Annotated in this window: 90 protein-coding genes, 2 tRNA genes and 8 pseudogenes (2 of these 100 only partly in view); 45 read left to right on the top strand and 55 right to left on the bottom strand. The window is 70.6% G+C overall.

Features of this window, described 5'->3' with window-relative positions; all coding sequences use genetic code 11:
* The 3 genes from F1D61_RS03915 to F1D61_RS03905 form a co-directional block, all read right to left on the bottom strand.
* On the bottom strand, positions 1-93 hold the start of the coding sequence (locus F1D61_RS03915; protein WP_203156597.1) for a dihydrodipicolinate synthase family protein. The gene continues 804 nt to the left of window position 1, outside the view; the window shows 93 of its 897 coding nt (coding positions 1-93); it begins with the start codon at positions 91-93; its stop codon lies beyond the left edge, outside the window.
* 3 nt (positions 94-96) lie between these two features.
* The gene (gene nudC, locus F1D61_RS03910; RefSeq protein ID WP_203156596.1) at positions 97-1,023 is read right to left on the bottom strand and encodes an NAD(+) diphosphatase; all 927 of its coding nucleotides are present in this window, start codon (positions 1,021-1,023) and stop codon (positions 97-99) included.
* Positions 1,024-1,468: 445 nt separating this feature from the next.
* The gene (locus F1D61_RS03905) at positions 1,469-2,794 is read right to left on the bottom strand and encodes an MFS transporter (protein WP_203156595.1); all 1,326 of its coding nucleotides are present in this window, start codon (positions 2,792-2,794) and stop codon (positions 1,469-1,471) included.
* Positions 2,795-2,997: 203 nt separating this feature from the next.
* On the opposite strand from F1D61_RS03905, the gene F1D61_RS03900 reads away from it, so the two are divergent.
* On the top strand, positions 2,998-3,630 hold the full coding sequence (locus F1D61_RS03900; protein WP_203156594.1) for a DsbA family oxidoreductase: 633 nt from the start codon (positions 2,998-3,000) through the stop codon (positions 3,628-3,630).
* Between the two features lie 323 nt (positions 3,631-3,953).
* On the opposite strand, the gene F1D61_RS33845 is transcribed toward F1D61_RS03900, so the two are convergent.
* From F1D61_RS33845 to F1D61_RS03890, 3 genes and pseudogenes are all read right to left on the bottom strand, one after another.
* Positions 3,954-4,754, bottom strand: coding sequence for a sensor histidine kinase (locus tag F1D61_RS33845; protein ID WP_246775698.1), 801 nt, complete (start codon positions 4,752-4,754; stop codon positions 3,954-3,956).
* Positions 4,755-4,905: 151 nt separating this feature from the next.
* Positions 4,906-5,319, bottom strand: coding sequence for a hypothetical protein (locus F1D61_RS33840; protein ID WP_246775697.1), 414 nt, complete (start codon positions 5,317-5,319; stop codon positions 4,906-4,908).
* A gap of 6 nt (positions 5,320-5,325) precedes the next feature.
* Positions 5,326-6,002: pseudogene (locus F1D61_RS03890) on the bottom strand (response regulator transcription factor).
* A gap of 150 nt (positions 6,003-6,152) precedes the next feature.
* Between F1D61_RS03890 and F1D61_RS03885 the strand changes: the two are divergent.
* A complete protein-coding gene (locus tag F1D61_RS03885) occupies positions 6,153-7,514 on the top strand; it encodes an efflux RND transporter periplasmic adaptor subunit (RefSeq protein WP_432443202.1) in 1,362 nt (453 codons plus the stop codon).
* Positions 7,515-7,521: 7 nt separating this feature from the next.
* Entirely contained in the window at positions 7,522-10,659 is a 3,138-nt protein-coding gene (locus F1D61_RS03880) for an efflux RND transporter permease subunit (RefSeq protein ID WP_203156593.1), read from the top strand.
* 198 nt (positions 10,660-10,857) lie between these two features.
* Here F1D61_RS03880 and hmpA read toward each other — a convergent pair whose 3' ends face one another.
* Positions 10,858-12,096 (bottom strand): NO-inducible flavohemoprotein, encoded by a 1,239-nt coding sequence (gene hmpA, locus F1D61_RS03875; protein WP_203156592.1) that lies wholly within the window; start codon positions 12,094-12,096, stop codon positions 10,858-10,860.
* Positions 12,097-12,206: 110 nt separating this feature from the next.
* Between hmpA and F1D61_RS03870 the strand changes: the two genes are divergently transcribed.
* Positions 12,207-12,665, top strand: a complete 459-nt coding sequence (locus F1D61_RS03870) for an Rrf2 family transcriptional regulator (protein ID WP_203156591.1) — start codon at positions 12,207-12,209, stop codon at positions 12,663-12,665.
* Between the two features lie 349 nt (positions 12,666-13,014).
* On the opposite strand, the gene F1D61_RS03865 is transcribed toward F1D61_RS03870, so the two are convergent.
* The gene (locus F1D61_RS03865) at positions 13,015-13,848 is read right to left on the bottom strand and encodes an NAD-dependent epimerase/dehydratase family protein (RefSeq protein ID WP_203156590.1); all 834 of its coding nucleotides are present in this window, start codon (positions 13,846-13,848) and stop codon (positions 13,015-13,017) included.
* A 160-nt stretch (positions 13,849-14,008) separates the two neighbouring features.
* Here F1D61_RS03865 and F1D61_RS03860 point away from each other — a divergent pair, with 160 nt between their 5' ends.
* Complete coding sequence (locus F1D61_RS03860; protein WP_203156589.1) at positions 14,009-14,944, top strand: SMP-30/gluconolactonase/LRE family protein; 936 nt, start codon at positions 14,009-14,011, stop codon at positions 14,942-14,944.
* 120 nt (positions 14,945-15,064) lie between these two features.
* On the opposite strand, the pseudogene speB reads toward F1D61_RS03860, so the two are convergent.
* A pseudogene (gene speB, locus F1D61_RS03855) lies at positions 15,065-16,101 on the bottom strand (agmatinase).
* A 345-nt stretch (positions 16,102-16,446) separates the two neighbouring features.
* Between speB and F1D61_RS03850 the strand changes: the two are divergent.
* The 3 genes from F1D61_RS03850 to F1D61_RS03840 are packed head-to-tail and all read left to right on the top strand — an operon-like array spanning position 16,447 to position 18,817.
* Positions 16,447-17,463, top strand: coding sequence for an MFS transporter (locus F1D61_RS03850; protein WP_203156588.1), 1,017 nt, complete (start codon positions 16,447-16,449; stop codon positions 17,461-17,463).
* Positions 17,460-17,744 carry a hypothetical protein gene (locus F1D61_RS03845; protein ID WP_203156587.1) on the top strand — a complete coding sequence of 95 codons (285 nt, stop codon included), beginning with the start codon at positions 17,460-17,462 and terminating at the stop codon, positions 17,742-17,744. Before F1D61_RS03850 ends, F1D61_RS03845 begins: the two co-directional genes overlap by 4 nt.
* 17 nt (positions 17,745-17,761) lie before the next feature.
* Positions 17,762-18,817: a helix-turn-helix domain-containing protein gene (locus F1D61_RS03840; RefSeq protein ID WP_203156586.1), complete on the top strand. Its 1,056-nt coding sequence runs from the start codon at positions 17,762-17,764 to the stop codon at positions 18,815-18,817.
* A 181-nt stretch (positions 18,818-18,998) separates the two neighbouring features.
* Here F1D61_RS03840 and F1D61_RS03835 read toward each other — a convergent pair whose 3' ends face one another.
* Positions 18,999-19,499: a MucR family transcriptional regulator gene (locus F1D61_RS03835; protein WP_203156585.1), complete on the bottom strand. Its 501-nt coding sequence runs from the start codon at positions 19,497-19,499 to the stop codon at positions 18,999-19,001.
* A gap of 391 nt (positions 19,500-19,890) precedes the next feature.
* Here F1D61_RS03835 and F1D61_RS03830 point away from each other — a divergent pair, with 391 nt between their 5' ends.
* Together F1D61_RS03830 and F1D61_RS03825 are read left to right on the top strand one after the other, a co-directional pair.
* Positions 19,891-21,261: an MBOAT family O-acyltransferase gene (locus F1D61_RS03830; RefSeq protein WP_203156584.1), complete on the top strand. Its 1,371-nt coding sequence runs from the start codon at positions 19,891-19,893 to the stop codon at positions 21,259-21,261.
* Entirely contained in the window at positions 21,248-22,225 is a 978-nt protein-coding gene (locus tag F1D61_RS03825; protein WP_203156583.1) for a hypothetical protein, read from the top strand. The genes F1D61_RS03830 and F1D61_RS03825 overlap by 14 nt, the downstream gene beginning before the upstream one ends.
* A 13-nt stretch (positions 22,226-22,238) precedes the next feature.
* Here F1D61_RS03825 and F1D61_RS03820 read toward each other — a convergent pair whose 3' ends face one another.
* Entirely contained in the window at positions 22,239-23,657 is a 1,419-nt protein-coding gene (locus F1D61_RS03820) for a M20 family metallopeptidase (protein WP_203156582.1), read from the bottom strand.
* Between the two features lie 214 nt (positions 23,658-23,871).
* On the opposite strand from F1D61_RS03820, the gene F1D61_RS03815 reads away from it, so the two are divergent.
* From F1D61_RS03815 to F1D61_RS03800, 4 genes and pseudogenes are all read left to right on the top strand, one after another.
* The gene (locus tag F1D61_RS03815; protein ID WP_203156581.1) at positions 23,872-25,665 is read left to right on the top strand and encodes a peptide ABC transporter substrate-binding protein; all 1,794 of its coding nucleotides are present in this window, start codon (positions 23,872-23,874) and stop codon (positions 25,663-25,665) included.
* 12 nt (positions 25,666-25,677) lie between these two features.
* A complete protein-coding gene (locus F1D61_RS03810) occupies positions 25,678-26,637 on the top strand; it encodes an ABC transporter permease (RefSeq protein ID WP_203156580.1) in 960 nt (319 codons plus the stop codon).
* Positions 26,603-27,529: an ABC transporter permease gene (locus tag F1D61_RS03805; RefSeq protein WP_203156579.1), complete on the top strand. Its 927-nt coding sequence runs from the start codon at positions 26,603-26,605 to the stop codon at positions 27,527-27,529. The genes F1D61_RS03810 and F1D61_RS03805 overlap by 35 nt, the downstream gene beginning before the upstream one ends.
* Positions 27,530-27,716: 187 nt before the next feature.
* Positions 27,717-29,570 (top strand): annotated as a pseudogene (locus F1D61_RS03800) (ABC transporter ATP-binding protein).
* A gap of 534 nt (positions 29,571-30,104) precedes the next feature.
* On the opposite strand, the gene F1D61_RS03795 reads toward F1D61_RS03800, so the two are convergent.
* Positions 30,105-30,674 (bottom strand): hypothetical protein, encoded by a 570-nt coding sequence (locus tag F1D61_RS03795; RefSeq protein ID WP_203156578.1) that lies wholly within the window; start codon positions 30,672-30,674, stop codon positions 30,105-30,107.
* 55 nt (positions 30,675-30,729) lie between these two features.
* Positions 30,730-31,917, bottom strand: a complete 1,188-nt coding sequence (dapE, locus tag F1D61_RS03790; RefSeq protein ID WP_203156577.1) for a succinyl-diaminopimelate desuccinylase — start codon at positions 31,915-31,917, stop codon at positions 30,730-30,732.
* A gap of 122 nt (positions 31,918-32,039) precedes the next feature.
* On the opposite strand from dapE, the gene F1D61_RS03785 reads away from it, so the two are divergent.
* Complete coding sequence (locus F1D61_RS03785; RefSeq protein WP_203156576.1) at positions 32,040-32,819, top strand: HesA/MoeB/ThiF family protein; 780 nt, start codon at positions 32,040-32,042, stop codon at positions 32,817-32,819.
* Between the two features lie 18 nt (positions 32,820-32,837).
* Here F1D61_RS03785 and F1D61_RS03780 read toward each other — a convergent pair whose 3' ends face one another.
* The 9 genes from F1D61_RS03780 to rpmI all read right to left on the bottom strand — a co-directional run bounded on the left by F1D61_RS03780 (position 32,838) and on the right by rpmI (position 43,521).
* Entirely contained in the window at positions 32,838-34,823 is a 1,986-nt protein-coding gene (locus F1D61_RS03780) for a methyl-accepting chemotaxis protein (RefSeq protein ID WP_246775696.1), read from the bottom strand.
* Between the two features lie 580 nt (positions 34,824-35,403).
* Positions 35,404-36,486 carry a GGDEF domain-containing protein gene (locus tag F1D61_RS34770; RefSeq protein ID WP_203156574.1) on the bottom strand — a complete coding sequence of 361 codons (1,083 nt, stop codon included), beginning with the start codon at positions 36,484-36,486 and terminating at the stop codon, positions 35,404-35,406.
* Between the two features lie 759 nt (positions 36,487-37,245).
* Positions 37,246-38,178, bottom strand: a complete 933-nt coding sequence (locus F1D61_RS03770; protein WP_203156573.1) for a DUF1186 domain-containing protein — start codon at positions 38,176-38,178, stop codon at positions 37,246-37,248.
* Positions 38,179-38,327: 149 nt separating this feature from the next.
* Positions 38,328-40,751, bottom strand: a complete 2,424-nt coding sequence (gene pheT / locus F1D61_RS03765; protein WP_203156572.1) for a phenylalanine--tRNA ligase subunit beta — start codon at positions 40,749-40,751, stop codon at positions 38,328-38,330.
* 19 nt (positions 40,752-40,770) lie between these two features.
* Positions 40,771-41,259, bottom strand: coding sequence for a hypothetical protein (locus F1D61_RS03760; protein ID WP_203156571.1), 489 nt, complete (start codon positions 41,257-41,259; stop codon positions 40,771-40,773).
* Positions 41,256-41,585, bottom strand: a complete 330-nt coding sequence (locus F1D61_RS03755; protein WP_203156570.1) for a hypothetical protein — start codon at positions 41,583-41,585, stop codon at positions 41,256-41,258. Before F1D61_RS03755 ends, F1D61_RS03760 begins: the two co-directional genes overlap by 4 nt.
* A gap of 37 nt (positions 41,586-41,622) precedes the next feature.
* Positions 41,623-42,705: a phenylalanine--tRNA ligase subunit alpha gene (pheS, locus tag F1D61_RS03750; protein WP_203156569.1), complete on the bottom strand. Its 1,083-nt coding sequence runs from the start codon at positions 42,703-42,705 to the stop codon at positions 41,623-41,625.
* A gap of 167 nt (positions 42,706-42,872) precedes the next feature.
* A complete protein-coding gene (gene rplT / locus F1D61_RS03745) occupies positions 42,873-43,250 on the bottom strand; it encodes a 50S ribosomal protein L20 (protein WP_203156568.1) in 378 nt (125 codons plus the stop codon).
* 67 nt (positions 43,251-43,317) lie between these two features.
* A complete protein-coding gene (gene rpmI, locus F1D61_RS03740; RefSeq protein ID WP_007561407.1) occupies positions 43,318-43,521 on the bottom strand; it encodes a 50S ribosomal protein L35 in 204 nt (67 codons plus the stop codon).
* A 349-nt stretch (positions 43,522-43,870) separates the two neighbouring features.
* Here rpmI and F1D61_RS03735 point away from each other — a divergent pair, with 349 nt between their 5' ends.
* Positions 43,871-45,001: a glycosyltransferase family 4 protein gene (locus tag F1D61_RS03735; RefSeq protein ID WP_203156567.1), complete on the top strand. Its 1,131-nt coding sequence runs from the start codon at positions 43,871-43,873 to the stop codon at positions 44,999-45,001.
* Between the two features lie 533 nt (positions 45,002-45,534).
* The gene (locus F1D61_RS03730) at positions 45,535-47,799 is read left to right on the top strand and encodes an amylo-alpha-1,6-glucosidase (protein WP_203158914.1); all 2,265 of its coding nucleotides are present in this window, start codon (positions 45,535-45,537) and stop codon (positions 47,797-47,799) included.
* A gap of 139 nt (positions 47,800-47,938) precedes the next feature.
* Here F1D61_RS03730 and infC read toward each other — a convergent pair whose 3' ends face one another.
* Positions 47,939-48,460, bottom strand: a complete 522-nt coding sequence (gene infC, locus F1D61_RS03725; RefSeq protein WP_048430889.1) for a translation initiation factor IF-3 — start codon at positions 48,458-48,460, stop codon at positions 47,939-47,941.
* A 276-nt stretch (positions 48,461-48,736) separates the two neighbouring features.
* On the bottom strand, positions 48,737-49,969 hold the full coding sequence (locus F1D61_RS03720; protein WP_203156566.1) for a glycosyltransferase family 4 protein: 1,233 nt from the start codon (positions 49,967-49,969) through the stop codon (positions 48,737-48,739).
* A 255-nt stretch (positions 49,970-50,224) separates the two neighbouring features.
* Between F1D61_RS03720 and F1D61_RS03715 the strand changes: the two genes are divergently transcribed.
* Positions 50,225-50,998 carry an alpha/beta hydrolase gene (locus F1D61_RS03715; protein WP_203156565.1) on the top strand — a complete coding sequence of 258 codons (774 nt, stop codon included), beginning with the start codon at positions 50,225-50,227 and terminating at the stop codon, positions 50,996-50,998.
* Between the two features lie 19 nt (positions 50,999-51,017).
* Here the strand turns inward: F1D61_RS03715 and F1D61_RS03710 are convergent, their stop codons facing one another.
* From F1D61_RS03710 to F1D61_RS03660, 11 genes are all read right to left on the bottom strand, one after another.
* Positions 51,018-51,269 carry a DUF1150 family protein gene (locus tag F1D61_RS03710; protein WP_203156564.1) on the bottom strand — a complete coding sequence of 84 codons (252 nt, stop codon included), beginning with the start codon at positions 51,267-51,269 and terminating at the stop codon, positions 51,018-51,020.
* 90 nt (positions 51,270-51,359) lie between these two features.
* Positions 51,360-51,794, bottom strand: a complete 435-nt coding sequence (locus F1D61_RS03705) for an Hsp20 family protein (RefSeq protein WP_048430358.1) — start codon at positions 51,792-51,794, stop codon at positions 51,360-51,362.
* A gap of 155 nt (positions 51,795-51,949) precedes the next feature.
* Positions 51,950-52,633 carry a DUF2939 domain-containing protein gene (locus F1D61_RS03700; RefSeq protein WP_203156563.1) on the bottom strand — a complete coding sequence of 228 codons (684 nt, stop codon included), beginning with the start codon at positions 52,631-52,633 and terminating at the stop codon, positions 51,950-51,952.
* A gap of 34 nt (positions 52,634-52,667) precedes the next feature.
* Positions 52,668-53,201 carry an RNA pyrophosphohydrolase gene (locus tag F1D61_RS03695; RefSeq protein WP_203156562.1) on the bottom strand — a complete coding sequence of 178 codons (534 nt, stop codon included), beginning with the start codon at positions 53,199-53,201 and terminating at the stop codon, positions 52,668-52,670.
* A gap of 136 nt (positions 53,202-53,337) precedes the next feature.
* Entirely contained in the window at positions 53,338-54,531 is a 1,194-nt protein-coding gene (locus tag F1D61_RS03690) for a divergent polysaccharide deacetylase family protein (RefSeq protein ID WP_203156561.1), read from the bottom strand.
* Positions 54,532-54,655: 124 nt separating this feature from the next.
* Positions 54,656-55,996 carry a S41 family peptidase gene (locus F1D61_RS03685; protein ID WP_203156560.1) on the bottom strand — a complete coding sequence of 447 codons (1,341 nt, stop codon included), beginning with the start codon at positions 55,994-55,996 and terminating at the stop codon, positions 54,656-54,658.
* Positions 55,996-57,306, bottom strand: coding sequence for a murein hydrolase activator EnvC family protein (locus F1D61_RS03680; RefSeq protein WP_203156559.1), 1,311 nt, complete (start codon positions 57,304-57,306; stop codon positions 55,996-55,998). Before F1D61_RS03680 ends, F1D61_RS03685 begins: the two co-directional genes overlap by 1 nt.
* Positions 57,303-57,791 carry a 23S rRNA (pseudouridine(1915)-N(3))-methyltransferase RlmH gene (rlmH, locus tag F1D61_RS03675; RefSeq protein WP_203156558.1) on the bottom strand — a complete coding sequence of 163 codons (489 nt, stop codon included), beginning with the start codon at positions 57,789-57,791 and terminating at the stop codon, positions 57,303-57,305. The genes F1D61_RS03680 and rlmH overlap by 4 nt, the downstream gene beginning before the upstream one ends.
* A 29-nt stretch (positions 57,792-57,820) precedes the next feature.
* Positions 57,821-58,132, bottom strand: a complete 312-nt coding sequence (rsfS, locus tag F1D61_RS03670) for a ribosome silencing factor (RefSeq protein WP_348649457.1) — start codon at positions 58,130-58,132, stop codon at positions 57,821-57,823.
* A 257-nt stretch (positions 58,133-58,389) separates the two neighbouring features.
* On the bottom strand, positions 58,390-58,998 hold the full coding sequence (locus F1D61_RS03665; protein ID WP_203158913.1) for a nicotinate-nucleotide adenylyltransferase: 609 nt from the start codon (positions 58,996-58,998) through the stop codon (positions 58,390-58,392).
* Between the two features lie 68 nt (positions 58,999-59,066).
* A complete protein-coding gene (locus tag F1D61_RS03660) occupies positions 59,067-60,356 on the bottom strand; it encodes a glutamate-5-semialdehyde dehydrogenase (protein WP_203158912.1) in 1,290 nt (429 codons plus the stop codon).
* Between the two features lie 353 nt (positions 60,357-60,709).
* On the opposite strand from F1D61_RS03660, the gene F1D61_RS03655 reads away from it, so the two are divergent.
* Positions 60,710-61,156 carry a translation initiation factor 2 gene (locus tag F1D61_RS03655; protein ID WP_203158911.1) on the top strand — a complete coding sequence of 149 codons (447 nt, stop codon included), beginning with the start codon at positions 60,710-60,712 and terminating at the stop codon, positions 61,154-61,156.
* Positions 61,157-61,443: 287 nt separating this feature from the next.
* Here F1D61_RS03655 and F1D61_RS35230 read toward each other — a convergent pair.
* The 5 genes and pseudogenes from F1D61_RS35230 to F1D61_RS03630 form a co-directional block, all read right to left on the bottom strand.
* Positions 61,444-61,639: pseudogene (locus F1D61_RS35230) on the bottom strand (IS3 family transposase); the annotation flags it as partial.
* On the bottom strand, positions 61,630-62,232 hold the full coding sequence (locus F1D61_RS03645) for a PAS domain-containing protein (protein WP_203156556.1): 603 nt from the start codon (positions 62,230-62,232) through the stop codon (positions 61,630-61,632). The pseudogene F1D61_RS35230 and the gene F1D61_RS03645, both read right to left, overlap by 10 nt.
* A gap of 634 nt (positions 62,233-62,866) precedes the next feature.
* The gene (locus tag F1D61_RS03640) at positions 62,867-63,949 is read right to left on the bottom strand and encodes a Hint domain-containing protein (RefSeq protein ID WP_203156555.1); all 1,083 of its coding nucleotides are present in this window, start codon (positions 63,947-63,949) and stop codon (positions 62,867-62,869) included.
* A 288-nt stretch (positions 63,950-64,237) separates the two neighbouring features.
* Positions 64,238-66,559, bottom strand: a complete 2,322-nt coding sequence (locus tag F1D61_RS03635; protein ID WP_203156554.1) for a methyl-accepting chemotaxis protein — start codon at positions 66,557-66,559, stop codon at positions 64,238-64,240.
* A 276-nt stretch (positions 66,560-66,835) separates the two neighbouring features.
* Positions 66,836-67,492 (bottom strand): urease accessory protein UreE, encoded by a 657-nt coding sequence (locus F1D61_RS03630; RefSeq protein ID WP_203156553.1) that lies wholly within the window; start codon positions 67,490-67,492, stop codon positions 66,836-66,838.
* Between the two features lie 260 nt (positions 67,493-67,752).
* On the opposite strand from F1D61_RS03630, the gene F1D61_RS03625 reads away from it, so the two are divergent.
* The 3 genes and pseudogenes from F1D61_RS03625 to F1D61_RS03615 all read left to right on the top strand — a co-directional run bounded on the left by F1D61_RS03625 (position 67,753) and on the right by F1D61_RS03615 (position 69,659).
* Positions 67,753-68,022, top strand: a complete 270-nt coding sequence (locus tag F1D61_RS03625) for a hypothetical protein (protein ID WP_203156552.1) — start codon at positions 67,753-67,755, stop codon at positions 68,020-68,022.
* A gap of 151 nt (positions 68,023-68,173) precedes the next feature.
* Positions 68,174-68,899: a TerB family tellurite resistance protein gene (locus F1D61_RS03620; RefSeq protein WP_203156551.1), complete on the top strand. Its 726-nt coding sequence runs from the start codon at positions 68,174-68,176 to the stop codon at positions 68,897-68,899.
* Positions 68,900-68,904: 5 nt separating this feature from the next.
* A pseudogene (locus tag F1D61_RS03615) lies at positions 68,905-69,659 on the top strand (N-acetylmuramoyl-L-alanine amidase).
* A 23-nt stretch (positions 69,660-69,682) separates the two neighbouring features.
* Here F1D61_RS03615 and F1D61_RS03610 read toward each other — a convergent pair.
* Together F1D61_RS03610 and F1D61_RS03605 are read right to left on the bottom strand one after the other, a co-directional pair.
* The gene (locus F1D61_RS03610) at positions 69,683-71,206 is read right to left on the bottom strand and encodes an acyl-CoA synthetase (protein WP_203156550.1); all 1,524 of its coding nucleotides are present in this window, start codon (positions 71,204-71,206) and stop codon (positions 69,683-69,685) included.
* A gap of 516 nt (positions 71,207-71,722) precedes the next feature.
* Entirely contained in the window at positions 71,723-72,781 is a 1,059-nt protein-coding gene (locus F1D61_RS03605; RefSeq protein WP_203156549.1) for a TerC family protein, read from the bottom strand.
* Positions 72,782-73,001: 220 nt separating this feature from the next.
* Between F1D61_RS03605 and F1D61_RS03600 the strand changes: the two genes are divergently transcribed.
* Positions 73,002-74,219: a TIGR03862 family flavoprotein gene (locus tag F1D61_RS03600; RefSeq protein WP_203156548.1), complete on the top strand. Its 1,218-nt coding sequence runs from the start codon at positions 73,002-73,004 to the stop codon at positions 74,217-74,219.
* Between the two features lie 276 nt (positions 74,220-74,495).
* Here F1D61_RS03600 and F1D61_RS03595 read toward each other — a convergent pair whose 3' ends face one another.
* A complete protein-coding gene (locus F1D61_RS03595; protein WP_203156547.1) occupies positions 74,496-76,172 on the bottom strand; it encodes a formate--tetrahydrofolate ligase in 1,677 nt (558 codons plus the stop codon).
* 273 nt (positions 76,173-76,445) lie between these two features.
* On the opposite strand from F1D61_RS03595, the gene F1D61_RS03590 reads away from it, so the two are divergent.
* Both F1D61_RS03590 and F1D61_RS03585 read left to right on the top strand, forming a co-directional pair.
* The gene (locus F1D61_RS03590; RefSeq protein WP_203156546.1) at positions 76,446-76,799 is read left to right on the top strand and encodes a hypothetical protein; all 354 of its coding nucleotides are present in this window, start codon (positions 76,446-76,448) and stop codon (positions 76,797-76,799) included.
* Positions 76,800-77,750: 951 nt separating this feature from the next.
* Entirely contained in the window at positions 77,751-77,942 is a 192-nt protein-coding gene (locus tag F1D61_RS03585) for a hypothetical protein (RefSeq protein ID WP_203159396.1), read from the top strand.
* A 38-nt stretch (positions 77,943-77,980) separates the two neighbouring features.
* Here F1D61_RS03585 and F1D61_RS03580 read toward each other — a convergent pair whose 3' ends face one another.
* Both F1D61_RS03580 and F1D61_RS03575 read right to left on the bottom strand, forming a co-directional pair.
* A complete protein-coding gene (locus tag F1D61_RS03580) occupies positions 77,981-78,943 on the bottom strand; it encodes a hypothetical protein (RefSeq protein ID WP_203156545.1) in 963 nt (320 codons plus the stop codon).
* Positions 78,944-79,065: 122 nt separating this feature from the next.
* Positions 79,066-80,007: a ring-cleaving dioxygenase gene (locus F1D61_RS03575; RefSeq protein WP_432443201.1), complete on the bottom strand. Its 942-nt coding sequence runs from the start codon at positions 80,005-80,007 to the stop codon at positions 79,066-79,068.
* A 130-nt stretch (positions 80,008-80,137) separates the two neighbouring features.
* Here F1D61_RS03575 and F1D61_RS03570 point away from each other — a divergent pair.
* The 16 genes and pseudogenes from F1D61_RS03570 to trpC form a co-directional block, all read left to right on the top strand.
* Positions 80,138-81,043 (top strand): annotated as a pseudogene (locus F1D61_RS03570) (LysR family transcriptional regulator); the annotation flags it as partial.
* Between the two features lie 298 nt (positions 81,044-81,341).
* Positions 81,342-81,611, top strand: a complete 270-nt coding sequence (locus F1D61_RS03565) for a DUF6489 family protein (protein WP_203156544.1) — start codon at positions 81,342-81,344, stop codon at positions 81,609-81,611.
* A gap of 220 nt (positions 81,612-81,831) precedes the next feature.
* Entirely contained in the window at positions 81,832-84,489 is a 2,658-nt protein-coding gene (gene aceE / locus F1D61_RS03560; RefSeq protein WP_203156543.1) for a pyruvate dehydrogenase (acetyl-transferring), homodimeric type, read from the top strand.
* Between the two features lie 340 nt (positions 84,490-84,829).
* A pseudogene (gene aceF / locus F1D61_RS03555) lies at positions 84,830-86,143 on the top strand (dihydrolipoyllysine-residue acetyltransferase); the annotation flags it as partial.
* A gap of 24 nt (positions 86,144-86,167) precedes the next feature.
* Positions 86,168-88,012, top strand: coding sequence for a dihydrolipoyl dehydrogenase (gene lpdA, locus F1D61_RS03550; RefSeq protein ID WP_203156541.1), 1,845 nt, complete (start codon positions 86,168-86,170; stop codon positions 88,010-88,012).
* Between the two features lie 490 nt (positions 88,013-88,502).
* Positions 88,503-90,779: an NADP-dependent malic enzyme gene (locus F1D61_RS03545; RefSeq protein WP_203156540.1), complete on the top strand. Its 2,277-nt coding sequence runs from the start codon at positions 88,503-88,505 to the stop codon at positions 90,777-90,779.
* Between the two features lie 289 nt (positions 90,780-91,068).
* On the top strand, positions 91,069-92,070 hold the full coding sequence (locus F1D61_RS35225) for a methyl-accepting chemotaxis protein (RefSeq protein WP_246775695.1): 1,002 nt from the start codon (positions 91,069-91,071) through the stop codon (positions 92,068-92,070).
* Positions 92,025-92,765 (top strand): methyl-accepting chemotaxis protein, encoded by a 741-nt coding sequence (locus F1D61_RS33825; RefSeq protein ID WP_246775694.1) that lies wholly within the window; start codon positions 92,025-92,027, stop codon positions 92,763-92,765. The genes F1D61_RS35225 and F1D61_RS33825 overlap by 46 nt, the downstream gene beginning before the upstream one ends.
* Before the next feature lie 509 nt (positions 92,766-93,274).
* Positions 93,275-95,304 (top strand): annotated as a pseudogene (gene paaZ, locus F1D61_RS03535) (phenylacetic acid degradation bifunctional protein PaaZ).
* A 112-nt stretch (positions 95,305-95,416) separates the two neighbouring features.
* Positions 95,417-95,671: a hypothetical protein gene (locus F1D61_RS03530; protein WP_203156539.1), complete on the top strand. Its 255-nt coding sequence runs from the start codon at positions 95,417-95,419 to the stop codon at positions 95,669-95,671.
* A 256-nt stretch (positions 95,672-95,927) separates the two neighbouring features.
* Positions 95,928-96,497: a sigma-70 family RNA polymerase sigma factor gene (locus F1D61_RS03525; protein WP_432443288.1), complete on the top strand. Its 570-nt coding sequence runs from the start codon at positions 95,928-95,930 to the stop codon at positions 96,495-96,497.
* A 29-nt stretch (positions 96,498-96,526) separates the two neighbouring features.
* Positions 96,527-97,306: an anti-sigma factor family protein gene (locus F1D61_RS03520; protein WP_203156537.1), complete on the top strand. Its 780-nt coding sequence runs from the start codon at positions 96,527-96,529 to the stop codon at positions 97,304-97,306.
* A gap of 37 nt (positions 97,307-97,343) precedes the next feature.
* Positions 97,344-98,054, top strand: coding sequence for a Bax inhibitor-1/YccA family protein (locus F1D61_RS03515; protein WP_203156536.1), 711 nt, complete (start codon positions 97,344-97,346; stop codon positions 98,052-98,054).
* 387 nt (positions 98,055-98,441) lie between these two features.
* Positions 98,442-99,077 carry an anthranilate synthase component II gene (locus tag F1D61_RS03510; protein WP_203156535.1) on the top strand — a complete coding sequence of 212 codons (636 nt, stop codon included), beginning with the start codon at positions 98,442-98,444 and terminating at the stop codon, positions 99,075-99,077.
* Between the two features lie 45 nt (positions 99,078-99,122).
* Positions 99,123-100,136 (top strand): anthranilate phosphoribosyltransferase, encoded by a 1,014-nt coding sequence (trpD, locus tag F1D61_RS03505; RefSeq protein WP_203156534.1) that lies wholly within the window; start codon positions 99,123-99,125, stop codon positions 100,134-100,136.
* A gap of 131 nt (positions 100,137-100,267) precedes the next feature.
* Entirely contained in the window at positions 100,268-101,059 is a 792-nt protein-coding gene (trpC, locus tag F1D61_RS03500) for an indole-3-glycerol phosphate synthase TrpC (RefSeq protein WP_246775919.1), read from the top strand.
* Positions 101,060-101,063: 4 nt separating this feature from the next.
* On the opposite strand, the gene F1D61_RS03495 is transcribed toward trpC, so the two are convergent.
* Both F1D61_RS03495 and F1D61_RS03490 read right to left on the bottom strand, forming a co-directional pair.
* Positions 101,064-101,942, bottom strand: coding sequence for an alpha/beta fold hydrolase (locus F1D61_RS03495; RefSeq protein WP_203156532.1), 879 nt, complete (start codon positions 101,940-101,942; stop codon positions 101,064-101,066).
* A gap of 661 nt (positions 101,943-102,603) precedes the next feature.
* Positions 102,604-103,560, bottom strand: a complete 957-nt coding sequence (locus tag F1D61_RS03490) for a ribokinase (RefSeq protein WP_246775693.1) — start codon at positions 103,558-103,560, stop codon at positions 102,604-102,606.
* Positions 103,561-103,661: 101 nt separating this feature from the next.
* Here F1D61_RS03490 and F1D61_RS03485 point away from each other — a divergent pair, with 101 nt between their 5' ends.
* Positions 103,662-104,441: a GntR family transcriptional regulator gene (locus F1D61_RS03485; RefSeq protein WP_203156531.1), complete on the top strand. Its 780-nt coding sequence runs from the start codon at positions 103,662-103,664 to the stop codon at positions 104,439-104,441.
* Here the strand turns inward: F1D61_RS03485 and F1D61_RS03480 are convergent.
* From F1D61_RS03480 to F1D61_RS03450, 7 genes are all read right to left on the bottom strand, one after another.
* Positions 104,417-105,139, bottom strand: coding sequence for a helix-turn-helix transcriptional regulator (locus tag F1D61_RS03480; RefSeq protein WP_246775692.1), 723 nt, complete (start codon positions 105,137-105,139; stop codon positions 104,417-104,419). The two genes, F1D61_RS03485 and F1D61_RS03480, sit on opposite strands and share 25 nt — an antisense overlap.
* A 558-nt stretch (positions 105,140-105,697) precedes the next feature.
* A complete protein-coding gene (locus F1D61_RS03475; RefSeq protein ID WP_203156530.1) occupies positions 105,698-106,825 on the bottom strand; it encodes a hypothetical protein in 1,128 nt (375 codons plus the stop codon).
* Between the two features lie 4 nt (positions 106,826-106,829).
* On the bottom strand, positions 106,830-108,485 hold the full coding sequence (locus tag F1D61_RS03470; RefSeq protein ID WP_203156529.1) for an acetolactate synthase large subunit: 1,656 nt from the start codon (positions 108,483-108,485) through the stop codon (positions 106,830-106,832).
* 179 nt (positions 108,486-108,664) lie between these two features.
* On the bottom strand, positions 108,665-109,267 hold the full coding sequence (locus tag F1D61_RS03465) for a hypothetical protein (RefSeq protein ID WP_203156528.1): 603 nt from the start codon (positions 109,265-109,267) through the stop codon (positions 108,665-108,667).
* Entirely contained in the window at positions 109,257-110,186 is a 930-nt protein-coding gene (locus tag F1D61_RS03460) for a ParA family protein (protein WP_203156527.1), read from the bottom strand. Before F1D61_RS03460 ends, F1D61_RS03465 begins: the two co-directional genes overlap by 11 nt.
* Positions 110,187-110,341: 155 nt before the next feature.
* Positions 110,342-111,166, bottom strand: a complete 825-nt coding sequence (locus F1D61_RS03455) for a hypothetical protein (RefSeq protein ID WP_203156526.1) — start codon at positions 111,164-111,166, stop codon at positions 110,342-110,344.
* 177 nt (positions 111,167-111,343) lie between these two features.
* On the bottom strand, positions 111,344-111,976 hold the full coding sequence (locus tag F1D61_RS03450) for a 2OG-Fe(II) oxygenase (RefSeq protein ID WP_203156525.1): 633 nt from the start codon (positions 111,974-111,976) through the stop codon (positions 111,344-111,346).
* A 541-nt stretch (positions 111,977-112,517) separates the two neighbouring features.
* On the opposite strand from F1D61_RS03450, the gene F1D61_RS03445 reads away from it, so the two are divergent.
* The 3 genes from F1D61_RS03445 to F1D61_RS03435 all read left to right on the top strand — a co-directional run bounded on the left by F1D61_RS03445 (position 112,518) and on the right by F1D61_RS03435 (position 114,643).
* Positions 112,518-114,308, top strand: coding sequence for an ABC transporter ATP-binding protein/permease (locus F1D61_RS03445; protein WP_203156524.1), 1,791 nt, complete (start codon positions 112,518-112,520; stop codon positions 114,306-114,308).
* A 65-nt stretch (positions 114,309-114,373) separates the two neighbouring features.
* Positions 114,374-114,448, top strand: a tRNA-Val gene (locus F1D61_RS03440).
* A gap of 120 nt (positions 114,449-114,568) precedes the next feature.
* A tRNA-Val gene (locus F1D61_RS03435) sits at positions 114,569-114,643 on the top strand.
* 233 nt (positions 114,644-114,876) lie between these two features.
* Here the strand turns inward: F1D61_RS03435 and gph are convergent.
* Positions 114,877-115,343 carry the 3' portion of a phosphoglycolate phosphatase gene (gene gph, locus F1D61_RS03430; protein ID WP_203156523.1) on the bottom strand. Its footprint extends 232 nt past the window's final position, so the window shows 467 of its 699 coding nt (coding positions 233-699); its start codon lies off the right edge, out of view; its stop codon occupies positions 114,877-114,879.

The raw sequence follows: 115,343 nt of genomic DNA, 5'->3' as shown, positions 1-115,343 counted from the left end.
GTCGCAGAGCGAGGCCATCACCCCGGCCTCGACCCGCCCCTCGGCATCGAGCGGGGTGACGAGATAGGGGATGATGCCGTGGAACCGCGCCATGTCTCAGCGCTCCGCGAAGGTGCGGACCAGGGCATGGGCGATCGCCATCGGCGGCGGGGTCATCAGGCCGTCGGGGTGGGTGCGCTCCAGCATCAGCCGCACCTCGTCGCGGGTGAACCAGCGGGCATCCTCCAGCTCGGTCCGGTCGAGCACCAGGGCGTCGCCCTCGGCCTCGCCCTCGCAGCCGATCATCAGCGAGGACGGGAACGGCCAGGGCTGCGAGAGGTGGTAGCGCACGGCGCCGACCCGCACCCCGGCCTCCTCGAAGGTCTCGCGCCGCACCGCATCCTCGATGGTCTCGCCGGGCTCGAGGAAGCCCGCGAGGCAGGAATAGACGCCCGGCAGGAACCGGGCCTGGCGGCCGAGCAGGCAGCGATCGCCATGCGTCACCAGCATGATCACCACGGGATCGGTGCGGGGGAAATGCTCGGTGCCGCAACTCGCGCAGTCGCGCCGGAAGCCGCCGCAGGAGAGCGTGGTGGCGTTGCCGCAATTGGCGCAGAAACCGTGGCGGGCGTGCCAGCCCAGCAGCGACTTCGCGGTGGCGAGCACCCCCATCTCGGGCGCCGGCACCGCGCCCTCGACGGCGACCGAGCGGGCATCGAGCACCCGGTAGCCCGGATCGTCTGAAAAGAGCGCCGCCGCATCGGCCGGCAGCGCCCCCGCGAAGGCCGGGCGCCCGCCGACCCGGCCGAGGAAGAGTTCGGGCGCCGGCGCCCCGGCCCGGGCCGCATCGGCCGGGTCGAGCAGGCAGGTGGCGCCGCCCTCCCTCACCCGCAGCACCGGCACGTCGCCGCAGAACAGGAGCAGGCTCGCATCGGGCGTGTCCGCCAGCGTCGGGGTCGGGCCGCTGCGCTCGGCGGAATGGCGCTCGAGCAGGCTCCGGGCGTAGCCGAGGCGATCCAGGGAGGCGGGCGAGGAAGCGGTCAAGATCGGACCTCATGCATCATATGAAATCCGACGGATTGCTTCGCAATGCGGATTTCGGCTTCGCTCGGGCGCCGCGCGGGCTTCGATGCGAAATCCGGAAGTGATCTTCCGGATTTCGCATCGTCGTGCGGAAGCCCGGCGCGGCCCCTCGCGTCGTGGGCAGCATGGGCAGGCAAAATGATGCAAAAGCAAGGCGGTGGGCCGGGGGAGCGGGTTGCCCCGGACGCATCGCGGGGGTCCAGTCGATCCACCACAAGGCATGACGGGTCACGCCTGCCGCGCCGCCGGACCAATCCGTCCGGCGGCGCGGAAGCATTCCGATACCCATGGCCCGAGATGCCGACGCATCGAGCCATCGACCCATCCCGAATCATCGACGCCGAGCCGGAGGCTCGACGACGATCCGGGATGGGAACCGGAGGTCGTTTTCTGTCGACCGTGGGTGTTACTTCGCCGCGGCCGCCCTGGTGGCCGAGGTCTCCAGGTCGCGGCTGACCTTCAGGGTCATCGCCACGATGCCGCCCGCGAGGGTGACGGCGCCGAGGACCAGCAGGCCGGCGGTGAAGGTGCCGGTCAGGTCCTTGAGGTAGCCCATCACGTAGGGACCGGCGAAGCCCGACAGGTTGCCGATCGAGTTGATCGCCGCGATGCCGGCGGCGGCCGAGGTGCCGGTGAGGAAGGCGCTCGGGATCGGCCACAGCAGCGGCGGGGTCGCCGACACGCCGATCTGGCTCAGGCAGAGCAGCCCGAGGATCAGGACGGGGCTCGACACCAGCCCGGCCCCGGCGACGCCGATGGCCGCGACGATCATGGCGAAGCAAACGTGCTCGCGGCGCTTCAGCGTCCGGTCGGAGCTGCGGCCGAGCAGCACCATCCCGACCGCCCCGAACACGAAGGGCAGCGCCGAGAGCAGGCCGGTCTGGAAGTTGCTGACGCCGAAGCCCTTGACGATGGTCGGCAGGAAGAACGCCACCCCGTAGCTCGCCGCGTTGAGGCAGAAATACACGAACGAGCAGGCCAGCACCCGCGGATCGGACAAGGCCTTGCCGATGCTCAGGTGCTCAACCGCGACCTTCTGCTTGCGCTCGGTCTCGAGGCGCGTCTCGAGCCACGCCTTCTCATCATTGGCCAGCCACTTCGCCTGGCCCGGCCGGTCGGTGAGGTAGAAGACCACCACGAAGGCCATCGCGATCGAGGGCAGCGCCTCGAGGATGAACAGCCACTGCCAGCCGTCGAGGCCGCCGCCGGTGATGTTCAGGAGGGCGCCGGAGACCGGCGCGCCGACGATCGACGAGAACGGGATCGCCAGCATGAACATCGCCACGACGCGGGCGCGATAGACCGAGGGGAACCACAGCGTCAGATAGAAGATGATGCCGGGAAAGAACCCCGCCTCGGCGATTCCGAGCAGGAAGCGCAAGATGAAGAATACATATTCGTTGGAGATCCCGGTCGCGTGCGAGATCGGCTGGATGAAGGCGAACAGGGCCGAGATCAGGCCCCAGCTGAACATGATGCGGGCGATCCAGAGGCGGGCGCCGAACTTGTCCAGCGCCAGGTTCGACGGCACCTCGAGCAAGAAGTAGGCGATGAAGAACAGCCCGGCACCGAAGCCGTAGGCGGCTTCCGACAGCCCGAGGGCCGCGTTCATCTGCAGCTTGGCGAAGCCGACATTGACCCGGTCGAGGTAGGCGACGAAGTAACAGACGACGAGGAACGGCATCAGCCGCCACATCACCTTGCGGATCGTCCTGGTTTCGATCTCTTCCACGGTAGTTTTCCTGCCCTAGGGGTGTTTTGCGGAGCCGCAGCTCTCGCCGCTCCGTATCAGAGACAGGGGCGGTAAGGGGAGTCCGAAGCCGCCTCCATCGCCAGGAAGATGAGGCGCCGGGCCGGAGCGCGGGCGAGCCGGCCCGGCGGGGCTGGCGCCCGGGATCGCGATCGGCCATGCCGTGGACGATCAGGAGGAGCGCCATGCCGCCGACCATCTCCGTGTTCTCCGACGTGATCTGCCCATGGTGCTACGTCGGCAAGCGCCGGCTCGAACGCGCCCTCGACCAGCTCGGCCTGCGCGGGAGCGCTACGATCGAATGGCTGCCCTTCGAGTTGAACCCCGCCATGCCGGCGGACGGCATGGAGCGTTCGCTCTACCGCGCCCGCAAGTTCGGGGCCGAGCGCAGCGAACGGCTCGACGCGCAGATGGCCGAACTCGGGCGGCAGGAGGGCATCGGCTTCGCGTTCGACAGGATGACGCGGACGCCGAGCACGCGACGCGCCCACATGCTCATCGCGGCAGCAGGGCGGCACGCACGGGCCGACCCGGTCGTGGACGCCCTGTTCCGCGCCTATTTCGAGGAGGGCCGGGATGTCGGCGATCCCGAGGTCCTGCGCGAGATCGGCCTCGCGGCCGGGCTCGCCCGCGACATCGTCGACGACGCGCTCGGCAACGACGAGCTGCGGCAGTTCGTCGAGGCCCTCGAGGGGCAGGCGGCCGGGATGCAGGTCGCGGGCGTGCCGTTCTTCATCGTCGACCGCAAATGGGCGATCTCGGGCGCGCAGCCGACCGAGCAGTGGGTCGCGGCGCTTCGGGCCCGGCACGACGGCTGACGGTGGCCCCGGGGCGATACGGACGGAGCACACCGGGAGACGCCGTCACGCCGACGGCCCGGGATGCCGAAGCGCCGGGTCGTCGAACCAGAGCGGATCGGCTTGACCAAAGCCGAAAGGGACCATGGGATATCCTATCCTTCCACCTCATCCTGAGGTGCGACCGTAAGGAGCCTCGAAGGAGGGCTCCAGAAATCTTCGCGATCCCTGGAGCCCTCCTTCGAGGTCAGTCGATTTTCAATCGACCGACACCTCAGGATGAGGTCGTGTGTGGGAGTAAGTGCCTGAGTCGATCAAACAGGCTCTGAGACAGATGGCGCCCGTCAGCTGAAGTCCTGCCGCGGGCAGAGGATGGTGAAGCGTGCGCCCCCAGTCGCGACGTTCCGTGCCTCCACCCGGAATCCGTGCATGTCGGCGATCGCCTTCACCAGCCCGAGCCCGAGGCCGTTGCCGGGCGTCCGGCGGGCCTGGTCGGCGCGGTAGAAGTGCCGGAAGATCATGGCCAGCGCCTCCGTCGGGATACCGGGGCCCGTATCCTCGACGACGATCGTGCAGCCGGTCTCCGCCGGTTCGAGCCCGACCCGCACGGCGCCGCCCGGAGGCGTGAACTTCACGGCATTGTCGACCAGGTTCGCGACCGCCTCGAACAGGAGATCGCGGTCGCCCCGGACCGACGGCAGGCCGGGCGCGACGGCGACCGACAGCGAGACGCCGCCATCCTCGGCGAGCGGCTCGAAGAGTTCCGCGGCCTCGCGCACCAGGGTCGCGAGATCGACGGCCGCGAAGCCGGCGGAGCGGCGTCCATGCTCGATCTCACCGATGCGCAGGACGGCGGTGACCATCGCGAGGGTCTGGTCGATCCAGGCGAGCCCCTGGTCGATCGCGTCGCGGAACTCCTCCACCGTGCCGGCCTGCTCGCGGCTGCGCTCCAGCCGCGCCCGCAGCCGGGTCAGCGGCGTGCGCAGATCGTGCGCCACCGCATCGCCGACGCTGCGGACCTCCTTCAGCAGGCGCTCGATCTCGTCGAGCATCCGGTTGACGTCGCGGGCCAGCCGGTCGAACTCGTCGCCCCGCGTCCCGACCGGCAGGCGCCGGCCGAGATCGCCGCGCCGGATCTCGGACAAGGCCGCTTCCGTCGCCGCGAGGCGCCGCCGGGCGCGGCTCGCGAGGACGAGGCCCCGAGGCCCGACAGGACGAGGGCCGGAACCAGGCCGAGCCCCAGGGCCCGCAGGGTCGTCGCCCGCACCCGGTCGATCTCGTCGGTGTCGTGGCCGATCACGACCGTGCCGCCGTCGGGGAGCGCGAGCGCGGTCGCCCAGATCTCGTCGGACAGCGGCCCGTCCGTCGTCTCGATCGTCGCGCCGACCCGGGCGGCGTCGCCGTCGCGGGCAAGCCCGGGCGGCAGGGCGACGAGGTTGCCGGCCCTCCGCGCCCCGCCCGGCCCGTACACCCCCCGTAATGGGTGGCGTGGCGGTCCATGGCGATCCAGGTCTCGACCCGGGCGACCGCGCCGGCCGGGTCCTCGGCGGCGGCCCGCACTTCGAGACGCAGGGTCTCGGCCAGTTCCTCGCGCAGGAACGCCGCCGTCTGCCAGTAGACGAAGCCGAACATCGCCAGCGCCAGCAGCGCCGACCACAGGGCGATGCCGAGCGCCCAGCGGAAGGTGGTGGACCGGAGAAGGTCGGTCATCGCGGTTCAATCGTCGGGGATCAGCGTGACGCCGATGCCGCGCACGCTGTGGATCACCGGCGGCTCGCCGGCCGCCTCCAGCTTGCGGCGCAGGCGGCCGAGATGGACGTCGATGAGGTTCGATTTCGGGGTGAAGCGGTAGTTCCACACCTCCTCGAACAGCAGCGCCCGGGTCACGACCTGGCCGGGGCGGCGCATCAGGTATTCGAGCAGGGTAAGTTCCCGCGGCAGCAGGTCGAGGTCGCGGCTGCCGCGCCGGCCGGTCCCGCCGATCAGGTCGATCTCCAGGCTGCCGACCCGCAGGATCGTCTCGCGGGTGTCGGCCGGGCGGCGCAGGAGCGCCTCGATCCGCGCCGCGAGCTCGGCCAGCACGAAGGGCTTGGCGAGGTAGTCGTCGCCCCCCGCCCGCAAGCCGCGGATGCGCTCGTCGACGTCTGCGAGGGCCGAGAGCACCAGGGCCGGCGTGCGGTCGCCGGCGCCGCGCAAGGATTGCAGCAGGGTCAGGCCGTCGAGCCCCGGGAGCATCCGGTCGAGGAGGATCGCGTCCCACGCCTCCCCCCGGCGCGCTCCGCCCCCTCCGGCCCGGTCGCCGCCCAGGCGACCGCGTGCCCGCGCCCGCGCAGGTCGCCCAGGATCTCCTCCGCCGTCGCGGCGTCGTCCTCGATCAGCAGCAGCTTCGCCACGTCGTCATCCCTGCTCGACGAAACGGCTTGTGGACCGGATCGCGCCTCCCGTCCCGGCGGAAACGGCGGCATGAACGCGAATTTAGTGGCGAGGTGCCGCGGCGCGCATAGGTGTTGGAACGATTCCAATCCAGCAGGGTGAGTGGGGCCGTGCTCCTGGCCGTCGAGACCGTCGCGCGCGTCGCCGAGAGCGAGGCGCGCCCGCACAAGCGTCAGACCGAGATTCCGGCCGTCCGGCAGTCGCGCCCGGGCGGACGGCCGCCGTGGCGCGGCCCGGCGCTCCTCGTCGTCCTGGTCGCCCTCGCGGGCGCCGGCTGGTACGGGCGCGACGCGGCCGAGGCGGTCCTCGCCCCGGTCCTCGCCCCGGTCCTGGCCCGGCTCGGCCTCGCGGCCCCCGCCCCCGCCCCCGTCGCGGAGGAGAGCCCGGCTCCGGCCGACCCGAACCTCGTGACCCTCGACGCGGACGGCCGGACACGGATCGGCCTCGCCTTCGGGACGGCCGAGACCCGCCGCATCGTCCTGACCGTGCGGTCGCCCGGCACCGTCGTCTTCGACGAGCGCCGCGTCACCCACCTGAAGCCCCGCACCGCCGGCCGCGTGCTCACCCTCGCGGTGCAGCCGGGCGATCCCGTGCGGGCCGGCCAGACCCTCGCCACCCTCGACGCCGCAGGCCTCCTCGAGGCCCGCAACGGCCTGGCGGAGGCCCAGGCGAGCCTCGCCGAGGCGCAGGCGACCGAGAAGGTCGCCGACCTCAACCTGAGGCGCGGCCAGGACCTGCTCAAGGTGATGGGCGTGGCCCAGGCCGACGTCGACCGCCGCCAGGTCGATCTCGCCAAGGCCCATGCCGCGACGCTGGCGGCGAAGGCCCGGGTCGACCTCTACTCGGCGCAGGTCGCCCGCCTCGCGCCGGAGCCCGGCGCGCCGGCCGGCACCAGCGCCATCGTCTCGCCGATCGACGGCGTGGTGACGGCAGGCGGCATCACCCTGGGCGAGGTGGTCGATACCGGGCGCGACGCCTTCACGGTGGCCGATCCGTCGCGGATCCAGGTGCTGGCGAACCTCTACGGCCGCGACATCGCGGCGGTGAAGGCGGGCGACGCCGCCGCCATCCGGGCGCCGGTGCCCGATCATCCGGTCTTCGAGGGCCGGGTCCGCTCGGTCAACGCCGCGATCGATCCGGCCACCAACACCGCCCCGGCCCGGATCGAGGTCGCCAACCCGGAGGGGAGCCTGCGGGCCAACATGTTCGTCTCGGTCGAGATCGCCGCCGATCTCGGGCGCGAGGGCACGACGATCCCGGCCTCCGCCATGCAGCAGACCGAGGACGGCCCGGTGGCCTTCGTGCGCACGGGCGACGACCGGTTCGAGAAGCGGGCGCTGGCCCTCGGGGTGCAGCGGGCCGACTGGGTCGAGGTGACGAAGGGCGTCTCCCCCGGCGAGACGGTGGCGACGCAAGGCAGCTTCGGCCTCAAGGCGATCCTGCTGCGCAGCCTCCTCGGCTCGACGGATTGAGGGCGCGATGAAGGCCTGGTTCGCCCTCCTGATCCGCCGCCGCTGGCTCGTCCTGGTGGTGGCGCTCGCCGCGGCCGGCGGCGGCATCGTCAACCTCCGGGGCCTGTCGATCGACGCGGTGCCGGACATCTCGCCCAAGCAGGTGATGATCCTGACGCTCTCGCCCGGGCTCGGGCCGCTCGAGGTCGAGCGGCTGGTGAGCTTTCCCGTCGAGAGCGCGATGGCGGGCGCGCCGGGGCTGACCGGCATCCGCTCGACCTCGCGCTTCGGCGTCTCGGCGGTGTACGTCACCTTCGACGAGGCGATGCCGATCACCGAGGCGCGCGCCCAGGTCTTCCAGCGCCTGCCCCAGGCCAAGGCGATGATGCCCGCCGGCATCGGCGACCCGCAACTGGGGCCGATGGCGACGGGCCTGGGCGAGATCTACCAGTTCGAGCTGCGCGGGCCGGCCTATTCGCCGATGGAGCTGAAGCGCCTGCTGCAATGGACGATCGCGCCGCGGCTCAAGCTCACGCCCGGCATCGCCGACGTGAACATCTATGGCGGCCAGCTGCCGACCTACGAGGTCCGGGTCTCGGCCGAGAGCCTGCAGCGCTACGGCGTCAGCCTGAGCCAGGTCTACACGGCGCTGGCCGAGAATAATTTGGCCCGGGGCGGCGCCTATCTCGAGCACAACGACCAGCAGGAGGTGATCCGGGGCTTAGGCCTCGCGACGGGTCCCGACGACATCGCCCGGATCGTGGTGGCGACGAATCCCGGCGGCGTGCCGGTGACGGTCGCGAGCCTCGGCGAGGTGGTGGAGGCGCCCAAGGTCCGCCTCGGCGCGGTGACGCGCGACGCCGCCGGCGAGACGGTGGTCGGCATCGCCATGATGCAGCAGGGCGAGAATGCCAGCGCGGTCGTCGAGCGGGTGAAGGCGACGATCGAGGACCTGCGCCCGCTGCTGCCGCCCGGCATCGCGATCGTGCCCTATTACGACCGCTCGGCCCTGGTGGAGCGCACGATCCACACGGTCGCCCACAACCTCGTCGAGGGGGCGGTGCTGGTGATCGTGGTGCTGCTCCTGCTTCTGGGCAACCTGCGCGCCGGGCTGGTGGTGGCGGTGGCGATCCCGCTCTCGATGCTGCTCGCCTTCGCGGGCATGCGGGTGCTGGGCCTCTCGGGCAACCTGATGAGCCTGGGCGCCATCGATTTCGGCCTCATCGTCGACGGCGCCGTGGTGATGATCGAGAACGTGCTGCGCGCCCGCGGCGAGCACCCGGAGCGCCCGGCGCACGCCGTCATCCGCGACGCCGCGGCGGATGTGGCCAAGCCCGTGATGGTGGCGGTGGCGATCATCATCCTGGTCTACCTGCCGGTGCTGGCGCTGGAGGGCGTCGCCGGCAAGATGTTCCGGCCGATGGCGCTGACGGTGATCCTGGCGCTCGCCGGCTCGCTGCTCCTGACGCTCACGCTGATGCCAGCGCTCGCGGCCCTGGTCCTGTCGGGCCGCGGGATCGGCGAGCGCGAGACCCGCCTCGTCCACGGCATGCGCTCGGTCTACACGCCCGTCCTGCTCTTCGCCGAGCGGCGGGCGGGGGCGACGGTCCTCGTCACGCTGGCGCTGTTCGCCGGCAGCTGCCTCATCGCCACCCGGCTCGGCGGCGAGTTCCTGCCCAAGCTCTCCGAGGGCTCGATCGTCGTCACCTCGGAGAAGCTGCCGGGCATCAACCTCGACGCCTCCCTCAAGACCATGCGCCGGATCGAGGCGGTGCTGAAGTCGTTTCCCGAGGTGAAGCGCGTGGTCTCGCTCACCGGCAGCGCCGAGATCCCGACCGATCCGATGGGCGTCGAATCGACCGACAGCTTCATCACGCTCGCCGATCCCGCGACCTGGACCACCGCCACGACCCAGGACGGCCTCGTCGCCGCGTTCGGCGAGCGGCTGCGGCAGGAGGTGCCGGGCGTCGCCTACGCCTTCTCGCAGCCGATCCAGATGCGGATGGACGACCTGCTCGAGGGCGTGCGCGGCGACGTGGCGATCAGCCTCTACGGCGACGACCTCGGCACCCTCAAGGACAAGGCCGACGCCATCGTGCGGGCGGTCTCGGGGGTTTCCGGCGCGAGCGACGTGAAGGCCGAGTCGCAGGCCGGCATGCCGGCCCTGTCGATCACGATCGACCGGGCGGCCGCCGCCCGCTACGGGGTGAGCGCCAGCGACATCCTCGACGTCGTCGAGGCGATCGGCGGGCGGCCCTCGGGCTCGGTCTACCGCGACGACAACGCGATCACCGACATCGTGGTGCGGCTGGCGAGCGCCGACCGCGCCGACATCGAGCGGGTGCGCGCCCTGCCCGTCGGACGGGGAAAGGCCACCGTGCCGCTCTCCCTCGTCGCCTCGGTCGAGGTCGCGACCGGCCCGGCCCAGATCAGCCGGGAGCGGCTGCAGCGCCGCATCTCGGTCCAGGCCAACGTGCGCGGCCGCGACGTGCAGAGCTTCGTCGCCGAGGCGCAGGCAGCCGTGAAGGCGCAGGTGACCCTGCCGCCGCGCTACTCGCTCGTCTGGAGCGGCCAGTTCCAGAACCTGCAGGAGGCGACCGCGCGCCTCGCCGTGGTGGTGCCGGCGGCGCTCGCGGCGATCCTGGTCATCCTGGTGGTGCTGTTCTCCGACATCCGGGTGGCGGGGCTGATCTTCCTCAACGTGCCGGTGGCGGCGACCGGCGGCATCCTGGCGCTCTACGCCCGCGGCCTGCCGTTCTCGGTCTCGGCGGCGATCGGCTTCATCGCCACCTTCGGCATCGCGGTGCTGAACGGCGTGGTGCTGATGAGCACCCTGCGCGACCTCGAACGCGCCGGCCTCTCCCCGCGCGAGGCCGCGACCGAGGCGGCCGAGCGCCGCCTGCGCCCGGTGATGACGACCGCCCTCGTGGCCGCGCTCGGCTTCCTGCCGATGGCGCTCTCGACCAGCGCGGGCGCGGAGGTGCAGCGCCCGCTCGCGACCGTCGTGATCGGTGGCCTGGTGACGGCGACGGTGCTCACGCTCGTGGTGCTGCCGGCGCTCTACCCGCTCGTCGCACGGCTCCGGTTGCGGGCCCGGCCCCCGTCGACGGAGGCTTCTCCCCCGGATGCCGGATCGAAGCAGGGGACGCGATCCGGTGCTGCCTGATCGCCGCCCTGTCCGCCCTGTCGCGGGCAGGGCGGTCTCGGCGCGATCCTGCCGGAGCGGACCGACCCGTCCGGTCATCGTGGCGGACCACGCACGGCACCGCCACGCCCCGGGACACGAACCCCGGATGTCCGCGAGCCCGAGCCCGGCGACCATTCGATCGCGGGATCGACGCTTCGCCTGCGGCAACCGTCGGGATCACGCGGCCTGAAGCGGCGCCTCCTCCAGCTCGTCCGCCGGCCCGAAGAACTCGTAGCGGATGCGCTCCGCCGGCACGCCGAGGCGGGAAAGGCCGTGGACCAGGCTGGCGAGGAAGGGTTTGGGGCCGCACAGGTAATAGGTCGCGTCCGCCGGGGCGTGGGCGACGAGCCAGTCCGGGGTGATGCGCCCGACGGCGTCATGGTCGACGCCGAGCCGGTCCGTGGCGTCCGGCGCCTCGTAGACCGTGTGCAGGCGGATCGCCGGGCATGTCGCGGCGAGCTGCCGGGCCTGCGCGGCCATGGCGTGGACCCGGCCGTTCAGCGCCCCGTGGACATACCAGGTCGGCCGCTCCGGCGTCTCGGCGGCGATCGTCTCCAGCATGCTCATCATCGGGGTGAGGCCGACGCCGCCGCTCACCAGCACCACCGGGCCCGATGAGGCGCGGTCGAGCACGAAGTCGCCGGCGGGTGCCGCGACCCTCAGCACCGTGCCGGGCCGGGCCGCCTCGTGCAGCCAGTGCGAGACGAGGCCGGCAGGCCGGCCGGGCGCCGCCTCGCGCTTCACGGTGATGCGATAGGCCCGGTCGTCCGGCGCGCAGGAGACCGAGTAGTTGCGCGTGAGGACGCCGCGACCCGGCAGGTCGAACCGGAGGCCGAGGGACTGGCCCGGCCGGTGGCGCAGCACGGGGCCGCCATCGACCGGAACCAGCACGAAGGAGCGGATCGTCTCGCTCTCGACCGTGACGCGCTCGATGCGGAAGTCGCGCCAGCCGGTCCAGCCGCCGGGCCGGACCTCGTGATCATGGTAGATCGCCGCCTCGCGATCGATCAGGATACCGGCCAGGAACCAGTAGGCCTCGCCCCAGGCGGCGCAGATCTCCGGCGTCGCGGCGTCCCGCAGCACGTCCCGGATCGCCCCGAGCAGGGCCTCGGCGACGGACGCGTAATGGGCCGGCAGGATCGCCAGGGTGACGTGCTTCTGGGCGATGCGCTCGACCGCGCCGGCGAGCGCGCCGAGATCGTCGATGTGGCGCGCATAGGCCAGCACCGCGTTGGCCAGGGCCTTGGGCTGCGAGCCGGTCTCGCCGTGATGCGACTGGTTGAACAGGTCGCGCATCGCCGGATCGACGAACAGGCGCTCGTACATCCGGCGGGTGATGGCGAGGCCGTGGGCCTCCAGGGCGGGGACGGTGGCCTTGACGAGGGCGATGGTGGTGGGGCTCAGCGGGGACGGCATGGCGCGGCTCGACGCTCCGTTCGGCTCAAAGATGCATTCGACATGCACCTTTTAGCGCCGGCCACTGAAGGTGCATAGGATTTACAGGTTATGAGGCGGGCGAGGCTCCCATGCGCCTGACGCGCTACACCGACTACGCCCTGCGCACGCTGCTGTATCTCGGCGCCCACGAGCCGCGGCAGAGCTCGATCGGCGAGATCGCCCGGGCCTACGGCATCTCCGAGAACCACCTGACCAAGGTGGTGCATCAGCTCGGCCGGCTCGGCCTGGTGCGGACGATCCGCGGCCGCGGCGGCGGCCTGCGGCTGGCGCTTCCGCCGGCCGAGATCGTGATCGGCACGGTGGTGCGGCAGACGGAAGAGGATCTGGCCCTGGTCGAGTGCTTCGGCAGCGGCGCCTGCGCCATCACCCCGGCCTGCCGCCTGCGCCACGCCCTGGCCGAGGCGCTGTCCGCCTTCCTGGCGGTGCTCGACGGCTACACCCTGGCGGACCTGCTGGCGGGCGGCGCGGCGCCGGACCTGGCGCGGCTGCTGGGGTTGCCGGAGGCGGGGGAGTCGGCAGGGGTCTGAACCTGCCCGCATCTGAACCCTCTCCCCGCCCGCGCAGGGCTGTCCGGGGAAAGATTGATGCGCGAGTTTTCCCCTCTCCCCGCGGGCGGGGAGAGGCCTTCACCCCCTCGTCGGGGGTGAAGGGAGCAGCGAACCGCAGGTTCGCCGCGAGGGTGAGGGGGTGTCTCAGGATGAGGCTCTTCCGGAACCTCCCCTCACCCTCGCTCCGGCTTTCGCCTTCGCTCACTTCATCGACGACAAGGTCGATGAAGTCCTCTCCCCGCCCGCGGGGAGAGGAGGATTTCCCGCGCCTCTTCTTTTCCCCGGACAGCCCTGCCGAGAGGGGGGAGGGTTCAAGACCGTCAACGCCTCACCGACCCCGCCCCGGTCGCTCCCCCTGCGGCGTGTAGTCGATCGTCGTGAAGCTGCCGCCCTGGAGGGTGCGGGCGACCGGATCGAGGGGGTTTTCCTGGCCTAGAATCTCCTCGGCCCAGTCCTCCGCCGACTGGGTCGGGCGGTAGCCGATCACCGCCGCGGCCCGGCTGTTGTCCCAGTAGCTGCGCGGGTTGTTCGAGGCGCCCCAGACCGCGACGTAGCCGGGAATCGGCGCCGCGATGCTGCGCAGGACCAGCTGGCCGAGGTCGTCGTGGCCGAGCCAGGTCGAGAGGTGGCGGAACTCGGTCGGGCGCGGCAGGGCGCTGCCGATGCGGAGCGCCACCCCCTCGATGCCGTGCCGGTCCCAGTACATCTGCCCCATCAGCTCGCCCCAGGCCTTGCTCAGGCCATAGGCGCCGTCGGGCCGGAACGGCGCATCGATCGCGAGCCGCTCGTCCACCGAATGCATGCCGAAGGCGTGGTTGGAACTGGCGAAGACGATGCGGCGCACCCCGTGGCGGCGGGCGCCCTCGTAGACCGCCTGCAGCGCCACGAGGTTGTTCTCGATCACCTCCGGCAGGGGCTTCTCGACGCTGGTACCGGCCATGTGGACCAGCACGTCGGTGCCGGCGAGCAGGCGGTCGACGGCGTCCGGGTCGCGCAGGTCGCCGGTGGTCACCGTCTCGGCGTCGGAGAGCGGCGTCAGCGCCGTCGGCCCGCCGCCGGAGCGCAGGACGTGGCCGGCCGCCAGCAGCCGCGGCCGCAGCACCGCCCCGATCTGCCCGCCCGCCCCCGACAGGGCGACCCGGATCCCCGCTGCCTCGCTCATGATTCCTCCCGTCTCGTCGCTGGTGCGCGCTCGGGGCGGCGCGCGTTCACGCCCCATCATCGGCGAGCGGCGGCCCGCCGTCGAGGCGCGCCCCCGCTTGCATCGGACCGCCCCTCCCGCATAGGTCCGCGGCAAGAGAAAGCGTCAGGAGGAACGACCGATGTGGACGCCGACGATCCGCTATCCCGATCCCGCCATCGAGATCATCGACCCGTCCTTCGCCCGCTACCGGGTCTTCAGCGCCGGGGTCGAGCGCCTCGCCGGCGGCTGCCGGTGGAGCGAGGGCCCGGTCTGGTTCGGCGACGGGCGCTACCTCCTGTGGAGCGACATCCCCAACAACCGCATCCTGCGCTTCGACGAGGAAACCGGCGCGGTCTCGGCCTTCCGCAAGCCGTCGAACTTCGCCAACGGCAACACCCGCGACCGCCAGGGCCGCCTCGTCACCTGCGAGCATGGCGGGCGGCGGGTGACGCGCACCGAATACGACGGCAGCATCACGGTGCTCGCCGACAGCTTCGAGGGCAAGCGCCTCAACTCGCCCAACGACGTGGTGGTGGCCTCCGACGGCGCGGTGTGGTTCACCGATCCGCCCTTCGGCATCCTCGGCAACTACGAGGGCGAGCGCGCCGAGCCCGAACTGCCCCAGAACGTCTACCGGCTCGATCCGGTCACCGGCGTGCTCGCGGCCGCGGCGACCGACCTCGCCGGGCCGAACGGCCTGTGCTTCTCCCCCGACGAATCGATCCTCTACCTCGTCGAGTCCCGGGCCCAGCCGAACCGCCGCATCCTCGCCTTCGACGTCTCGGGCGGACGGCTGACGAACCAGCGCGTCCACATCGATGCCGGGCCGGGCACGCCGGACGGCTTCCGCTGCGACACCGACGGCAACCTCTGGTGCGGCTGGGGCATGGGCGACGACGCCCTCGACGGGGTGATGGTGTTCAATCCGGAGGGCGCCCTGATCGGCCGCATCCGCCTGCCGGAGCGCTGCGCCAACCTCTGCTTCGGCGGCCGCCACCGCAACCGGCTGTTCATGGCGGCGAGCCAGTCGCTCTATGCGGTCTACGTCGACACGCAGGGGGTGGCCGGGGGGTGACCCCGGCCCACGAGGCGCCTAAGCAGACTTGCGTTGGCAGGCCAACGCTTCGTCCGCTTGGGTTGTTGTTTTATCGCAGATTTTTGTCGCAAAACCGGCAGCCACTTTTGCGAAATCTGCTTAGCGCCGCCCCGCCGCCACCAGGCACATGAGCTCGAACAGCACCTGCGCGGCGCATTGCGCCGTGTTGCTGGTCGGATCGTATTGCGGCGCCACCTCGACCACGTCGCCGCCGACGATGGTCAGGCCCGCGAGCCCGCGCAGCAGTTCCAGCACCTCGCGGGGCGTGAGCCCGCCCATCTCCGGCGTGCCGGTGCCCGGGCGAAGCCCGGATCGAGGCTGTCGACGTCGAAGGAGAGGTAGGTCGGGCCGTCGCCCGCGATCTCCCGGGCGCGGGCGATCACCGCGGGAATCCCGAGCTGCGGCACCTCCTCGGCGTGGATCACGGTCATGCCCGACACGTAGGAGAACTCCCACAGGTACTCGGCGCCGCCGCGGATGCCGATCTGGATCGTGCGCGAGGGATCGAGCACGCCGTCGAGCACCGCCTGGCGGAACGGGCCGCCATGGTGGAACTTCGAGCCCTCGTAGACGCCGCCGGTGTCGCAATGGGCGTCGATGTGGATCATGCCGACCGGACGATCCGCGCCGACCGCCCGCAAGGTGGCGCGGCTGATCGAGTGGTCGCCGCCGACCGCCAGCGGCACCACGCCGGCCTTCACCACGGTGGCAAAGAACGCCTCGATGTCCTCGTGGCAGCTCTCGAGGGAGAAGCGGCTGCGGAACGGCACGTCGCCGATATCGGCGGCCTTCAGCTCCGCCGCCGGGGTCATCCGCAGCACGTGGTCGTAAGGGCCGATCCGCTCCACTGCCCGCACCGCCCGCGGCCCGTGGCGGGCGCCGGCCCGGTTGGTGACGCCGAGATCCATCGGCACGCCGATCAGCGCCACTTCGAGGCCGCCGAAATCGGGGAGCGTCGCGGCCTCGGGGCGGTAGGGCAGGCCGAGGAAGGTCGCGACGTCGGCGAACGGCCATTTGCGCCGGTCGCTCTCGCTGAATTGCTGACGCGCCGCCTTGGCGAAATCCGGGTCGTCGATGTCGCCGCCGGTCGCGTCGAGGTAGCGGGCACGAAGGGCCGCGAGCTTGGCTTGATCCATGGAGGCTCCGGAGAGAGGGGCCCGCCGGACCTTTCCGATGCGGGCACGGCACTCGGGGGGTCGGCCCTGGCAGGCCCCGGCGCGCCCGGCGTGCCCTCGGCCCGCGCCACCCGGCTGCGACAAGAGCGCAGGCCGGCCAGGCTGGCAAGCCCGTCGTCCCGGGGGGCCAAGCAACCGGCCGAGGAGGCCGGCATCGCGAAAGGCCGTCGACCTTCGGTCCGCTGCCCCTGAGATCGCCATGATGTGACAACGAATTTCCCAGGCCGGCCCTGCACGATCGCGAAGGCCGCCACAGATGAGCGCCATGCTCTCCGATACTCTTTCGCACCTCACCGGGTCGGCCTGATGCGCGGTTTTCTGGCCCCCGTCTGGCCGGGGGTCTGGCTGCTCGCCGCCGCCCACCTGCTGGCCTTCGCGGACCGGTCCGTCGCCGCCCTGGTCGCCCCGGCGATCAAGGCGGATCTCGGCTTGAGCGACTTCGCGTTCGGCCTTGCCCAGGGCACCGCCTTCGTGGCGGCTTACGCAGTCGCCTCGCTCGGCGTCGGCCCCCTGGTCGACCGCATCCACCGCCCGCGCCTGATCGCGGCCGGGATCCTGGTCTGGAGCCTCGCCTCGCTCGCCTGCGGGCTGGCGACCGACCTCCCGGAATTCATGCTCGCCCGGCTGCTGCTCGGCCTCGGCCAGGCCGCCCTCACCCCGGCCGCCCTCGCGCTCATCGCCGCGCGCCAGAGGCGAGACCGGATCGGGCAAGGCGTCTCGCTCTACACCGCCGGCGCCGTCCTGGGGCGCGGCGCGGCCCTCCTGCTCGGTGGCGGGCTCCTCGCCCTCCTGCCGGCGATGGTGCCGATCTTCGGCTTCGCCGCCCCGGCGCCGGCCTGGCGGGTGCTGTTCGTCCTGAGCGCCGTGCCGAACCTGATCGTCATGATCCTGCTGCTGCGGCTGGACGATCCCGGCCGCGGCGGCCCGCGGCTCCGGCCGCGGATGCGGGTCGGGCCGTGGCTCGCCCGCCATGCCGGGCGCTACGCCGCCATCATGATCGCCGGGGCCGCCGTGACCCTGGTGGTGCAGACCACCAATGCCTGGGGGGTGACGCTGCTGGTGCGCCGTTTCGGCCTGCCGCTGCCCACGGCCGGGATGCTGTTCGGGATCGTGGTGGCGGTCGCAGCCCCCCTCGGCCAGTTCGCGGGCGGGCGCCTGCTCGACCGCGGGCCGGCCGGCACGGCCTGCCCGGCGCAACCGTGCTCCTCGGCGTCCTCGTCGGCACGCTGCCGCTCCTGGGCGTCGTCTGCCTCACGGACAGCCCCGGCCTCGCGGCGGCGGCCCTCGCGGTCCTGGTCTTCTGCCTCGGCATCGGCTCGGTGACGACGCTCGCGGGCCTGCAGATCATGACGCCGCGGGCCCTGCGCGGCCGGGTCACGGCGCCGTTCATGGCCGGGATCGCGCTGGCGGGCTTCGGGCTCGGCCCGCCGCTGGTCGGGCTCCTGGCCGACCGCGTCTTCGGCGAGGCCGGGCTCGGCCACGCCCTCCTGGCGACCTGTGCCCTGGCCTATGCGATAGGAATCATTGCCCTTGTGCGGGGGGCACCCTACCTCTGGGGCAGCATGATGAAACCCGAGGCAGGAGACGTACGGGCCGTCCGCTGAGCGGATCCGTGAACGCGATGGACACGATCACCCTCGAGCCGGGCCGGACCCACGACGACGACGCCTTCGAGGCCTATCGTACGCTCTACAGCGGCGGGTCCGACGTCGAGCGGCTGGGCGCCTCCTCCGGCGGCTTCGCCGCCGCCCCGTTGCGGACCGAGGTCGTGGCCCACCGGCTGCCGCGGATGCTGCTCTTCGACCGCCGGCTGGCCGGCGTCTCGCATGCCCGGGCCCCGCGCCGGGTCGCCCGCGACGGGTTCGACCACGTCACCTTCCACCTCGTCCTGTCGGGCAGCATGATGCTGGAGGTGCCCGGCGCGACCCGCCGGGTCGAGGCCGGGAGCCTGGCCCTGTTCGATCTCACCCGGCCGCAGCGCACCTGGACCGAGGGGGCGCGGATAGTCACCGCGGCGATCGCCCGCGACCGGTTCGACGCCGCCTCCCTGGACGGTCTCGACCTGCACGGCCTGATTCTCGGCCCGCGGAAGGCCGGGCTGGTCATCGACTTCGCGCGCTCGCTCGCCACGCATGCGGCGGCCCTGACGCCGGAGATCGCCGGCGCCGCCACGGAGTCGCTGTGCCTGATGGTCGGGGCGACCCTGGCCACCTTGCGCGACGCCCACGCCCCGCTGCCGCCGCCGGTCGCGGGGACCCGCGCCCGCGCCCGGGCGCTCGCCTATATCGAGCGGCATCTCTCGGATCGAAACTTGACCGCCGCGGCGATCGCGGAAGGGGCCGGCGTGTCGCGCAGCGTGCTCTACCGGTTGTTCGAGCCGGTGGGCGGCGTCGCCCGGTTCGTGCAGCGGCAGCGCGTCGCGGGCCTGCGCCGCGCCCTGTCCCGGGCCGACGAACATCGCAGCATGGACGAGTTGGCGAGCGCCGCCGGCTTCGCCTCGCCGAGCCATGCCGGCCGGCTGTTCCGCGACACGTTCGGGATGCCGCCCGGCGAGTACCGGCGCTCCCTGCGCAACGGCGCCTCTCAAACCGGGATCGTCCCGGTCGACGCGCCGCGCCGAATGCTCGTGACGAGCCCGCCGCTCGGCCTTGCGGCCTGGCACGGCGAGCTCCTGTAATACCGACGGTCGTTGGAAACGACCTTTGGTTCCGTTCTCGAATTGTCGTCAAGCCTCTGGCTTGGCATAGACGATTCGAGACGGCTCAATGGCCCGATGCGTCAGCATCTTGGACAACTGGTAATCTTGGGCCATTGATATAACACGACCCGACCGGCCCCCGCCGGTCGCGTCGGGGCGATCACCCGTTGCGCGGGCGCCCGCGCTTGGCGGTCTTGCCCTCGACCGGGGCCTTCACGACGGCATCCGAGGCGGCGCGCTTGGCAGCCGCCGCGACGTTGCGGCCGCGGCCCAGACCGATGCTCTTGGCGAGCTCCGAACGCTGGGCGGCATAGTTGGCGGCGACCATCGGGTAGTCGTGCGGCAGGCCCCACTTGCGGCGGTATTCCTCGGGGGTGAGCCCGCGGGTCGACAGGTGGCGCTTGAGCGACTTGTACTGCTTCCCGTCCTCGAGGCTGATCAGGTAGTCCGGGGTCACCGTCTTCTTGATCGGCATCAGCGGCACGGGCTTCTCGGCCTCCTTGGCGACCGGCTGGCCGAGGGAGACGAAGGCGTTGTGCACGGTGCCGATCAGGCCGGCCAGGTCGGCGGCCGGGACGGAGTTGTTGGCGACGTAGGCCGACACGACGTCAGCGGCGAGGGCGACGAAATCGACCTCCTGGACCCATTCTTCTTGCGACACGGGAAATCATCCTAACTTACGCGCCCGTTCGACGGGCTTGGGGTCGATATCGGGCATCGCACCACGGTTTCAACCCATCATCGTGCATGCACCCATGAATTTCCCACAGATGCTTTTGATAATCGGGCAGGCCTGCCATCGCGCAACGGCTTCATGGCGAAGGCGGAGATGCACCCAAGCCTTGCGCCAACACCGGGCGCACTGAGCGCCTACTCTGCGACGACGCTCGGACCGGCGCCTCGCGGGAGGAAGAATGAACAGAAATCGCTCAAGGACCGACGCGTCACCGCCGACGAGTCTCCGATGTGCAATTCCGCACATCGCCTCGTCCGTCGCCCTTTTCGTGGCTTTGGACTTGCATTAACGCCGGAGCGCGATCGGCGAGCGCCGCATGCCCTTCAACTCCCTGCCGTTCCTGCTGCTGTTCCTGCCCGTCGCGCTCGGACTGCATGCCCTCTGCGTCGCCCGGCGGCCGGGCTGGCGCGTGACTTGGCTCGGCCTCCTGTCCTTCGCCTTCTACGGCTGGTGGGACCTGCGCTTCGTGCCGCTGCTGGCGGCGTCCGTCGCCCTCAACTGGCTCGCCGGCGAGGCCTATCTCCGCGGCGGACGCCCTGCCATCCTCACCGCCGCGATCGTCCTCGATCTCGGGCTGCTCGGCCTCTTCAAGTATCTCGGCTTCTTCGCGGGCCTCGCCGACGCCCTCACCGGCGCGGACGTGCCGCTGGTCTCCCTGGCTCTGCCGCTCGGCATCTCGTTCTTCACCTTCCAGCACGTCGCCTACCTGGTCGACCTGCGGCGCGGCACGGCGGAGCCGATGACGCTTGCCGAATACACGGTCTATCTGGCGTTCTGGCCGCGGGTGATCGCCGGTCCCCTGGTGCGGCCCTCCGAACTGGTGGGCCAGCTGCGCGGGCCCGAAGCCGATGGCGCCGACCGGGCCGCCCGCGGCCTGATGCTGCTCACCGCCGGCCTCGCCAAGAAGGTCTTTCTCGGCGACGGGCTCGGCGCCTACGTCGATCCGCTCTGGGCCGCCGCCGCGGCCGGCGGGCAGCCGGACCTCGCCGCGGCGGCGCAGGCAACGGTCGGCTACGCCCTCCAGCTCTACTTCGACTTCTCGGGCTATACCGACATGGCGCTCGGCCTCGCGCTCCTGTTCGGCATCACCCTGCCGGACAACTTTCGCGCGCCGTACCGGGCGGCCTCGATCCAGGATTTCTGGCGTCGCTGGCACATCACCCTGTCGCTGTTCCTGCGCGACTACCTCTACATCCCGTTCGGCGGCAGCCGGCACGGCGTGCCGCGCCAGCTCCTGGCGCTGTTGGCCACCATGGCGCTCGGCGGGCTGTGGCACGGGGCGGGGCTCACCTTCGTGGCCTGGGGCGCGGCGCATGGAATCGCGCTGGGCCTGCACGTCCTGTGGCGCCGCGCGGGTTTAACTCTGCCGGAGGCGGCGGGCTGGCTTGCCACCGTCACCTTCGTCTGTCTCGCCTGGGTCCCGTTCCGGGCGCCGGACTTCGCGACCGCGATCGGCATCTATCGCGGGCTCCTCGGCCTCGGCACGGAGGGCGGCGGCACGGCCGCGTTCTGGCCGTTCGCCGCCGGCGCCGCCGCGCTCGCGATCCTCGGCCCCACCGCCCGCGAGGCGGTGGAGCGCCTGGCCCCCCGGCCATGGGCCGCCGCCGCGACCGCCCTGCTCCTGGCCGCGATCCTGCTCCAGGTCGGCAACGACGCCAACCAGGCCTTCCTCTATGCCCGGTTCTGAGGCCCTTCGCTTCCTGGCGCTGACGGCCCTGTTCCTCGCGCTGCTCGTCGCCGGAGTGGCGGGCCGCGTGATCTGGTTCGACGCCTACTGGATCTTTCGCGACGACCCGCCCTGGCGCGCGGCGACCGACGGCAACAGCCGCCTCCTCGACCGCCAGACCCGCCGGGCCAAGGTGCTGCAGGCGCTCACGCGCCCCTACGACCTCACGCTGATCGGCTCCTCGACGGTCTATCACGGCCTCGACCCCGCCGACGTCACGGCGGTCGCGCCGAGCCGGGTGTTCAATGCCGGCATCTCGGCGATCATCGCCACGGAATTGCCGGTGATCGCCGCGGTCGTCGCCGCCCGGGCCCCGGCGCGGGCGACGCTCGGGCTCGACTACTACATGTTCTCGCGGCCCGGCGTGCCGGTCCATCTCGACGAGGCGCTGGCCAATCCGAGCGGCCGGCTCGCCGCCCTGATGGGCAGCGTGCTCGGCCGCTACGCGCTCGCCGACAGCCGGCTCGCGGCGGTCGCGGGCGGCGACGATCCCGGCGCCTGGACCAGGCAAGGCTTTCGCATCACCCCGCCCCTGCCCGCGGCACTGACCGTGCAGAACGACGCCACGCGCCGGCGCACCACCGCGCCGTTCCGGCCCGAGACCCTGGCGGGCCTCGACCTCGCCCTCGCCCGGCTCTCCGGTCTCGACCTGACGGTCTACCTCTCGCCGGTGAGCGACGCGCAACGGCGGGTGCTGGCCGATCTCGGCCTCACCGGCGACTTCGAGCGATGGCGCGAGGCGGTGATGCGCCTCGGCGCCGCCCGGGGGCGGCCGGTCCTCGACCTCACCGGTTTGGGCGATCCCTACCCGTTCGATCCGGCGCGGGGATCGACCCCGGCTTGGCTCGACAACCTGCACTACACGCCGCTGATCGGCCGGCAGGTGCTGGAGCGGCTGGGCCTGCGCCGGGCGGCGGGCCGGTGAGGGGCCAGGGTCCTCACCCCACCGACATGGTCAGCGGCGGCTGCACCTCCGCCGGCAACGGCGACAGGTAGCCCTCCGGCCCGGTCCGGGCCTTCAGGTCGGCCTTGGCGGCCTCGCGCAGGGCCCCATCGGTGACGAGACGCGCACCGAGCGCCGCCATGGCCTTGGCCACCTGCACCATCGCCTTGTGGGCGGCCGGCGTCTTGCCCTGCGCCACCACCTGCCAGGTATGGAACGGGGTGCCCACCGCCACCGTCGGGGCGTGGGCCTGGACGGTGGGCACCACCCAGCTCACGTCGCCGACATCGGTCGAGCCGATCGCCGGGTTGCGGCGGGCATCGAGCGGCACCAGGAAGTCGGCGAGCGGCGCCTCCGTCACCGGCAGGCCGATGGTGCGGTAGACCGCGGCGATGTCCTGCGGCGTCAGCGTGCCCTGGATCTCCTTCGCGAAGGCGCGGTCGGCCTCGTCGAAATGGGGCGTGCCGAGATCCTCCATCACCCCGTGCAGGGCCTCCTCCAGGGGCGTGTTGCCGACGAGGTTCGAGACCGCGCTGACGACGCGCATCTCCATTCGAGTCTCGGTCATCAGGGCTGCGCCCTCGGCGATCTTGCGTACCCGGGCGACGAGGTCGCGCATGCCGGGCAGGTCGCGGGCGCGGATCGAGTAGCGCACCCGGGCATGGGCCTGGACGACGTTCGGCGCGATGCCGCCGGTCTCGAGATAGGCGTAATGCACCCGCGCATCGCTCGGCATGTGCTCGCGCATGTAGTTGACGCCGACATTCATCAGCTCGACCGCGTCCAGGGCCGAGCGGCCGAGATGCGGGGCGGCGGCGGCGTGCGCCGCGCGGCCGGTGAAGACGAAATCGGCCCGGGTGTTGGCGAGCGAGAGCGGCGGCGCGACCTCCCAGAAGCTCGACGGGTGCCAGGTGACGGCGGCATCGGCATCCGCGAACAGACCCTCGCGCACCATGAAGGCCTTGGCGGCGCCGCCCTCCTCCGCCGGGCAGCCGTAATAGCGCACGCGCCCCGGCAAGCCGTGCTCGGCGAGCCAGTCCTTCAGCGCCGTGGCGGCGAGGAGCGCCGCCGAACCGAGCAGGTTGTGCCCGCAGCCATGGCCGTGGCCGCCCTGCTCGACGGGAGCATGGCTGGCGACGCCCGCCTCCTGGCTCAGGCCCGGCAGGGCGTCGTACTCGCCGAGGAACGCGATCACCGGACCGCCCTCCCCCGCCTCGCCGATCACCGCGGTCGGGATGCCGGCGGCGCCTTGCGTCACGCGAAAGCCCTGGTGGCGCAATTCGGCGGCATGCGCGGCGGCGGAGCGCTCCTCCGTATAGCAGACCTCGGGGGTGCCCCAGACCTCGTCCGAGAGGGCGATCAGCCGGGCCTTGTGGGTGTCGACCTGGCGCCAGACGGCGTTGCGGTTGTCCATGGGTGTTCCTCCTTGGGCGCGAGCCTCATGCAGGGAGCCTGCCGGCTCAAGCGCGGCGGGAGCGGATGTGGCGCGCGAATTGCGAATGGCTGTGGGTCTAACGGCTCCGGAGCCGAATGACCCGGGGCAACGATTTTCAGTGGCTTGCGGACCGGGAGCGCGGGCGCGATTGTGCCTGTCAGTTTCTCGAGGCCAGCCAGAAGGGTGAGCGTCCATGACCGAGCATGACCTGCGCGCGATGATCGGCGAGGTGAAGGACGGGAGCCTGTCGCGGCGCGGTTTCGTTCGGCGGATGCTCGCGCTCGGCCTCACCGCCCCGATGGCCGGGATGATGCTGGCCCAGAACGGCGTCGCCTTCGCGGCGAATGCCCTGCGGGACGATTACAAGCCGACGAAGGCCGGCGGCGGCGGGCCCTTGAAGCTGCTGTTCTGGCAGGCCCCGACCCTGATCAACCCGCATTTCGCCATCGGCACCAAGGACCAGGAAGGCTCGCGGATCTTCTACGAGCCGCTGGCGGCCTGGGATGCCGACGGCAACCTCTTCCCGATCCTGGCGGCCGAGATCCCCTCCAAGGAGAATGGCGGCGTCGCGGCCGACGGCCGCTCGGTGACCTGGAAGCTGAAGCCGAACGTGAAGTGGCACGACGGCAAGCCCTTCACCGCCGATGACGTGGTGTTCAACTGGCAATATGCCAGCAATCCGGCCACCGCCGCGACCACCTCGGGCAGCTACAACGACATCAAGGTCGAGAAGATCGACGACCACACCGTCAAGGTGCTGTTCAAGCAGCCGACCCCGTTCTGGGCCGACGCCTTCGTGTCGACGGTCGGCATGATGATTCCCAAGCACGTCTTCGCCGACTATACCGGTGACAAGTCCCGCGACGCGCCGGCCAACCTCGCGCCGGTCGGCACCGGGCCCTACAAGTTCAGCGAGTTCCGCCCGGGCGACATCCTGCGCGGCGTGCGCAACCCCGATTACCACGTGCCGAACCGGCCGTTCTTCGACTCGATCGAGATGAAGGGCGGCGGCGACGCGGTCTCGGCCGCCCGTGCGGTGCTCCAGACCGCCGAATACGACTATGCCTGGAACATGCAGGTCGAGGACGAGATCCTCAAGCGGCTCGAGGCCGAGGGCAAGGGCCGGGTCAAGATGGATTTCGGCGGCAACCTCGAATTCCTGCTGCTCAACGCCACCGACCCGAACACCGAGATCGACGGCGAGCGCGCCTCGCTCAAGACCAAGCACCCGGCCTTCTCGGATCCGGCGGTGCGCAAGGCGATGAACCTGCTCGTCAACCGGGCGGCGATCCAGCAATACATCTACGGTCGCACTGCGCGGGCCACCGCCAACGTCTTCAACGGCCCGGCCCCCTTCGTCTCGAAGAACACCTCCTTTGCCTTCGATGCCGACAAGGCGGCGCAGATCCTGGAGGAGGCTGGCTGGAAGAAGGGCGGCGACGGCATCCGCGCCAAGGACGGCAAGAAGCTGAAATTCGTCTTCCAGACCTCGATCAACGCGCCGCGCCAGAAGACCCAGGCGATCATCAAGCAGGCCGCTCAGAAGGCCGGCATCGACATGGAGCTGAAGTCGATTCCCGGCTCGGTATTCTTCTCCTCCGACGTGGCGAACCCGGATACCTATCCGCATTTCTACGCCGACATGGAGATGTATACCTGGAACATGAACCAGGCCGATCCGGCGGTGTTCGCGCTCCAATACGTCTCCTGGGAGGCCGCCACCAAGGCCAACAAGTGGCAGGGCCGCAACATCTGCCGGATGCAGAACCCGGAGGTCGATGCCGCCTTCCGCGCGGCGCAGGGCGAGCTCGATCTCGTCAAGCGCGCCGCCCTGTTCGTCAAGATGAACGACCTGGTGGTGGCCGATTACGTCCTGCCTTTGCTCCATCGCGCCCAAGTCTCGGCGGTCAACGCCAAGCTCCAGGCGCCCTCGACCGGCTGGGACAACTCGCTGACCTTCCTGGCCGAGTGGTACAAGCAGGCTTAAAAAGACCCACAGATGGGAGCCTATCTCCTCCGCCGCCTGCTGATCGCGATCCCGAGCCTGCTCGGGATCAGCCTCATCCTGTTCACCGTCCTGGCGCTGGCGCCGGGCGACCCATTCGGGGAGCTTGCCACCAACCCCAACGTGCCGCCGGAGGTGCGCGAGGCCCTGCGGCTGAAATTCGGCCTCGATGACCCGATCCTGGTGCGCTACCTGCACTGGCTGACGGCGATGCTCCAGGGCGACTGGGGCTTCTCCTTCGCCAGCCGGGTGAACGTCGACGAACTGATCCTGCAACGCCTGCCCACGACCCTGTTCGTGGTCGGCTCGTCGCAGGTGCTGGCGCTGCTCATCGCCGTGCCGGTCGGCATCCTGGCGGCGATCCGGCCCTACTCGGTCTTCGACCAGGTGGCGAACACGCTCGCCTTCATCGGCTTCTCGCTGCCGACCTTCTTCACCGGCCTCCTGTTCATCCTGCTGTTCAGCCTGACGCTGGACTGGCTGCCCTTTGTCTACCAGGCCGACATCTCGGCGACGGGCTGGCGCTGGGCCTGGGAGCACGTCCGACAGGCGATCATGCCGGTCTGCGTGCTCGGCTTCTTCCAGGCCGCCTCCTATACCCGCTACGTCCGCGCCTCGGTGCTCGACGTGGCGCGCCTCGACTACGTCACCACCGCCCGGGCCAAGGGCCTGTCGGACGGCACCGTCACGGTCCGCCACATCGCCCGCAACGCCCTGATCCCGGTCGTGACGCTGGTCGCACTCCAGATCCCGGCGGTGTTCGGCGGCGCCATCGTCACCGAGCAGATCTTCCGGATTCCCGGCATCGGCTCGCTCCTCATCAACGCGATGCTCGCCAACGATACGCCGGTGGTGATGGCCGTCACCTTCGTGTTCGCCTGCCTCGTCGTCCTGTTCAACCTCGTCGCGGACCTCCTCTATGGCTGGCTCGACCCTCGCATCTCCTACCGCTGAGGCGGCGCCTGCGCCGCCGGCAGCCTCGGGGCGGGACACCTGGCGGCGCTTCCGCCGCCACCGCCTCGCGGTCGTCAGCGTCGGGGTGCTCGGCCTGCTGGTGCTCGCGGTCCTCGTCGGCGGCTGGGTCTGGCCGGTGGCGATCGACGACATCGACTTCGCCGCCACCCTCCAGGGTCCGTCCTGGGCCCACCCGCTCGGCACCGACGACCTCGGCCAGGACCTGCTCGCCCGGATGATCTACGGCGGACGGATCTCGCTGGCGGTGGGCTTTGCCGCCATGGTGGTGGCGACCTTCGTCGGCGTGGTGGTGGGCGCGCTCGCCGGCATGTCGCGGCGCTTCCTCGACCCGTTCCTGATGTGGCTGACCGACCTGTTCCTGTCGCTGCCGCAGCTGCCGCTCCTGCTCCTCATCATCTACCTCTTCCGCGACCAGCTGAAGCAGGTCTTCGGGGTCGAGGGCGGCGTCTTCGTGATGATCGTCGCCGTCATCGGCGGCCTGCGCTGGATGCCGGTGGCCCGCCTCGTGCGGGCGCAGTTCCTGTCCTTGCGCGAGAAGGAATTCGTGGAAGCCGCGCGCTCGCAAGGCGCCACCGCCTGGCACCTCGTGACCCGCCACATCCTGCCGAACGCGATCGGCCCGGTCATCGTCGCGGCGACGATCGAGGTGTCGTCGGCGATCATCGCCGAATCGACCCTGTCGTTCTTAGGCCTCGGCTTCCCGCCCGACATCCCGACCTGGGGACGGCTCCTCTACGACGCCAAGGACCACCTCGACGTCGCGCCGCACTGGGCGCTGTTCCCGGGCGCCGCGATCTTCCTGACCGTCCTGTCGATCAACTTCATCGGCGACGGCCTGCGCGACGCGCTCGATCCGCGGCGGGTGTTGTGACGGCACGCTTCGCCTGGATTCCCACCCTGGGCCTCATCCTGAGGTGTCAGCCCATCGGAGATGGGCTGACCTCGAAGGAGGCCTCCAGATCCCTCGGAGACCGCTGGAAGTCTCCTTCGAGGCTCGCTCCGCTCGCACCTCAGGATGAGGTCGCGGGTGGGAGAGTGCGTGAGCAGGGTAGCCCACGATGACCACCCCGATCCTCTCGGTCCAGGACCTCACCGTCGCGTTCCGCTCCGAGCAGGCCTGGCGCCCGGTGGTGCACGGCGTCTCGTTCGACATCGGCCCGAAGGAGACCGTCGCCCTCGTCGGCGAATCGGGCTCAGGGAAAAGCGTCACGGCGATGTCGATCATGCGGCTCACCCCGCGCGACGCGACGCGCACCGGCGGCCGGGTGCTGCTGGAGGGGCGCGACCTCCTGCGCCTGCCCGACGCCGAGATGCGGCGCATCCGCGGCGACGACGTCGCGATGATCTTCCAGGAGCCGATGACGAGCCTGAACCCGGTGCTCACCGTCGGCTTCCAGATCGGCGAGGCGCTGCGGCTGCATCGCGGGATGTCGCAGGCGCAGGCCGAGGCCGAGACGGTGCGGCTGTTCGACAAGGTCCGCATCCCCGCCGCCGCCTCGCGGGTCCACGATTATCCGCACCGCTTCTCCGGCGGCATGCGCCAGCGGGTGATGATCGCGATGGCGCTCGCCTGCCGGCCCAAGCTCCTGATCGCCGACGAGCCGACGACGGCGCTCGACGTGACGATCCAGGCCCAGATCCTCGACCTCATCAAGCTCCTCCAGGAGGAGGAGGGCATGTCGGTCCTGTTCATCACCCACGACATGGGGGTGGTGGCCGAGATCGCCGACCGCACCGTGGTGATGGTCGACGGCCGCGCCGTCGAGATCGGGGCGACCGAGCAGATCTTCCGCCGCCCGGCCCATCCCTACAGCCGGGCGCTGCTCGCCGCCGTGCCGACCCTCGGGGCGATGAAGGACCAGCCGCATCCGGCCCGCTTCCCGATCGTCGACCGCGCCACCGGCGAGCCGGAAGCCGCCCCAGCCCTGCCCGACACCGTGCGCGAGGCGGGCGCCCGGTCCTGGAGGTGAAGGGGCTGACCACCCGCTTCGACATCCGCGGCGGCCTGCTCTCGCGGGTGCGCGGCCGGGTCCACGCGGTCGAGAACGTCTCCTTTGCGGTGCGCGAGGGCGAGACCCTGGCCCTCGTCGGCGAATCGGGCTGCGGCAAGTCCACCACCGGCCGCTCGGTGCTGCGGCTGATCGAGCCGGTCGCCGGTTCGGTGCTCCTCGACGGCGAGGACGTGCTCGGCCTGTCGCCCGCCGCGCTCCGCGCCGCACGCCGGCGGATGCAGATGATCTTCCAGGATCCCTTCGCCAGCCTCGATCCGCGCATGAGCGTCGGCGCGGCCATCGCCGAGCCGCTGCTGATCAACCGCCTCTGCTCGCGCAAGGAGGCGCGCGAGCGCGCCGCCGACCTGCTGCGCCGGGTCGGCCTCAAGCCCGAGATGGCGAGCCGTTTCCCGCATGAATTCTCCGGCGGCCAGAGGCAGCGCATCTGCATCGCCCGGACGCTCGCGCTCGAACCCCGGCTGATCGTGGCAGACGAATCGGTCTCGGCCCTCGACGTCTCGGTGAAGGCGCAGGTGGTGAACCTGATGCTCGACCTCCAGGCCTCGCTGGGTCTGGCCTACCTGTTCATCTCGCACGACATGGCGGTGGTGGAACGGGTGAGCCACCGGGTCGCCGTGATGTATCTCGGCGAGATCGTCGAGATCGGCCCCGCGCGGCGATCTTCGGCTCGCCCCAGCACCCCTATACGAAGAAGCTGATCGCCGCGGTGCCGGTCCCCGATCCGGGCCGCCGGCGCCAGCTCCACGCGGTGCGCAGCGACGAGATCAAGAGCCCGATCCGCCCGGTCGATTACGCGCCGCCGGAGCGGCTGTACCGGGAGGTCTCGCCGGGCCACGTGGTCCAGGTCTGGGGTCGGAATGGGAGGGGCCGGCCGCGGTGGCGGTCGCGGCGGTGGCGTGAGCCGCTGTCGGGCCGCTCGGCGAGCCTGAGGGCTGTTTGACTTGCGCAGCAATCTTGACCACCCTCCACGTCATTCTGGGGCCGCGCAGCGGAGCCCGGAATCCAGAGCCGCGGATGGTTCAGAAAAAGACGATTCGTATTCCGCTTTATTCTTTCACACCTGCGGTTCTGAATTCCGGGCTCCGCTGCGCGGCCCCGGAATGACCCGGAGAGTTTGAGAGCCTGTTTGAGCAGGATTTCTACCGAATATTTGAGGCAGATGGGATCATCCTACCCGCTAACCTCATCCTGAGGTGCGAACGAAGTGAGCCTCGAAGGAGGGCTCCAGGGATCGCGAAGACTTCTGGAGCCCTCCTTCGAGGTCAGTCGATCTGCGATCGACTAACACCTCAGGATGAGGTCGCGAGAGGGATGAAAAGGTCCTTGCAGCCAAATTTTCGCAAGTCAAACAGACTCTGAGATTCGAAGAGTTCAATCAATCAGAATTCCATGAATAGATCGCGGATGGGATAGACAATTTCATCGTGATGCGGTTCACACCAAAGCATGCGCCCCGCCGGCCAAGCCGACGATCAGTCCGAAACAGGCGAGCGTGACGAGAGCCGCCGCCGGGCCCGGCAGGCCGAGGATCGCCCGGGCGGCGCGGCCGTGCAGCCACAGCAGCACCACCGCGAAGGCGGCGGCCTCGATCGCCGCGAGACCCGGCGTCGCGAGGCCGAGCAGCAGCAGGCAGCCAGGCAGCGCCAGGGCGACGAGACCCGCCGCGAGCAGCCAGTTGGTCACGACCACGAAGGGAACGTAGGCCCGGGTGCGGCCGAGGCGGCGCAGGAGCACGATCATCGCGAGCGGCACCGCCAGGAACGCCGCCGCCAGCCCGGCGAGCAAGGCCGCCGTCACCTGATCGAGCTGGAACGGCGACGTGCCGGCCCCGCGCTCCAGGAACAGGGCCACCGTCACCGCAGGCGCCGTGAGCCAGACCGCCCCGAAGGAGCGCCAGAAGCCGCGCTCGCTCACGTCGAAGTGGCGCAGGGCATCCGGCCGGCGGCCGATCAGCCCGGCCGTGCCGCGTAAGGACCGGGTCACCTCGTCAGCGCTCACGAACATCAGCGGCCTCAGGAGGAAGTCGAGGCCGCCAGATTCAACTTTCGTCTAAGACCGGTCAAGCCTGACGCTGCGTCGCATCCTCGCCGGGGAAATAGGCGTCCAGCACCCGGCCGACGATCGCCGCGAGCCGGTCGAGATCCGCGACCGCCACCCGCTCGTCGACCTGGTGCATCGTCTGCCCGACGAGGCCGAACTCGATCACCGGGCAGGCATCCTTGATGAAGCGGGCATCCGAGGTGCCGCCGGTGGTCGAAAGCGCCGGCCGGCGCCCGGTCTCGGCCTGGATCGCGTCCGCCACCGTCTCCACGAAGGCGTCGGGCTGGGTCAGGAAGGCGACGGAGTTGGTCGGGCGCACGTCGAGGCTGTAGCGCACCCGGTTGCCGGCGGCCGAGGCCAATCGGCGGTCCAGCTCGGCGGCCAGGGTCTCGGGCGTCCAGAGGTCGTTGAAGCGGATGTTGAAGGTCGCTCGCGCCTCGGCCGGGATCACGTTGGTCGCCGGGTTGCCGACATCCATCGTGGTGAATTCGAGGTTCGAGGCGTCGAAATGCGCCGTTCCGGCATCGAGCGGCGCGGCGAGCAGACCCTGCGCCAGGCGCAGCAGGCCGGGGATCGGGTTCTCGGCCCGGTGCGGATAGGCGACGTGGCCCTGCACGCCATGCACGGTGAGGGTGGCGGTGAGCGAGCCGCGCCGGCCGATCTTGATCATCTCGCCGAGGGTGTCGGGATTGGTCGGCTCGCCGAGCAGGCAATGGCTGAACCGCTCGCCCCTCGCCCGCGCCCAGTCGAGGAGCTTGACGGTGCCGTTCACCGCCGGCCCCTCCTCGTCGCCGGTGATCAGGAACGCGATGGCACCGCCGAAATCCGGCCCGCGCCGCTCCAGGAAGGCCAGCACCGCCGCCAGCATGCAGGCGATGCCGCCCTTCATGTCGACCGCGCCGCGGCCGAACAGCTCCCCGTTCTCGACCGTGCCGGCGAAGGGATCGTGGCGCCAGGACGCGGCGTCGCCGGGCGGGACCACGTCGGTATGGCCGGCGAGCAGCAGGCACGGGCCCGTCCCGATCCGGGCATACAGGTTCTCGATATCCGGCGTGCCGGCTTCCGAGAAGACCGGGCGCTCGACCGTGAACCCGGCCGCCGTCAGGATCCCGGCCAGATAGGCGAGCGCCCCGCCCTCCTGCGGCGTCACGGAGGGACAGCGGATCAGCCCCTGGGCTAGGCTGAGGGGGGAATGCGGATCGGTCACGGGGCAGCCGGTGGTTCGAGGGCGGATCGGTTGCCGGGAGCCGTAGCGCCGAAAAGCGGGATTGAGAACCGCCGCCGTCGAGGGCCTTCCCCGCGCCCGGCCTCTCGCTTACATCCTCCCGGATGAGCGCCCTCAGCCCCGACGAGATCGAACGCTACGCCCGCCACATCGTGCTGCGGGAGGTCGGCGGTCCCGGCCAGGTCCGGCTCAAGGCGGCCCGCGTGCTGGTGATCGGCGCCGGGGGCCTCGGGGCGCCGCTGATCCAGTACCTGGCGGCGGCCGGGATCGGCACGATCGGCCTCGTCGACGACGATACGGTCTCGCTGTCGAACCTCCAGCGCCAGGTGATCCACGGCACGCCCGATCTCGGACGATTGAAGGTCGAGAGCGCGGCCGAGGCGATCGCCCGGCTCAACCCGAACGTCCGGATCGAGACCCACGCGACCCGGCTGACGCCGGAGAACGCCGAAGACCTGATCGCGGCCTACGACCTCGTCGCCGACGGCTCGGACAATTTCGCCACCCGCTACGCCGTCTCGGATGCCTGCTACCGCGCCCGCCGGCCCCTGGTGACCGCGGCGCTCGGCCAGTTCGACGGCTCGCTCACCACGATCCGCGCCCACGAGACCGGGCCGGACGGGCGGCCGAACCCGACCTATCGCTGCCTGTTCCCGAGCCCGCCGCCGGCCGGCTCCGTCCCGACCTGCGCCGAGGCCGGGGTGCTCGGGGCACTCGCCGGGCTGATGGGCTCGCTGATGGCGCTCGAGGTGATCCGCGCCGTCGCAGGCTTCGGCGAGCCCCTGGTCGGCCGGCTGCTGATGGTCGATGCCCGGTCCTTGCGCTTCGAGACCTTGTCCTATGCCTGGGATCCGGCGAATCCGTTGAGCGGGACGGACCAGTAAGGCCCGTCCCGAGATCAGTCAGGCGGCCCGGATCTCGCCCAGGAAGCCGTCGACCTCCCGCTTGACCGTCAGGGACTGGGTCGCCAGGTCGGCGGCGGCCGAGAGCACCTGCGAGGCGGCACCACCGGTCTCGTCGGCCAGCGAACGCACGCGGGCGACGCTCGACGAGACGTCCTGGGTGCCGCGGGCGGCTTGCGTGGCGTTGCGCGAGATCTCCGCGGTCGCGGCGGTCTGCTGCACCACCGTCGCCGCGATGGCGCCGCTGATCTCGTTGAGCGCCGCGATCGTGCCGCTGATCTGCCGGATGGCGGTGCCGGCCCGATCGGTGGCGGCCTGGATCGCCGTGATCTGCCCGCCGATCTCCTCGGTGGCGCGGGCCGTCTGGCCGGCGAGCTCCTTCACCTCGGCGGCCACCACCGCGAAGCCGCGGCCGGCATCGCCCGCCCGGGCCGCCTCGATCGTGGCGTTGAGCGCCAGCAGGTTGGTCTGGCTGGCGATGGCCGAGATCGTGGTGACGGCGGCCCCGATCTGGGTCGCGGCGGTGCCGAGGCTCGCCATGACGACGTTGGTGGCGTCGGCCTCGTGGGCGGCGTGGCCGGCGACCTCGCGCGAATGGACCACCTGGCGCTCGATCTCGCGCAGGGAGGCCACCATCTCCTCGGCCGCCGCCGCGACGGTCTGGACGTTGGCCGAGGTCTCCTCGGCGGCGGCGCTGGAGGCGACCGCCTGGGCGTTGGTGCCGTCGGCGACGTGGGTCATCGAGCGGGCGGTCGCGTCGAGTTCGGAGGCGGCCGAGGTGACGATCTCGAGCGAGCCGGCGACCCGCTGCTGGAAGGCGGAGATGAGGCAGTCGACCCGGTCGGCGCGGCGCTGGCGGGCGGAGGCCTGCGCCTCGCGGTCGGCCTCCAGGGCGAGGCGCTCCACCGCGTTGCGGCGGAAGATCTCCACGGCGCGGGCCATCTCGCCCATCTCGTCAGTGGCGTCCCGCGACGGGATCGCGACATCGGTCTCGCCCGCGGCCAGGCGGGTCATCGCCCGGGTCATGCCGGCGATCGGACGGGTGAGGCTGCGGGCGATCAGCATGGCGAGGACGAGGCTGAGGCCCAGGATGAGGACGAGCAGCACGACCTGGACGCGTTTCGCCGTCGCCATCGTGGCGTCGCTGCGCAGGGTGATCTCCTGGACCACGCCCTCCAGCTTCTCCCGTGCGACCGCGCCCGAGGCGGCGATCGCGTCGGCTTTCGGCTTGATGCTCCGGGTGAACAGGTCCTGGCTCTCCAGCATCGCGGCGGCCGCCGCCGTGATGTGCCGGTTGAGGCGCTGCAGGGTCTCCTCGACGGTGCCGAGGTCGCGCCGCTGCGCCGGCGTCAGGCTCAAGCCCTTCAGCTTCGCGATCGTCGCCTCGGCATTGGTGAATTGCGTGGCGGAGAGCACGCGCGTCTTCGGGTCGGTGGTCGCCAGGAAGCGCCAGTTCATCACGCGGAACAGCAGCAGGGTGCGCTCGATCTCCACCGCCTGCGCCAGGACGGCATCGTCCCCGCCCGACCGGAGCTGGGCGACGAGGGCGCCCGAAGCCTTGGTCAGGTCGTCGCCCGCCGTGTAGACGCCGGCCTTGTTCTCGCGGATCTGGGTCCCGAGCACGATCACCCGCGGGACCTCTGCCGTGAGGCTTGTCGCCTGAATGCCGAGGTCGCGGTAGAGCCCGCGCCGCTCCTCGGTCATGGCCCGCTCGGCGAGTCCGTCGGCGAGCTGGACGATCTCCGACAGGCTGGAGCGCAGGGCGGGTTCCGCCTCCGGCGTCTGCATGGTGCGGAACGTGACCGCCTGGAGGGTGAAGCGGTCGATCAGGCCGTTGAGCGTGAAGAGTTCACGGGCCGCCTGCTCGATCCGGCCCTTGGCCCGGTAAGCCTCCTCGAGGCTGTCGAGCTGCCGGTAGGAGAAGCCGCCCATCACGGCAGCCAGGAGCGCCAGGAGCGTGAAACCGCCATAGAGGCGCGCACGCATGGGGATTCGCATCGGTGTCGTCCGCCTCGCCGAGGGGTAGGTGGCGCGACGCTAGGGCAGACTCATAAAAGAACCGGTTAATCGTCGAGAATCCAAGCCCGTACGAAAAAATTTTCCGCCGACAGTAGACGAATCCGCTTCGAACTCGGAAGACATCGGCATCCGAAGTCGATCTCAGGATTGAGCGACGTGATGCGTATATTGCGAAGAGGTGCCACACATGACGCGGCACCGAAATGCCCGCCCTTGAGGCTTGATGCACAAAAATTGCACAGCACAGGGACCAGCTGACCGTGGGTCGCGTACTCGGGTCGATGCCTTGCCGGAGACGACGGAGCCAGGAAACCGGCTTGCGCGGTCTCCGACGGCCCTGCCTCGGACGCGCGAGATCCGGCCCGGTCGCCGCATCACGGCGCTCCGAGCCCCCGAGGCCGGTTCAGAGCACGGCGCGGGAGGCCCCGCTCGATGTGCGATCCCGTCCTCGGGATCCGTTCGAGGGATTCGGCCGCATCGACACCCGCGATCGTCACGCGGGGACCGAGGCGGAACCCAGAAGGACATGAATGTCCGCGGCGGCCCGTCAGGCCGCCGTACCCAGAGCCGGATCGGGCTCGCGGAAGAGGGTGCAGCATCCCTTGCCCGAGGTTTTCGAGGCATAGAGAGCCTGATCCGCCCGCAACATCATCGCCGCGAGAGTCGAGCCGTCTTCCGCGATGCCGATGCTCACGCCGATCTTCGCGGAGAGATTGTCGTCGATGGCGAAAGGCACCGCGATCGCCGCGACGATCCGGTCGCCGACCCGCTGCGCCGCTCGCCGATCGATCTGGGCCGCCAGCACGAGAAATTCGTCGCCGCCTAGACGGCAAACCGTATCGTGCGGCCCGACCACGTCGCGCAGACGCCGCGCGACCTCGCGAAGCACGATGTCCCCGGTCCCATGACCGAGGCGGTCGTTCACCTGCTTGAAGCCGTCGAGGTCGAGATAGAACAACGTCGGACGCCGACCGGTCGCGTGGAGGGCGTCGAACGCCTCCTCCAGCCCGCGGCGATTGGTGAGACCCGTCAGCGGGTCGGTGACGGATTGCCGGCGGCTTTCCATCTCGCCTTGTATCGCCTGGATCGTCGCCGCCCGATTCTGGTTCATGATACTCCAGTTCATGAGCACGAACACCATCGTCTGCACCAGGATCAGCGGGATGAACTCTGGATAGACGCTCGTGAACGGGACTTTGTAGCTGAGATCGATGATGAGCACCTGCATCATGGCATAGCGGCGTGCCGCGAAGTTCCGACCGGTGATGCCGCCGATGGCGCCCAGGCCGGAGGCCAGCGCGACGATCGACATGGCGACGTCCGCCGTCGTGACGACCAGGGCGCTGGTCGCCCCGAGCAGGCCGGCCCAGAGCAGGCCGCAGGCGAAGAGGGGACCCGACGACGCGTTCACACGCCCCAGCAGGGCGACACGGGTGACGAGGAGGAACAGATCGGCGAGCGCGATGGCCGCAAAAACGGGATTGTCGGTACGAAAGTAGGCGACGGTGGCCACGGCGATCGTGTTGATGGCCCCGACGACCAGCGCGATCTTCGACGTATAGAAGTATGATCGCAAGCGCTGCTGGACCGGGCCGGGAAGCTCGCTCCCGACGTCGGCGATCCACCTCATCAATCGGTTCCGGGGCGGGAGATACATGACGTGGCCGTGCCCTGAAGAGGAATTAATTCCGCAATACGATACGCCTCATGCATTAAAAATACTTTTATTTCATGAATTCTCTTTTTTAATGAAGTTAAAATAAATTGAATAGAGACAGACTGTCCATGCCGAAGCGGCAACGCGTGCATGAAATAATGCCTGTCCTAGGCAGGCGATAATTATGACCGAACGGGCCGCCACCCGACCTTACGTTTCTTTGTGCGGCCGATTTATCTCAACTCCGATGCCGAAGCATTCTCCGACGACGTGGATATCGGTTCGGCGCGGGAAATGCTCCGAAAGCCGAAGATATGAAGATCGTCACGGTCGCTCGGCCACGGCGCACGACCGGATCGCTCGTCCGGGTTCCGGGCGTTTCCACTCGCGACCTCATCCTGAGGTGCTGGCGATCGAAGATCGCGGGCGATCTGCGACCACCTCGGCACGAGGGTGGGGGTGGAATGTCCCCCTGGCCGGCGGGCTCCACGCCACTGGCGTGGGCAGTGGAGCCGCACCGGGAACCAGTACCCGATCGTCTTGCCCCTGCATCATCGTCCTTCGCCGAACCGGTGACCGTTCCGGCGAATGATACCAATGGCCCAAGATGCTGACGCATCGGGCCATTGAGCCATCTCGAATTGTCTATGCCAAGCCGGAGGCTTGACGACAATTCGAGAACGGAATCAAAGGTCGTGTCCAACGACCGTTGGTATGAGGCTCGGGAGGTCGTCAGCGCAGCGGCGGCAGCGGCGGCAGGGCGGGCAGCCCCTGCTCGACCTTGTCGAGGCAGCACTTCTTGAACTTCTTGCCGCTGCCGCAGGGACACGGATCGTTGCGGCCGACATCGCGGTAGGGATTGCGCTCGGGGATCGGGACACCGTCGTCGTCGAGCTTCGGCAGGTGGTCGTAGGCGCCCTCGCGGGTATGCTCCAGCGCCGCGACAGGGTCGTCGAGGTAGTCGATGCGGTAATTGGCGAACCGCGCCCGGCTCTTGGGCTGCAGGCGAGCCTCCTTCAGCGTCTCCTGCACCGTCTCCCAGTCGATGAAGAGGTCGGTATTGCGGCCATCCTTGCGCGCCGCCTTGAGGCGGGGCGCGAGGTCGTCGAATCCGAGCAGGGCGACCGCGTCCTCCCAGCCCTGCCACGCCTCCTCGCTGTCCCCGCCCAGGCGCTCGGCGTCGAAGCGGACCAGGAAGTCCCGCACGGTCTCCCGGTCGATCTCACCGTCGGCGGTCAGCAGCGCCAGGGCATGGAACAGCTCCATCCGCGTGAGGCCGTCCGGCACCTCGCCGGCGATCGCGGCGAGCAGGCGGTCGACGTCGCCGTCGAAGGTGCTGGCGACGATGCCCGGGAGCGTGACGTGGAAATCATCGCCGAGCGCTGACTCGACCGTGTCGTCGTCGCGGCGCAGCAGCCGCATCAGCGGATCGTAGATCCGGCCCTCGCCGACCGCGGCCAGGACGTGGATGCCCCAGAACAGCACGTTCGATTCGGCGTCGTTCAGCGGCTCGGTGCCCTCCTCGATGCCGGCATCGGCGGCGCGGATAAGGAAAACCATGACCGGCAGGAGGATCGCGTCCGGATTCGCCATCGCCCGCCGCAAGGCCGCCTCCGGCAGGTGGACCGCCGCAGCGAGTTCCCGAATCAGATCTGTCTCGGCCATCGCTCCCCCCGTCTTCCGCCCGGCCGGCACCGCCGGATATCGGCTGGAGTCCCTCACGATCGCGATACAATCGTGAAGGACTCCAGGTCTCTGGATTTTGCCGATATTCGCCGACGAACCGGTATCCGCTTCGCCGGAGAATGCCCTCGTCAGCCCCGCAGGGTCGCGCCGGTCTTGCGCGTCACCTCGGCGACGATCTTCTGGCTCACCGCCTCGATCTCGGCGTCGGTCAGGGTGCGGTCGGTCGGCTGCAGCCGCACCGCCACGGCGACGGACTTCTGGTCCTCGCCGATTCCGGCGCCTTCGTAGACGTCGAACACCTCGATTGCCGTCACCAGGGTGCGCTCGGCGGCTTGCGCCGCCTTCAGGATGTCGCCGGCCGCGACCTTGCGCGAGACCACGAAGGCGAAGTCGCGGGTGAGCGGCTGGAAGTCCGGCAGGTGGGCCGCCGGCTTCATCTTGGTCGGCCGGTACTTGGGCAGCGGCAGGGCGTCGAGGGTGATCTCGCAGACCACCACCGGGCCCTTGACGTCGAGGGCCTTGAGCACCCGCGGGTGCAGTTCGCCGAAGACGCCGACGGGGTTGCGCGGCCCGAATTGCAGCGTGCCGGAGCGGCCGGGATGCAGCCAGTCCGGCCCGCCGGCCACGATCTGGAGGCCGCCGGTCGGCACGCCGAGGGAGGCGAGCAGCGCGAGCGCGTCGGCCTTGGCCTCGAAGGCGTCGACGGGCCGTGCCGCGCCGTCCCAGTGCCGGCCGGCGCCGCCATGGCGGGCGGAGCCGCGGCGGAGCGCGGTGGCCTTCGTGGTCTGGCCCTCGGGCTGGTCGGAGGAAAAGCACTGCCCGACCTCGAACAGCGCGACGTCGCCGTATCCGCGGTCGGCGTTGCGCTGGGCGGCGCGGGCGAGGCCCGGCACCAGGCTCGGGCGCATGTCCGACAGGTCGGCGGCGATGGGGTTGGCCAGCGCCAGTTCCGGCTTGCCGCCGCCGAACAGGGTGGCGTCGTCATGCGCGATGAACGACCAGGTCACCGCCTCGACGAGGCCGCGGGCGGCGAATTCGCGCTTGGCCTGCCGGGTGCGCTTCTGCATCACCGTGAGGACCGGGCGGATCACCGTCGCGTCGATCCGCGGCAGGGGCTTGGGCTCGATCCGGTCGAGGCCGGCGATGCGGATGATCTCCTCGACGAGGTCGGCCTTGCCCTCGACGTCGGGGCGCCAGGACGGCGAGAGCACCTTCACCCGGTCGCCCGAGCCGGCGACGTGGAAGCCGAGCGATTCCAGCGTCACCTTCATCTCGGGCCGCGGCAGGTCGAGGCCGGACAGCCGGCGCACCTCGGTCCACGGGAAGTCGATGATGCGGTCGGTATCCGGCACCTCGCCCGACACGGTCGCCTGGCTCGGGGTGCCGCCGCAGAGCTCGAGCACGAGCTTCGTCGCGAGATCGAGGCCGGGCAGGGCGAAGGCCGGGTCGACCCCGCGCTCGAAGCGGTAGCGCGCATCGGTGACGATGCCGAGGCGCCGCCCGGTGCGGGCGATGGTGAGCGGATCCCACAGCGCCGATTCGATCAGCACGTCGGTCGTGCCCTCGTCGCAGCCCGAATGCTCACCGCCCATGATGCCGGCGATCGACTCGACGCCGTTCTCGTCGGCGATGACGATCGCGCCGTCGTCGAGCCGGTAGGTCCGGCCGTCGAGGGCCACGATCTCTTCGCCCTCGCGGGCGCGGCGCACGGTGAGGTCGCCCTTCACCTTGGCGGCGTCGAAGACGTGGAGCGGCCGGCCGCGGTCGAAGGTGACGTAGTTGGTGATGTCGACGAGCGCATTGATCGGCCGCAGGCCGATCGCAGTCAGCCGCCGGCGCATCCATTCGGGCGACGGCCCGTTCCTGACGCCGCGCACCAGCCGCAAGCCGAAGAGCGGGCAGAGATGGGCGTCCTCCGGGGCGAAGTCGCGGGTGACGGAGACCGGGCAGGCCCCCTCCCCGCGCACCGGCGCCAGCTGCTCGCGCTTGAGCGTGCCGATGCCGGTCGCCGCCAGATCGCGGGCGATGCCGGAAATGCCGGTGCAGTCGGGCCGGTTCGGCGTCAGGTTGATCTCGATCACCGGATCGTCGAGGCGGGCGAAGGTGGCGTAGGGCTGGCCCACGGGCGCCTCGGCGGGCAGGTCGAGGATGCCGTCATGGTCGTCCGACAGGCCGAGCTCGGCACCCGAGCACAGCATGCCCCGGCTCTCGACGCCGCGGATCACGCCCACCGACAGGGTGATGTTCTTGCCCGGCACGTAGGTGCCCGGGGGGGCGAACACGGTCTTCATGCCGGCCCGCGCGTTCGGCGCGCCGCAGACCACCTGCACGGGCGCGCCCTCGCCGGTATCGACGGTGCAGACCCGCAGGCGGTCGGCGTTGGGGTGCTGCTCGGCGGTGAGCACCGCGGCGATGCGGTAGGCCGACAGCGCCGCCGCCTTGTCCTCGACGCGCTCGACCTCCAGCCCGATGCGGGTCAGCGTCTCGACGATCACGTCGAGGGAGGCGTCGGTGTCGAGGTGGTCCTTGAGCCAGGAGAGGGTGAATTTCATCGGGATAAAACCTCTCGGCTCAGGCGAGCCGGGCCTTGGTGATGAGAAGGACGGCCAGGCGGCGGCACTGGTCGTCGTCGAGGGTTTCGAGGTCGGCCACGGCCTGCTTGGCACGGGCCACGACGTTGCGGGTCACGTCGCGATGGATGTTCAGGCTGGGCGGGCTGTAATCCGCCTGATGCCGGCGATCCTGGAGGTAGGCGAAGGCTGCGCTGATCTCGACGACGATCGATCCGAGTTCAGCCGCCTCCCGCCCGGCCAGGCGCCTTCGGATCTGGCCGTGGTCGAGGAGCCGGTAGACCGGCTCGGTCAGCGCCGGATCTCGCCGCCAGAAGCCGAGGGCGCGCGTGCTCACGAAGCAGAGACCGTGAAACACCGCATAATACGCAGAGCTGACGGCACGGCGCATCGCGGCCTTCTGCAGGTTGCGACGCCCCCGCTGGTCGGCGAGCATCTCGGCGACGACGAGGAGATCGTAGACGAGGGGATTGCCGAGCCGCGCCATCACGCGTTCACTTCCGAATCCCGGTCATCCCGTTCCCGATCATCGTCGTCGTCGTCCCCGAAGATCTCGTCGTCCGGATAATCGAAATCGAGATAGGGGAAGCGCTCTTCCCCCTTCTCGCGCAGGGCGAGCCAGAGCGCCGCGTTGGCGGCGTTGGATTCCTTGCCCCCGGTCACGCCGGAGCCCGGCTTCATGTGCGCGACGACGAACAGCGAAGGCTCGTCGGACTGGTTGTAACCTGGGCGCACCTCGACCCGCTCGTACCCGGACGCGGTGAGATACCGGGTCAGGATCTCGTCGGCGATCGTCGTGATCTCGTCCACGGTCATGGTGCGCCTCGCGCAAATGCCTCTGCGGGTGTGTCTCTCAGCCGGTCAGGCCGCCGACCAGGCTCGGGATGTCGAGGGGCCGGAAGCCGTAATGCTCGAGCCAGCGGACATCCGCCTCGAAGAACGGGCGCAGGTCCGTCATGCCGTATTTGAGCATCGCGATCCGGTCGATGCCCATGCCCCAGGCGAAGCCCTGGACGCTGTCCGGGTCGAGGCCGCAATTGCGGAGCACGTTCGGGTGGACCATGCCGCAGCCGAGGATCTCGAGCCAGTCGTCGCCCTCGCCGAAGCGGATCTCGCCGCCCTTGCGCGAGCACTGGATGTCGACCTCGGCCGAGGGCTCGGTGAAGGGGAAGAACGACGGCCGGAAGCGCATCTTCACGCTGTCGACCTCGAAGAACGCCTTGCAGAATTCCTCCAGGATCCACTTCAGGTGGGAGATATTGGCCTGCTTGTCGATCACCAGGCCTTCGACCTGGTGGAACATCGGGGTGTGGGTCTGGTCGGAATCGTGCCGGTAGGTGCGGCCCGGGCAGATCACCCGGATCGGCGGCTGCACGGAGCGCATGGTGCGGACCTGCACCGGCGAGGTGTGGGTGCGCAGGAGCTTGCGCTTTCCGTCCCGGTCGGGCCGCAGGAAGAAGGTGTCGTGCATCTCCCGGGCCGGATGGCCCTCGGGGAAGTTGAGCGCGGTGAAGTTCAGGTCGTCGGTCTCGACGTCCGGCCCCTCGGCGATCGAGAAGCCCATGTCGCCGAAGATCGCCGTGATCTCGTCCATCACCTGGGTGATCGGGTGGATGCGGCCGCGGGTCTCCGGCCCCTCGCGCACCGGCAGGGTCACGTCGATCCGCTCGGCGGACAGCCGCGCCGTCAGCGCGGCTTCCGCCAGCGTCTCGCGCCGCGACTGGATCGCACCCTGGACCCGGTCGCGCAGGCCGTTGATCAGGGGCCCCTGCTCCTTGCGGGCCTCGGGGCTCATGCCGCCTAAGGTCTTCAGCAGCTCGGAGACGGCGCCCTTCTTGCCGAGGGCGGCGACGCGCACACCCTCGAGCGCGGCCTCGTCGGCGGCGCCAGTCACCTGGGCGAGAAGATCGGTTTCGAGGCTGGTGAGATCGGTCATGGTCTGCTCAATCGGGCTCGCGGATGCCCTGCAACGCGTCGCCCCGCCCCGTCAACCCGGAGCACCGGAAACGACCCGCGCAACGCAAAACGGCCCGCGCGGGCGGGCCGTGATGGTGGTCTCTTCGAGGGGCCCGCGCGAGGGTGCGGGCCCGGGCGCAACCGGCGTCAGGCCGCCTTGACGAGCTCGGCCGGCAGGACGGACTTGGCCTTCTCGACCACGGCGACGAACGCCGCCGGCTCGTGGATGGCGAGCTCGGAGAGCGCCTTGCGGTCGACCTGCACGCCGGCCTTGGCGAGGCCGTTGATGAAGCGCGAATAGGTCAGGCCGTGCGGACGGACCGCAGCGTTGATGCGCTGGATCCACAGGGCGCGGAAGTTGCGCTTCTTGTTCTTACGATCGCGGTAGGCATATTGCATGCCCTTCTCGACCGCCTGCTTGGCGATCCGGATCGTGTTCTTGCGCCGGCCGTAATAGCCCTTGGCGGCCTTGAAAACCTTCTTGTGCTTGGCGTGGCTGGTCACGCCGCGCTTGACGCGGGCCATGGTGATCTCCTGGGAATTCTACGAAACAGATTTTCGGACGAAGCGTCTTCTCGAGCGAAGCCAGTTCTTACCGGGCGTTCGGCAGGAAGTACTTCTTCACGTTGGCGGCATCGCCCTCGAACAGGGTGGTCGTGCCGCGCAGGTTGCGGATCTGCTTCGTGGTCCGCTTGATCATGCCGTGGCGCTTGCCGGCCTGGGCGTACATGACCTTGCCGGTCCCGGTGATCTTGAAGCGCTTCTTGGCGCCCGACTTGGTCTTCAGCTTGGGCATTTTGCTCTCCTGACGCGAACTCCACCGGGGATCCGCCACGGGCGGGCCCCGACGATCGCGCTCGATCGATGGTGTGGAGCGACACGAACCGCCACGGCAGCCCTCACGGCCGGGCGGTTCAGCGAGGCGCGCGCTATAGCAGGCCCCAGGGATTCACGCAATCGTCGCATCGTCGGGCGACACATCCCTGTGTGAGGCGGGAACCGTCCGGCCCTCGCACTGGCGTTGTGCGCCGCAACGGAACCATAAACGTGCCCACGCGGTTTCGTTCATGTCCCGCTCAGGCCCCATCCTGTTTAAGTCCCGCCAACGTGAACCGCCATCGTTCGGCGTCCCAGGAGATTTGCTCGTGCGCATTGCCCAGGTAGCCCCTCTCGCGGAGGCCGTTCCGCCGAAGTTCTACGGCGGCACCGAGCGTGTCGTCTCCTGGCTCACCGAAGAGCTGGTCCGGCAGGGCCACGACGTGACGCTGTTCGCGAGCGGCGACTCGGAGACGAGCGCCAAGCTGGTCGCCTGCTGCCCGGAAGGGCTCCGGCTCGCCGGCATCCGCGACCACGTCGCCAGCCACCTCGCCATGCTCTACCACCTGCGCCGGCGGGCGGACGAGTTCGACATCATCCACTTCCACATCGACCTCCTGCAGTACCCGCTGTTCGAGGAGTTCAACCACAAATGCGTCACCACCCTGCACGGGCGGCTCGACGTGCCGGACTTCATGCCGGTCTACCGCACCTTCACGGGCATGCCGCTCGTGTCGATCTCCGACCACCAGCGCGGGCCGATGCCCGAGAACGCCAACTGGCTCGAGACGATCCATCACGGCCTGCCGGCGGAGAATTGCCGCTTCTCGCCCAACCCGAAGGACGGCGGCTACCTCGCCTTCCTCGGCCGCATCTCCCCTGAGAAGCGCCCCGACCGCGCGATCGAGATCGCCAAGGCTTCGGGCGTGAAGCTGAAGATCGCCGCCAAGGTCGACAAGGCGGACCAGGAATACTGGGACGAGGTCATCGAGCCGATGACCCATCACCCGCTGGTCGAATATATCGGCGAGATCAACGAGGACCAGAAGCACGAATTCCTCGGCAACGCTCTGGCGCTCGCCTTCCCGATCGACTGGCCGGAGCCTTTCGGCCTGGTGATGATCGAGGCGATGTCGGCGGGCACCCCGGTGATTGCGTGGCGCAACGGCTCCGTGCCGGAGGTCATCAAGGACGGCGTCTCGGGCGTCGTGGTCGAGTCGATGGACGAGGCCATCGCGGCGGTCGAGACCTGCAAGGCGATGAGCCGCGAGGGCGTGCGCCGCTACTTCGAGACCCGCTTCACCGCGAGCGTCATGGCGCGTTCCTACGTCGCTGCCTACGAGTCGCTGCTCGCCGGCGACCCGGACGCGATCAAGATCCCGGGCCTGACCCTCGGGGCGCCGGCCGCCTTCAACGGCGTGGCCAACGGCGCGGCGCATCCGGCGCTCCGCGCGGTCTGATCCGCCTCGCAGTCCTGACGAAGAGGCCCGGTTCCCGCGAGGGGGCCGGGCCTTTTTGCTGGCGCGAATGACTTCGGCTCGCTCGACGGTCCTCGTACCCTCCGCGTCATTCCGGGGCTGCGCAGCAGAGCCCGGAATCCAGAAACTCGGTTGGTAAAGAACGAGGCGGGCAGGTCTTCGCTTGATCCTGAACTCGCAGCGGCTCTGGATTCCGGGCTCCGCTTTCGCGGCCCCGGAATGACGCGGAGTGTGTAGAATCTTCGGGAGCTAACCTGCACAGGCTCCGACGTTGCGCGCGGCTCGGACCGACCTGCCCGAAATCCGGGCCGGTCCGACGTCGCCTCCCCCTGGCGCCCGCCGCATGATGGCCCACATTCGCTCTAGCGTGGGGCCAACCCGCGAATCGCCGCGGGCTCCGCCGCCCCGCTGCCCCCGGGCATCCGTCCGGAGCCCCGAGATCTCGCCCCGATCCCCGTGACACCTCGCGCCGCGACGCCTCGCGGAGCGAAGCCCCAAGGAGTGAAGCCGTGCCGATGGTCGCGACCGCCCCCGACGACGAGACGCTGCCGCAATACCACATCGAGGCCCAGACCTCGCTGGTCGAGCGCCAGCTGCGCTCGCTCAAGCACGGCGACGCCTTCGCGGTGCTCGACAGCTACGGCGATATCGGCGTCTTCCCCGGTCCCGAGGGCCTGTACTTCCAGGATACCCGCTTCCTGTCGCGCCTGGAGCTGACCGTCGAGGGCCAGCGGCCGATGCTGCTCGGCTCGGTGGTGCAGGACGACAACGGCGCCCTCTCGGTCGACCTGACGACGCCGGACATCCGGCTCGATGCCGGCGACGAGACCAGCATCCCGCGCGAGATCATCGCGCTCGAGCGGACGAAATTCCTGTTCCGCGGCACCTGCTACGACCGGATCGGCCTGCGCAACTACGACACCAAGCCGCGCCACCTGCGCGTCGCCTTGAGCTTCGACGCCGACTTTCGCGACCTGTTCGAGGTCCGCGGCAGCGACCGGGCCCATCGCGGCACCCGCAGCGTCGAGGTGACCGGCGCCAACGAGGTGACCTACCGCTACGACGGCCTCGACAAGCGCCTGCGCACCACCCGCCTGCGCTTCGGGCCGAAGCCCGCGCGGCTGGAGGCGCACAAGGCCGAGTTCGAGGTCAAGCTCGCCCCGGGCGGTCGCGCCTCGATCTTCGTGCGGGCGATCTGCGACACGGTCGATCACAGCCGCGACGGCGAGGCGGTGGTCGGCAGCGCCCTGCCCTTCACCCATGCGGCCTATCCGAGCCCGCGCCGGGAGGACGGCCACCCGAAGGGCGAGGGCATGACCTTCGCGCTCGCCTATCGCGACGCGCGACGCGACCTGCGCAAGGCCACCGCCAACATCACCACGATCGAGAGCTCGAACGACCAGTTCAACGAGGCCGCCTGCCGCGCGACGGCCGACCTCTACATGCTGCTCAGCCGCACGCCGAACGGGGTCTACCCCTATGCCGGCATCCCCTGGTACAGCACCGTCTTCGGCCGCGACGGCATCATCACCGCCATGATGACGCTGTGGATCGACCCCGAGATCGCCAAGGGCGTGCTGCGCCACCTCGCGGCGACGCAGGCCACCACGGTCGACCCCGCCGCCGACGCCCAGCCCGGCAAGGTCCTGCACGAGACCCGCAACGGCGAGATGGCGATCCTCGGCGAGGTGCCGTTCAAGCTCTATTACGGCACCATCGATGCCACGCCGCTCTTCGTGATGCTGGCCGGCCAGTATTACGAGCAGACCGGCGACCTCGCGACCATCAAGGCGATCTGGCCCAACCTCCTGGCGGCGCTCAACTGGATCGACGAATACGGCGACCGGGACAAGGACGGCTTCGTCGAGTACGCCCGCGAGACCGAGAAGGGCCTGGCCAACCAGGGCTGGAAGGACAGCCACGACTCGATCTTCCACGCCGACGGCCGGATGGCGCAGGGCCCGATCGCGCTCTGCGAGGTCCAGGGCTACGTCTATGCCGCCAAGAAGGGCGCCGCGAAGCTCGCCGCCCTGCTGGGCGACGAGACGCTGTCCGAGCGCCTGAAGGGCGAGGCCGAGCGGCTGCGCAAGGCCTTCGACGAGAAGTTCTGGCTGCCCGAGATCGGCACCTACGCCATCGCGCTGGACGGCGAGAAGCGGCCTTGCGCCGTGCGCTCCTCGAATGCCGGCCACGCGCTCTTCACCGGCATCGCCTATCCGGAGCGGGCCGAGAGCGTCGCCGCGGTGCTGATGTCGAAGGACGGGTTCAACGGCTGGGGCGTGCGGACCATCGCGGTCGGCGAGGCGCGCTACAACCCGATGTCGTACCATAACGGCTCGATCTGGCCGCACGACAACGCGCTCGTCGCGCTCGGGCTCGCCCGCTACGGCCTGAAGGCGGAGGCCGCGCGGGTGTTCGAGGGCCAGCACGGCGCCTCGCTCTATCAGGAGGGTCGGCGGCTGCCGGAGCTGTTCTGCGGCTTCATCCAGCGCAAGCAGCGCGGGCCGACCAATTATCCGGTGGCATGCAGCCCGCAGGCCTGGGCGGCGGCCGCACCCTTCGCGTTCCTGGCCGCCTGCCTCGGGCTCGAACTGCGCCACGACCGCAACCGGATCCGCTTCCGCGATCCAATCCTGCCGTCCTTCCTCGACGACGTGCTGATCCGCAACCTGAAGCTCGGCGACAGCCATGTCGACCTGCTGCTGCACCGCCACGGCAGCGACGTCACGGTGAACGTGCTGCGCCGGACCGGCGACGCGCAGGTGGTGCTGCTGAAATAGGCCGAAAAAAAGCGATGGGCCGGGACATGCCCGGCCCTTCGATGCTCCCCGCGCGGGCTCTCTCGAGAAACCCGCGCCCGGAGCGTTCGGTGATCCGTACCGCGCCCTGTGACGCAGCGCGGATGCAGGTCCGTCGCTCTTAGCGCGGCGCCAGGATCATGATCATCTGGCGGCCTTCGAGCTGCGGCTCGCTCTCCACCTTGGCGATTTCCTGCGTCTCCGACTTGACGCGCTCGAGCAGGCGCAGGCCCAGATCCTGGTGCGCCATCTCGCGGCCGCGGAAGCGCAGGGTCACCTTGACCTTGTCGCCTTCCTCGAAGAACCGCTGCACGGCCTTCATCTTGACTTCGTAGTCGTGCTTGTCGATGCCGGGACGGAGCTTGATCTCCTTGACCTCGACGGTCTTCTGCCGCTTGCGCGCTTCGGCCTGCTTCTTCTGCTCGTTGAAGCGGAAGCGGCCGTAGTCGAGAAGCTTGCAGACCGGAGGCACGGAGTTCGGCGCGATCTCGACGAGGTCGAGGCCCGCCTCTTCGGCGACCTGCAACGCCTCGAAGAAGCCCATGACACCGCGGTTCTGGCCGGTATCGTCGATGAGCTGCACCTCGCGGACGCCGCGGATGTCCCGGTTCGCGCGCGGCCCGTCTTTCTGCGGGGCCGGCATGGCTCTCATAGGTCTGCGAATGGCTTCATTCTCCTCAATCATGTCGTCCAGCGGCGGCCCGCCGACCGTGCCCCTCCGGGACCGATCACGAACCACCGCGCGGGTAGACTCCGGTGTACACTAGCACCTTGGCCAGATTGCCCGATTTGTCAACTCACGGATGCGAGTCCTGGTTGCCGGGCGCCTGACCGGCCGGCCATCACAGCTTCGCGAAGACAGGTCCGCGCGAAGCCAGGTCCACGACGCGGCGGCCGATTCCGGCCGTCCGGCGCCCGCTCACGGCCCCTCCCCTGCGGGGGTCCCGTCGAGCAAGTCCGCATAGACCGCCAGGGTGTCGGCCAGCATCAGCTCGAGGGAGAAATGCGTCTCGACGTGGCGGCGGGCGCGGCGCACCAGGGCGTCGCGGGCGCTGGCCCCGAGCTGCAACGCCTCGGCGACGGCGCCGGCCAGCGCCGTCGCGTCGCCCGCCGGCACCCGCCAGCCGGTGCGCTCGTGCGCCGGCACCTCCGGCGGGGCCAGCACCGTCTCGGGCACGGCGCCGAGATCCGAGACCACGACCGGCGTGCCCAGGGCCTGGGCCTCGACCGCGGAACGGCCGAAGGCCTCGGGCTCGGTCGAGGGTACCGCCACCACCGAGGCCGCCCGGTAGGCGGCCGGCATGTCGCTGCAATGGCCGACGCGCTTCACCGAGCCCGCGAGCCCATGCGCCGCGATCATCGCGTCCAGTTCGCGCAGGTAGGCGGTCCGTCCCTGCGGATCGCCCGCCAGCACCACGGTGAACTCGGCGACACCCTGCGCGCGCAAGGCGGCCGCCGCCTCGATCAGCACGCGGTGCCCCTTCCAGGGCGTGAGGCGGGCGGCGAGCAGCACCACCCGCTCGTGCGGGGCGACGCCCCAGGCCCGGCGCAGGGCCTCGACCCGCTGCGGCGCGACCTGGGCGGGCGCGAAGGCCGCGAGATCGGTGCCGCGGTGGATCACCCGCACCCGGTCGCCGGCGACCTGCGGAAAGAGGCGCCGGATCGCGTCGGCGGTGAAGTGCGAATTGGCGATCACCACGTCGCCGCGCGCCATCACCGAGTTGTAGAGGAGCTTTGCCGGCGAGCGGCCGGCATAGCTGCCGTGATAGGTGGTGACGAAGGGGATGCGCAGCCGCCGCGCGGCGCCTAAGCCCACCCAGGCCGGGGCCCGCGAGCGGGCATGGATCAGGTCGACCCGCTCCGCCCGGCAGATCCGCATCAGCCGCCCGACATGGAGCGCCATGGCAAAGGGGTTCTTGGATCGCGCCGGGAACGGCACCCAGGCGCCGCCCTTGGCCTGCAGCTCGCCGACGAGGCGCCCGCCCTCGGTGGCGACGAGCGCCCGGGCGCCCGCGGCGGCGAGCGCCGCCGCCACGTCGACGGCGGTGCGCTCGGCGCCGCCGGCGTCGAGCTCCGGGATGATCTGAAGCACGGTGCGGCCCGCCAGCGGATGGCTCGCGGCCGGGAACGGCGTGGCCTGGCTCGACGGCATGGGACTCCGGGTCAGGGTTCTGATCGCAGCACTCGCGGCATGACGGCACCCGCTCTGCGCAGGAATCGACGAAGGCCGGCGAGAGGCCGACCGGATCTCACACAGGACCGCCGGCCGTCTCCGGTGTAGAAGCCGGCCGGCACGGTCCGCTCACGGACGATGCATCAAGGTCGCCCTGTCGTGTTGCGGATCGGTAAACCTTGGGCACCGGGCGGCCGCGACCAGGGTTGCCCACGGAATAACGGGGATAACGTCATGCACGAGCACACGGCGGCAGCACCGCGCCCACCCGCCACCCTGCTGGACGTGCGGGGCCGCCGCCTCGCCACCCTGGTGCGGCCCGGTGCGGGACCGCCGGTGGTCTGGCTCGGCGGCTTCCGGTCGGACATGCGCGCCACCAAGGCCGAGGCCCTGGACGCATGGGCGTCGCGAAAAGGCCGCGCCTTCGTGCGCTTCGACTATACCGGCCACGGCGAATCGGAGGGCACCTTCGCCGATTGCACGATCTCGGACTGGCTCGCCGATGCGGAAGGCGTCATCGCCGCCCTGGCGCCGCAGCGCCCGGTCCTGGTCGGCTCGTCGATGGGCGGGTGGATCGCGCTCCTCGCCGCCGCCAGGGTGCGGCCCGCCGGGCTGGTGCTGATCGCGCCCGCGACGGATTTCACGGAGGTGCTGATGTGGCAGCGATTCCCGGAGGAGATCCGCCGTCAGGTGATGGAGAACGGGGTGTGGCAGCGCGAGTCGCAATACTCGCCCGAGCCGACGCCGGTGACCCGGGCGCTCATCGAGGACGGGCGGCACCACCTGATGCTCGGCGGCCCGATCGATCCGGGCTGCCCGGTCCACATCCTGCAGGGGATGGCCGATCCGGACGTGCCGTGGCCGCATGCGATGACGCTCGTCGAGCGGCTGCCGGAGACGGGCGTGGTCCTCACCCTGACCAAGGAGGGCGACCACCGTCTCTCCGGTCCCGCCGATCTCGACCGCCTGGTGGCGGCGGTCGAGGGGATCGCGCCCAGGGAAGGCTGACGCCCTCCCGATCGGGTGGTCAGTGGACGCTGACCGCCTGCAGATCGTGCGCCCAGGCATTGGCGAAGGCGGCGTCGCGGCTGTCGGTGAGCAGGATCGGGGCGCCGCTCGCCGAGAGCACGGCGAACAGGTCGAGGCCGGGGGTCAGGTCGGGGGCCTCGGGGAAGAGGCGCTTGACCTCCTCCGAGCGCATGGCGCGGATATAGGCCACGTGGCCCTCGCCGAGGGCCGCGAGCGCGGTGGAGTCCATGGTCGGGGTGTTGTCGGACATGATGCGCCCTCCTCTGAAAGGCAGCAGGACGGTGATCGGCTGAGGCCCCGAAGCGGCCCGCCGACCGGTGTACGGATGATATGGGGACGGTCAGTCGCCGTCGCGCGACCCGATGTCGATCCGTCGCACGATGCGCTCCGGCTCGGGCCGGGCGAGGTCGATCGACAGGAGTCCGTTCGACAGGTCGGCGCCCAGCACCTCCATGCCGTCGGCGAGCAGGAAGGCGCGCTGGAACTGCCGGGCGGCGATGCCCCGGTGGAGGAAGGTCCGGCTCTTGTCGTCGGCCTGCCGGCCGCGGACGATGAGCTGGCTCTCCTCCAGGGTCACGTCGAGCTGGTCGCGGGTGAAGCCGGCCACGGCGAGCGTGATGCGCAGCCGCTCGGGCTCGCGCTCGGTCCGGGGCAGACGCTCGATGTTGTAGGGCGGGTAGCCGTCGTTGGCGGCCTTGGCGACGCGGTCGAGCGCCTGCTCGATCTCGTCGAAGCCCAGCAGGAACGGATGCCCGAACGGCGAAGGACGCGTCATGATGTCGGCGAAGCCCTGTTGCGGAGGCACTTCGTGGGCTGTCCGGGCCCGCATCCGCAGCGCCCGTCGGGGCCGACCGCAACTCCGCCGGCCCAGGTCACGATATGAGGAGCCGGAGGGTCCTCATCAAGGGCGGGGCCCCGCCTCTCGCGCGCTCAGCGCTGCATCGCGCCGGTGAGCCGCTGGCTGATCCGTTCGCGCAAGGCGCCGGGCAGTTCGAGATCGACGAGGCGCCAGGTCCAGCCGCGCAGGCGAAGGCGAAGGCGGAAGCGGTTCTCGATCGGCCGGTCCGGCGGGTAGCTCACCACCATGCCGCGAAAACCCCGCGGCTCGGCCGAGCGGAACAGGGCGAAGAGCTGGCTGAACGTCGAGGCGTTCAGGCCGAGGCCGTCCTTCCTCGGGGCCTCCTGAGTGGACGGTTCGTGAGGGGACGCCGTCGTGTCGCCGGGCGCGCCGTCGCGGGGGGCACTGTCGCGGGGGACATTGTCGCGGGCGAGGCCGGCGCGCACCGGCCAACCGTCGTCGAGGAGGTCGATCAGCGTCTCGGGCGTGACCAGGGATTCGACCAGCGGCCCGGCGAGCGCCCCGCTCGCCTCGGTCAGGATGGTGCGCTCCCGGGGCGACAGGTCGCGCCGCGCCGCGATGGCGTCGACCGCCGCGGCGAGCGCCTGCTTGGTCAGGGACAGCCGCAGGGTGCGGAAGTTCACCCGCTGCTCCAGGGCCGTCGCATCGTGGGCATGCACCGCCTGCGAGATGCGGTAGAGCGCCAGATAGGGCGAGGCGCCGTAGGCGATCCACGCGACGAGGATCGCCAGGCCCGCGAGCCACCAGCGCGTCATGCCCTGCCGCCGACGTGGACGCGCACGGGGCCGGTCACGCCGGACGCGCGAGGTGGGCGAAGGCGGCGATCACCTGCTCGTAGACCGGGCGCTTGAACGGGATCACCAGCGCGGCGAGGTTGGCCAGCGGCTCCCAGCGCCAGCCGTCGAACTCCGCCTTGTGGGCGCCGCCGCCCGGCCGCAGGATGTCGATCTCGCGCTCGTCGCCCTCGAAGGCGAAGGCGAACCACTTCTGGGTCTGGCCGCGGAAGCGCCCCTTCCAGGGCTTGCCCTCGGTGAAGGTCGGCAGGTCGTAGGAGTACCAGCCCGGCGCCTCGGCGAGGAAGCGCACCGAGCCCGGCGCGACGCTGGTCTCCTCGTAGAGCTCGCGCAGGGCGGCCTCGCGCGGCGCCTCGCCCTCGTCGATGCCGCCCTGCGGCATCTGCCAGGCATAGGCGCCGAGATCGCCGGAATCGTACCGCCGGTGGCCGGCGAAGACCAGCCCGTCGCGGTTGAACAGCGTGATGCCGACGCAAGGCCGGTAGGGAAGGCTGGCCAGCGCGGCCTCGGGACGGTGGTGCGATGCCATGGGGCGACCTTAGAGCAAATTCCCGTGAAGGGGACCGGATACCAGGCGGAAAATGACGCGACGGGGCCTCGAGAACGCGACGTGCCGTATCATACGGTGTCCGACGATCGCGTCGCGATGCAAAAACCGGCGCCGCTCAGGAGCCGGAGCGCAGGGCCCGGCTCGCCGGGACCAGCAGGATGCCGCGGGATTCGAGGTCGCGCGACCAGCGGGCGATCCGGTCGATCGAGAGCGGCAGGGCGGATGCCGAGCCGAGCGCGAAGCCGGACTTGCGCGCCGCCTCCTCCAGCCGGGCGAGCTCGCGGTCGATCGCGTCGGGGCGCGGCACCGCGTCGACGACGATGTCGGCTCGCGCCACCGGCACCTTGGCCTTGCGGCCGACATCGCGGGCGAGCGAGCGCGGCGAGGTGCCGTCGTCGAGGAAGCCGAGGCCGCGCCCGCCGATCTCGCGCAGGACCGGCTCGAGGGCGGCGCTCTCGCTGGTCAGGCGCGCACCCATGAAATTCATCACCCCGACCGCGCCGGGCACCCGGGCGAGCACGAAGGCGAGCCGGTCGAGATTCTCGGCCGGCTTGCCTCCCGCCAGCAGGGTCTGGGGACCGGGATCGTTGTCGGGATAGTCGAACGGCTCCATCGGCGCCTGGACCAGCACCTCGTGCCCGGCCTCTCGGGCGCGGGCGGCGCTGCGGGTCACGTCGGCGCCGTAGGGCGCGAAGGCCAGGGAGATGGCCGGCGGCAGCCGCTGCACCGCGTCCTGGGTCGCCGCCTGGCCGATGCCGAGGCCCGACACCACGAGCGCGATGCGGCCGGCCACCGCCCCGCCCTTCTCCAGCCCCGAGGCCTCGGGCCGGGCATAGACGTCGAGGGCCTTCGCGCCGTCCGGGCCGATCTTCGGCAGGGTGCCGTAGCGCCCGCGCTCGGACAGGCGCGGATCGGGGGCGGGTGCAAGCTGGATCGGGCCGTTGCCCGGCACCCGGATCACCACCGAATCCGGCGCGCCGGTGCCCTCCGGGCGGGTCACCGCGACGCCCGAGGCCCGCTCGACCTCGCCGGCGCTGCGGCTGGCCGGATCGGGACGGGACGGGATTGCGGGCTCCGGCACCGGGGCGACGGGCGCCCGCACCTCCACCGTCGCGATGGCGTAGGGCTCGCCCGCGAGGGGATCGTCGCTGAGGACGAGGAAGGCGGCGAGCGCGAGGACGCCCGCGCCCAGGCCGGCGGCGGCGACCACGCGGGGTCGCAGGGCGGCGCGCCAATGCTGGAGGCGCGCAGACGCTTCGTCCCTCAGCCCGAGGGGACGGGTCAGGATGGTGTCGGACGCGAGCGGCACGGTCGTGAGGTCCCGCGACCGTGTCGCTGCCAAGAAAGCGGAAGGCCCGCAGCGCCGGTCGTTACCGGCATTGCGGGCCTTCGCGGTAAACGCGGCGTTAAGACCGCCGCAGGACGTCAGCCGATCAGTTCGGCTTCGTGTCCGTCGGCTTGTCGGTGCTCTTGGCGGTGTTGGCCGCGCCCTTCTGCACGCCGTGCAGGAAGTCGACCGCGGCGAGGAGCTGCTTGTCCTTGGCCGGGTCCGGCGGGACATAGGCCGACGAGCCGCCGCGCTCCTCGGTGTCCTTCTGCTTGAGGTGGCCCTTCAGGCCGGCCTCGCCCTTGGTCTCGTCCTTGCCCTTCAGCTCGTCGGGCACGTCCTGCAGCACCTCCTGGTCCGGCTCGATGCCCTTGGCCTGGATCGAACGGCCGGACGGGGTGTAGTAGCGCGCGGTGGTGAGGCGGAGCGCCCCGTTGCCGCCGAGCGGGATGATCGACTGCACCGAGCCCTTGCCGAAGGAGCGGGTGCCGAGCACGGTGGCCCGCTTGTGGTCCTGGAGCGCGCCGGCCACGATCTCGGAGGCCGAGGCCGAGCCGCCGTTGACCAGCACCACGATCGGCTTGCCCTTGGTCAGGTCGCCGGACTTGGCCGAGAAGCGCTGGGTCTCGTCCGGGTTGCGGCCGCGGGTCGAGACGATCTCGCCACGGTCGAGGAAGGCGTCGGAGACCATCACAGCCTGGTCGAGCAGGCCGCCCGGGTTGTTGCGCAGGTCGATGACGAAGCCCTTGAGCTTGTCGCCGGGCAGCTCGGTCGAGAGCTTGTCGACGGCGGCCTTCAGGCCGTCATAGGTCTGCTCGTTGAACTGGGTCAGACGGATGTAGCCGATGTCGCCGCCCTCGGTGCGCGAGCGGACCGGCTTGATGCGGATCAGGTCGCGGTTGAGCGTGACCTCGAGCGGGTCCTTGGCTTCCTTGCGGGTGATCTTCAGCTTCACCGGCGAGTTGACCGGGCCGCGCATCTTGTCGACGGCCTGGTTGAGGGTCAGGCCCTGGACCTGGTCGCCGTCGATCTGGGTGATGATGTCGTTGGCGAGAAGCCCCGCGCGGGCGGCGGGCGTGTCGTCGATGGGGGTGACGACCTTGATCAGGCCGTCCTCCATCGTGACCTCGATGCCGAGGCCGCCGAACTCGCCCTTGGTCTGGACCTGCATGTCACGGAAGCTCTTGGCGTCCATGTAGCTCGAATGCGGGTCGAGCGAGGTCAGCATGCCGTTGACGGCCGCCTCGATCAGCTTCCCCTCGTCGGGCTTCTCGACGTAGTCGGTGCGGATCTTCTCGAACACGTCGCCGAACAGGCTGAGCTGGCGGTAGGTCTCGGCCGAGGCGGCGACTGCGCTCGTGCTCGAGAGCAGGTGGGTCTGGGTCGCCACCGTGGCCGTCCCGGCGCCCAACATGGCTCCGAACAGGACGAGGGAAACTTTGCGCATTATCCGCGAACCTTCTCGCTTGACCCTTTGGCCCACCAAGGATCCGGGTCGATGGAGCCACCGTCTTTTTTGAACTCGACGTACAGGACGGGATCGTTCCGCCCACCGGCTCCCGCCGAAGGTGCGGAGCCCGTGTCTCCCATCACGGCGACCGGCTCCCCCGCTAGCACGAACTGACCGACCTCGACGTTGATCTGGTCCATGCCCGCCAGGAGGAGATAGTAGCCGTCGCCCGCGTTGATGATCAAGAGACGTCCGTAGGAGCGGAACGCCCCCGCGTAAGCCACCCAGCCGTCGGCCGGAGAGGAAACGACGCCGCGCGGGCGGGTCATGAGCGATATGCCGCGGCTCGTGCCGCCGGCGCCGTCGGGGCTGCCGAAGGTCCGCACCACCTCGCCGCTCACCGGGCGCGGCACCAGGCCGCGCACCTGGGGGAAGGGAACCTTCGGGGCGAGCCGCGCCGGATCACGTAAGGAGGCCGCCGCGAAGCGCTCGCGGGTCTCGCGGCTCTCGGCCTCCGCCGCCTCCCTGGCCGCGCCGGCGGCCTTGCGGGCGTTCGCCAGGTCGCCGTCGAGCCGGTCGACCAGATCCTTGAGGGTGCGGGCCTGGCCGGCAAGTCCCGTCGCCCGCTCGCGCTCGGCGGTGAGCCCGCTCTCCGCCTCGCCCAGCCGGGCCTGGCGGGCGCTGATGAGGGCGGTGAGGCGCTGGCGCTCGGCGGCCCAGCCCTTGATGTCGCCGCGCAGGGTCTCCTGGTCGGCTGCGATCAGGCCGCGCAGGCGCACCAGCTCGGCGAGGTCGCCGGCCAGGGTCTCGGCCTCGCCCTGCAATTCGGGCACCACGGCGCCGAGCAGCATCGAGGTGCGGATCGCCGCCAGCACGTCCTCGGGCCGCACCAGCACCGCCGGGGGCGGGCGCCGGCCCATGCGCTGGAGCGCCGCCAGCACTTCCGCGATGACGCCGCGGCGGGCCTCCAGCGAGCGGCGCAACGCCGTCTCGCTGCCGGCCATGGTCTGGAGCCGCCCTTCCAGGTCGGAGATGCGGGTCTCGGCTTCCTGCGCCTTGCGGGCGGCGTCGATCAGGGCCTGGTTGAGGCGCGCGCCGTCGCCCTTGATCTCGGCGACCTCGCGCTCAAGCCTGGCCTTGGTCTCGGCGCTCGCCTGGAGCGCGGTTTCGATCGCCCGCAGGCTCTCGGCCTTCCGGTCCTTCTCGGCCTGGGCCTTCGCCACGGGATCTTCAGCCGGCGCCGGCTGGGCGCAGGCGAGGCTCGCGGCGGCGAGGGACAGGACGATCGCTAGGAGCGCTCGGGTCACGGGGCGCCGCGGTGATAGGGGTGGCCGGAGAGGATCGTCATCGCCCGGTAGAGCTGCTCCAGGGCCAGGACCCGGACGAGGCCGTGCGGCAGGGTGGCGGCCCCGAAGGCGAAGACCAGGTCCGCCCTGGCTCTCACACTAGGATCGAGGCCGTCGGCGCCGCCAATCACGATGGCGAGACCGGGCCGACCGCCGTCGCGCCAGGCGCCCAGCTGGTCGGCGAAGCCGAGGCTCGTCACCGCCTTGCCGCCCTCGTCGAGGACGACCAGGGCGGCGCCGGGCGGGACCGCCGCCAGGATCGCCCCCGCCTCCTCGGCGCAACGGTCCGGCGCGCGCCGAGCCCGGCTCTCCGGGATCTCGGTCAGCTGCACGGCGGAGAAGCCGAGACCGCGGCCGAGCGCGTCGGCCCGTCCTCGATACTCCTCGGCGAGGTCGCGTTCGGGACCGCGCTTCAGGCGGCCCACCGCGACGAGGGCGAGCCGCATGGCGGCGTGTCCGTTCCCTTGAGGGGCTTTCAGCCGACGAGGCGTTCGCCCGAGCGATCCGCCGGGCGGTCGGCGCCCCACATCTTCTCGAGGTTGTAGAAGTGCCGCACCTCGGGCCGGAAGATGTGGATCAGGATGTCGCCGGCATCGATCAGCACCCAGTCGCAGGCCGGCAGTCCCTCGACCCGGGGATTGCCGAAGCCGCGGGTCTTGAACTCCTGGATCACCTTGTCGGCGATCGAGCCGACATGGCGCTGCGAGCGGCCGGAGGTGATGATCATGGCGTCGGCGATGGAGGTCTTGCCGAGAAGGTCGATCTCGACGGTCTCCTCGGCCTTCATGTCCTCGAGGCAGGCGAGGGCAACCGACCTCATGTCCGCGGCCTCGGGCGCATCGATCGTGGAATTCTGCGCCTGGGCGTCAGCGGGAAGCTCGTTGTCCTGAGCTTCGTGAGAGATTGCGTCGTTCAGTGCCGGCCCCTGTCGATGAAGGCACCCGGTGGTGCCACGAGACGATAATGCCCGCGGCCTACGCGGTGCCGATCCCATTCACCGGAGACAGTGGCGAACAGAAGGCGATTTTTCAAGCGCGTCCGGCATTAATCCCGATTCGTCGCGCCCTGTCGCCTCGGTGCGGCGCCGGCACGCAGGGCCGTCGAGGACAGGCTGTTGCGCGGCCCGTGCAGGAACACCCAGGCGGGCGGCGCCCGGTCGGCGAGCGTCGGGGCGGCGGCCTCGCCGATGCGGGAGGCGGCGAGCAGGCGGGCGGCCGGGGAGGACATAGCCTTCAAGGTGTAGCCCGGCCGGTCGATCACCGCGAAGGGCATCCGGGCGGCGATCTCGCGAAACCCCTTCCAGCGGTGGAAGCTGGACAGGCTGTCGGCGCCCATGATCCAGACGAAGCGGACCTCCGGGTGCCGCTCGGTCAGCCAGCGCAGGGTGTCGATGGTGTAGCGAATCCCTAAACGGCCCTCGCCCAGCCCCGCCTCGAAGTCGGTGACGGCGATCTTCGGATCGGCCGCCACCGCCCGGGCGCCCGTGGCGCGGGCCGCCGCCTCGGGCAGATGGCTGCGGTCCTTCAGCGGGTTGCCGGGGCTCACCAGCCACCACACCCGGTCGAGGGCGAGGCGCCGCAGGGCCAGCCGGCTGACATGCCGGTGGCCGGCATGGGCCGGGTTGAACGAGCCGCCATAGAGGCCGACCCGCAGGCCCGGCGCGAGGGGCGGCAGACGCACGATCACGGGAGCGTTCCTCCGGGGCTCCCGTGGTCAGGCCGTCACGGGCGGATCTGCCCGGTGCCGCGGACCCGGTAGTTGAAGGTGGTGAGCTGCTCGACGCCGACCGGGCCGCGGGCATGCATCCGCCCGGTGGCGATGCCGATCTCGGCGCCGAAGCCGAACTCGCCGCCATCGGCGAATTGCGTCGAGGCGTTGTGGACGACGATCGCCGAATCGACCTCGGCCAGGAAGCGCTCGGCCGCCGCCCGGTCCTCGGTCAGGATCGACTCGGTGTGGTGCGAGCCGTAAGCCTCGATGTGGTCGATGGCGGCCTCCAGCCCGTCGACCACCCGGACCGAGATGATCGCATCGAGATACTCGGTGCGCCAATCCTCCTCGGTCGCCGGCGTCACCCGCGGATCGACCGCCCGCACCGTCTCGTCGCCGCGCACGGCGCAGCCGGCCTCCAGGAGGTCGGTCACCAGCGGCGCGAGATGGGTGGCCGCGCAGGCGCGGTCGACCAGCAGGGTCTCGGCGGCGCCGCAGACGCCGGTGCGGCGCAGCTTGCTGTTGCGCACGATCGCGCGCGCCATGCCGAGGTCGGCGGCCGCATGCACGAAGACGTGGCAGATCCCCTCGAGATGCGCGAAGACCGGCACCCGCGCCTCGTCCTGCACCCGGGCGACCAGGCTCTTGCCGCCGCGGGGCACGATCACGTCGATGGCGCCGTTAAGGCCGGTGAGCATGGCACCGACCGCCGCCCGGTCCGTCGTCGGCACGAGCTGGATCGCGTCGGCCGGCAGGCCCTGGCGGGTCAGGCCCTCGATCATGCCCTTCGCGATGGCGGTGGCGCTGCGGTGGCTCTCCGAGCCGGCGCGCAGGATCGCGGCGTTGCCGGCCTTGAGGCAGAGCGCGCCGGCATCCGCCGTGACGTTGGGACGGCTCTCGAAGATCACCCCGACCACGCCGAGCGGCGTCGCCACCCTGTCGATCGTCAGACCGTTCGGCCGCTCGTAGGTGGCGAGCACCCGCCCGACCGGCTCGGGCAGGCCGGCGATGCTCTCCAGGGCCTGCGCGATCCCCTCGATGCGGGCCGCGTCGAGGGCCAGGCGATCGAGGGAGGCGACCGTCAGGCCCTTTGCCCGCCCCTCGTCGAGGTCGGCGGCGTTGGCCGCCAGGATCGCCGCGCTCGCATCGCGCAAGCAGGCGGCGGCCTCGCGCAGGGCGGCATCCTTCACCGGGCCTGGGACCAGAGCCATCCGGCGGGAGGCGGCGCGGGCGCGCCGGCCGATCTCGCGCATCAGCGCGTCGACATCCTCGGAACGGGGCTTCAGGCTCAGCACGGACACGGTCATCTCATCCCGGCCGCGGGAAGCGGCCCACGATGTCGGAGGAAACCCGTCATGCCACGGCGGGCCGGCGGGCGACAAGGGCGTCGGTCGCAAGGCGAGGCGGGTCGGTTGCCACGCGAACCGCGAGACCTCGCGCGCCCCGGGAGGGAGACGGGGGCCGACCACGTCCCAGTCGAAAATCGATCACGAACTGTTAGTTCAAAGAACAGACCGCTCGGTCGATGGGGCCGTTCGTGTCAAATCGGCAACTCTCGCGGATGTCCTGTGAAAACCTCAAGTGCGATCTTGATCATCGCCGCGGCGTCACGTCTACCTTGGATATCGTCCAAAGAGGCGAGTCTGGGGGCATCATGTCAATCAAGCAGATCAGTGCGGCCGTCCTGATGGCGGCCGGCGTCGGCGCCTGCGGCAGCATCGTCCGGGGCACGACGGAGCCGGTTTCGTTCGTCTCCATTCCGTCGGGTGCGGCGATGACGACGGACAAGAAGTATGCGTGTCCGGTCACCCCCTGCACGCTCGAGGTCGAGCGCTCGGACGAGTTCGTCGCGACCTTCGTCAAGCCCGGCTATCACTCACAATCGATCCCGGTGCGGACGAAGATCGTCGGCAAGGGCGCGGCGGGCTTCGCCGGCAACGTGCTGGCCGGGGGCATCATCGGCATGGGCGTCGACGCCTATACGGGCGCCGCCATGGACCACGAGCCCAACCCGGTGATCGCCACGATGCGGCCCGTCGGCGGTGCCGCCCCGCAATCCCGCCGCCGTCGCGGCCCCGGCCCGAACGAACCGGGCATGTAGACCCGGCACGATCCCACCTCGATCGGGATGGGGGCAGTCCAGGTGGACTGCATCCCTCCCACGCCACACGGCATGCGGGTCCGTACCTAAGCAGACTTGCGTTGGCAGACCAGCGCTTCGTCCGCTTAGGTTGTTGTTCTATCGCAGATTTTTGTCGCAAAACCGGAAACCACTTTTGCGAAATCTCCTTGGCAGTGCGAGGAGGTGAGGTCAGGCGAGACGGGGCAGGCCGAGCTTGTCCATCCAGGCCGGGGGCTGATCCTCCCCCGTTTTCGCGGATACGGGGTTCAGCCTGCGTTCCACCCGGCTTGCTCGGGCGTGATGTCGCCGAGAGCCGAGTGGGGGCGAACAGGTCGCGTCGGGCCTCGTCCCGGGTCGCCCATCGTCGCTGGTGGACGAGGTCGACCTCGAGGGTGTGGAAAAGCTCTCCATCGCGGCGTTATTGCAGCAGCGGCCGGCGCGGCTCAGGTCGCTCAAGACTCCAAAGCACCGACGCGGCGGGCGAGAGCGCGTCCAAGTGCCAGCAGCAATGCGTCGACCGATCGGCGCAACCCGAGTCCTTCCGGCCCATCAACCTCATCGATGGCTTGCCGCGCCTGGATGGCGCAGGCTGCCGCACGATCCAGAGGGCTCTCGGCAGCCTCCTCCGTGATGAAGAATGCCCGATCCTCAATCCGTCCGTCGAGCTTGTTCTCCGTGATATCGATAACGATACCCCGACCAGTTATCTCCCCCGTATGTTTGTCACGCTGATAACGACCTCGGGCAAGCACCCAACGAAGATCACCGAGAGCAGGAATCGTTCGGTACTCGACGACATAGAGACCGCCATGCTCACGCACGCGGCCGATCTTGTCGTTGAAAGCCGCACGATCGTGTGGATGGATCGATCGCGCGTATGCTGCGAGCGGCAATCCTTTGGCGGCTTCATCGGGATCCAAGCCGAACAGAGCGGCAGTCGTCGCATCGCTGAAGGTGCGATCGATGGCGAAGCTTGTTTCCCAAGTGCCGACCTGAGACGCGATCAGAGCGTCAGGCACGAAAGCGAGTACGGGTCGGGTGACCTGATTCTGCATGTCTCAAGCCTGTGACGCACCTCAAGATTGTAAGTTCTATCGGGATCGCGGCGATTTTGTTCCATATGTAATTGACACGAGCAATGGCGCAGAACACTGGGCTGGAGTATGTGCCCCGGCCCCATTGTTGCTTGCGTGCTGGGCTGCGGATGGGCGCAGCGTCAAACTCCGGCACCAGACATCTCGCGATCATCTATGCATCAATTGATTATCGATCTTTAAAGAAATTTACAGCGCACGTACAGCATGACGGAAAGCGCATCGACCTGGGCACCTGCGACACCCTGGAAGAGGCAGTTGATGCCCGGTGCGCTTTCGACTTCGAGCATGTCGGTGTCTACTGCCGACACGAGGCGCCGCGCAGCCGCAGCGCGTCCCATCCGGCCGCGTGCGCCTGCACCCCACCGCTCGACGGATGCCTGACAGTGCCGATGCATCGCGGCCCATCCGTCGCGGCGTGGACCGCGGTACGAGACGACCCCCGGTGACAGGCAGGCGAGGCCGCGAGACCGCGGAGGACGGCGTCTGGGACAGCAATCGTATCGGGCCACGGGCCGCATCGCGCTGCTTCGTTCCAGGCGACGCGCCGTCGCTCGGGCGCGACGGGGGCACAGCCCTTCCGTCGCGCCATCGCTCAGGCGGCGAGCCAGGCGAAGCGCTCGGCCTCGTCCCAGGCGCATTGCGCAGCGAGCATGACGCCGAACCGAGCCGACAAGCGTGCCCGCTCGGCCTCGACCACCGGCCCGTCCACGGCCACCGGCCGGCAGCGGCCGGCGAGGCCCGGAACGACGAAATCGGGGTTGTGCAGGGCGTGGTCCGAGGCTTCAGTGAAGAACGGGCGATCACCCCAATCGAGGTAGCTCTCGGCGGGCAAGCCTTCGGCGAGCAGGATGTCGTGGGCGTCGAGTTCGACGTGCCAGTAGGTGACGGAGGCCACCGGCTCGCGGGTGATGCTGGTGCCGTTGATCAGGCACATGATCGGCACGAGGTGGCCGCCCGCGCCGTCCGCATCGGCACCGACGAGGACCGGGTGGCCGGGCGAGAGGCGGAGATCCCGGGCGGGGAGGTTCGGCCCGAATGCGTCGGCGCCGACGCGGATGGGGCGGAGGTCATGGGGAAGGACGCCGTCCCGCGCGGCGAGGTCACGGTGCCCGATCCAGACGATGGGTCGCGCCGCGCCGGAGACGGTGAGCGCCCGGTCGCCGACCTTGAGGTCCTCGACGGCGATGTCGCCGCGGGTCGTGCGGATGCGTGCACCGGTCACGAAACAGGGGGCTTCCTCGACGAGCACGCTCGTCACGGCGAGGCTCTTCGAGCCGAACGTGCTCACGTTCGTCGTCGCGGGAATCGTGTTGTAGTCGATCACGGACTTGGTGAACTGCGCGGTGTCGAAAGTGCTGAGAAATCGACCGCTGACAGGAGAGGTAAATGTCGTCGAGACGGTTTCGTTGCCGAACTGGCTCGTTCCGAAAAATGTGGTTCGATACTCGAGCGAGCCATCGATGTTTCTTATGAGATTCGTGCTGCTCGAGTTGCCGAAGCTGTACTCGCCGACGGTAAAAACCGAAGGGCCCGTAAATGCAAAATTCGATTTTTTATCATAATTGAGAGAATAATATCCGCTTATATTGATAGAGCCACCGCCGGAAATATTGGGAAGAGATCCATTAAACGAGTATTTATATTGTTCGGCATCGTAGAGAGGAGCGCCGGCCATATCTTTTCCTCTGATGTTCCGCGCAACACGGAAACGATAGAATTTTTAAGAGATCGTGCTCGACCCTACAATCGAAGCTTGAAATTTTTTACAGGAAGTTGCGAACTTGCAACTGACGGCACGACCGATCGCCGGTCCGGGGCCAGATATCGGGAGCCTCGCCAGGGGTTGCCACCGGTCGTCGCTCGAACTCCGACACCGGCGCCATGTCTCGCTGCCCGATCGGCGGATGGCCGCCGACCGATCGCGTCCCGGGCCTGACCAGGCGGCCGGCCCGTCACGCCGCCTTCACGCCCCCAAGAACGCATCGACCTCGCCGCGCAGGCCCGTCGCGGTGCCGGCGAGCGCCTCGGCGGCGGCGAGCACCCGGGCGGCGGCATCGCCGGCGCCTTCGGCGTCGCGGCGCACGTCGCGGATGCCGGTGGAGACCACCTGCGTGCCCTGCGCGGCCTCGCCGACGTTGCGGGCGATCTCCTGGGTCGCCGCGCCCTGCTGCTCCATGGCGGCGGTGATGCCGGTGGCGATCTCGGACATCTCGCCGATCACCCCGCCGATCGCCTGCAGGGCCGCCACCGCCTCGCGGGTCGCGTCCTGGATGCGGGCGATCTGGCCGCCGATCTCTTCGGTGGCTCGTGCCGTCTGGCCGGCGAGCTGCTTGACCTCCGCCGCGACCACCGCGAAGCCCCGCCCCGCCTCGCCGGCCCGCGCCGCCTCGATGGTGGCGTTGAGGGCGAGCAGGTTCGTCTGCCCGGCGATGCCCTGGATCAGGACCACGACCTCGCCGATCCGCTCGGCGCCGGCGGCGAGGGCCGCGATGACGGCATCGGTCTCCCGGGCGCGGCCGACGGCATCCGTCGCCTTCTCGGCCGAGTGGGCGACCTGGCGGGCGATCTCGCGGATCGAGATCGCCATCTCTTCCGTCGCCGCGGCGACCGTCTCGACGTTGGCCGAGGTGCGGGAGGCGGCCTCCGCGACCTCGGCCGACCGGGCGTTGGTGCGCGCGGCCGCCGCCGACATCGAGGCGGCCGTGCCCTGCATGGTGTCGGCGGCCCGGGCCAGCCCTTGGGTCGAGGACGACATCGTCGCTTCGAAACCGGCGGTCAGCGTCCCGAGCCGCCGGGCCCGCGCGGCCTCGGCGCGGGCAGCCTCGACGGCCTCGGCGTCGCTCCGCGCCTTGGCGGCGAGCGCCTCCCGGAACACCCCGACCGCCCGGGCCATGCCGCCGATCTCGTCGCGCCGCTCCTGCCCCGGGATCGTCAGCGAGAGCTCCCCGGCGGCGAGACCCCGCATCGCGTCGCCGAGCCGGCCGATCGGCCGCACGATGCCGCGGGCGAGCCACAGTGCCGCCGCGATGCCGAGCGAGGCGGCGAGCGCCACGCCGACGAGGAGCAGGATCTCGGCCCTGCGCCGCTCGGACCCGATCCGGGCGATCTCGTCGTCGCCGGCCCGCTGGGCGGCGGTGACGAGGGCCGCCAGGTGTCCGTTGCGCTCGGCGACGATCGCGCGCTGGGCGGCATTGGCCGCCACGACCCCCGGCACCTTGCCCTGGATGTCCCGCACCTTCGCGATCAGATCCTCGACCGACCCGCGCGCGGCCGGATCGGTCTCGACCCTGTGGATGGTCTCGATCGCCTTCAGGAGCGCGTCGGCGCCGGCGACGACCGCCGCGCCCTCGTCCGTCGAGGGGCCCTTGGCCGAGAACAGGTCGCCCTCGGCGATCTGGAGCGACTTGGCGGCCTCGATCGCGTCGGCGCTGGCGCCGAGGAGGGCGGCGGCCCGCTCGACCCGGTCCTGCTGCTCCTGCAGGCGGACCTGGACCGCGACGCCCGCATCGCCCTGGCGCTGCTCGACCTCCCGCAGGGCCGCCATGATGGCGGCGAAGGAGGCCACGATCTTGTCGGCCCGCCCCGCGTCGTCGGGGCTCAGGTCGATGGCGTCGAAGTAATCGTCGAGGGCGTCGATCGCGGCCTTGGCCGGGACCCGCATCGCGTCCTGACTGCCGAGGCGCTTGAGGATCGCCGACAGCAGCCGGTACCGCTCGGCGACGGCCGCCCGGTCGCCCCCGGGGGCCTGCTCGCCGTTGCGCATCTCCAGCGCCCCCCGGACCGCCGAGCCCGCGAGCGACCCCGCGGTGGCGGCTTCCTTGAGCGCCTCGACGTTGTCCTGGAGCGCCAGGCTCGCCGCCGCGAGGCGGGCCTTCTGCGCCGCGCCGATCCGGCCGGCCGCCGCCTGCACGTCCGCGATCAGGCGCAGGTGCTCGGCCTGGACCCGCGCCTTGCGGTCCTGCTCCGCCGCGTAGGCGGCGCGGGTCTGCGCGAAGGCATCCATGCCGCGCGCCATCGCCTCCGCACCCGGCACGGCGGAGAGGCCGGAACGGGCCCGGGCGAGGCCGTCCGTCACCGCCTGCTCCCCGCGGCCACTGGCATCGTGCAGCGAGCGCTCGGCGGCGAGCGCGAGATCGCCGACGCGGCCCGCGAGCGTCTGCGCCGCGTTCGCGGTGTCCACGCGCTGGGCGAAGCCCGACAGGCTGACCCAGCCCGAGGCGGCGACGCCGGCGGTCAGCGCCAGCATCACCGAGAAGCCGCAGAGGAGGCGCGCCTTGATCGTCATCGGACCGTGAACCCGGAGCTTACCGTTACCGGAATCTTGGGTATGACACCCGGCTTAAGTCCGTATTAAAGCTTCGCCGGCCGGTTGATCTTGCGGCGCACAAAAATCATCGGCGGAGGCACGCGATCGGGCGCTCGGCCCGGAACGCGAACGATCTCTCCAGGCCGCGCTCTACTTGATGCGATTGGATAAAAAACAAGGCGCGTCTCCCCTTTCCCGATCGAGAGAGAGGAGACGCGCCTCGCTGGCCTGCGAACGGATCAGGCGGCACGCGTATCAGTGGCCGTGCTTGCAGTTCGGGCCGTGGACATGTCCGTGATCGTGCCCGTGGTGACCGTGATCATGGCTGTCGTGGCTATGGCCGTGGCTGTGTCCGTGATCGTGATGGGCGTGGTCGTGATGTCCATGAGCATGGTCGTGACCGTGATCGTCATGCTCGTGATGATCGTGCCCGTGGTCGTGACCGTGATGATGATGGTCGTGCCCGCAGGTGCTGTGGTCGTGGGCCTCCACCTCCTTCTCGGGGCGGAACGGGCGCTGGAGCGCGGTTGCGGTGCAGCCCTGGCCGCGGACCAGCTCCGCCACCACCGGGTCGTCGAGGACGTAGAGCGCGTCGGCCGTCACCTCGGCCTGGACGTGGTTGCTGCCGAGCTGCCAGGCGAGGCGGGTCAGGCGGGCCGGGTTCCCGGCCGTGACCGCGAGCAGGGCCTGGGGCGCGGCCAGCACGCGCACGAGCCGGCCGTCCTCCAGGCGCACCGCGTCGCCGTCCTCCAGCGTCGTCTCGCGGTCGAGGTCGAGCCGGAAGGCGAGGCCGCCCTTCGCCGTCAGCTCGGCGCTGCGGCGGGAGCGGGCGGCGTGGTCGAGGGCGACCTCGTCGGCGACGGCGTCGGGGCGCACGGCGGGTTTGCGGACGATGGTGGTGGCGCGCTGCATCGGGACCTCACGGGCATCATGCCGGGAATTTCGCCCCTCCTGTAGAGCATTTGCCGGGCCCGCGGCAGGTCCTCCGGCGCTCCCCGCCTGTGGCCCGGCTGCCGCACCTTAAGGAATCGTTACCCACCCGGACCCGGCACCGGGAACCATTGCACGGCCACGCTCATTTGGCGTTCGGCTGCGTTACGGCTAAGCTCGAATGCAGGGTGCGGGGTCGACGACCCGGTGCCGGACCGCGACATGCACGAGGGGAGAACTCCATGAAGAAGCTCATCGCCGCCACGATCGCCGGTGCCATGGCGCTGTCGCTCGGCGCCTGCAACACCCCGGGCGACCGCGCCGCGGGCGGCGCCGCGCTCGGCGGCCTGACGGGTGCCGCGATCGGCGCGGCGGCCACGGGCCGGGCCGGCGGTGCCCTGGCCGGCGGCCTGATCGGCGCGGCCGGCGGCGCCGTGGTCGGCGCGGCCACCGCTCCCCAGTGCCCCTACGGCACCTACCGCGACCCCTACGGCAACGTCTACTGCCGCTGATCGGCCTCGCGTGACGCCCCGGCGGCATGGTCCGCCGGGTGCGCTGCCACATTTCGCTGACGGCTCGGGGGCGCTACAAGGGCGTCATGACGCCCTTGCTTCCCCGAGATCCCACACGTCCCGCCAGCCCGCTCGAGAGCCGGAGGCGCGCGTGAGCCAGGGCGTCTGGGGCAAGCTCGGCGGTGCGGGCATCGGGCTCGCCGCCGGCGGTCCGCTCGGTGCGCTGATCGGCGCGGTGGCGGGCCATTTCCTCCTCGACCGCGAGGGCTCTCTGTTCGGGCCGACCCCGCGCGAGGTGGTGTTCACCACCGGCCTCGTCGCGCTGGCCGCCAAGATGGCGAAGTCGGACGGGGTGGTGACCCCCTCCGAGGTCGCGGCCTTCGCCGATCTCGTGCAGGTGCCCGACGACGAGCGCGCCGGGGTCGAGCGCCTGTTCGATCTCGCCAAGCGCACCACCAGCGGCTTCGAGGGCTATGCCCGCCAGGTCGCCGACGCCTTCCACGACGAGCCGGCCCTGCTCGAGGACGTGCTCGACGGCCTGTTCCACATCGCCAAGGCGGACGGCGCCGTCCACGAGAGCGAGGCGCGCTACCTTGCCGAGGTGGCGACGATCTTCGGCTTCGACGAGGCGCGCTTCGCCGCCATCACCGCCCGCCACCTGCGGCTCGCCGACGACCCCTACGAGGTGCTGGGGGCCGACCGCGCCCTCACCGACGCCGAGCTGAAGGCGCGCTACCGGGCGCTCGTCTCCGAGAACCATCCCGACCGGGCGATCGCCCGCGGCCTGCCGCCCGCCGCGGTGGCCATCGCGACCCGGCGCCTCGCCGCCATCAACGCCGCCTATGACCGCATCGCCGCCGAACGGCGCCTGAGCTGATCCTGATGAGCCTCACCCCCGACAGCCCGGTCGCCACCCAGGTGGTGCCCTCTCCCAATCACGACGAGCGGACCCTGCCGGTCGATGCGCTGATCCTGCACTACACCGGCATGGCGAGCGCCTCCGAGGCGCTGCTGCGGCTGTGCAACCCGCTCTCCAAGGTCTCGTCGCACTACCTCGTCTTCGAGCACGGCCGGGTGGTGCAGATGGTGCCGGAGGCCCGCCGCGCCTGGCATGCCGGGGTCTCGGCCTGGGAGGGCGTGCGGGACATGAACTCGCGCACGATCGGGATCGAGATCGCGCATCCGGGCCATGCCGAGGACGGCACCGTGGCCCCCTTCCCGGAGGCGCAGATGGCGGCGGTGACCGCGCTCTGCCGCGACATCCTTGGCCGCTGGCCGATCCGGGCCGACCGGGTGCTCGGGCATTCCGACATCGCGCCCGAGCGCAAGATCGACCCGGGCGAGAGCTTTCCGTGGCCCGCCCTCCACCGGGACGGCATCGGCCACTGGGTTCCCCGGCGCCGATCCGCGACGGGCGCTTCTTCTCGCAAGGAGATGCCGGCCAGCCGATCGAGGCGCTGCAATCGATGTTCGCGCTCTACGGCTACGACGTGCCGGTGAGCGGCACCTTCGATGCCCGGACGAAGGCGGTGGTCGCCGCCTTCCAGCGCCGTTTCCGCCCGGCCCGGGTCGACGGCGTCGCCGATGCCTCGACCATCACGACCCTGCGCGACCTGCTGGCGGCCAAACCCGCGTGACGTGAGGCCCGGGGCGGGGTCCTTTACCCCGCCGCCAGCCGCTTGCGCTGGACCTTGCCGTTCGGGGTCCGCGGCAACGTCTCCAGGAAGACGACCTCCCGCGGGCATTTGTAGGCGGCCAGCCGCTCGCCGCACCAGGCCAGCAGCGCGTCCCGTGCCGGGTCCGTGCCGGCTTTGGGCACCACGAAGGCGGCGATCACCCGCACGTCGTCGCGGACGGGCAACTCGGTGACCGCCACCTCCTGCACGTCCGGATGGCCGATCAGCACGCTCTCGACCTCGTTCGGCGACACGCGGTAGCCGAAGGCGTTCATGATGTCGTCGTTGCGGCCCTCGAACCAGACGTAGCCGTCGGCATCGAGCGACGCGAGGTCGCCGCCGGTGAACCAGTCGCCGCGCATCACCGCCGCCTCCTCCTCCGAACGGTTCCAGTAGCCGAGCATCAGGGCCGGGTCCGAGCGGTGGATGGCGAGCAGCCCGACCTCGCCCGCCGGCAGCGGCTCGGGCGGACCCTCGACGGGCAGGATCGCGACCCGCCGCCCCGGCTGCGGCTTGCCCGGGGAGCCGGGCCTGATCGGGACCTGCGGGCTCGTCGAGATGTAGGTCGAGATCTCGCTCATCCCGAGCGCCTCGTGGAGCGGCGTGCCGGTGGCCGCCTGCCACTCGGCGAGCAGCTGGGACGACAACGCCTCGCCCGCCGTGATGCCGTGGCGCAGGGACGAGAGGTCGTGGGCGGAAAGATCGGCGTATTTCAGGATCTGCCGGTAGAGGCTCGGCACCGCCGCGAACAGGGTGGCGCGGTGGCGGGCGATCAGGGCCGGCCACCGCGACGGATCGCGCGTGCCGTTGTAGAGCACCGTCGTGGCGCCGCGCGCCCAGGGGTCCTGGATGCCGACCCCGAGGGTGTAGGTCCAGTTCATGGTGCCGGCATGCAGCACCACGTCGTCCTCGCGCAGGCCGAGCCAGAAATCGTGCATCGGCCGCCGGCCCCAGATCGTGCGGTGGGCGTGCAGCACCCCCTTCGGCCGGCTGGTGGTGCCGGAGGTATAGACCAGCGTCGCCGGATCGTCCGCGGCGGTGTCGGCGTAGGACTCGATCGGCGGCCCGGCCCGCAGGCGGGCGATGTCGTCGCGCCGCAGCACGATCCGGCCGCGGCAGGCCTCCGGGTCGAGGGGGCACTCGTCGGCCGCCGCGATCACCGCGGCCCCGGAATCCTGCATCAGGAACGCCGCCTCGCCCGCCGTGAGCTGCGGCGAGGAGGGCTGCGCCACCAGCCCGGCGGCGAGCGCCGCGAAATAGGTGACGACGTAATCCGCGTCGTTGCCCATGCGGATCATCACCCGGGCACCCGGCGGCAGCCCGAGATCGCGCAACCCCGCCGCGACGCCCCGCACCGCCCGGTCGACCTCGGCGAAGGTCATCACCTCCGTCCGGCCGCCGTCGCCGGCCATGATCAGCGCCGGCTTGTCGCCGCGCTCCCGGGCATTGGCCTCCAGGCAGTAGCGGGCGCCGTTGAAGCGGGGCGGCGGCTGGCGGTCGTCGAGCAAGGCGCGGGCTCCGGGAGAGGGAGGGGAGCCTGTGCTAGCGCGGGGGTGGGGGTGGTGGCCAGGGGGTGGGCCGTGCGGGTGCGACAACCGCCGCGCATGCCCCCTCCCCCCATGACCCCTCCCCTTTTTGCGGCCGCGCCGTCCGGGGATGCTGCCGAGACGGGAAGAGCGCGGGATCCCGTCCCCCGTCTGGGCAGGGCTGCCGTGTCCAGGCAAGGAGGCCGTACGGGCATGCTCGATCGCCGGCGGTCCTCGGCATCCTGCGCTGGAGCGTGCGTCCGGATGAGACGACGTCGAGCAGCCGGCCGGGATGCGCAGGGAGGGCGCGCCGGGATCGAGGAAGGCGCCGGGTGCGGCGGACGCCGTCGTGACGGGGCGTGCCGCGCGGCAGATCGACGGACTCGGCCAGTGCATCCTGGCCGCCCGCACGGGAGAGGCGAGCCCGCGCTCGACCGATACGGGAACGGGTCGAGGGGATAGCGAGTCGGGGGGCGCCGCAGCGCCCCCGTCCTCCGCTCAGCCGTGGCTGCGGCCGAGCTGCTCCCGCGGCAGGTCGGCCGGGGGCGGGACCTGAGGCGTCGTACCGGCCTGCACCTCCGCCGCGCCGCGGGTGCGCCACAGGCTGTAGACCACGCCGCCGGCGAGCAGGACCACGGTCACCACCAGGGCGACCCAGGGCTGGATCTCGATCAGCTCGAAGGTGTCGGCCACCACGATCTTCAGGCCGATGAAGATCAGGATCAGGGCGAGCGCGGTCTTGAGGTAGGCAAAGCGGTCGACCATCGCCGCGAGCGCGAAATAGAGCGCGCGCAACCCCAAGATCGCGAAGATGTTCGAGGTGTAGACCACGTAGGTGTCGGTGGTGATGGCGAAGATCGCCGGCACGCTGTCGACGGCGAAGATCACGTCGGCGCCGTTCACCAGCACCAGCGCCAGGGCGAGCGGGGTCAGCCACAGGACCGGCTTGCCGGTCTTGGGATCGGGCTTGCGAACCGTGAAGTTCTGGCCGTCGAGCTCGTCGGTCACGCGCATGTGCTTGCGCATGAAGGCGGTGAAGCGGTCGGCGGACTTGTTCTCGCCCTCCTCCTCGTCGCCGGAGACGAGCATCTTGATGCCGGCATAGATCAGGAAGGCGGCGAAGATCGTCAGCACCCATTCGGCCTGGTGGACCAGCGCGGCGCCGAGCCCGATCATCAGGCCGCGCAGCACGATCGCCGCCAGGATGCCCCAGAGCAGCACCCGGTGCTGCGCGTTGCGGGGGATGCCGAGATAGCCGAAGATCACCGCGATGACGAAGACGTTGTCCATCGACAGCGACTTCTCGACGATGAGGCCGGCGAGGTATTCCTGGCCCGCCTGCGGACCGAGATACCACCATACCCAGCCGCCGAAGAGGAGGCCGAGGGTGAGGTAGAAGGCGGTGAGGAGCAGGCTCTCCTTGACGCCGATCTCGCGGCTCTTGTCGCGGTGCAGGAGACCGAGATCGAGGGCGAGCAGGATGAAGATGACGGCGTGGAAGCCCAGCCACATCCAGATCGGCTTGCCGAGCCACGTCATATACAGAAAATCGACCATCGCGGGACCGTGATGCTTCGAGGAAGAAAGCATCGGCTCCGACATCACGAGCGCGCTTGAGCGCCGCTCGCCAGAGGGGCCCGCAGCCGATAGGGGCGACTTATGTCCCCGATGGCGGCGGATCAAGGGCAGCCGGGGCCGGCAGCCACGCTCTTATTTTTCGTGTCCTGTCGCGGCGGCAGGTTGACAGGCCGGCCCGCGTCGCGGCCTTCCGCAGGACATGACACAGGCGAGCATCCATGTGGCGGTGGTCGGCGGAGGCCCCGCAGGCCTCTCGGCGGCCGAGATCCTGGCGGAGGCGGGCTTGCGGGTCACCGTGATCGAGCGGATGCCCTCCCCTGCCCGCAAGCTGCTGATCGCCGGGCGCGGCGGCCTCAACCTCACCCACAGCGAGCCGCTGGAGCGCTTCCTCGCCCGCTACGCCCCGCCGGAGCGACGCCTCGACGCGGCGATCCGCGCGTTTCCGCCCGACGCCCTGCGCGACTGGTGCGAGGCCTTGGGCCAGCCGACCTTCGTCGGATCGAGCGGCCGGGTGTTTCCGCAGGCCTTCAAGGCCTCGCCGCTGCTGCGGGCCTGGCTCGGCCGGCTCGACCGCCTCGGCGTCGTCTTGCGCACCCGCACCCGCTGGACCGGCTGGAATGCGGACGGCACCCTCACGCTTGCGGGCGAGCACGGCGCGGAGACCCTGGAGGCGGACGCCGTGGTCCTGGCGCTCGGCGGCGCGAGCTGGCCGCGGCTCGGCTCGGACGGGACCTGGGTGCCGGTGCTGGAGGAAGACGGCGTCGCGGTCAGCCCGCTGCGCCCGGCCAATGCGGGCTTCACCGCCGATTGGTCGCCGGTCTTCGCCGAGCACTTCGCCGGCGCACCGCTCAAGCGCATCGCGCTCCGCCTCGGTGCCAGCCAGGTGCGAGGCGAGGCGGTGATCACCCGGGACGGCATCGAGGGCGGCGCGGTCTACGCGCTCTCGCGCCCGATCCGCGAGGCGATCGAGGCGCGGGGCGAGGCGATCGTGGCTCTCGACCTGCGGCCGGACCTCGACGACGCGGCGCTGACCCGACGCCTCGCGGGAGCGCGGCCGAAGGAATCCCGCGCCACGATCCTGCGCAAGGCGGCCAGCCTCAACCCGCCGGCCGCCGGCCTGCTGCGCGAGGCCGTGCGCGCGTTGCCGACGGATCCCGCCTCCCTGGCGGCACTGATCAAGGCGGTGCCGCTGCGGCTCACGGGCCTGCGGCCGATCGAGCGGGCGATCTCGAGCGCCGGCGGCGTCGCCTTCTCAGGCCTCGACGACCGCTTCATGCTGCGGGCGCGCCCCGGCACCTTCCTCGCCGGCGAGATGCTCGACTGGGAGGCGCCGACCGGCGGCTACCTGCTCCAGGCGAGCTTCGCCAGCGGACGGGCGGCGGCGCAGGGGGTGCTGGCGTGGCTCAGGGAACGCTGAGGGATCGGCGCTCGCTCCCATCGCTCCGACCTCGATCACGCCCTCCGCGTCATCCCGGGGCCGCGCAGCGGAACCCGGGATCCGTAACCGCTGACGGTACCGGAAAGGACTGTCAGCGTTCCGCTTCGTCCTGCATCCTCGGCGGTGATGGATCCCGGGTTCTCGCCTGCGGCGAGCCCCGGGATGACGTTGGAAGGTCTGAGACTGGTATGGTCAGTCGGACAGGTCTGAACCGACCTCCGGACGATCCCGTCCGGAGGTGATAGAGGGGAGCGTCTAGAACAGCCCCTCGATCCGCCCTTCGGCATCGAGGCGGATCCCTTCCGCCGCCGGCACCTTGGGCAGGCCCGGCATGGTCATGATCTCCCCGCAAATCGCCACCACGAAGCCGGCGCCCGCAGAGAGGCGCACGTCGCGCACCGCCACGACGTGGCCGCTCGGCGCGCCCATCAGGGTCGGGTCGGTGGAGAACGAGTACTGGGTCTTGGCCATGCAGACCGGCAGGTTCCCGTGGCCGTCCTGCTCGAAGGCCGCGAGCTTCGCCGCCGCCTTCGATTCCACCTGGATGTCGGCGGCGCCGTAGAGCGTCTTCGCGATGGTGCGGATCTTGTCCTCGAGCGGCATCGCGTCCGGATAGGCGAAGCGCGGCGCCGCGGCCGCGCCGCCATCGGCCAGGCTCGACACGGCATGGGCCAGGGCCTCGGCCCCGGCGCCGCCCTCGGCCCAGTGCCGGCAGGTGATCGCCTCGACGTCGAGGCGGTCGCGGCAGAGCGCCTTGAGGGCGGCGTGCTCGGCCTCGGTATCGGCGTGGAAGTGGTTGACCGCCACCACCACCGGCGCGCCGAAGCGGCGCACGTTCTCGACGTGGCGGGCGAGGTTGGCGAAGCCCCGCTCCAGGGCCTCGACGTTCTCGGTGCCGAGATCCGACTTGGCGACGCCGCCATGCATCTTGAGGGCGCGCACGGTGGCCACGATCACCACCGCGGAGGGGCTCAGGCCCGCCTGCCGGCACTTGATGTCGAAGAACTTCTCCGCCCCGAGATCGGCACCGAAGCCGGCCTCGGTCACCACGTAGTCGCCGAGCTTGAGGCCCGCGCGGGTCGCGATCACCGAGTTGCAGCCATGGGCGATGTTGGCGAAGGGCCCGCCATGGATCAGCGCCGGGCTGCCTTCGAGGGTCTGGACCAGGTTGGGCTGCAGCGCGTCCTTGAGCAGCACCGTCATCGCGCCGGTGGCCTTGAGGTCGGCGAGCGTCACGGCTTTCCGGTCGCGGTCCTCCGCCACCACGATCCGGCCGAGGCGCGCCTCGAGGTCGGCGAGGTCGCGGGCGAGGCAGAACACCGCCATCACCTCGGAGGCGACCGTGATGTCGAAGCCGTCCTCGCGCGGATAGCCGTTGGCGACGCCGCCGAGGCTCTGGGTGATGTTGCGCAGCGCTCGGTCGTTCATGTCGAGCACGCGCCGGAACGCCACCCGGCGCAGGTCGATGCCGAGCTTGTTGCCCCAGTAGATGTGGTTGTCGATCAGCGCCGCTGCGAGGCTGTGGGCCGAGGTGATGGCGTGGAAGTCGCCGGTGAAGTGGAGGTTGATCGCCTCCATCGGCACCACCTGGGCCTTGCCGCCGCCGGCCGCCCCGCCCTTCATGCCGAAACAGGGCCCGAGCGAGGGCTCGCGCAGGCAGATCACCGTCTTGCGGCCGATGCGGTTGAGCGCGTCGCCCAAGCCCACCGTGGTGGTGGTCTTGCCCTCGCCGGCCGGCGTCGGGCTGATCGCCGTGACCAGGATCAGCTTGCCCTCGGGCTTCGATTCCAGGCCCCGGATATGGGCGTGGTCGATCTTGGCGATGTGCCGCCCGTAGGGGTGCAGGGCGTCGTCCGGGATGCCGAGGCGCTCCGCGACGGCGGTGATCGGCTGGAGGGTGGCCGCGCGGGCGATCTCGATGTCGGTCGGCATTGGGTCCCGATCGTTGTTCTGGAGCCGGAGGGAGGCGGCTTGGCGTGGCGGGGATTTTAGGCGGAGGCCGCCCTTGTCGAAAAGATCAAATCGCTTGAGCAGGATACTCAGAAAAATTGAAGACCCTCGCGCGGGTTGCGAACAGGCGCGTAGCGCTCGGACGCCGCCGTTAGCCATGCCGGCAGATCGCCGCCGCACGGGCGCGAAGGCTTCACCATTGCGACCCCAGGGTAGCGCCGTTGCGGGCCGACGGGTCGAGCGGAGGAGAATGGGATGGCCTTCTGGCTGCGGGCCGGGCTGGTGATCGGCGCGATCTACTACCTGTCGCCCCTGCGCCTCGGCGAGGCGCCCTCCCCGGCCCGGACGGCGCAGGCCGCCCCGACATTCGCGGAACTCGCTGGACCGGTCCTCGACAAGATGCCCGAGTCGCTTCGGCCCGACTTCCTACGACCCGACGCCTTGCGCGCCCGGATGGTCGAGGCCGCCGCCGCGGAAGCCGGGCGCGCCCTCGGAACGGGCCTGCACGCCGCCGCGACGGAGGCGGGTCGTGCGCCCTCCCGCGATACCCTGACGGCCCATGACCGGCAGCCGGCCTGGCGCGGCGCCGCCGAGCGGGAGATGCGCTGACCGGTTTCCGTCACGATGAGGAATCGATCGGGTGACTCATTTCCACCCACGTCCTTGTCCACTCACGTCCTCGTCCTGAGAGCCTGCTTGAGCAGGATTTCTACCCAATATTTGAGGCAGGCGGGATCATCCTGCCCACTAACCTCATCCTGAGGTGCGAACGAAGTGAGCCTCGAAGGAGGGCTCCAGGGATCACGTAGATTTCTGGAGCCCTCCTTCGAGGCTCCTTACAGTCGCACCCCAGGATGAGGTGAAATGGTAGGATATCTCCTGATTTTTCTCGATTTTCGTCGAATCACACTGCTCAAATAGGCTCCGAGGTCGCACACGGCATCGAAGAATTCGTTTCAATGATACACCGGCAAGTCAAACACGCCCTCGGCAGAGGCGACCATTGCTGGTGTTGCGCCATATCGTGTATCGCAACCGATCCGGCGGAGCGACCGGAGCGACGCACGGAAACCTTGTTTCGTGCTGGACGCAGATTCCGCCCGTGGGAAGGCTCTGCGCTCGTCTGCGGAACCGGCCCGGCGCGCTGCGGGTTGGGAGATTGTCGAACCGCTCGATCGTTCGAAGCCGGCTCCCTTCGCAGCGCTCTCGCTTCCGGCGCGGGCCCGATCGGTCAAGCTTTCGCCCGTCATGGTCGCGGGCGAATCGGTCAGTCCCGGCTCTCTCGCAGCCGCATCACGCAGATTCGCTGCAACGCACGTCATTCCACCTTGCGCCGCACCATACCCGGCGTGCGTTGGCGCACGGGGATGTGCTTCGCGTGCTGCTAGAACCATCGTCGCCGTCGCAGGACGCCGCCACCGTCTTTAGGTGGGCGGCCGTAACTTTTTCTTGCGTGGCGACGCGCGGTACGGAACTGTGCAAGTTCTTCACCGTTACTGGTGCTCTAGCGTGAGTATGCGTACCCCTATCAGCCACGGGCCGCGCGCCCGGGGGACCACCATGCCCGATTTCGAGTCACGGAACCTCGACGACGCCGAGAGCCTCGCCCGCCTCGCCGAGCTTCTTCATCCCACCAAGGTCGCCCGCACCGAGGCCAAGGCCCGCGGGCGCCGTCGTGCCGCGGCCGGCTTCCTGCCCGAGCGGGGACCCGTTCAAACGGGTCAACCGGTATCGGCGCTGCAGGACGCCTGAGCCGGGACGCCCGAGCCGAAACGACCCGGGCGTGCCGCCTACCAGGCCTGCGGCGTGATCACACCCTTGCTGGTCACCACGACCCAGGACCGTCCGCGACGCTCGATCGCCTCGACCCGGCCGGCGCCCGGCAGCGTGTCGCCCGGGCCGACCTCCACGAGCCGGCGGTTGCGGTTCTCGATCATCGCCATCCCGTCATAGACGTCGCGCAACACCCAGCCCTCGATGGTGCCGGGCTTGGCGGCGGGTGCCGGCTTGTCGGGCAGGCTGCCGGTGAGGGCCGGTTCCGCCGCCGCGTGCTTCGCCGGGGCTGCTACGGCCGCGACCGGTGCGGGGGCCTGCGCGGCGGGGACCTGATGCGCGACGGGGGCCTGCACGGCGGGGAGTTGCGCGCTGGAACCCTGGCGCTTGTCCAGCTTGTCGGTCAGCGCCGCGAGGCGGGCGGCCTGCTCGCGGTCGGCCTGGTCCTGGCGCTCGGCCATGGCGGTCAGCCGCTCGGTCAGGGCCGCGACCTTGCCGGCGAGGTCGCCGTCCTGGCGCTGCACCCGCTCCAGGCGCTCGGCGATCTGGCCGAGGCGGGCATGGGCCTCGGCGCGGCCCTTGTCGGCGGTGTCGTGGGCCTGGATCGTGCGGTCGCGCAGGAGCGAGAGATCGGTGGCGAGACGCGCGGATTCGGCGGTGCCGGCCTCGATCCGGCTGGCGAGCCGCGCCCATTCGGCCTGCGGCACGCCGGCACCGCCGCCCTGGACGGCGCCCATCAGCGCCACCGTGGCGCCGCCCGCGAGCGCGCCGATGCACCCGGCACAGAGCAGGCCCGCGAGGGTCGTCGTCGACAGCTTCGGCCACCCGGACAGGCCCGCGACACGGCTCCTGACCGTTCCGGTTTTGGCCGCGCCGACCTTGGCCGCGCCGACCTTGGCCGAACCGGGCACCGCATCGTCCGGGGCAGCCGCCGCACCGGCCGGAGCCGGCGCGCCGGCAACGTCGTTCTGATCCACCATGACCCGAGCTTCCCAGAGATCCAGGAAGGTTTGGGTAACCATGTTTGCTTAACCACTGGTTACCACGCCCGGGCGGCGCGCGGAGCGATCCGGGCCCCGCTGGCCCGGATCGCTCCTCCTGCCTATGCCAGCGCCGGCAGCACCCGCTCGATCTCGGCCCGGTGCGGCTCGAGGAAGGCCGGCAGCTTCAGGGCCTCGCCCAGCGCCTCCGCCGGCTCATCGGCGGCAAAGCCCGGCGCATCGGTGGCGATCTCGAACAGCACGCCGCCGGGCTCGCGGAAGTAGACCGAGCGGAAGTAGTTGCGGTCGCGCTGCTCGGTCACCTGGAGGCCGAGGGCCCCGGCCCGCTCCGCCATCTCGGCCTGGCCCGCGTCGTCGGCGGCCCGGAAGGCGATGTGGTGGACCGAGCCGCCGCCGGAGCGCCCGGGCAGGAAGTCGCCGACCTCCCGCAGGGTGACGTGACCGCCGAGCCCGGCCGTACCCTCGTAGCGGATGAGCGAACCCTCCCGCCCCGTCTCGGTCCAGCCGAACACCTCGGTCAGCACCCGGGCGGTGGGCGCGGCCTGGCGCAGCATCAGGGTCACGCCGTGGAAGCCCCGCACCGCATGCTCGGCCGGCACGTCCGATCCACCCCAGGCCGGCTCGGCCTCCGCGCCGGCGACGCCGACGAGCGCGAGACGCATCCCGTCGGGATCGCGGAACGGCAGCACCGTCTCGCCGAAGACCTTGGCCGGCGCCTCGAAGGCGATGCCGGCCGCGACCAGCCGGTGCGTCCAGTAGCCGATCGAGCCCTCCGGCACCCGGAACGCCGTCTCCTCGGTCTGGCCGATCCCGACCCGGCCAGGGGCGACGTGCTCCCAGGGGAAGAAGGTCAGGATCGTGCCGGGGGCGCCGTCCGCGTCGCCGTAATACAGGTGGTAGGTGCCCGGATCGTCGAAGTTGACGGTCTTCTTGACGAGCCGCAGCCCCAGCACCCGGGTGTAGAAGTCGACGTTGCGGCGCGCCGGGCCCGAGATGGCGGTGACGTGGTGCAGGCCGGCAGAGGCGATTTCGGTGGTGGTCATGGTCGGGAACTCCCGGTGGGCGGGCCGGCGGGAGAAAGCCGCCGGGATCGCCGCGATGGAGGCAATCTAGGACTTGCCCCGGCGCGCCAAAATAGAAACAATCGAAACCCATCGTTTCTGGACACAGCCCATGGCGCTGCCCGATTTCGAGGCCTGGGCGATCTTCGCGCGGGTGGCGCAGACCGCCTCGTTCTCCCGCGCCGCGACCGAGCTCGGCCTGTCGAAGGCCACGGTCTCGAAGGCGGTGAGCCGGCTCGAGCGGCGCCTGGGCGCCTCCCTCCTGCACCGCACCTCGCGGCGCCTGGCGCTGACCGAGGCCGGGCGCCTCGCCCTCGACGGCGCCGCCCGCATCCTGGCGGCGGGCGAGGCGGCGGAAGCGGAAGCCGTGGCGCAATCGGCGACGCCCCGGGGGCTGGTGCGCTTCGCCGCTCCGATGTCGTTCGGCCTCGCCCACGTCGCGCCCCTCCTGCCCGACTTCCTCGCCGCGCATCCGGAGGTCGCCGTCGACCTGCACCTGAGCGATGCGCAGGTCGACCTCGTCGGCGATGGCTTCGATCTGGGCTTGCGCATCGCGGCGCTCGCCGATTCGAGCCTGCGCCTGCGCCGGCTCTGCGCCGTCGGCCGCTCGCTGGTCGCGGCCCCCGCCTATCTCGATCGGGCCGGGCGGCCGGAGCACCCGCGCGACCTCGGCGACCATACCTGCCTCGGCTACGCCTACCTGCCGAATCCGGAGCGCTGGCATTTCCACGATGCGAGCGGGGCCGAGGTCACGGTGACGCCCGCCGGCCGCTTGCGGGCGAACAATGCCGACGCCCTGACGCCGGCCCTGCGCGCCGGCCTCGGCCTCGCGGTCCAGCCGGATTTCCTGGTCTGGGACGACCTGCGCGCCGGGCGGTTGGAGCGGGTGATGCCGGGCTGGGCGCCGCCGCCGGTCGGGCTCAACCTCTTGATGCCGCCGGGCGCCGCCCGGCCGGCCCGGGTCACCGCCCTGGTGTCGTTCCTGGAACGCCGGCTCGCCGCGGCCCCTTGGGCGACGGACACTCGGGCAACGGACACTCGAGCGACGGAACCCTGGACAACCGAGCCGCGGGGGCCGCCGCAAGCAACAAAATCGGCGCGCCGTAACATTGCGGCTTTACATTGCCGCCGGAATGGCCGAGGGGGCGCATACGACCTTCGTCGTAGGCCGGAAGGCGGGGGCACGCGACGCGCCCGCCCTCCGGCTTGTTAGACTAGGTCGTTGATTTCACCGCATTTTTTGAATCCCGATTGGGTTCCCCCAAGGGCCAAAAGGTGCTCTAAGCTCGGTGTGGGGGCCGAGGGGGAAGAATGCGATGAAGTTCCGCGTCGAGGTCGATTGCACCCCGGTCGAGGCACGCCAGTTCGTGGGTCTTCCCAACGTCGAGCCGCTCCAGGCGGCGGTGATGGCCGAGGTCGAGCGGCGCATGATGGCCGAGATGGACCGTTTTTCGCCCGACGCGATCATGCGCAGCTGGTTCACCGTCTTTCCGCAGGGCGCGGACCAGATGCAGAACATGTTCCTCAAGATGTTCCAGCAGGGCTTCGGCGCATCACAGACCCCGCCGACGAAGTCCGAGTCCTGAACCCGGCCGATACCCTCATGCCTCGCCGGCCCGATGGTTGTTCCGGGTTTCCGCACCGCAGCAAGACGGATGATGCGGATGCCCGGAACCCCGATCACCGCCGGATGAGCTAAACCCTTGCAAAGTCAATCGAGTTGCGAAAGCATCGCGGTGGCACGAACAATGCTGACACCTGCGGCAACTCGACCCGCCGATCGAGTAAGACCCTAGGGAGGATAACGTGGAACGCAGTCGCGATCTCGACCCGGTCGAGACCCAGGAGTGGCTCGATTCGCTCGACGGCGTGCTGGAGGTCGAGGGCCCGGATCGGGCGCACTTCCTCATCGAGCAGGTCATCGAGGGCGCCCGCAAGAAGGGCGCGCCGGTGCCGTACTCGGCCAATACGGCGTACCTGAACACGATTCCGGTCGACAAGCAGCCCCCCCATCCGGGGGATCGGATGATCGAGCACCGCATCCGCTCGGCGATCCGCTGGAACGCGATCGCGATCATCCTGCGCAACAACAAGGATTCGTCGGAGCTGGGCGGCCACATCGCCAGCTTCCAGTCGGCCGCGACCCTCTACGACACCGGCTTCATGCATTTCTGGCACGGCGCCGAGGGTGACCGTGGTGGCGACCTGATCTACGTCCAGGGCCATTCCTCGCCGGGCATCTATGCCCGCGCCTACCTGGAAGGCCGCCTGACCGAGGAGCAGCTGCTGAGCTTCCGCCAGGAAGTCGGCGGCAACGGCCTCTCGTCCTACCCGCATCCCTGGCTGATGCCGGATTTCTGGCAGTTCCCGACCGTCTCGATGGGTCTCGGCCCGCTGATGGCGATCTACCAGGCCCGCTATCTCCGCTACCTGCACCACCGCGGCCTCGCCAACACCGACGGCCGCAAGGTGTGGGCGTTCATGGGCGACGGCGAGATGGACGAGCCGGAGTCGCTCGGCGCGATCTCGCTCGCCTCGCGCGAGAAGCTCGACAACCTGGTCTTCGTCATCAACTGCAACCTGCAGCGCCTCGACGGCCCGGTGCGCGGCAACGGCAAGATCGTCCAGGAGCTGGAGGCCAACTTCCGCGGCGCCGGCTGGAACGTCATCAAGGTGCTGTGGGGCTCGGGCTGGGACCAGCTGCTGGCCCGCGACACCACCGGCATGCTGGCGCGCCTGATGGAAGAGTGCGTCGACGGCGAGTACCAGGACTTCAAGTCGAAGAACGGCGCCTATATCCGCGAGCACTTCTTCGGCAAGTACCCGGAGACCGCCGCCCTGGTGAAGGACTGGAGCGACGAGGACATCTGGCGGCTCACCCGCGGCGGCCACGACCCGAGCAAGGTCTTCGCGGCCTATTCCGCGGCCGTGAAGCACAAGGGCCAGCCGACCCTCATCCTCGCCAAGACCGTCAAGGGCTACGGCATGGGCGAGGCCGGTGAGGCGCAGAACATCACCCATCAGCAGAAGAAGATGGGCGAGGCGGTGCTCAAGCAGTTCCGCGACCGCTTCGGCATCGACCTCAACGACGACCAGATCGCCGAGATCCCGTTCATCCGCTTCCCCGAGGGGTCGCCGGAGCACACCTATCTGATGGAGCGCCGCAAGGCGCTCGGCGGTCCGCTGCCGGCCCGGCGGGCGAAGTCTCAGGCCCTCCAGATCCCGCCTCTGGAGGCCTTCTCGGCCCAGCTGAAGGAGACCGCGGGCCGCGAGATCTCCACCACCATGGCGTTCGTGCGGGTGCTCAACACCCTGCTGCGCGACAAGAACATCGGCAACCGCATCGTGCCGATCGTGCCCGACGAGAGCCGGACCTTCGGCATGGAGGGCATGTTCCGCCAGTTCGGCATCTTCAGCCAGGTCGGCCAGCTCTACCGGCCCGAAGACGCCAACCAGCTGATGTACTATCGCGAGGACGAGAAGGGCCAGATGCTCCAGGAGGGCATCAACGAGGCCGGCGCGATGTCGTCCTGGATCGCGGCCGCGACCTCGTACTCGCATTCCGACGCGCCGACGATCCCGTTCTACATCTACTACTCGATGTTCGGGTTCCAGCGCATCGGCGACCTCGCCTGGGCCGCCGGCGACATGCGCGCCCGCGGCTTCATGATCGGCGGCACCGCCGGCCGCACGACCCTGAACGGCGAGGGCCTCCAGCACGAGGACGGCCACAGCCACCTGATCTCGGCCACCATCCCGAACTGCGTCTCCTACGACCCGACCTTCTCCTACGAGGTGGCGGTGATCGTGCAGGACGGCCTGCGCCGGATGTATGCCGAGCAGGAGGACGTGTTCTACTACATCACGGTGATGAACGAGAACTACGAGCATCCCGGCATGCCCGAAGGGGCCGAGGCCGGGATCCTCAAGGGCATGTACCTGTTCCGCGAGGGCAAGGCCGGTGCGGCGAACCGGGTGCAGCTGATGGGCTCGGGCACGATCCTGCGCGAGGTCATCGCCGGGGCCGAGTTGCTGGAGCAGGATTTCGGCGTCAGCGCCGACATCTGGTCCTGCCCGAGCTTCACCGAGCTGCGCCGCGAGGCGATGGCGGTGGAGCGCTGGAACATGCTGCACCCGACCGAGACGCAGAAGACGTCCTACGTCGAGACCTGCCTGTCGAGCCGTCAGGGCCCGGTGATCGCGGCGACCGACTACATGCGTCTCTTCGCCGACCAGATCCGCCCCTACGTGCCGGGCCGCTACAAGGTGCTCGGCACCGACGGCTTCGGCCGTTCGGATTACCGGGTGCGCCTGCGCGAGTTCTTCGAGGTCAACCGCTACTGGGTCGTCGTCGCGGCGCTCAAGAGCCTGGCCGAGGAGGGCGCCGTGCCGGCCGCCAAGGTCGCCGAGGCGATCGCCAAGTACGGGCTGAACCCGGAGAAGCCGGCCCCCTGGACGGTGTGATTGGTCAAGACGTGCGAGGTCCCCTCTCCCGGAGGTCCGTTCGGTTTCACACGTCTCCTCTGAGAGCTAACCCCCTGTAAATTCGTGCGCCTTCCCCTCCCCCCTGTGGGGAGGGGTCAGGGGTGGGGGTGGTTCCGCGTAAAGCTATGCGGTGCCTCCTGCACCACCCCCACCTCTAACTCCTCCCCACAGGGGGGGAGGAGAGGTGCGCGCCTTCCAGGGGAAGAGAGCAATCAGACCGAGTTGTGGAGATGCGATAGCGGATGCCCTGGCGAGGGCGGCCTCGCGCGTCGGGAATTCCATCTTCGTAAAGACGTATTAAGCAAATCAATCGGGAGAGTGCGCAGTGTCGATCGAGGTCAAGATCCCGGATATCGGTGATTTCAAGAACATCCCGATCATCGAGATCCTGGTGAAGGAAGGCGACACCATCGGGGCCGAGGACCCGATCGTGTCGCTCGAATCCGACAAGGCGACGATGGAGGTCCCCTCCCCGTCGGCCGGCGTGATCGAGAAGATCCTGGTCAAGGTCGGCGACACGGTGAGCGAAGGCAGCCCGGTCCTGCTCCTGAAGGGCGAGAGCGAGGAGAAGGCGCCGGCCGCCGCCGCTGCCGCGACCCCGAGCGCCGGTGCGGCGCCCGCCGCCGACACCGCCGCCCTGATGCCGAAGCAGGAGCCGGATCCGGCCAAGCCCGCCGCTCCCCCGGTCGCGGCTCCGGCTTCGTCGGCGCCCGACTTCTCGAACGTCCATGCCAGCCCGGCCGTGCGGCGGCTTGCCCGCGAGCTCGGCGTCGACCTCAACGGCATCAAGGGCTCCGGCGAGAAGGGCCGGATCACCAAGGAGGACGTGAAGGGCTCGCTGGTGCGCTCGGCCGCGCCTGCGCCGGCCGCCGGCACGGCTGTCGCCACCGGCAGCATGGGCATCCCGGAGATCCCGGCGGTCGACTTCTCGAAGTTCGGCCCGACCGAGGTCAAGCCGCTGCCGCGGATCAAGAAGATCTCCGGCCCGCACCTGCACCGCGCCTGGCTCAACGTGCCGCTCGTCACCCATTCGGACGAGTCGGACATCACCGAGACCGACGCCTACCGCAAGGAACTCGACACCGCCGGCAAGGACAAGGGCTATCGCGTCACCCTGCTGTCGTTCCTCATCAAGGCCGCGGTCTCGGCCCTGCGTCAGCACCCGGAGTTCAATTCGTCGCTGAACCCCGAGAAGGACGCGCTGATCCTCAAGAAGTACTACAACATCGGCGTCGCCGTCGACACGCCGGACGGCCTCGTCGTCCCGGTGGTCAAGGATGCCGACCGCAAGGGCATCGTCGAGATCAGCCAGGAGCTCGGCTCGCTGTCGAAGAAGGCCCGCGACGGCAAGCTCGGCAGCGCCGACATGCAGGGCGCCACCTTCACGATCTCGTCGCTCGGCGGCATCGGCGGCACCGGCTTCACGCCGCTCGTCAACGCCCCCGAGGTCGCGATCCTGGGCGTCGTGCGCTCCAAGATGGCCCCGGTGTGGAACGGCTCCGAGTTCAAGCCGCGGCTGATGCTGCCGCTCTCGGTCTCCTACGACCACCGCGTGATCGACGGCGCGCTGGCCGCGCGCTTCACCCGCCACCTCGCCCACGTCCTCGAGGACGTCCGGCGCCTCGTCGTCTGACGAACCCCGCAGCGAGGTGATCCGATGAGCAACGAAGTCCGTCTGCCGGATATCGGCGACTTCAAGAACGTCCCGGTGATCGAGGTGCTGGTCAAGGCCGGCGACACGATCGCGGTCGACGACACCATCGTCGTCCTGGAATCCGACAAGGCGACCATGGACGTCCCCTCCTCCGTGGCCGGCAAGGTCGCGGAGGTGAAGATCAAGCCCGGCGATACGGTCACGCAGGGCGATCTGCTGCTGGTGCTGGAGGGCGCGGCCTCGGGCGCCGCGCCGGCCAAGCCCGAGGTCGCCGAGAAGGCGGCCCCGGCGCAAAGCTCGGCTCCGGCGGCCGGCGGATCGCCGCTCGCGGCGGGTGCGGGCCAGGCGGGCTACGGCTCGCCCGCCACCGCCGGCGGGCAGGGAGCCTCCGCGGCGCCCGCCCCCAAGGGCGCGGCCCCGGTCTCCGGCGAGGCGATGCGGGCCGAGGTGCTGGTGCTCGGCGCCGGCCCCGGCGGCTACACGGCGGCGTTCCGCGCCGCCGATCTCGGCAAGAAGGTGATCCTGGTCGAGCGCTGGGCGAGCCTCGGCGGGGTGTGCCTCAACGTCGGCTGCATCCCCTCGAAGGCCCTGCTCCACGCCGCCAAGGTGATCGACGAGAGCCAGGCGATGGCCTCGCACGGCATCAGCTTCGCGGCACCGCAGATCGACATCGATCGCTTGCGGAGCTGGAAGGAGGGCGTGGTCAAGCGCCTGACCGGCGGCCTCGGGGGTCTGGCCAAGCAGCGCAAGGTGACGGTGGTGACCGGCACCGCCCGCTTCGTCAGCCCGCACCAGATCGCGGTCGAGCACGAGGGCAAGACGACGATCATCGGCTTCGACAACGCGGTGATCGCCGCCGGGTCCGAGCCGATCAAGATGCCGTTCATCCCGCATGACGACCCGCGGGTGATCGACTCGACCGGGGCGCTGGAGCTCGACGGGGTGCCGAAGCGGCTCCTGGTCATCGGCGGCGGCATCATCGGCCTCGAGATGGCGACGGTCTACCACGCGCTCGGGTCCAAGGTGACCATCGTCGAGCTGATGGACCAGATCATCCCGGGCGCCGACAAGGACATCGTGACGCCGCTCTTCAAGCGGATCTCGAAGCAGTACGAGGCGATCCACCTCAAGGCCAAGGTCACGGCCGTCGAGGCGCTGCCCGAAGGCCTCAAGGTGACGTTCGAGGGCGGCTCGGCGCCGGCCACCGACACCTTCGACAAGATCCTGGTCTCGGTCGGCCGCCGTCCCAACGGCAAGCTGATCGGCGCCGAGGCCGCCGGCGTCGCGGTGGACGAGCGGGGCTTCATCCCCGTCGACAAGCAGATGCGGACCACCGCCCCGCACATCTTCGCCATCGGCGACGTGGTCGGCCAGCCGATGCTCGCCCACAAGGCGGTGCATGAGGGCAAGGTCGCGGCGGAAGCGGCGGCCGGCAAGAACTCGTTCTTCGACGCCAAGGTGATCCCGTCGGTGGCCTACACCGATCCGGAGGTGGCCTGGGTCGGCCTGTCCGAGACCGAGGCCAAGGCCAAGGGCATCAAGATCGGCAAGGGCGTGTTCCCCTGGGCGGCGAGCGGCCGCTCGCTGTCGCTCGGGCGCGACGAGGGCCTGACCAAGGTGCTGTTCGACGAGGAATCGAACCGCATCGTCGGCTGCGGCATCGTCGGCCCCTCGGCCGGCGACCTGATCGCCGAAGCGGCGCTCGCCATCGAGATGGGGGCGGATGCCGAGGATATCGGGATGACCATCCACCCGCACCCGACCCTGTCGGAGACGGTCGGCATGGCGGCCGAGGCCTTCGAGGGCACGATCACCGACCTCTACATGCCGAAGAAGAAGGCGCATTGAGGCAGGTCTTCGGGGCGGGGCGGCGGTAACTCTGCCGCCCCGCTACCGGATATCCTCACGGTGAGTGAGTATTCCCCCTCTCCCCGCGGCCGGCAGAGCTGCCCGGGAAAGGAATGGCGCGGGCTGCCCCCTCCCCGCTCTGCGGGGGAGGGTGGCGAGCGGAGCGAGCCGGGAGAGAGGACGCCGCTTCCGGAGAGGTCGCGACCTCCATGAAGTGCGATCCCTAGATCAGCGTCGCGCTGCCCCTCTCCCGCCCCACTCCGTGGGGCACCCTCCCCCGCAGAGGGGGAGGGTTCGCCCGCGCTTCAATTCAATGACGTCTGCGTCCCGCTGCCCTGTTCGACAGGTCCGTAGTTTCGATTTCCCCGTCTCATCCAGCGGGATCACGACCTAACCTTGAGCGTTGCCCTCCCGATCGGTGCCCCCGAATGGCGCCGGCCGGGAGACGGCTCCGCGCGCGCCGCCATCCCACACATCAGGAGGACACCCCATGGACGAGCAACTCGAGAAGGCCGCCCTCGACTATCACCGCTTCCCGACGCCGGGTAAGATCGCGGTGCTGCCGACCAAGGACATGAGCACGCAGCGCGACCTCGCGCTCGCCTACTCGCCGGGCGTCGCCGCCGCCTGCCTCGCCATCGAGAAGGACCCGGCCCAGGCCGCCGAACTGACCTCCCGCGGCAACCTCGTGGCGGTGATCTCGAACGGCACCGCGGTGCTGGGGCTGGGCAATATCGGCGCGCTCGCCGGCAAGCCGGTGATGGAGGGCAAGGGCTGCCTGTTCCGCAAGTTCGCCGGCATCGACGTGTTCGACATCGAGATCGACGAGACCGATCCGGACAAGCTCGTCGACATCATCGCGAGCCTGGAGCCGACCTTCGGGGGCATCAACCTCGAGGACATCAAGGCGCCGGAATGCTTCGAGATCGAGACCCGCCTGCGTGAGCGGATGAAGATCCCGGTCTTCCACGACGACCAGCACGGCACCGCGATCATCGCGGCGGCCGCGATCCTCAACGGCCTCGAAGTGGTCGGCAAGAAGATCGAGGACGTCCGGGTCGTCTGCTCCGGCGCGGGTGCCGCCGCCATCGCCTGTCTCAACCTGCTGGTCAGCCTGGGCCTCGACAAGGCCAAGGTGCTGGTCACCGACAGCCGCGGCGTGATCTACCAGGGCCGCAACAACCTCGACGCCCAGAAGGCGCAATACGCGCAAGTCACCGAGGCCCGGACGCTGGCCGACGCCGTGCCGGGCACCGACATCTTCCTCGGCCTCTCGGCGGCCGGCGCGCTGACGCCCGAGATGGTCGAGGGCATGGCCGACAAGCCCCTGATCCTGGCGCTCGCCAACCCCGAGCCGGAGATCCGGCCGGAAGCCGCCAAGGCCGTGCGCCCCGACGCGATCATCGCCACCGGCCGCTCGGATTATCCGAACCAGGTCAACAACGTCCTGTGCTTCCCGTTCATCTTCCGCGGCGCGCTCGATGTCGGCGCGACCACGATCAACGAGGAGATGAAGCTCGCGGCGGTGAAGGCCATCGCCGAACTCGCCCGCGCCGAGCAGTCCGACGTGGTGACGGCGGCCTACGGCACGCAGGATATCGCCTTCGGGCCCGATTACCTGATCCCGCGCCCGTTCGACCCGCGGCTGATCACCAAGGTCGCCCCGGCCGTGGCGCTCGCCGCCACCGAGAGCGGCGTCGCGACGAAGCCGATGCTCGACGTCGAGGCCTATCGGCGCTCGCTGGAGCGCCTCGTCTACACCTCCGGCACGGTGATGCAGCCGGTCTTCGCCGCGGCGACGGACGCCGGCCGGACCCGCATCGCCTATGCCGAGGGCGAGGACGACCGGGTGCTCCGCGCCGCGCAGGTCGTGGTCGACGAAGGCCTGGCCCGGCCGGTCCTGGTCGGCCGCCGCGAGGTCATCGCCGAAAAGATGAAGGCGCTGGGGCTCCGCATCGAGGTCGGCCGCGACGTCGACGTGCAGGATCTCGACGACGAGGTGTTCCAGGCCGAGGCCGCGCAAGGATACTACGCCAAGCGCAAGCGCAACGGCCTGTCGCGCGAGGTGGCGCTGGCGGAGGCGCGCCGCAACCCGACGTTGGTGGGCGCGATGCTGCTGTCGCTGGGCCAGGTCGACGGCCTGCTCTGCGGCGGTACCGGCTCCTACCACAGCCACCTGCGCCACGTGCGCGAGGTGATCGGGATGGCGGCCGGCGTGAAGGCCCTCACCGCCATGAGCCTGCTGCAGCTGCCGCGGCACACGCTCTTCGTCTGCGATCCCTACATCCACCTCGATCCGGGTGCGGAGGAACTCGCCGACATGACGCTCCTGGCGGCGGCCGAGATGCGCCGCTTCGGCCAGACCCCGCGGGTGGCGCTCGTCTCGCATTCGAGCTTCGGCACCGCCCGCAACCCCTCGGCCGAGAAGATGCGCACCGCCGTCGCACTCATCGCCGAGCGGGCGCCCGATCTCGAGGTCGAGGGCGAGATGCAGGCCGATGCGGCGCTGAGCCGGCCGCTGATGGAGCGGGTGTTTCCGGAATCGCGCCTCACCGGCGAGGCCAACCTGCTGGTGATGCCGAACCTGGATGCGGCCAACATCACCCTCAACGCCCTGAAGGTGGTGGCGGGCCAGGGCATCAGCGTCGGCCCGATCCTGCTGGGTACCGCCGCCCCGGTCCACATCCTCACCCACACCACCACCGTGCGCGGCATCGTCAACATGACGGCGCTGACGGCGGTGGCTGCCGCCGCCCGGGGGGCGTAACCGCGGCACCGGCCGCCGGGCGATCCGGCGGCCGGCCCCTGGGCCGCAAGGGCCAAGGCACGCAACGCGCAACACGACCTAGGGTTCCCGGTCAATTTCCGTTTCCGGATCTTTTCTTCATGAGCATGACGCAGTATCAGACAGGCATGAATCTGTGCAATGCCGTAACTGCGCAAGGATTCTTAACGTCCCTGAGGGAAGCATGACGCTCCGTCCCGAGGGGAGCATCATGAGCCTTGCCCGCAAGTTCGTTGGTCTGTGTGCCGTCAGCCTTGTGTCGAGCGCGTTGTTGGCAGGCTCGGTCGTGCTCTACCGACAGGCGGACGGCCAGATCAAGACGGCGAACGAGAACCGTCTCGCCTCGATGCTGCTGGCCGACGAGCTGCGGCAAGCCTCCGATGACCTGACGCGGCTGGGGCGAACCTATATCGCCACCGGCAAGGCCGCCTACAAGCAGCAATACAAGGACATCATCGACATCCGCGCCGGCCGCAAGGCGCGCCCGGTCGATTATCACCGCATCTACTGGGATTACGTCGCTGCCGGCGAGGCCAAGCCGCGCCCGGACGGCGAGACCGTCTCGGTCGACACGCTGATGGACCGCCTCGGCGTGACGGCGGCGGAGAAGGAGAAGCTCGCCGAATCGGTCCGCAACTCCAACGACCTCGTCAAGGTGGCGAATGCCGCGATGAAGCTCGCCGAGAGCGGCGAGCCGGGGTCGCGAGAGGAGGCGATCCGGCTCGTCCACACCGACGAGTACCACGTGGCCAAAGCCAAGATCATGAAGCCGATCGACGACTTCTATGGTCTGCTTGACAGGCGCACCCAGCAGGCGGTCGACGACGGCGAGGCGCGGGCGTCGCTGGCCTTCGCGCTGGTTCTCGGCCTGCTCGCCGTCACGATCGGCTCGGTCACCGCCATGGCGTGGTTCGCCTACGGCGCGCTGGTGCGCGGCTACGCCTCGGTCGGCGACGCGATGCGCCGGATCGCCGCTGGCGACTACGCCGCCGAGGTGCCGGGCACCGGGCGGCGCGACGAGGTCGGCGACATGGCGCGCAGCCTGGAATCCTTCAAGACCAACCTCGCCGCCGACTTGGAGGCGCGCCACGCCGGGACAGCGAGGAGCGCCGGGTCGCCCGCCGGGCGCAGACGGCGGCGCTGGCGCAGGAATTCGAGGAGGCGGTGGGCGGCATCGTCCACACCGTCGCCGCCTCGGCGACCGAGCTGCGGGCCACCGCACAGGACATGTCGCAGCTCGCCGGCGGCACCGCCCAGCGCTCCGCCACCGTGACACAGGCGGCGCAGGACGCCTCGGCCAACGTCGCCACCGTGGCGGCCGCCGCCGAGGAGCTGAGCGCCTCGGTCGGTGAGATCGCCCGTCAGGTCTCGGATTCGGCCGCCCTCGCGAAGGAGAGCGTCACGGAGGCGTCGAAGACCGCCGAGCTGGTGAAGACCCTGAGCCAGGCCGCGACCCGGGTCGGGGACGTGGTGGCGATGATCAACGGCATCGCCGGCCAGACCAACCTCCTGGCGCTCAACGCCACGATCGAGGCCGCCCGGGCCGGCGAGGCGGGACGGGGCTTCGCGGTCGTCGCGGCCGAGGTCAAGGAACTCGCCAACCAGACCGCCAAGGCCACCGAGGAGATCGCCAGCCAGATCGGCGGCATCCAGGGCGCGACCCGCCAGGCCGTCGACGCGATCGGCGGGATCGCCTCGCGAATCGGCGATCTCAGCGGCATCTCGACGGCGATCGCCGCCTCGATCGAGGAGCAGGGCGCCGCGACCCGGGAGATCGTCCGCACCATCAGCCAGGCCGCCACCGGCACCGGCGCGGTCACGGCGACGATCACCGGCGTGGCCGATGCGGCGGGCGAGGCCGGCCAGGCGGCCGGGCGGGTCCTGAGCGTCGCCTCGTCGGTCTCGCAGGAGGCGGAGCACCTCAATACCGAGGTGGCGCGGTTCCTGAACCGGCTCCGGGCGGCGTGAGGAGCTTTTCGCGGCACCTCGTGGTGGGTTCTACCGGCGATCTCGGCATGACAACCTCGCTCATGGTGTCCGTCGACGACCCGGAGCCTGTTTGACAAATCGACGGTCTTCAATCCCTCCGAGTCGTTCCGAGGCCGCGCAGCGGAATCCGGAATGATTCGGAGGGTTTGACCTCTGTGGAGACTCATCACTTATACCGACGGTCGTTGGAAACGACCTTTGGTTCCGTTCTCGAATTGTCGTCAATCCTCTGGCTTGGCATAGACAATTCGAGATGGCTCAATGGCCCGATGCGTCAGCACCTTGGGCCATTGGTATTCGTCTCCGGGGATGAGGTCAGCGACGGGACGAAGCAGGCCGCGGTGAACGCCTCCTATCCGGCTCGGAGGAGGACGATGCCGGCATCCGCGAAGGACCTCCTCGCACCCCGCCCCGTCTCCGCTTGACCAACCGGCCGGTCGGTCAATAATGAATGGACAAGAACGGCAGGATGGGAGGGGAGACACGCCATGCGGCTGGAAAGCTACGTCCAGGGACGCTGGATCGCGCCGGGGGGAGACTGGACCGGCATCCGCAGCGCCGTGACCGGCGCGGTGGTGGCGGAGGTCGGCGGCGGCGGCCTGGACATGGCCGAGGTGCTGGACCATGCCCGCCGGGTCGGTGGTCCGAACTTGCGGCGCCTCACCTTCCACCAGCGCGCCGAGATGCTGAAGCGGCTCGCCGCCTTCCTCAACGAGCGCCGGGACAGGCTCTACGCCCTGTCGCACCAGACCGGCGCGACCCGCACCGACAACCTGATCGACATCGACGGCGGCATCGGCACGCTGTTCGTCTACGCCTCGAAGGGACGGCGGGAACTCCCGAACGCCACCTTCCTGATCGACGGGGCGGTGGAGCCGCTGTCGCGCGGCGGCAGCTTCGTCGGGCGCCACGTGATGACGTCGCGGACCGGTTGCGCGGTCCACATCAACGCCTTCAACTTCCCGTGCTGGGGCTCCTCGAAAAGCTCGCGCCCGCGATCCTCGCCGGCGTGCCGGTGGTGACGAAGCCCGCCACGATCACGTCCTACGTCGCCCATGCGCTCGTGCGGCTGATCGCCGAATCCGGCATCCTGCCCGAAGGCGCCCTGCAATGCGTGGTCGGGCCGACCGGCGACCTGTTCGATCACCTCACCGGCCAGGACGTGGTGTCGTTCACCGGCTCGGCCGAGACGGCGCAGACGCTGCAACGCCATCCGGTCATCGCCCGCGAGGCGGTGCATTTCGTCGCCGAGCGCGACTCGCTCAACGCCGCGATCCTGGGCCCCGATGCGGGGCCGGGTACGCCGGAATTCGACCTCTACATCAAGGAGGTCGCCAAGGAGATGACCGTCAAGGCCGGGCAGAAATGCACGGCGATCCGCCGGGCGCTGGCGCCCCGCGCCCAGGTGCCGGCGGTGATCGAGGCCCTGAGCCGGCGGCTGGCCTCGGTGCGGATCGGCGATCCTGCCCGCGAGGACGTGCGGATGGGCCCGGTGGTGGGTCTCGCGCAGCGGCGCGACGTGCTCGCCCGGGTCGAAGCCCTGCGGGCGGAAGCCGAGCTGGTCTTCGGCGATCCGGCGCGGGTCACCGTGGAGGGGGCGGATCCGGAGACCGGCGCCTTCCTGCCGCCGCTGCTCCTCCACTGCGCCGATCCGCTCCGGGCCCGGCAGGTGCATGCGCTCGAGGCCTTCGGCCCGGTCTGCACCGTGATGGGCTATGACGGGCTGGAGGAGGCCGCCCTGCTCGCCAATCGCGGCGAGGGCAGCCTCGTCGCCTCGCTCTACACCCACGATCCCGCGGCGGCGGCCGATCTGGTCTTCGGCGTCAGTCCCTATCACGGCCGCCTCGTCGTCATCGACCGCGACTGCGCCAAGGAGCAGACCGGCCACGGCTCGCCGATGCCGCACATGATGCATGGCGGCCCCGGCCGGGCCGGCGGCGGCGAGGAGCTGGGCGGCGTGCGGGCCTTGTCCCACTACATGCAGCGCACGGCGCTGCAGGGCTCGCCCGCGATGCTGAGCCGGATCACGCAGAGCTGGATCAAGGGCGCGCCGGAACAGGTCCTTCCCGAGCACCCGTTCCGCTGCCACTTCGAGGATCTGGAGATCGGCCGCAGCTTCCACTCGGCCGAGCGGGTGATCACGCTCCAGGACATCGAGCATTTCGCCGCGTTCACCGGCGACACCTTCTACGCCCATATGAGCGAGGAGGCGACGAAGGGCCACCCGTTCTTCCCCGGCCGGGTGGCGCACGGCTACCTGCTCCTGTCCTTCGCCGCCGGGCTGTTCGTCGATCCCGATCCGGGCCCGGTGCTGGCCAATTACGGGCTCGACTCCCTGCGCTTCCTCAAGCCGATCCAGCCCGGCGAGGCGATCCGGGTGCGGCTCACCGCCAAGGAGAAGTCGCCGCGCAACGCGCAATACGGCGAGGTGCGGTGGGACGTGGAGATCCTGACGGCGGCGGGCGAGACGGCCGCGACCTACGAGCTGCTGACGATGAATGCGATGCGGGAGGCATGAGAGCCGTGCCTTTCAAGGTATTCGCTTAGCCGTCAGCTTGGCCTTTTCGAGTGCCCTGGCGGTGGCGACCTGCTCACGCGCCACGGCCGCGGCCACGGAGGGCTTATCGACCTTGCGCTCGGGACCACGCGGGCGGGCTGCAATCCGCCCGCCCTCGACCCGCTCCGCCAACGCCGGCAGGCGGGCCGCAACCCCTGCTGCCTGCGAGCGCGCCCTGCGACCCGCGGTGGTCCAGCGCAAGGTCAGCGGCGGTCGGGCGATGGGGCTGGCCAAGGGCGAGGCGGAGTTGCGCATCGTCGTTGCTACCGCGGCACTCCGAACCACGGCGACACCCTTCGCCACGCTCCTCGCAACCATCACCGCCTGATCGAAACCCCGCCTCCAACCCCAGGGGGGTGGAAAAATGCGCGTGCCGAACAATACCCCCCGGTCATTGCCACCCCCGACCTCTCTCCCGCTCGGGAGAGGGGAGGCGCGCCATTCCTTGCCCGACGGCCCTACCCTTGGCAGAAGAAGGTTTGGTGGGCCGCGACCGCCGCCGCTCACGCGGATGTGAACGTTTCCGGCATGTCGCCGACCGCGCCCGGGATTAGACCCGCCCCGGCGCACGTTCACCCATTATGATGCTTCGCAAGCGCCCCGACGTCCTCGATCTCCTGGTGCCGCTCCGGCGCTACGCCCGGTCCTTGACGCGGGACTCCGCGCAGGCCGACGACCTCGTGCACGACACCCTCGTGCGCGCCCTCGAGCGGCAGGGGTCCCTGCGCCCGGGGACCAACCTGCGCACCTGGCTGATGACGGTGCTGCACAACGCCTTCATCGACGACCAGCGCCGCCGCAAGGTGGAGGCGCGCTACGCCGATGCCCTCGGCCACATCGTCGAGGAGGCGACGCCGCCGGCCCAGGAAGGCCATGTGCGCCTCGCCCAGGTGCGCGAGGCGTTCGGGCGCCTGCCGGCGGAGCAGCGCGAGGCCCTGCACCTCGTGACCATCGAGGGGCTGGCCTACCAGGAGGCCGCCGACGTGCTCGGCATTCCGATCGGCACGCTGATGTCGCGCCTCGGGCGGGCGCGGGCGGCCCTGCGCACCATCGAGAGCGGCGCCTCCCGCCTGCCGGCCCCGGAGGACGCGCCCGAGCGACCGGCCCCGCGCCTGCGGGTGGTCGACGGCGGCACCAGCGCGAGGGCGTCGTGATGAGCGGCGAACAGTCACGGGAGACGACCATGGATCCGATCACCGAGGCCGACCTGAACGCCTATATCGACGGCCAGCTCGACCTCGGGCGGCGGATCGAGGTCGAGGAGCACCTGGCCGCGCGGCCGGAGGTGGCGGCGCGCGTCATGGCCGACCTGCACACCCGCGATGCCCTGCGCGCCGCCTTCGGAGCGGTCGAGGGCGTGGCGGTGCGGCCGGGCCCCTCGCCCGAGCGCCTCGCCGCGGCGGCCCGCCGCCTCGACCGGGCCCTGACCTGGCGGCGCATCGGCGCGCGGCTCCAGCGCGCCGCCGTGATCGCCATGCTGGTCGGGACCGGCTGGCTCCTGCACAACGAGACCGGCGATTTCGGCGTGCAGAACACGATCGCGTCGACGCATTCCGCGACCTTCGTCGAGGAGGCGCTGCAGGCCCGCCAGGCCGCCCTGGTCCGTGCCCGGGTGACCTCGCAGCGCCCGACCCCGGCCTACGACCGCCGCGAGGTCGAGGCGGCGACCGGGATCGCCCTGCCCGACCTGCCGTCGGACTGGCGCGTCGACGACATGCAGATCTTCCCCTCGCGCAGCGGCGCGGGCGTCGAGGTCGCGATCGATGCCGGCCATCTCGGCAAGGTCGCGCTGTTCGCCACCCGCACGGCGGATGCGGAGGCGAGCGCGCCCGCCATCGTCCGCTCGCCGGAGGCCGTCACGGTCTACTGGAAGGCCGGGCACGGCGCCTACGCGCTCAGCGGCTCGGGCAGCGAGCCCGATCTCGGCCGCGCCGCCGCCACCCTGGCGGCCCTGAAGCACTGACCGTCTCACCCGTCCCCATCCCGGAGCGATCTCCCCGATGAACACCCCCTACGCCTGGCAGACCCATGCGGCCCCCGCCGGTGCGGTCTTCGACGAGGGCCTGCGGCGGCACATGCTGCGGGTCTACAACACGATGGGCCTCGGCCTGGCGCTGACCGGCCTCGTCGCGCTCGGCGTCTCCTCGACTCCGGCTCTGTACAAGCCGCTTTTCGGCACGCCGCTGAAATACGTCGTGATGCTGGCCCCCCTCGCCTTCATCATGGTGCTGTCGTTCCGCGCCGACCGGATCTCGGCCGCCACCGCCCACACCCTGTTCTGGACCTTCTGCGGGGTGATGGGCCTGTCCCTGGCCTCGATCTTCCTGGTCTTCACCGGCACCAGCATCGCCCGCACCTTCTTCATCACCGCGGCGATGTTCGGGGCGACCAGCCTCTACGGCTACACCACCAAGCGCGACCTCTCGCGGATGGGCTCGTTCCTGGTGATGGGCCTGATCGGCCTCGTCATCGCCAGCCTGGTCAACATCTTTCTGGCCTCGAGCGCGCTGCAATTCGCGATCTCGCTGATCGGCGTCGTGATCTTCACCGGGCTCACCGCCTACGACACCCAGTCGATCAAGGAGCAATATGCCGAGAGCTGGGGCGAGGAAGCCAATTCCAAGCTCGCGGTGTTCGGCGCCCTGTCGCTCTACCTGAACTTCATCAACCTGTTCCAGATGCTGCTGAGCCTCACCGGCGAGAAGGAATAGGCGTTAACCTCCACCACGGACGGACCCTCGACTTCACACCCGCCTGTCCCGCAAGGGAGGGGCGGGTTTTTTCTTGGGCATCGACGCCTTCGCGTCGACCCATCTGATCCCATCCGCAGCCTCATCCTGAGGTGCGACCGAAGGGAGCCTCGAAGGAGGGCTCCAGATGCCGCCGCGATCCCTGGAGCCCTCCTTCGAGGTCAGTCGATCCTCGATCGACTGACACCTCAGGATGAGGTCGAGAGTGGGAGAAAGAAGGCTTCGGCTCTCGGCCAGAGATAGTCCTTGGCAGGCTCCCCCGGCCCCGTACGGATTCCAGGCGCCGGCGCCCCTCCCCCTTGACCTCCCGCCACCCCAAGCCCCACACCGCGCCCGCGAGAGGCGCCCATGTCCGACATCCTGGTCATCGACAACTACGATTCCTTCACCTGGAACCTCGTCCACCTGATCGGGCCGCTCGCCGGTTCGATCGAGGTGGTGCGCAACGACGCGATCACCGTCGAGGAGATCCGCCGCCGCGCGCCGGACGCCCTGGTGCTGTCGCCCGGGCCCTGCACGCCGAGCGAGGCCGGGGTGTGCCTCGACGTGGTGCGGGATCTGAGCGACGAGATCCCGATGCTCGGCGTCTGCCTCGGCCTCCAGGCGATCGGCCAGGCCTTCGGCGGCGACGTGGTGCGGGCGCCGGCGCCCATGCACGGCAAGGTCTCGCAGGTGCGGCACCGGTCGACCGGGCTGTTTCGCGGCATCAACGGACCGTTCTCGGCCACGCGCTACCACTCGCTGGTCGTCGAGCGGGCGACCTGCCCAGCGAACCTCGTGGTGACGGCGGAGGCCGACGGGCTGATCATGGCGCTCGAGCACGCGGAGCGGCCGGTCCACGGGGTGCAGTTCCACCCCGAGAGCATCCTGTCGCAGCACGGCGAGACCATGGTGCGCAATTTCCTCGACCTCGCCACGGCGTGGAACGCCGGGGGCCGGAATGGCGGGACCCGGGGTGACAAGCGCGGCCGAGATGTGCATTGACGAAAACCAGCCGACACCCGCGCTGAGATCAGGCCCGTTACCGTCATGGACTCGTTCAAGCCCTACCTGGCGAAGGTCGCCACGGGCGCCGCGCTGACGCGCGAGGAGGCGCGGCGCGCCTTCGATCACCTGCTCTCCGGCGAGGTGACGCATGCCCAGGCCGGCGCCTTCCTGATGGCCCTGCACGTCCGCGGCGAGGCTCTGGACGAGATCACCGGAGCCGCGGGCGCCTTGCGCGAGCGCATGACCCGCGTCGCGGCGCCCGAGGGCGCGATCGACATCGTCGGCACCGGCGGGGATCATTCGGGCAGCTACAACGTCTCGACGCTGGCGGCGATCGTCACCGCCGCCTGCGGCGTGCCGGTGGCCAAGCACGGCAACCGCGCGGCCTCGTCGCGCTCGGGCGCCGCCGACGTGCTCGCGGCGCTGGGCGTCGGCCTCGGCCTCACCCCCGATCACCTCGCCCGCTGCCTCGCGGAAGCGGGCCTGTGCTTCATGTTCGCCCAGTCGCACCACGCCTCGATGCGCCACGTCGCGCCGGTGCGGGTCGAGATCGGCACCCGGACGCTGTTCAACGTGCTCGGGCCGCTCTGCAACCCGGCCGGGGTGTCGGCGCAGCTGCTCGGCGTCTACGCACCCTCGCTCGCCGAGCCGATGACCCGGGTGCTCGCCGAGCTCGGCAGCCGCCGGGTCTGGACCGTTCACGGCTCGGACGGGCTCGACGAGATCACCACCACCGGCCCGACCGCCGTGGTGGCGTGGGAAGGCGGCGCGCTCCGCCGCTTCACCATCGATCCGCGGGAACTGGGCCTGCGCCTGGCGCAGCCGGAGGAGCTGCGCGGCGGCGACCCGGCGCACAATGCGGGGGCCCTGCGCGAGGTCCTCGACGGCGCCCGCACGCCCTACCGCGACATCGGAATCCTCAATGCCGCGGCGGCCCTGATGGTGGCCGGGCGCGTTGACAGCCTGCAGGACGGCGTGACCCGCGCCGCCCAGGCGATCGATACCGGCGCGGCCAGGGCGGTCCTGGAGCGTCTGGCGGTCGTCTCGAACGCGTAACCGACGGCGTCCCCGTGAACTTGATATCCCCGACACGCTCCCGAGGGGAGGACACGGCCTTGTCCGACACCGATACGACGTCTCAGGATTCGCCGTCTCCCGGGGACGCGGCCCGCCCGCGCCCGGCCGACGTGCTCGCCCATATCGAGGCCTACAAAAGGCGCGAGATCGCCTCGGCGAAGCTGCGCGTGCCGCTGGCCGAGCTCGAGAAGCGCGTCGCCAAGGCCGACCCGCCCCGGGGCTTCGCCGATGCGATCGCGGCGCATGTGGCGCAAGATCGCTTCGCGCTGATCGCCGAGATCAAGAAGGCGTCGCCGTCCCGTGGCCTGATCCGCGAGGATTTCGACCCGCCGGCGCTCGCCCGCGCCTACGAGGCCGGCGGCGCCACCTGCCTGTCGGTCCTCACCGACGAGCCCTCGTTCAAGGGCAAGCCCGAATACCTGACGGCGGCGCGGGCCGCCTGCTCGCTGCCGGTCCTGCGCAAGGACTTCCTGTTCGAGCCCTACCAGGTGGTCGAGGCCCGGGCCTGGGGCGCCGACTGCATCCTGGTCATCATGGCAAGCCTCGACGACGACGAGGCGTCGGCGCTGGTCGAGACCGCGCACGACCTCGGCATGGACGTGCTGGTCGAGGTGCATGACGAGGTGGAGCTGGCGCGCGCCCTGCCCCTCGGCACCCGGCTCATCGGCGTCAACAACCGCTCCTTGCGCACCTTCGAGGTCTCCCTCGACAACGCCGCCCGCCTGAGCCCGCTGGTGCCGCCGGACCGGATCCTGGTCGGCGAGAGCGGCATCGGCGGCCATGCCGACGCGCAGTTCCTGGCGCGTGCCGGCATCCGGACGTTCCTGGTCGGCGAGAGCCTGATGCGGCAGGACGACGTGACGGCGGCGACGAAGCAGCTGCTGTTCGGCGCTCAAACCTGACCGTTCAGGCTTTCGCCCCGGCCGGGGCGGTCAGGAACCCGATCAGGGCCTCGCCGACCGCTGCCGGCTCCTCGTGCTGGAGCCAGTGGGTGGCCTGCGGGAAATACCGCACCGCGCCCTGCGCGCAGAGGCGCAGGCTCTCGGCGGCGAGACCGCGTTCGAGCGCCGTGTCGCGCTCGCCCCACAGCACCAGGACCGGCGGCCGGATCGGTCCGGGCGCCGGCGTCCGGGGTAGGCGCAGGGCCCGGTACCAGTTCAGCATCGCCGTGATGGCGCCCGGCCGGCGCCAGGCGGCGGCGTAGAGATCGAGATCGTGGGGCGAGAAGGCGCCGGGCCGGCTCGAATTCGTCAGGGCCCGGCGCAGGGCCGCGCAGTCGCCGGCGCGCAACAGGGCCTCGGGCAGGCCCGGAAGCTGGAACAGCCCGACATAGACGCTCCGGAGCATCTGGCTCGGGTGCCGGCGGGCATAGGCGCCGAACACGTCGGGATGCGGCGCGTTGAGGATCGCCAGCCGCTCCAGGCGGTCGGGATGGCGCGCGGCCACCCACCAGGCGACGAGGCCGCCCCAATCGTGCCCGACGAGACGGAAGCGCTCGCGGCCGAGGGCGTCGGCGAGGCCGATCACGTCGTCGGCGAGGCGGTCGAGATGGTAGGCCGCGATTCCCTCCGGCCGGCTCGACAGGCCGTAGCCGCGCTGGTCCGGCGCCACCACCCGCAGGCCCGCCGCCGCCAGCGGACCGATCTGGTGCCGCCAGCTCCACCAGGTCTCGGGAAAGCCGTGGAGCAGCACGGTGAGCGGCCCGTCCTCCGGGCCGGCCTCGGCGACCGACAGGGTCAGGCCGCGGACCGGGATGCGACGCGTCACGGGCTCGGTGGGCGTCATCGCGGCGGCCTCCAGCGGATTTGCGACGGCGAGAGCGAAACGCGGCAGAGACGGATCCGGTCGGGTGGATCGACGCGGAGCGGGACGTTGCGCCGACGCATCACATGCGACGAGGATGCCACAACGGGCGAATGGACCCTTGCCAGCCGGGCCGGCAGGCCATAGCTTTGAATGGCAACGCGGCGATGGCGTCGCGGCGTTGCTGCCCTCTTTGGGCGTTTCCTCCCTAGACTTGGGCCACACCTCGCGTGTGGCCTTTTTTCTTAGGTGCGAGGGCATCTGTCAACGGCCAAGCCGGGTCGGATTCATCTCATTTTCGCAACGAACCCGCAGTGGCTTTTGCGTGAGCCCTCAGGACTTTCGGACGGCCCGCAGGGGCTTGCGCCGGCCCTGACCGCAACCGGACAATCCCGGATACACCGCGTTCACCCTTCATCAAGCAAAGGTGCGGACGCGCACGGCGCAAGCCGCGCTCAGGTTCTACACATCGCCCGGTCACGCGGCGACGGAGGTTCGGCGATGATCAGGGAAAGACTCGACGACATCCGGTTCCTCGTGACCCTCGCGATGGTGGCGATGGTCGGCAGCCTGCTCGCGGGCCTTTTCACCTGAGTCAGAGCGCGCCGACGTTTCGGAAAACACCTTTTCGGGGGTGAGCGATTCAGGCCACCCCGCCGACCAGGTCCGCGATGGCGGCGCGATCCGGCAAGGCATCGAACACGCCCTTGCGGCGGACCACGCAGGCGCCGCAGGCCGCAGCCAGGCTCAGGCTCTCCGGGAGCGGACGCCCCTCGGCGAGGGCGACCGCGAGCCCCGCCGTGAAGGCGTCGCCCGCCCCGAGCGTATCGATCGCGGTCACCCGGAAGGCGGGCTGGACCAGGGCGGGCCGGCCGTCCCGGAAGGCGAGCGCGCCACCGGACCCGAGGGTGACGACGACGAGGTCCGGCCCGGAGGCGAGGAGCGCCCCCGCGAGGCCGGCCCAGGCCTTCGGGCTCGTCTCGTTCCCGCCATCGGGCAGCGGTACTCCGAGAGCGACGCCGAACGCCGCCGCCTCGACCGCATTGACGACCAGGATCGCGGTGTCGGCCAGGATCCCGGGCGACGGCATCCGGAACGGCGAGGGGTTGAGCAGGGTGCGCACGCCTGCCGCGCGGGCGATCCGGAAGGCCTCCGCCACCGCCTCGTCGCCGACCTCGAACTGCGCCAGGACGAGGGCGCTCCCGGCGATCCGCTCCGCCGCCGCCCGCACCTCCGCGGTCCCGAGCCGGGCATTGGCGCCCGGATGGACGGCGAGGCAATTCTCGCCCGCGGCGTCGGTGAAGCCGATGCCGGCTCCGGTCGGGCCGGCGAAGCGATGCAGCATCGCGGCGGGCAGGCCGGCGCGGTCGAGGGCCGGCGCGGCGAGCGCCGCCAGGGGATCGTCGCCGACCGCCAGGAGGCCGTCGACCGCGGCGCCGAGGCGCCGCGCGCCGACCGCGAGATTGAGGCCCTTGCCGCCCGGTTCGACCAGGAAAGCCTGTGCCCTCAGCGATTCGCCCGCTCGCGGCAGGCGGTCAACCGTGGCAGAACAGGCCACCACGAAGCTCCCGAGGACGAAGAGAGCCGGATCGGCTAGCATGTCGACTCTCTCCCCGACGCTCATTGCGGCGATCATGCCCCTTCTCCGTCCCGTCGCCCGCGCCGTGCCGGCGCGGTCCCGCCGCAGCGGCTGAGCCGCCGATGCCCGAGCACCCGTCCGGGCCCGGCCCGGGCCCCCCTGCCCTGACGAGCCTGGTGCGGCTGCGCAACGATACCGCGAAGCCGCTCTACCAGCAGCTGGAGGAGCAGCTGCGCGGGCTGATCGAGGACGGGACGGTGGCGGGCGGCACGACGCTGCCGGCCGAGCGGCCCTTCGCGGAGGCGCTGGGCGTCAGCCGCACCACGGTGCAGCGCTGCTACGATTCCTTGCGGCGGCAGCATTACCTCACGGCCCATGGCCGGCACGGCTTCATCGTCGCGGCCGGCCGCACCCGGCTCAGCCCGGGCATGGACCGGCTCAAGGGCTTCACCGAGGAGATGCGGGAACTCGGCCGCGTGCCCTCGACGCGGATCGTCGAGCGCCGCGTGGCCCAGGACCGCTCGATCGCCTCGCTGTTCGGCCTGCCCTCGACCGCGCCGTTCCTCAAGCTGGTCCGCATCCGCTGCGGCGACGGCATGCCGCTGTCGCGGGAGGTGGCGTGGTACGACCTCACGGCGGTGCCGGCGCTGGCCGAGGGCGACCTCGGCGGCTCGGTCTACGCGTTCCTCGGCGCGCACGGGGCGGCCCTGGTGCGCTGCCGCCAGACCATCGAGGCGGCGACGCCGGACGAGGCGGAATGTGCGGTGTTCGGTTTCACGCAACCCCTGCCCTGCCTGCTGATCAAGCGCCATTCCTATGACCGGGACGACCGGATGATCGAGTATGTCGAGGGCCTGTTTCGCGGCGACGCCTACGCCTACCGGCTCGACCTGAGGGCCTGAGCCGGCACGGCCGCCACCTCGGCGCCATAGGCCACCGGCAGTTGCACCGCCGCCACCAGGGCGACGAGCTGGCTCTGCTGCCGGGTGCCGGTCTTGAGGAAGATGCGGGCGACGTGGGTGCGCGCCGTGGTGACGCTGATGCCGAGTTCGGCGGCGATCTCCGCCAGGCTGCCGCCGCGGGCCAGGCCCGCCCCGACCTGCGCCTCGGCCCGGGTCAGGCCGAACAGGGTGCGCAACTGCGCCTCGATCCGCCCTTGCGCCCGCAGCAGGCGGGCCACCACCAGCGCCCGGCCCGGCGCCTCCGCCTCGGCGAGGGGCGAGACGCAGACCGAGACGCCCGGCTCGTCCGGAATACCGCCCTCGAGCTGGAGGAAGCCGACCGCCTCCCCGGGGCGCCCGTCGCAGGCCGCCTGGATCAGGGCCTGGAGCCGCGAGCGGCCCTCCGCCCGGCGCGTCCCGAGATGCCGGATCCTCTGATCCTTGGCGCCATGATCGTTGGCGCCATGATCATGGGCGACATGGCAGCCGCAGGCCGCGTGCTGGCCCGACAGGGCGCCGTCGGGCCGGTCGAGGAGGTCCGCCGCCTCCCGGTTGGCATGGAGGATATGCCCCTGCCGGTCGACCACGAGCACCGCGAGGGCGAGGGCGTCGAGGGCGGCGGCCGCGGCCGGCTGCCAGGCGACGATGCCGGCGGTCACGGCGCGATGGTCCCGGTCGAGCGGTCGCGCCGCCCCCGGTCCTCCGACCGCGGCAATCCGGTCCGACTGCGCTCGCTCCACCTGCGCGCCTGCATCGTCGCCCCCCCGGCAAACCGTCGCGAACGGGCGGGCCACGACCCGCCCCAATCCATATAAGTACCAAAATCTCCGCGGCACAAGACTGTTCCTTCCCGCTCCATCGTCAGAATTATATCGGACATGATTGATCGGATCGCGGGTTGATGCTTGTGTATGGTATCGATCGTGGCGATGCGGCCGGGATTGGTATCATCCTTTCGGAGGGGATGCGGGCCGCCGGACGGTCGATCGCCGCCCGTCGGTGCCGGCCAGTGCCGATCACCGATGGTCGAGGTATCCGAGAAGGCGCGTCTCGGGCCCGGCTCGGAGATTGCGCCGGGATACGTTGGAGACGACGCCGCCGGTCCAGGCAGTCGAGCGCCCTCGAATGCAGGGGAAGGCCGCAGGGATCGACACGGCAGATGCTGTCCGCGGCCATCCGCTCTCGCGGCGCGTCTGTGAGACGACGATGCGTTGCCGTCAGGCGGGCGCGTCCGCCAGGCGCGGCGCGGCTCTCGCGCGACGCGGGCGGCGCCAGATCAGCCGGCCGAGGGCGGTGCCGGCGCGGCGGCAGAACAGGGCGGCGGCGAAGAACCAGGCGAGGACGAGCCACAGGCCCTGCAGGATCGCCAGCAGGCCCGAACCCAGCACCAGGGCGCCGCGGCCGAGCAAAGCCAGGACCGCCCGGGTGCGCCCGCCCAGGCCCTCAGACAGGCGGGCGACCCGGCGCAGGTCGTCGGCATTCTCCGCCACCGCGAGGGCCTGGAGGGTGCCGCGGGCGCCGAGCCGCGCCTGGATCCGGGCCGATTGCTCGCCGACGCTGCGGATCTCCCGGAACGCACCCGGCTTGAGCACGCCCTTCGCGCCCTGGCACAGGGCCGCGAGGTCGAGCCGGCCGGCGGCCGCGGTGGCGAGGGCCAACGCCTCCCGGTCGATCGCGGCGCCGGCGCTGCGGGTGAGCCGCGCGGCCAGCGGCCGGGACAGCTTGCCGGTGCGGGCGGCGAGCTTGAGCGTCGTGGTGCCGGCATGGACCGGCACGCTCGAGCCGAGGGACACGATGGTGGCGCCGGTGAGCGCCAGCCCGGCGGTGGCGAGCCCGAGGAGCAGCGGGTCGTAGGCCTCGCCGCGGGCGAGCCGCCCGCCCTCGCGCCACAGGTCGCGCAGGTCGCCGTAGCCGACGAGGTCGCCCGCCACCGCGCCGGCCAAGCCCGCCATGCCGGCCCCCTCCCCGCTGACGAAGCCGGTCGCGGCATCCGTCAGCGCCCGGCGCGGGGCGGTCTCGGCCAGCGCCGCCACCGCCGCCCGCCGCTCGGGCGAGACGGCGACGCCCCGCTCCTCGGCGAGGGCCAGGAAGCTCTGCGCCAGGTCGTCGTCGCCCGCCGCCACCGCCGCGTCGAGGCCGGCGCCGATCCGCGCCGCATCGGCGACCGAGTCCAGGCGCAAGGTGGCGAGCGCCGCGGGATCGTCGGCGGCCTCGCGCAGGCGCCAGGCCCTGGCTCCCTGCGGCACCAGGACCGGGGCTGCCGCCGCGACGCCGGCCCCGGCGAGCAGCATCAGCGCCCCGGCCGCGCGCCGGCGCCGGCGCGGATCCGGCGCGGCGATCCGCACCGCCTTAGCCCGGATCGACCTGCGGGGCGTGGCCGCCGAGTTCGTCGACCAGCACCCGGGTGTTCTCGGAATAATCGACCGGTACCGCCACGAGATGCACCCCGCCCGCCGCGAAGGCGGCCTCCAGGGTCGGCGCCAGCGCCTCGGCGGAGGTCACGCGGTGGCCCTTGGCGCCGTAGGATTCGGCGTATGTCACGAAATCCGGGTTGCCGAAGGTCATGCCGTAATCGGGGAACTTGTCGACCGCCTGCTTCCACCGGATCATGCCGTAGGCCCGGTCGTCGAGCACCAGCACCACGAGGTCGAGGTTCAGGCGAACCGCCGTCTCGAGCTCCTGGCTGTTCATCATGAAGCCGCCGTCGCCGCAGACCGCCAGGACCCGGCGCTCCGGATGGACGAGCTTGGCCATCATCGCCGAGGGCAGGCCGGCGCCCATCGTGGCGAGCGCGTTGTCGAGGAGCAGCGTGTTGGCGACGTGGGTGCGGTAGTTGCGGGCGAACCAGATCTTGTACATGCCGTTGTCGAGGCAGACGATGCCGTCCTCCGGCATCACCGCCCGCACGTCGTGGACGAGGCGCTGCGGCGTCACCGGGAAGCGGTCCTCCTCGGCCCGGTCGTTGATGCGGGCGAGGATGTGCTGGCGCATCTCCAGGAGGCCCGGTTCCGGATCGAGCTTTCCGCCGAGCCGGTCGGCCAGCGCCGTGACGGTGGCGCCGATGTCGCCCACCACCTCGGCATCCGGATGGAAGACCTGCTCGACGCTGGCCGAGACGTAGCCGACATGGATCACCCGCGGGCCGCCCGCGACCCGGCCCATCAGGAAGGGCGGCTTCTCGACGGTGTCGTGGCCGATCGAGACGATGAGGTCGGCGCTGTCGATCGCCTCGTGGACGTAGTCGCGCTCGGAGAGCGCCGCGGTGCCGATGTAGAGGTTCGAGCCGCCGGTGACGGCGCCCTTGCCCATCTGGGTGTTGAAGAACGGGATCCGGGTGCGGCGCACGAAGTCGGAGAGCGGCTCGACGAGGCGCGGGCGGTTGCCGGCGGCGCCGATCATGATCAGCGGGCGGCGGGCCTGGAGGATCATCGCGGCGGCCCGCTCGATCGCCGCGGGATTCGCCACCGGCCGGTCGATCGGGTGCGGCGGCACCAGGGCGACGTCGGCCTCCTCGGCGGCGATGTCCTCGGGCAGCTCGAGATGGACCGGGCCCGGCCGCTCCTCGGTGGCGACCCGGAAGGCGTCGCGCACGATGGTGGGGATCGAGGCGGCCGACACGATCTGGCGCGTCATCTTGGTGAGCGGGCGCATCGCCGCGATCACGTCGACGATCTGGAACCGGGCCTGGCGGGCGCTCATGATCGGCTTCTGGCCGGTGAGCATCAGCATCGGCATCGCGCCGAGATGGGCATAGGCCGCGCCGGTGGTGAAGTTGAGGGCGCCGGGCCCCAAAGTCGAGATGCAGACGCCAGGCCGCCCCGTCAGCCGGCCATGGGTCGCCGCCATGAAGGCCGCCGCCTGCTCGTGGCGGGTCAGGACCAGCTCGATCTTCGACTGGCGCAGCGATTCGACGACGTCGAGATTCTCCTCGCCCGGGATGCCGAAGATCCGGTCCACGCCCTCGTTCTCGAGGGCGGCGACGAGCAGATCGGAACCTTTGGTCATCGGGCGCTCCTCCGGGACTGTTCGACTTTTGAGCTAAGAACGCAGATCGGCCGACACAATCAATCGCCGCGCGCGAACCCTCCCCCTCTGCGGGGGAGGGTTCATGCTCTCGGCCGTCGCTCCCGCACCCGCGCAGCTTGTTTCCTGCACAATCTGAATGGGGTACGTTCGGCCCCGCCTCACTCCTGCTGGCGCGGGCGGCGCGGCGGGCGGGCGGCCATCGCGGCGGAGGCGAGGGCGTCGGCCGGGGCGGTCTTGCCGCGCACCGGGGCGTGAGCCGGGCGGGCCGGCGGCGCGGGCTCCGGCGCTGCCGCGGGTGCCTGCACCGGCGCCGCATCGGTCGCCTTCTCCGGGGTCGCCTTCTCCTGCTGCACCGCCTTGGCGGCGGGCTTGGCCTTGGCCGGCGCCTTGGCAGCCCCCTTGGCGGGCTTCGCCTTCGCCGCAGGCGCCGCGACCGGGTCGAGATCGGCGGCGAGCGCCATCAGGTGGCGGCGATGCAGGACGGCCGGCCCGTCCTTCAGGTCCGGGTGGTGCTTGTCGAGGCGGGTGACCAGGGCCTTGACCTCGGCATCCTTCAGCCCGTCGACGATCAGCGCCAGGGGCTGGGGGCCCAGCGCCTCGCGCACCGCGCGCAGGCCGGGCAGGTCCAGGGTCTTGGCCTTCAGCTGCTTCGTCACCAGGGCGTGGGCGGCCTTGGTGACGTCGCTGCGGATCGCCGGGAAGGCCGCCGGCGCCTCCGCGATCGCGCACAGGACCGCGAGGCCGTCGATCTCAAGCGCCATCCAGGGCCTCCTTCAGCTCGGCCACCACCGGGGTGATCACCTCGCCGATCAGGTCGCGGCTGGCGTCACGATACTTGTTGGCGAAGGTCTGATACTCCAGGGTGAGCGCGTTCGCCAGGGCGGCCGATTGCGGCACGCGGGTCCTGAACAGTCGAAACCGCGCGCCTTCCGCAGCGGCACTCTCCTGGAGCGTGGCGTAGGTCGTCGCCTGCTGCTTGGTGTTCTGCCAGCGGGTGATCAGCACGTGCGGCGGCCTCTTCGGCGCCAGCATGCTCTCCGAGGCGCTGCCCACGCCCCAGATCGTCTCGTAGAACGCCTTGAGGCCGTAGGTGGACAGGAAGTCCGAGATGCAGGCGACCACCACGAGGTCGCAGGCCCGGATCGCCACCTCGGTCATCGGCGAGATGCCGGGCGCGCAGTCGAACAGCACGTAGTCGTACCGGTCGCGCAAGGGCGCGAAGTCCTCCTGGAACAGCTTCCACAGGTGGCCCTCGATGGCGTGCATCGAGTATTTGCGCTTGGTGAGCGCGTAGATGATCTCGCGCTCGACGATGCGCAGCGACGGCCCGGAAGCCAGAAGCGAGATCGGCAGCGGCTCGCCGAGATGGGTGGTGCTCGAGACGTAGTCGCGGATGAAGTCCGGCAGGGCGGCCTTGTCGTGGTCGACGATGCGCAGGCCCAGGTAATAGTCGAGGGTGCGGCCCCCGGTGATCATCTCGGCCAGGATGGCGTCGCCGGCAAAGCACACCGAGGCGCTGGCCTGGGGATCGAGGTCGATCACCAGCACCGAGGCGCCGCCGGCGGCGAGCGCATCGGCCAGCATCACCACGCTGGTGGTCTTGCCGACGCCGCCCTTCATGTTGGCGACGGCCACGAGCTTTCCGGGAGCGCGTTGTCCGGGAGCGGGCTTGGCGGTCATGCGCGCGGTCCCGGTCGACCGGCGGAGGCGCGGGTCCGCAGCGTCGTCGCGGCGGGCGGGCGGAACGGGGCCATCGGGGCTCTCTTCACGGCGGGTCCCCTTTCGACCACCGGTGTTTGCGGCGAGTCAAGGCCGGTTGCAGGGCGCTCCCGGCGTCAGCCGCGGCAGCGGGTATAGCTGGCCGAGCCGCGCTCGCTCGCCCAGGTCAGGCGGCTGCCCGCCACGGTCAGTCGCACCCGCGAGGTCCAGTGGCGGCCTGCGCTGCTGCACGAGGCGGTCATGGTCCAGCCGCGTCCCTCGCGCCGCGTGTCGCGGAACCGGCACACGGTCTTGCCGGCCCGGGCGCTGCCGGGCCGGATCACCGCCGGCAGCAGGCCGCGGCGGGCGGAGCGGCGGCTGGAGCAGGCGGCCGCGCCCGGCCCCCACACGCCGACATAGGCCGGCGGCACGTCCTCGTCGGCGTCCCCCATCGCCTCGGTCGCCTGCGGGGCTTCCCGGGCGGGCCGCTCGCGCTCGGCCCGGTCGGCCTCGCGCGGCTCCGGCTTCGGCCGCGGCGCGGCCTTCGGGACGGGCGGGGCCGAGGCCCTGTCCTCCGGGTCGTCTTCGGGGGCCAGGTCACGGGGGGTAAGATCGCGGGGGGTCAGGTCGCGGGGAGCGAGATCGTGCGCGGGGGTGGGCTTCACCGGGCCGAAGCCGGACTCGTCGGGAGCCGAATCCCGCAGGGGCGCGGCGCCGACCCGGCCCGGCGGCTCGCGCCAGGTGCTCGCGGGCTGGCCCGCCTCCGGCGGCACCGCGTCCGGCGGCGGGCGGCGGCGGTAGATCGGGATCGTCGAGCGGTAGGGCTTCGATAGGACCGGCGGATCGGCGGGGGTCTCGAGGTCCGACTGCGCGACGGCCCGGTCCGGCCCGGCCATGCCGGCGGCGCCCGCCAGCACGAACAGGCCGGCCGCGAAAAGGCCCGCGCGGTGAAACGCCCTCATGATGCCCCCAAGGGTCCTCCGACGGATGCCGGCGGTCAAGTCTTAGAGCGCGCACGAACCCGATGGACATGGATTCCGGGGCCGCGCGCGCAGCGAATTCGTCGGTGTCGCCCGGCGGACACTGTCCCGGCGGGCGGCTTGGTCCGACAGGTGATTTGGCCCGACAGGTGATTTGGCCTACCGGCGGAAGATGCCCTTCAGGACCTGCGCCGTCCGGTTGCGCCTGCGCTTGCGCTCCAGCGCGGCCCCATCCTTCACCCAGGCGACCTGCACCACCCGGCGCTCGCCCCCGAACGGCCGGTGGCCGTGCCAGGAATTGTCGGCGCGCAGGAAGGCGAACATCGTCCCCATGGTCGGCGGCACCTCGACCGCGTAGGGCTCGTACCGCTCGCCGTCGTAGAGCACCCGCAGCCGCCCGGCCTCCGGCGCATCCCAGGCGTCGTTCATGTAGACGAGCAGCGTCATCACCTTCGCGGCGCCGTCGGTGTGGATCGCCCCGTATTTCGGCCGCGAGCGGCGCATGACCGTGGTGAGCCGCGGGCAGGAGACGAGGTCGGTGCCGAACTTCTCGCCCAGGACCCGCGAGAAGGCGTCGCTCTCCAGCTCCCCGATCAGGTCCTTGAAGCGGCCGGTGAGCTGCACCTCGTCCACCGTGAGGTAGCCGGGCTTGGCGATGGCCGGGAAGTCGCGCGTCAGCGCGGGGATCGCCTCCGGCCGCAGGACCTGCCGTCCGAGGCAGTACCGGTAGGGGTCCTGGGCGACGGGGGCGGCACGCACGGCATCGACGTCGAGGATCGAGAGGGGCGACATGGGAGGATCGCACTCGTCAGGCTGGAGATTGTCCGACGACGCCGGAGTTCGTCGAACGAAGGTGCGGCAGGATCGAAGACCCGAGATCGAAGACCCGAGACTGGACACCCGGGACCGGACACGTCGGAGCCGGTCACCGTCGCCCCGCGGGCGCGGGCGGCTCCGGTGGCGGGTCACGCGGGAACACGGACGGACCATCGGGGCGGATTGCGGCGGCGGCGGGGCGCCGAGCCCCGCGCGTTCACGTCTTGGCGAGCCTGCGAGCCGTCACGCCTTGCCGCCGGGGACGGGGCGCGACGCGTGAACGGGGTTTAACTTGCCACGGCAACGGCGCCATGGTCCTGCCACGGGGCTGACCCATGGCGGGTCGGACGGACGCGGGCGATGCCCCTCGCGAGACTCCCGCCGCGACCACGGCGACCGGGAACCCCGCGAGAGTCGAACGACGCCCGGCGCGCTCGACCGCCACCGAATCACCGGCCCGCCGCCTCGAGAGGCGGGCCCGCTTGAGGCCCGCCCGCCGGGCGGCCCGGAGACCGCGATGCACGGCTTGAAGCAGGCCCTCCTGCAGATCTGGCGCCTGGCCTATCCCTTTTACACGACCCGCGAGGTCACGACGGTGCGGCTGTGGCCGCTGCCGGCGGTGCAGATGCAGGAACGCTGGGTCGCGCTCATCATGGCGGCCGTGGTGATCGGCATCGAGTTCGCCCAGGTGGCGATCAACGTGCGGATCTCGTACTTCAACCGCGACTGGTTCAACGCCATCCAGAACAAGGACGCGGCGGCGTTCTGGTCGCTGCTGTTCTCGGTGTTCTGCCTCTGGGCCGCGGTCTACGTGGCGAGCGCGATCATCCAGTACGTGATCCAGTCGTTCCTGCGCATCCGCTGGCGCGCCTGGATGACCCGGCACTACGTCGACCGCTGGCTCGGCAACGACACGCATTATCGCATGGGCTTTGCGAGCGCCCAGGCCGACAACCCCGACCAGCGCATCGCCGACGACATCGACCAGTTCACCCAGACGACGCAGTCGCTGGCCATCAACGTCATCTCGACCGTCTCGAACCTGATCTCGTTCTCGGTGATCCTGTGGAACATCTCCTCCGCCTTCACGGTGCCGGGGACGAGCTGGCACGTGCCGGGCTTCCTGGTCTGGGGTGCGCTGATCTACTCGGGCCTCGTCACCTGGATCACCCACCGCATCGGCCGGAAGCTCGCCGGGCTCAACTTCGAGCAGCAGCGCCGCGAGGCGGATTTCCGCTTCTCGCTCGCCCGCCTGCGCGAATATGGCGAGCAGGTGGCGCTCCTCGACGGCGCCCGGGCCGAGAAGGTCTCGCTCGGTGAGCGCTTCGGGGCGCTGATCCGGAACTTCTACGCCATCGTCGACCGCCGCAAGAAGCTCGCCGCCTTCACGGCCAGCTACCAGCAGGTCAACGCGGTGATCCCCTACGTCCTGGTCGCCCCCTACTACTTCGCCGGCCAGATCCCCCTCGGGGTGATGACGCAGACCGCCGGCGCGTTCGCGCGGGTCGAGGGCGCGATGTCGTTCTTCATCACGTTCTACGTGACTTTGGCCGACTACAAGGCGCAGGTCGACCGGCTCACCACCTTCGACGCGGCGATGAACCGGGCCGACGCGATGGCGGCGGGCAGCGCGCTGGCGGTAGCGCCGGCGAGCGGGGCGGGCCTCCACCTCAAGGGCCTCGCCCTCGACCTGCCGGACGGGCGCCGCATCGCCGAGGCGCCGGCCCTCTCCTTCCGTCCGGGCGAGACGACGCTGCTCACCGGTCCCTCGGGCTCGGGCAAGTCGACGCTGTTTCGTGCCATCGCGGGCATCTGGCCCTTCGGCGAGGGCTCGGTCACGACCCCGGAGGGCGCGCGCCTGATGCTGCTGCCGCAGCGGCCCTACCTGCCGATGGGGACCTTGCGCGCCGCCGCCACCTATCCGGAGCCCGCCGGGCGCCACGACGACGCGGCGATCCGGGCAGCCCTCGCGGCGGCGCGGCTGCCGCACCTGGCGGATCGCCTCGACGAGGAGGCGCCCTGGGCGCAGGCCCTGTCGCTCGGCGAGCAGCAGCGCCTCGCCGTCGCCCGGGCGCTCCTCGCCAAGCCCGACTGGCTCTTCCTCGACGAGGCCACCGCCGCCCTCGACGAGCCGACCGAGGCCGCGCTCTACCGCATGCTGCGCCAGGAACTTCCGGACACCACCCTCGTGTCGATCGGCCACCGCTCGACGCTGACCGCCTTCCACGACCGGCGGATCGACATGACCCGCCGCGAGGACGGCCGCTTCGTGCCCACCGACCTCGCCGCGGCGGTGCCGGCGGAGTAACGGTCCGTCAGGGGCGACGAAGCGCCTTGACGCGCCGCGTCGCCCCGCCTAGAAGCCGGCTCACAGGGCGCGTAGCTCAGCGGGAGAGCATTCGCTTCACACGCGAAGGGTCACAGGTTCAATCCCTGTCGCGCCCACCACCCTTTTGAAAGTTTGACGGCTCGATCCCGGCGTCCCGTCGCCACGCGATCCCGCCGTCGAGACAGGTTCGGTCCGCGATACGGCTCTCGCCGCATCATCCCCGCACGGGACCGACCATCGGGCGCGTAGCTCAGCGGGAGAGCATTCGCTTCACACGCGAAGGGTCACAGGTTCAATCCCTGTCGCGCCCACCACTTTCCCCTTCAAAAACACATGGGATTTGAGCCTGATTGGCTCTCCCCGCGCATCTGCCATCCTCCGCGTCATCCGGGGCCGCGTAGCGGAACCCGGGATCCAGACACTCAGGTCGTTCAGAACGAGGCGGAGAGCATTCCGCTCGATTCTGGGCTATCCGCGGCTCTGGATCCCGGGCTCCGCTGCGCGGCCCCGGGATGACCCTGAGGGTGTCGGGTCCGTGGCGTCAATTTCAGGCCACGCCCGGATCCAGCCGCAGCACCGCCTCGTACAGCTCCTCGAAATGCTGGATCACCACGTCCGGCTCCAGTTCCTCCACCGGCACGTCGGTATAGCCGAACGGCACCGCCACCACCGGGATGCCGGCGGCCTTGGCGGTGGCGACGTCGGTGCGCGAATCGCCCACCATCACGGCCCGGGCCGGATCGCCGCCGGCCCGGGCGATCGTCTCGGTGAGATGGCGCGGATCGGGCTTGAAATACGGGAAGGTGTCGCGGCCGCAGATCGCCGCGAAGCGGGCCTTCACCCCGAGCAGCTCCAGCAGCCGCACCGAATGGTCTTCCGGCTTGTTGGTGCAGACCGCGAGCCGGTAGCCCGCCGCCTCCAGCCGGTCGAGGGAATCGACCACGCCGGGGAAGAGATGCGACGCCTCGCAGAGGTGCTGGCCGTAATGGGCCAGGAACACCCGGAACAGCTCGT

The sequence above is a fragment of the Methylobacterium aquaticum genome, from assembly GCF_016804325.1.
GTDB classification, from domain to species: Bacteria; Pseudomonadota; Alphaproteobacteria; order Rhizobiales; family Beijerinckiaceae; genus Methylobacterium; species Methylobacterium aquaticum_C.
The sequence above is the reverse complement of the archived record's forward strand: the minus strand, read 5'-3'. Positions and strand labels throughout refer to the sequence as shown.

Bases quoted from the DNA above. Each gene is read 5' to 3' on its own strand.
- F1D61_RS03900 (WP_203156594.1), top strand. From the start codon at position 2,998: ATGCCGCCGACCATCTCCGTGTTCTCCGACGTGATCTGCCCATGGTGC.
- F1D61_RS33840 (WP_246775697.1), bottom strand. From the start codon at position 5,319: ATGACCGACCTTCTCCGGTCCACCACCTTCCGCTGGGCGCTCGGCATC.
- F1D61_RS03880 (WP_203156593.1), top strand. From the start codon at position 7,522: ATGAAGGCCTGGTTCGCCCTCCTGATCCGCCGCCGCTGGCTCGTCCTG.
- hmpA (WP_203156592.1), bottom strand. From the start codon at position 12,096: ATGCCGTCCCCGCTGAGCCCCACCACCATCGCCCTCGTCAAGGCCACC.
- F1D61_RS03870 (WP_203156591.1), top strand. From the start codon at position 12,207: ATGCGCCTGACGCGCTACACCGACTACGCCCTGCGCACGCTGCTGTAT.
- F1D61_RS03865 (WP_203156590.1), bottom strand. From the start codon at position 13,848: ATGAGCGAGGCAGCGGGGATCCGGGTCGCCCTGTCGGGGGCGGGCGGG.
- F1D61_RS03860 (WP_203156589.1), top strand. From the start codon at position 14,009: ATGTGGACGCCGACGATCCGCTATCCCGATCCCGCCATCGAGATCATC.
- F1D61_RS03850 (WP_203156588.1), top strand. From the start codon at position 16,447: ATGCGCGGTTTTCTGGCCCCCGTCTGGCCGGGGGTCTGGCTGCTCGCC.
- F1D61_RS03840 (WP_203156586.1), top strand. From the start codon at position 17,762: ATGGACACGATCACCCTCGAGCCGGGCCGGACCCACGACGACGACGCC.
- F1D61_RS03830 (WP_203156584.1), top strand. From the start codon at position 19,891: ATGCCCTTCAACTCCCTGCCGTTCCTGCTGCTGTTCCTGCCCGTCGCG.
- F1D61_RS03825 (WP_203156583.1), top strand. From the start codon at position 21,248: ATGCCCGGTTCTGAGGCCCTTCGCTTCCTGGCGCTGACGGCCCTGTTC.
- F1D61_RS03820 (WP_203156582.1), bottom strand. From the start codon at position 23,657: ATGGACAACCGCAACGCCGTCTGGCGCCAGGTCGACACCCACAAGGCC.
- F1D61_RS03815 (WP_203156581.1), top strand. From the start codon at position 23,872: ATGACCGAGCATGACCTGCGCGCGATGATCGGCGAGGTGAAGGACGGG.
- F1D61_RS03810 (WP_203156580.1), top strand. From the start codon at position 25,678: ATGGGAGCCTATCTCCTCCGCCGCCTGCTGATCGCGATCCCGAGCCTG.
- F1D61_RS03805 (WP_203156579.1), top strand. From the start codon at position 26,603: ATGGCTGGCTCGACCCTCGCATCTCCTACCGCTGAGGCGGCGCCTGCG.
- F1D61_RS03795 (WP_203156578.1), bottom strand. From the start codon at position 30,674: ATGTTCGTGAGCGCTGACGAGGTGACCCGGTCCTTACGCGGCACGGCC.
- F1D61_RS03785 (WP_203156576.1), top strand. From the start codon at position 32,040: ATGAGCGCCCTCAGCCCCGACGAGATCGAACGCTACGCCCGCCACATC.
- F1D61_RS03780 (WP_246775696.1), bottom strand. From the start codon at position 34,823: ATGCGTGCGCGCCTCTATGGCGGTTTCACGCTCCTGGCGCTCCTGGCT.
- F1D61_RS34770 (WP_203156574.1), bottom strand. From the start codon at position 36,486: ATGAGGTGGATCGCCGACGTCGGGAGCGAGCTTCCCGGCCCGGTCCAG.
- F1D61_RS03770 (WP_203156573.1), bottom strand. From the start codon at position 38,178: ATGGCCGAGACAGATCTGATTCGGGAACTCGCTGCGGCGGTCCACCTG.
- pheT (WP_203156572.1), bottom strand. From the start codon at position 40,751: ATGAAATTCACCCTCTCCTGGCTCAAGGACCACCTCGACACCGACGCC.
- F1D61_RS03755 (WP_203156570.1), bottom strand. From the start codon at position 41,585: ATGACCGTGGACGAGATCACGACGATCGCCGACGAGATCCTGACCCGG.
- pheS (WP_203156569.1), bottom strand. From the start codon at position 42,705: ATGACCGATCTCACCAGCCTCGAAACCGATCTTCTCGCCCAGGTGACT.
- rplT (WP_203156568.1), bottom strand. From the start codon at position 43,250: ATGGCCCGCGTCAAGCGCGGCGTGACCAGCCACGCCAAGCACAAGAAG.
- rpmI (WP_007561407.1), bottom strand. From the start codon at position 43,521: ATGCCCAAGCTGAAGACCAAGTCGGGCGCCAAGAAGCGCTTCAAGATC.
- F1D61_RS03730 (WP_203158914.1), top strand. From the start codon at position 45,535: ATGGTCGCGACCGCCCCCGACGACGAGACGCTGCCGCAATACCACATC.
- infC (WP_048430889.1), bottom strand. From the start codon at position 48,460: ATGCCGGCCCCGCAGAAAGACGGGCCGCGCGCGAACCGGGACATCCGC.
- F1D61_RS03720 (WP_203156566.1), bottom strand. From the start codon at position 49,969: ATGCCGTCGAGCCAGGCCACGCCGTTCCCGGCCGCGAGCCATCCGCTG.
- F1D61_RS03715 (WP_203156565.1), top strand. From the start codon at position 50,225: ATGCACGAGCACACGGCGGCAGCACCGCGCCCACCCGCCACCCTGCTG.
- F1D61_RS03710 (WP_203156564.1), bottom strand. From the start codon at position 51,269: ATGTCCGACAACACCCCGACCATGGACTCCACCGCGCTCGCGGCCCTC.
- F1D61_RS03705 (WP_048430358.1), bottom strand. From the start codon at position 51,794: ATGACGCGTCCTTCGCCGTTCGGGCATCCGTTCCTGCTGGGCTTCGAC.
- F1D61_RS03700 (WP_203156563.1), bottom strand. From the start codon at position 52,633: ATGACGCGCTGGTGGCTCGCGGGCCTGGCGATCCTCGTCGCGTGGATC.
- F1D61_RS03695 (WP_203156562.1), bottom strand. From the start codon at position 53,201: ATGGCATCGCACCACCGTCCCGAGGCCGCGCTGGCCAGCCTTCCCTAC.
- F1D61_RS03685 (WP_203156560.1), bottom strand. From the start codon at position 55,996: ATGCGCAAAGTTTCCCTCGTCCTGTTCGGAGCCATGTTGGGCGCCGGG.
- rlmH (WP_203156558.1), bottom strand. From the start codon at position 57,791: ATGCGGCTCGCCCTCGTCGCGGTGGGCCGCCTGAAGCGCGGTCCCGAA.
- rsfS (WP_348649457.1), bottom strand. From the start codon at position 58,132: ATGAAGGCCGAGGAGACCGTCGAGATCGACCTTCTCGGCAAGACCTCC.
- F1D61_RS03655 (WP_203158911.1), top strand. From the start codon at position 60,710: ATGTCAATCAAGCAGATCAGTGCGGCCGTCCTGATGGCGGCCGGCGTC.
- F1D61_RS03645 (WP_203156556.1), bottom strand. From the start codon at position 62,232: ATGCAGAATCAGGTCACCCGACCCGTACTCGCTTTCGTGCCTGACGCT.
- F1D61_RS03640 (WP_203156555.1), bottom strand. From the start codon at position 63,949: ATGGCCGGCGCTCCTCTCTACGATGCCGAACAATATAAATACTCGTTT.
- F1D61_RS03635 (WP_203156554.1), bottom strand. From the start codon at position 66,559: ATGACGATCAAGGCGCGCCTCCTCTGCGGCTTCTCGGTGATGCTGGCG.
- F1D61_RS03630 (WP_203156553.1), bottom strand. From the start codon at position 67,492: ATGCAGCGCGCCACCACCATCGTCCGCAAACCCGCCGTGCGCCCCGAC.
- F1D61_RS03625 (WP_203156552.1), top strand. From the start codon at position 67,753: ATGAAGAAGCTCATCGCCGCCACGATCGCCGGTGCCATGGCGCTGTCG.
- F1D61_RS03605 (WP_203156549.1), bottom strand. From the start codon at position 72,781: ATGGTCGATTTTCTGTATATGACGTGGCTCGGCAAGCCGATCTGGATG.
- F1D61_RS03600 (WP_203156548.1), top strand. From the start codon at position 73,002: ATGACACAGGCGAGCATCCATGTGGCGGTGGTCGGCGGAGGCCCCGCA.
- F1D61_RS03595 (WP_203156547.1), bottom strand. From the start codon at position 76,172: ATGCCGACCGACATCGAGATCGCCCGCGCGGCCACCCTCCAGCCGATC.
- F1D61_RS03590 (WP_203156546.1), top strand. From the start codon at position 76,446: ATGGCCTTCTGGCTGCGGGCCGGGCTGGTGATCGGCGCGATCTACTAC.
- F1D61_RS03585 (WP_203159396.1), top strand. From the start codon at position 77,751: ATGCCCGATTTCGAGTCACGGAACCTCGACGACGCCGAGAGCCTCGCC.
- F1D61_RS03580 (WP_203156545.1), bottom strand. From the start codon at position 78,943: ATGGTGGATCAGAACGACGTTGCCGGCGCGCCGGCTCCGGCCGGTGCG.
- F1D61_RS03575 (WP_432443201.1), bottom strand. From the start codon at position 80,007: ATGACCACCACCGAAATCGCCTCTGCCGGCCTGCACCACGTCACCGCC.
- F1D61_RS03565 (WP_203156544.1), top strand. From the start codon at position 81,342: ATGAAGTTCCGCGTCGAGGTCGATTGCACCCCGGTCGAGGCACGCCAG.
- lpdA (WP_203156541.1), top strand. From the start codon at position 86,168: ATGAGCAACGAAGTCCGTCTGCCGGATATCGGCGACTTCAAGAACGTC.
- F1D61_RS03545 (WP_203156540.1), top strand. From the start codon at position 88,503: ATGGACGAGCAACTCGAGAAGGCCGCCCTCGACTATCACCGCTTCCCG.
- F1D61_RS33825 (WP_246775694.1), top strand. From the start codon at position 92,025: ATGTCGCAGCTCGCCGGCGGCACCGCCCAGCGCTCCGCCACCGTGACA.
- F1D61_RS03525 (WP_432443288.1), top strand. From the start codon at position 95,928: ATGCTTCGCAAGCGCCCCGACGTCCTCGATCTCCTGGTGCCGCTCCGG.
- F1D61_RS03520 (WP_203156537.1), top strand. From the start codon at position 96,527: ATGGATCCGATCACCGAGGCCGACCTGAACGCCTATATCGACGGCCAG.
- F1D61_RS03515 (WP_203156536.1), top strand. From the start codon at position 97,344: ATGAACACCCCCTACGCCTGGCAGACCCATGCGGCCCCCGCCGGTGCG.
- F1D61_RS03510 (WP_203156535.1), top strand. From the start codon at position 98,442: ATGTCCGACATCCTGGTCATCGACAACTACGATTCCTTCACCTGGAAC.
- trpD (WP_203156534.1), top strand. From the start codon at position 99,123: ATGGACTCGTTCAAGCCCTACCTGGCGAAGGTCGCCACGGGCGCCGCG.
- F1D61_RS03495 (WP_203156532.1), bottom strand. From the start codon at position 101,942: ATGACGCCCACCGAGCCCGTGACGCGTCGCATCCCGGTCCGCGGCCTG.
- F1D61_RS03490 (WP_246775693.1), bottom strand. From the start codon at position 103,560: ATGCTAGCCGATCCGGCTCTCTTCGTCCTCGGGAGCTTCGTGGTGGCC.
- F1D61_RS03485 (WP_203156531.1), top strand. From the start codon at position 103,662: ATGCCCGAGCACCCGTCCGGGCCCGGCCCGGGCCCCCCTGCCCTGACG.
- F1D61_RS03470 (WP_203156529.1), bottom strand. From the start codon at position 108,485: ATGACCAAAGGTTCCGATCTGCTCGTCGCCGCCCTCGAGAACGAGGGC.
- F1D61_RS03465 (WP_203156528.1), bottom strand. From the start codon at position 109,267: ATGGCGCTTGAGATCGACGGCCTCGCGGTCCTGTGCGCGATCGCGGAG.
- F1D61_RS03460 (WP_203156527.1), bottom strand. From the start codon at position 110,186: ATGACCGCCAAGCCCGCTCCCGGACAACGCGCTCCCGGAAAGCTCGTG.
- F1D61_RS03455 (WP_203156526.1), bottom strand. From the start codon at position 111,166: ATGAGGGCGTTTCACCGCGCGGGCCTTTTCGCGGCCGGCCTGTTCGTG.
- F1D61_RS03450 (WP_203156525.1), bottom strand. From the start codon at position 111,976: ATGTCGCCCCTCTCGATCCTCGACGTCGATGCCGTGCGTGCCGCCCCC.
- F1D61_RS03445 (WP_203156524.1), top strand. From the start codon at position 112,518: ATGCACGGCTTGAAGCAGGCCCTCCTGCAGATCTGGCGCCTGGCCTAT.